This window comes from Pseudomonas sp. S11P7 (assembly GCF_023195435.1).
GTDB lineage: Bacteria > Pseudomonadota > Gammaproteobacteria > Pseudomonadales > Pseudomonadaceae > Aquipseudomonas > Aquipseudomonas fluorescens_G.
Genome location: NZ_JALPKS020000002.1, coordinates 2,383,887 through 2,499,229, shown reverse-complemented (window position 1 = coordinate 2,499,229; position 115,343 = coordinate 2,383,887). Strand labels below are relative to the sequence as shown.

The window sequence follows — 115,343 nt, the reverse complement described above, 5'->3', positions numbered from 1 at the left end:
CGCGACCGACACCGATAACGTGACGCGCAGTACCACGATTGCCCCCGGCGACACCATTTCCATTGCACAAGGGTTCTTCTGATCATGGACAACAGCCTTGGCACTTACGTCGAACGTCCTTTGCAAGCGCACGTGCAGCCGCATCAACAGCACAGCGAAGACAAGGACACCCTGGACCTGCTGAAACTCTGGCGGGTGATCTGGCGCGCGAAATGGAGTATCGGCTGGCTGATTCTGGTCAGCGGTTTGCTGGCGACCATTGTGGTCTCGAACATCACCCCGCAATACATCGGCAGCACCACCCTGCTGTTCAACGACAAGAGCCCGCCGCTGATGTCCTTCCAGCAGGTCAAGGACTCCAACAGCAACACTACCGACTATCTGCAGACGCAACAGGCGCTCCTGCAATCGCGGGATCTGGCCGAGCGCGCGGTGAAAAAACTTGGCCTGACCACGCACCCGGTCACCGACCCGCGCCAGCAACCGAAGTCGTGGTTCGCCCCACGCGAATGGCTGGCCGCTGTTGATCTGGACAAATGGTTACCGGGGCTCGGTCTGGAGCGCTGGCTGCCGGAAAAACAGCCGGTCACCGAAGACGAGGTGTTCAACCAGGTCACGCAGAACCTGATGCTGCACACCAGCGTCAAATTCGTCGGCAAGAGCCAGTTGCTCGAAATCGAGGTCGAACTGCCCGACCCGGTTCTCGCCGCAGCTGCGGCCAATGCACTGGCCCGCGGTTTCACCGACAGCCAGCTCGACACCAGTGAAAAGTCCACGCAAACCACCACGGCGTGGATGAACACCCGGCTGGTGAAGCTGCGTGACAACTTGCGTGCCGCCGAGAAAAAGCTCCAGGGCTACCGCGAAGAACAAGGTCTGGTAGACGTTGGCGGTGTCGCCACGATCAGCGCCAACGAGCTGGAGATGACCGGTAATCGCATGGTCGACGCGCGGCGCAACCGCGCAGAAGCCGAAAGTGAATATCGGCAAGCCAAGGCCTTGGGCAACGGTGATCTGAGCAAACTGTCCAGCGTGCCCGCCGTCCTGAGTAACCCGCTGGTGCAGAAATTTCAGGCGGACCGCGCTCTGGCCCAGGCCAAGGTCGATGAACTGTCGGGCCGCTATGGGCCGAAACACCCGAGCCTGCTGTCCGCGCAGTCGGAATTGCGCACCGCCACCACCAGTCTGCAATTGCAGGTGCAACAGGTGGTCGCCGGGATCGAGCGGCAGTACCAGCTCGCCACGGCCAGTGAGGCTTCGCTGCGCCAGTCCTTCAACAGCAATAAGGCGCAGATTCAGGACATTGCCCGCAAGGAATTCCAGTTGCGTGAGTTCCAGCGTGAGGTCGACAGCTCGCGGGCGCTCTACGAAACCTTCGTCACCCGCCTGAAGGAAACCACCGCCACCGCCGACATGGACTCGACCAAAGTGCGCATCGTCGACCCGGCAATTGTCCCGGTCGATCCGAGCAAACCGCGCAAAACCTTGATCGTGGCGATCGTCGCGTTGATCGCAGCGGTAATCGGTGTCGCGTTGGCCCTGCTGTTCGACAGCCTGAGCAACACCTTCAAAACCGACGAGTCGATCGAAAGCGCGCTGAACATTCCGCTGCTCAGCGTGGTGCCCTTGGTCATGAAGAAAAATCGTCGGCAACTGGCGCGTTTGTTCGAAGACAACGACAACCCGCGCTTCTCCGAGACGATCCGCAACCTGCGCACCTGGCTGATGCTGCAAAGCAGCGAAAAGCCCTCGCAGGTCGTGTTGATCACCTCGACGGTGGCCGGTGAAGGCAAAAGCACCATCGCCAACAACCTCGCCAGCTCGCTGACGCCGCTGGAGCGCGTGCTGCTGATCGATGCCGACATGCGCCAGCCGACGCTGTCGCAGAATTTCGACTTCCCGCCCGACAGCCCCGGCCTGGCGAATGTGATTGCCGGTACCGCCAGGCTTGAAGACTGCATCGTTTCGGTGGGCAATCTGGACATGTTGCTGGCGGGCAAAGTCATGCCGTCGACGCGCGATTCCCTCGCCGCGCCGCGTCTGCCCTCGCCTGCCGATCCGCCCAATGCGCTGCAACCGCCGCCGCAGGATCTGCTCAGTTCACCGCGCATGGCGCGCATGCTCGAAGCGCTGCGCTCGCGTTACCGGCACATCATCATCGATTCGCCGCCGGCGGAAATGATCAGCGACGCGCTGTTGCTGGCCAAGCATTCGGACGCAGTGATTTACGTGGTCAAGGCTGACAGCACCCCGATCAGTCAGGTCCAGCGCGGCCTCGCCATGTTGCAACAGAGCCATGTGCCGGTGTTTGGCACCGTGCTCAACCAGGTCGACCTGCGCAAGGCGCGCAAGTACGGCCAGCATCACTCCCGGGCGTTCTATAACTACGATTTCGCGCCCAGGTAACACCGGGCGCCCGCGCCTGCCGCTGCACCCCTTTCTGCCCAAACACAACTCGCTTCACCTCTGCCGAGCCACGGAAAAGCCAGCGGGAAGACACCTCGTGTCTGCTCGCTCAGCGCTGACGCATCACTGCTGCCTTGAGGTCAAGCCCATGACTCCGCTCTATACCGCTCATATGACGCAACGCCGCGGCCTGACCTTCTGGGGTCAGTGGTCGTGCGCAATGCTGTTGGCCACCTCGTTGCTGGTGCTGCTGGTGTATTGGCGCGTCGGCTACCTGACCAGCGAATATCGCATCCTGATCATCCTGGCCGTGCTCGGCTCAGTGCCGATCTACAGCGTGATGCGCGTGTATCACAAACGCTATGGCCTGGTGGTCGGGCTCGGCAGACTGCTGGCCGGCTGGTTGATTCTACTGGCGGTGCTGGCGGCGATTGCCTTCGTCACGCAGACCAGCGCGATCTATTCACGTCAGGTGATCATCCTCTGGGCGGTGTTGGGTTTCGTGGTCCAGGCGGCGAGTTTTCTGCCCCTGCACTACTTGGCCCGGATGTACTCACGCAAGATCTGCAACGAGCGCCGGTCGGTGATCATCGGCACCTGCCCGACCGCGCATGAGCTGGCGAAAAAGCTCTCCACGCCCAACCGTGCGCTGGTCCTTGGCTTTGTCGCCGCCGCCGATGACAGCGGCCCCGCGCCAAGCATCCTGCCGCTGCTCGGCCGCGTCGACTCGATCCGCGAGATCATCGCGCGCCTTGAAGTGCGCCGCGTGTACATCGTGCTGAACATGGCGCATGCCGCGACCATCGAGGCGCTGTACATCGACCTGCTCGACGTCAATGTCGACGTGGTGTGGATTCCGGATTTCGGCAGCATGGTGTTGCTCAACCATTCGATCTCGGAAATCGAGCGAATGCCGGCCATCTACCTCAACGAAAGCCTGATCAGTTCGCATCCGGCCAGCCTGTTGTGCAAGGACCTGTTCGAGCGCAGCCTCGCCGCGCTGGCGATCGTGCTGCTCAGCCCGTTGCTGTTGGCGGTGGCGACCGCGATCAAGCTGACCTCCGCAGGCCCCGTGCTGTTCAAGCAGAACCGCCACGGCTGCAACGGCGAAGTGATCAAGGTGTGGAAGTTTCGTTCGATGCACGTTCACGACGACCGTGAAGTGCGCCAGGCCACCCGCAACGACAACCGCCTTACGCCGATCGGCCACTTCCTGCGGCGCAGTTCCATCGATGAATTGCCGCAGCTGTTCAATGTCGTGTTCGGCCAGATGGCCCTGGTTGGCCCACGTCCCCACGCCGTTACCCACAACATTTATTACACCGGCAAGGTGCGCGCCTACATGGCTCGCCATCGGCTCAAGCCGGGCATCACCGGGCTGGCGCAGATCACCGGCCATCGCGGCGAAACCGAAACGCTGGAAAAGATGCAGCTGCGCGTCGCCCAGGACCTCAATTACATCAATCAATGGTCGCTGTGGCTCGACCTGAAAATCCTCCTCAAGACCCCCTTCACGCTGTTCTCGAAAAACATCTACTGACCCCTGCCCTACCGCTGCCTGCCCCTGCCCGTCCGTTGATAACCGGTCATGACGACCTGAGGTTTGACCATGAATGTGAGCGTATTCGGTATTGGTTATGTTGGCCTTGTCCAAGGCGCCGCACTGGCGGAGGTCGGGCACAGTGTGCTCTGCGTCGATGTCGACGTCGCCCGGGTCGAAGCCCTGAAAGAAGGCACCCTGCCGATCTACGAACCGGGCCTGAAAAGCCTGGTGCGTGACAACTACCAGAGCGGTCGGCTGCGCTTCGGCACCGACCTGGCGGACGCCGTGCACCATGGCGACGTGTTGTTGATCGCCGTCGGTACTCCGCCGGACGAAGACGGTTCGGCGGACCTGCAATATGTGTTGAGCGTGGCGCACACCATCGCGCTGAACATGGATCGCCACCAGATCATCGTCGACAAGTCCACGGTGCCGGTCGGCACTGGCGACCGGGTGCGCGCCCACATCGAGCAAGTGCTGGCCGACAACGACCGCAGCGATCTGACCTTCGATGTGGTTTCCAATCCGGAATTCCTCAAGGAAGGCTGTGCCGTTGAAGACTGCATGCGCCCGGACCGGATCATCATCGGCACCGACAGTGCGCGTGCCGAAGAAGTCATGCGCGAACTGTATGAGCCGTTCAATCGCAACCGCGAAAAAATCCTCGTCATGGACGTGCGCAGTGCCGAGCTGACCAAGTACGCCGCCAACTGCATGCTGGCGACCAAGATCAGTTTCATGAACGAAATGGCTTGCCTGGCCGAAAGCCTTGGCGCCGACATTGAGAAGGTCCGCCACGGCATCGGCTCGGACCCGCGCATCGGCTACCAATTCATCTACCCCGGTCCGGGCTATGGCGGTTCGTGTTTCCCGAAAGACGTGAAGGCGCTGATCCACGCCGCCACCGGCGTCGACTTCGACGCCCGCGTGCTCAAGGCCGTGGAGGCGCGCAACCAGGAACAGAAAACCACGCTTTACAGCAAGATTTTCAATCACTTCGACGGCCACCTCAGCGGCAAGACCTTTGCCCTCTGGGGGCTGAGCTTCAAGCCCAACACCGACGACATGCGCGAAGCGCCCAGCCGCGTGCTGATGGAAGCCCTGTGGCGCGCCGGCGCCAACGTGCAGGCCTTCGACCCGAAAGCCATGGAAGAGGCGCAGCGCATTTATGGTTCGCGCGATGACCTGACTCTGACCGGGACCAAGGAAGCGGCACTGAAAAATGCCGACGCGCTGATCATCGTCACCGAGTGGCAGGCGTTTCGCGCGCCGGACTTTGACGTCCTCAGCGCGCGGCTCAAGCAACCGCTGATTTTCGACGGGCGCAACCTGTTCGATCCGCAACGCTTGAGCAAACGCGGCTTCACCTACGTCTCGGTGGGTCGTCAGACCCTCTCTGTGATCTGACGGGAGCCGCGCCATGTTGAAACTTGAACTGGTCGGGCAGTACTCGCCGAAATTACTCGAGGCCAACCAGGCCTATTCGTTCATCAACTTTGCTTCGATCAGCAGTGTTTTCGCGCAGCGCTCGTGCGCCATCACCTATTTTTGCGACGGCATGCTGATGTCCTCGTTCATGTCGCGGGTGACCGGCAGAACCATCGGCCGGGTCAGCTTCGACTTCACCTCGATCGCCGACCATGTCCTGGGCGGTGCCGAGCGCCTGGGCAAACGGGTTTACTTCGTCGGTGCCCGGCAAGGCGAACTCGAGCTGTTCATGCGCAAGATCCAGGCCCTTTATCCACGGTTGAATATCGCCGGATACCACAACGGCTATTTCAACGCCGCCGAGGCCGAGGCGCTGCACGCCGACATCTGCCGCAGCGAAGCGAACATTCTGATTGTCGGCCTCGGCGCCGGCCTGCAGGAACAGTTCGAACAGGATGTGCTGCGCGCAGGTTTTCAAGGCGTTGCCTTCACCTGTGGCGGCTTCATTCGCCAGGAAGCCCTGGCGTCGCGGCAATACTACCCGGCGTTGATCAACCGCCTGCATTTGCGCGCGTTTTATCGCATGTACCGCGAGCCGCACACGATCAAACGCTACCTCATCGATTACCCGAGCAACTTCTTGCACCTGCTGGCCCTGCTCGCACGGCGCAAAGTTGCCATCAGTGTCGGGGAGTGACCATGCACATTCTGTTCATTCTCAAGGATTTCAAATCCGGTGGCGGCGTCGAGCGCGTGCAGCAGCGCCTGTCCGAGCAGTTTCTCAAGGATGGTCGGCGCGTGAGTTTCTTCGTCATGAACGGCGAAACCCCGGACACCGAAGGCAATCAACGTCACCACAGCGGTGGCGGCAACGGCATCGCCGGCCTGCTCCGCTCGATCGTGCTGTTGCGCCGGGTAATTCGTGATGAGCAGGTGACCCACCTGATTTCCGCCAAGGAGCAGGCCAACGTCTGCACCTGGTTCGCCACGCTGGGCAGTGCCTGCAAAGTCATCTACAGCCGCCACATTGCCCTCGATTGCAAAGAACAGAAAACCAATCCTTCGAGCCTGCGCCTGCTGTACGCCTTGTACCTGTGCGGCAGCGGCAAAGTGGTCACGGTTTCCACCGCGTTGCGCCAGTCGCTGGTCAGCCTGTTGCCGTGGGGCCGCAAGCGCATCAGCTTTTGCCCGAACGCGGTGATCACTGAACAACTGTTCCAGGCCTCACGGGCGCCACTCCTTGCCGGGTTGCCCGAAGCTTACTGGTTGGGGTTGGGACGCCTGACCCAGCAGAAAGGTTTTGACCTGTTGCTCGATGCCTACGCCCTGGCCTTGCAACAGCGCACGCTGCCGGACCTGGTGATCGCCGGCGACGGACCCATGCGCGACGCACTCAAAGCGCAGGCGCAACGCCTGGGTATCGCACGACGGGTGCATTTCACCGGTTACCTGAGCAATCCCTATCCGCTGCTGAGAAACGCGCGGTTGTTCATTCTCAGCTCCACCCACGAAGGCATGCCGACCGTGCTGATCGAAGCGCTGGCACTGGGCACGCCGGTGCTGGCCAGCGACTGCGAAACCGGGCCCCGAGAACTGTTGGACAACGGCCAGCTCGGCCTGCTGGTCAAGGTCAACGACGTGCCGGCACTGGCTGACGGAATGCTGCAAAGCCTGACTTCGCGCGATGACGCGATGCCCCACGAACACACCCTCACCGAAGCCTTGCGCCCCTACACCAGCCAGCACGCGGCCCAGGCGTATTACCAGGTATGGAATCAATGAAAAAATTCCTCATCATCCTCCACGACCTCAGCGCCGGCGGTGCCGAGAAAATGATGACGCGCCTGGCCGGTGCGCTGGTCGACGCGGGTAACGACGTGACCTTGCTCCTGCTCACCGGCGGCGGCATCAACGCCAAATACCTTGATCCACGCGTCAAGACTGTCGAACTGCACAGCCCGCGCAGCGTTCGCGCGATTCCGGCACTCGCGCGGTTTCTGCGGGCCAATCGTTTCGATGCGCAACTGGCGGCGCTGACCCATGTCAACGTCGTGGCGATCGCCGCCGCACTGCTGTCCGGCACGCTGGCGCGCCTGCACGTCAGCGAACGCAACGCGTTTTCCCACGACAAACACGTCAATCCAGCCTTCATGGTGCGGCTGGCCTACAGCGCGGCACCGCTGCTGTATCGGCTGATTCCCAACCCGGTGATTTGCGTGTCGAAAGGCGTCGCCCAGGATCTGGTCGATACCACTATCGCGCGCCACCAGGACGTGACCACTGCCGACAATCCGGTGCTCGACGACGACTTCTACAAAAAGCGCCCGTGCCGCCCCAGTCATCGCTGGCTGCTGGAAAAATCCGGCGCGGTGATCGTTGCGGTGGGCCGTCTGGCCCGGCAAAAAGGTTTCGATACCCTGATCAGCGCGTTGGCCGCGCTACCGGATACCAGCGTGCGCTTGATCATCTTTGGCGAAGGTGCGCTGCGGCCGCAATTGCTGGAACAGGCCCGCGAGCTGGGCGTAGCCGAGCGTGTCGATCTGCCGGGTTACACCGCTGATCCGCTGGCAGAAGTGGCCGCCGCCGATTGTTTTGTCCTGTCGTCACGCTTCGAGGGTAGCCCGAATGCGCTGGTCGAGGCCTTGGCCACGGGCACGCCGGTGGTCGCGACTCGCTGCCCCCACGGCCCGGCAGAAATTCTTATCAATGGTCTGGTGGCACCGCTGGTCGAGGTTGATGACGCGCTCGCGCTGGCGCAGGCGATCGGCCTGCAGCTCAACACGCCGCGCCATTTCAAGCGCGACACCCGGCTTGAAGCGGCGGCGCGCTTCGCCAATACCCGCGCCTTGCAGACCTACCTCACGGCGATGCTTGGGAGCGCCGCATCATGAGCACCCTGACGATCCGATATTCGACCTTGCGCGACGGCTTCGCCCTGTTCGGCGTGCTGTTTTACATCCAGGTGATTACCTTTGCCCTCGGGCTGGGCAGCGGGTTCAGCTTCGGCGACGTCGACAAAGACCTCGAAGGCAGCGTCGCCAACCAGGTTTGCGGACTGGTGACGTTATTGGTGCCGTTGTTTTTCTTCATCCGCAACAAGGTGTTCCTGAGCAAAACCTTCTACCGCAGCAACTTTTTCCTGCTGTTGTTCCTGCTCAGTGTGATCGCCTCGATCGGCTGGTCCCATGACCCGACGCTCAGCCTGAAACGGGTAATCGCACTGCTCGGCGTAGTGTTTTTCGCCGGCTTCATTGCCTGGAACTACCCGCTGGAAAAGATCGTGTACATGCTCGGCTGTGCGATCGGCGCTGCGGCGTTCATCGGGCTGATACTGGCGGTGATCATGCCTGACGTCGCGTTCCTCTCCGGGGAATTCGCGACGGCGCCTTCAAGGGCATCTTTGCCGAAAAGAATGCCGGGGCACGCCTCAATGCCGTGGCCATCCTGTTATTGCTGCCGATGATCCGTCAGGGCAACCGCCGGGCGCTGTTCTGCGCGTTGTGTTCGCTGGTGGCGATTCTGCTCGCGCAGTCGGCGACCGGCGTCGCCCTGGTGGTGTTCGGCTCGGTGAGCTACTGGTATTTCCTCACCCTGATCCGCCTGCGCATCCACCGCTCGCAGGGGCTGTTTTTCGCCAGCACGGTGCTGTTTCTGCTGGCGGGCCTGTTGCTCTACAACCACGTCGCCTGGCTGCTGGAGATCGCTGGCCGCGACCCCTCGCTGACCGACCGCACGCTGATCTGGGAACTGCTCTCACCCTTCGTCGAGCAGGAATGGCTCAAGGGTTATGGCTTCGGCGCTTTCTGGGCCAGCCCCGATGCCGATGCGTTCATTACACGCTGGGGCTACATCGGCAACGCCCACAGCGGCTACATGGAAACCCTGCTCAACGGCGGTGTGATCCAGTTGAGCGCGCTGGTTCTACTGTTCGGCGAAGCGCTGCTCAAACAGTACCGCGCCGTGACCGCCAACCACACGGCGCAACTGCGCGCCAGTGCGCTGGTGATCATCGGCCTGTTCGCCGTGACCAACTACGTGGCGTACGTGATTCCCAACTACCGCTCCGCCGAATTCCTGGTGTTTTGCACCCTCGCCCTGTCCTTCCGGCATCAACTGGTGATGCTCCCCGCGTTCAAACCGGCAAACCCGCGCCAGCGTCAGGCTGGTCGGGCATTTGCGCCTGATTCCGCCAAGGCGTAACCCAAGGAGAAGCTGCCGTGACAAACCAAACCCCGCAGACCGTGTGCGTTCTGATCCCGATGTACAACGGCGCCGACAGCATCGAGCAGACGCTGACCTCGCTGGCCGAGCAGACGCGCCTGCCCGATCACGTCATCGTCATCGACGATGGCTCCACCGATGACGGGCCGCAACGGGTCCGGGATTTCGCCGCGCCGTTTCGCCTCACCCTGTTGCAGCAGGCCAATGCCGGCCAGGCCAGTGCGCGCAATACCGGTTTGCACCACAGTCAGGAAACCTTCGTGGCGATGCTCGATGCCGATGACCAGTGGCGCCCGCAAAAGCTTGAGCTGCAACTGGCGCTGTACGACGAACTTGAACAGCAGGGCCGCCCGGTCGGGCTGATCGATTGCTACACCCAGGTCAATTACAGCAACGGCAAGCGGCAACTGGACGCCGTGCGCAAGAGCGGCATGCACTTCTACGACTTCGTTCACGCCAACGTGCTCAATGGCGTGTCGGCCGCGCTGGTCAAACGCGACGTGATGCTGCAACTCGGCGGCTTCGATGCAGGCCTGCGTTACTGCGAGGACCGCTTCATGTGGACGCGCATCGCCGAACACTGGGAAATCCACACGGTCCCGCAGGTGCTGCTCGAACGCACGGTCAACGACGGCAACATGACCGCGCAACCGAAAAAGCACTACCAGAACAAGATGAAATTCATCGACGTGTACCTCGAGCGCTATGGCGCGCAGCTGAGCAAGCAGCAACACATCGATTTCGTGCTGGGCAATCACACCGATTTTCTCAATACCTTTTCCCGGCGTGGCGATCATGCCGAGGTGCTCGATGTGTACCGGCGGATGTTCGAATACTCCTGGCAGACGCTGATCTTCGATCACGGCAAACCGACCTTGCGCTGTCTCTACGCCCTCGCCCGCACCGGGTTCAAGGCACCGGCATCAACCGCCGCTCAATGATCCGGTAACCGCCATGGCCAATCACCGCCTCGTCACCCTCGGCTGGATCTTCACCGAAAAGTTCGGCCTGATCCTGCTGTCGATGATCACCTTCGTCGCCTACGCGCGCCTGCTGTCACCGGCCGAGCTGGGTGTGGGCACGATCATCATCGCCATCGTCGAGCTGGTCGGGCTGATCTACTCCTCGGTGCTGGAGGACCCGCTCGTCCGCCTGGAGCGTCTGGAGGACAAACACATCTCGACGGGGTTCTGGGCGGCGGTGTTGGTCAGCCTCGCATCGATTGTGCTGATCTCAGTGGCGGTGCTGTTTTATACGACTGACCCCGTGCTGCGCTGGATGACCGCGCTGGCCTCGGTGAAGATCCTGTTCACCATGATGGCGCGGGTCTACGTGGCGCAAATGCGCCGCAGCGGCAACTTCAAGGCGCTGGCCTCGCGCACCTTGCTGGGCAAGATTGCCGGCGGTTTCGCCGGTATCGCGGTGGCGCTCTGGGGCCTCGGCGCCTGGGCGGTGATTGCCCAGGCACTGATCATGGAATTCGTCTCGATCATCGTGCTGATGCGCGCAGACCCGCGGCGCATCGCCTTTTACATCGACGGTGCGTTCTTGCGTGAGCTGATCAAGGCCGGCACTCCGGTGGCGATCAATGCACTCAGTTCACAAACCCTGCAACGCGGCGTCAACGTGGTGCTGGGGATGACCGCCGGGGCGAATGCGGTCGGCATGTTCAACATGGCCATGCGCATCATCGACCTGCCGCGCACGGCCATTTACAACGGCCTGCTGAGTTATGCGCTGCCAGCGTTTTCCCGGCGCAGCGCCGAACCGCTGCGCCTGCTCGGGATCATCGGCGATTCGACTGTGGTCAGCAGCTTTCTGTTGACGCCGCTGTTCCTCGGTATCGCTCTGACGGCCAGCGATCTGATTCTGCTGATCTTCGGCGCCAAGTGGGCCGAGGCGATTCCTCTGCTGCAAGTGCTGGCGTGTACGGCGGCCGTCGGCAACATGGCGATGTACGCCACCACCGCGCTGGTCGCGGTCAACCGCAGCCATCTGACGATCAAGGCTGAAGTGCTGACCACGCTGCTGGCGCTGTTGTTGGTGTACGTCTTCGGCAGTGTCTATGGCGGCATGGCCGCTGCGGTGGCGCTGCTGGTGCGCATGCTGCTGATCACGCCGCTGCAGATCCGCGGACTCAACGCCGCCGTCGGTTATGACTGGCGCCGCTTCTTCGACTCCAATTACCGCAGTGTGCTGGCCTCGCTGGTGATGGTCACGACCGTGTTGTCGGTGTCGCCGCACCTGGCCGTTCAAGGCTACCTGCACCTGCTGTGCGACATCTCGCTTGGCGCGCTGAGCTATGCCGTGGCGTATAGCGTCCTGCACCCGCGCTGGCCGCAGGAATTCAAATCGGTGTTCACCGCTCGCTGAATTCAGTCCCCGAAAACAGGAAGGCCCATCCATGCGTAAAACTACGTTGATTACTGGCGGCGCCGGTTATATCGGCTCGCACACCGCTTTGGCCCTGATCAATGCCGGACGCCACGTGCTGGTGCTCGACAACCTGTGCAACAGCAGTCGCGAGTGCATCAAGCGTCTGGAGCAGTTGACCCTGAGCCGGGTGGATTTCATCAGGGGCGACATTCGCGACGCGCACTTGCTCGACAATATCTTCGGCCGCTACGACATCGACGCCGTGGTGCATTTCGCCAGCCTCAAATCCGTGGCCGAAAGCGTGAGCAACCCGTTGGACTACTACACCAACAATGTCGCCGGCACGCTGGAACTGTGCCGGGCGATGGCGCGCAACGAAGTGTTCAAACTGGTCTTCAGCTCTTCGGCGACGGTGTACGGCGATCCGGCGAGCACGCCGATCTCAGAAGATTTCGGCACCGGCAAACCGGTCAATCCCTACGGCCGCAGCAAACTGATGATCGAGGAGCTGCTGACCGACCTGTGTCACTCTGATCCACGCTGGAGCATCGCCTTGCTGCGCTATTTCAACCCGATCGGCGCCCACGAAAGCGGGATGATCGGTGAAGATCCCAGCGGCCGGCCGAACAATCTGTTGCCGTGCCTGACCCAGGTCGCGATTGGCCGGATACCTGAGTTGACGGTGTTCGGCAGCGATTACCCGACCGTCGATGGCACCTGCGTGCGCGACTACATCCATGTCGTCGATCTCGCCATCGGCCATCTCAAGGCGTTGTTGAAGTTGCAGCAAACCAGCGGCGTCGATGTGTGGAACCTCGGCACCGGCGTCGGCTACAGCGTGCTGCAGATCATTCAAAGTTTCGAAGACATTACCGGCATCGCCATTCCCTATCGCTTTGCCCCGCGCCGCGCAGGTGACGTTGCCAAAATGTTTGCCGACCCGGGCAAGGCCGGGCGGGAACTGGGCTGGACCGCGCAACGCGACCTGCAACAGATGATTGTCGATGCGTGGCGCTGGCAGTCGTGCAATCCGCAGGGCTACCAGTCTTCGTTCAAGATCCCGGCATTGAGTGTGGCGCGATGAAACTTGATGGCGTGCTGTTTCTCTGGCTGCTGGGGTTTGCCCTGGCCGGTAACGCCGCGCCAGCGCCGCCCGGTGTTCCCGCCGCCGGGCTGGTGCTGTGGCTGGACGCGGCGGATGCGCAAAGCGTGCAGCTTGATGAGCAGAACCGCGTGCTGCGCTGGAAGGACAAATCCGCCAGCGGCCATGATGCCAGCGCCGACAATCCCGGCACGGCGCCACAGTGGCTGCCGGACGCGGTGAACGGACGTGCGGTGGTGCGCTTCAACGGCGTGTCGGGTTTGCTCGGCAAAGCCATCCGTAGCGCCAAAGGCCCGGTGACGGTATTGGTCGTGTCCCGCCGTACGGCAGAAAGCGCCGGGGCGGATGCCTGGCAACGCTTGTTCAGCTCGCGGCCGCAAACCGCCGACAACGATAACGTCCTGCCGAATTTCGCCATCAGCCTGCGCGACGCCGCCGCGTATGCGATCAACGTTTCGGTGCTGGAACTGTACGACGTACCGATCGGCCCGTTTGGCATCGGCCGCAACGCCGTTGGCACCGCGGACAACTTTCGCGGCGACATTGCCGAAGTGCTGGTCTATGACCGTGCGTTTGCCTCGCTCGCCGACCGCCAGCAAGCCTTTCAGTACCTCGCTGACCGCTGGACCGTGGCGGTCCCGCCGGTCGCCGATACCTGGACCCGGGTCGGCCCGCTCGGCGCTGTACCGAACCGGACCAACAGCAACCTGCCGCTGTCCGATCAGGCCAACAGCGGGCAGTGGGTGCTCAACGACAAGCTGTCCGACGAATTCAACGGCAGCACCCTCGACCGCACACGCTGGCACGTTAATCACGGCGTCGGCAACGAATCGCTCGGCCGCAAACCGGCGCTATACACCGAGAAAAACGCCAGCGTCAGCAACGGCAACCTGAACATCGTCTTTCGCAAGGAAACCTTGCCGGAAAAGTACGTCAAGCTCGGTTTCAAGGACTACACCTCCGCCATGGTTCGCACCCTCGAGAAGGGCTTGTTCGGCTATTACGAAGCGCGGGCGAAACCGATGAATTCCGCCGGCTCCAGTGCCTTCTGGCTGGCGTGGACCGGCATGGCCGACAACGCCACCGAAATCGACATTTTCGAAATCGCCGGCAAGACCAAGGACGGCAAGCTGGACCGCTCGTACCACATGAACGCCCACCTCTGGGCCACGCCACAAAGCACCGAGCACATCGCCGATGGCAGCATCTGGGTCAGCCCATGGCGGCTGGCCGATGACTTCCATGTTTACGGCTTCGACTGGCAGCCCGATACGCTGCGCTGGTATGTCGATGGCGTGCTGGTGCGCGAATCGCGCAATAAATATTTCTTCTTCCCGATGGAAATCGTCTTCGACAGCGAAGCCATGTGGTCATGGTTTGGCGTGGTCGACGATGCCGACCTTCCTTCAACGTTCGAAGTCGACTACATCAAGATGTGGCAACGCCGTGCGTCGCTGTCCCAGGCCGGGAGCACGCCATGAGCCGCCACTGCTGTTTCAGCTTGCGCCTTGGGTCGAATCCTGTTCGGCAGAGTCGTCAGTTTTTGATCAGCGCTGATCAGTCCGGAGCGCATCTACATGAACAATCGACGGCTCAAGGAACTGGATTTACTGCGTTTTCTGGCGGCCCTGGCCGTGGTGTTCTTTCACTATGCGTTTCGCGGTTATGCCAAAGGCGACATGTCGGCGATGCCCTACCCGCTGCTGGCTGAGCCGGCCAAGTACGGCTATCTGGGGGTCGAGCTGTTTTTCATGATCAGCGGCTTCGTGATTCTGATGACCGCCTCCAGCAACAACCTCAAGGTGTTTTTCATCTCCCGCGTGGTGCGCCTTTGCCCGGCCTTCTGGGTGTGCTGCACGATCACCTTTCTGGTCACGCTCGCCGTTGGCCAACCCAGGTTCAGCGCTGATTTTTATCAATACGTGGTCAACATGGCGTTCCTCAGCGAGATGCTGAATGTCGAGCCCATCGACGGCGTGTACTGGTCGCTGTTCGTCGAGATCAAGTTCTACCTGATGATTTCCGTGTTGCTGGCCTTGAAGAAAATCGACCGGATCGAGCCGTGCATGGCAGTCTGGCTGCTGATCTCTGCAGTCGCTGAGGTGCTGCAATTCGAAAAGCTGCGCTCGATGCTGATTACCGATTACGCCGCGTGGTTTATCGCCGGGGCAACGTTTTATCTGGCCTGGGCCAAGGGCTTCACACCGCTGCGGATTGTGCTGTTGGCGGGCGCCTTGGCGCTGGCGATTTTCACTTCGGTGGTGTGGGCCGCATCGATCGAGAGCAAATATGCCACCGACTACGACCCGCTGATCATCTGCGCCGTGGTGGTGCTGTTCTTCGTGATTTTCCTGATGATCGCGACCAACCGCATGTCCGCTCTGCAACGCTGGAACTGGACAGCGCTGGGCGTGCTGACCTATCCGCTGTACCTGCTGCATCAGATGATCGGTTTCATGATTTTCAACATCGCCTACCCGGCGATTGATCCGCACCTGCTGCTCTGGGGCACGCTGGCGTTCATGATCGGTGTGTCGTGGCTGATTCACGATCAGATCGAGAAACCCATGGCGCAATCGATAAAAAAGTCTTTGTCGATTTCCTTCAAACTGGTCAGGGCCGATTAGTCCGCCCAGGCGTCAGCCGCGCTTGAGCGTCTCGCTCGGCAGCTCTTTGAAAAGGGCGCGATAGCTGCTGGAAAACCGCCCCAGATGCCAGAACGACCAGTGCATCGCCACTTCGGCCACGGTGGTTTCCGTCGGCCGACGCCTGAGCAGTTCGCGGTGCGCACTGTTCAACCGACGCAAGCGCAACCAGTGGCTTGGCGTCATCCCCGTGTAGGCCTTGAAGGCCTGTTGCAATTGCCGCAGCGACACCCCCGCCACCTGCGCCAGCTCGAGTAGATTGAGCGCATCTTCCGGCGAATCCGCCGCCCACTCCCCCACGCGTTTCATGATCATCCGTTCTTCGCCGCGCCGCTGCAGGCCGCTGCGATCGAGGCGCGCCTGCGCGTTGTCGAGGATGAACAGACAGTCTTCCAATAGCTGTTGAGTCAGCGCCTCTTTGCTTTTTATATCAATGGTTTGCGACAACTTCGTGAGCGTCGAGCTTAACCAGCGACTGAACAAGGCGTTCTGCCCGCAAGTCAGCGGCGCCATGAACAGCCCGTCGAATTTCGCCACGTCCAGCCCATGCTCACGGACGAATGCCGGACCGAACACCACGGCGATTTCCTGGTAATTCTCCGGGGTGATCCAGATGTTGCGGCTCTCTTCGTTGAGCAGGTACAGCGCGTTGTCGCTGCGATCGAAACAGAACGCCAGAGCCCCGGACGGCGCGCTGAAATTCTGCTCGACGCGGGTATTCATCTGCTCTTCGTAGACCTCGACACCCTGCAGATCGAGATAGCGGATCTGCCCGGCGAAATGCCCCGGCGACATCTGCTGATAATGCTGAACCCAGCCCGGTGTGGCGCGCACTTGCTCGGCCACATCGGCGGTGTTGAAGGCTTGAACCTGAAGCGGATTGCACGTTGTCATGAGGTGACCTTGCGCACTCTTTTGGTGCGCTTGGGTGCTGCTTAAAGTGGATAGATGGATTCACTGGCCGCGCCCAAGATAGACGCCAACGCGCCACAGGGGAAGGGGCGGAAGATGAAACCCGCCCTCCCCGGCGTCTACAAAACCAATAACGAGGTCTTTATGAATGCCCCCTTCGATCAGCTGTTCACGTGGCTGAAAGATCACAAGATTACCGAAGTCGAATGCGTGGTCAGCGACCTGACCGGCATCGCCCGCGGCAAGATCGCACCGACCAACAAGTTCCTGCATGAGCGCGGCATGCGCCTGCCGGAAAGTGTGCTGCTGCAAACGGTAACCGGGGATTTTGTCGACGACGATATCTATTACGACCTGCTAGATCCGGCCGATATCGACATGGTCTGCAAGCCGGTGTCCGATGCGGTGTATGTGATTCCGTGGGCAATCGAGCCGACTGCCATTGTCATTCACGACACCTTCGACAAGTTCGGCAACCCGATCGAGCTGTCACCGCGCAACGTGTTGAAGAAAGTCCTGCAGCTGTACACCGACAAAGGCTGGAAGCCGATTGTCGCGCCGGAAATGGAGTTCTACCTGACCCAGCGCTGCGAAGACCCGGACCTGCCACTCAAGGCACCGCTGGGCCGCTCCGGTCGTGCGGAAAGTGGCCGGCAGTCGTTTTCCATCGATGCCGCCAACGAATTCGATCCGCTGTTCGAAGACGTCTACGACTGGTGCGAACTGCAAGGTCTGGACCTCGACACGCTGATCCACGAAGACGGCCCGGCGCAAATGGAAATCAACTTCCGCCACGGCGACGCGCTGGACCTGGCCGACCAGATCACCGTGTTCAAACGCACCCTGCGCGAAGCGGCGCTCAAGCACAACGTCACGGCGACGTTCATGGCCAAGCCGATTGGCGACGAGCCCGGCAGCGCCATGCACTTGCACCAGAGCGTGGTCGACATCGCCACCGGCCAGCCGATTTTCGCCAACGCCGACGGCAGCATGAGCGAGCTGTTCCGCCAGCACATCGGTGGTTTGCAGAAGTACATCCCGAAAGTGCTGCCAATGTTCGCGCCCAACGTGAACTCGTTTCGCCGCTTCCTGCCCGACACCTCGGCGCCGGTCAACGTTGAATGGGGTGAAGAGAACCGCACCGTCGGCTTGCGTGTGCCGACCTCGGGACCGGAATCGATGCGCGTGGAAAACCGCCTGCCCGGCGCCGATGCCAACCCGTATCTGGCGATTGCCGCGAGCCTGCTTTGCGGATACCTGGGCATGGTCGAGAAAGTCGAACCGAGCGCCGCCGTTGAAGGCCGGGCTTACGAGCGCCGCAACCTGCGCCTGCCGATCACCATCGAAGAAGCGCTGACGCAGATGGAAGAATGCACCACCGTGGCCGAATACCTGGGCGCCAAATTCGTGCGCGGCTACGTCGCGGTGAAACGCGCCGAACACGAAAACTTCAAGCGCGTGATCAGCTCGTGGGAGCGCGAGTTCCTCCTGCTGAGCGTCTAACCCAAACCTGCCCAATCCCTGTAGGAGTGAGCCTGCTCGCGATGGCGTCGGCACATCCAACATCAATGTCGCCTGAAACACCGCTATCGCCAGCAGGCTGGCTCCCACAGGGTGAACGAGGCTAGCAACGATCGTTCCCACGCTCCTGCGTGGGAATGCATCCCGGGACGCTCTGCGTCCCATCCAGAGCCGAACGCGGAGCGTCCATTGAGCCATTGCTTTGCGGCGCGTGGGAACGATCACTAACGATCACTAAAACAAGAGGTGTCGACATGCGTCTGTTGAAATCCGTACTCCCGGTTGCACTGAGCATTGTGTTCAGCGCTGTGGCGCAAGCCCAACCGCAGGTCAGCGTCTACAACTGGACCGACTACATCGGCGAAACCACCCTTGCCGACTTCCAGAGCCAAACCGGGATCAAAGTCATCTACGACGTGTTCGATTCCAACGAAACCCTCGAAGGCAAGCTGCTTGCCGGGCGTACCGGCTATGACGTGGTGGTGCCGTCCAACCACTTCCTCGCACGCCAGGTGAAGGCCGGCGCTTTCCTCAAGCTCGATCGCTCGCAACTGCCAAACTGGAAGAATCTCGACCCGAAACTGCTCGAGCTGCTGGAGAAAAACGATCCGGGCAACGCCCATTCGGTGCCGTACCTTTGGGGCACCAACGGCATCGGCTACAACGTCGACAAGGTCAAGCAAGTGCTGGGCATCGACCACATCGACTCGTGGGCCGTGCTGTTCGAGCCGGAAAACCTGAAGAAACTTAGTGCCTGCGGCGTGTCGATGATGGACTCCGCCGACGAGGTGTTCCCCGCCGTGCTCAACTACATGGGCATGGACCCGCGCAGCGAGAACCCCGAGGACTATAAAAAGGCCGAAGCCAAGCTACTGAGCATCCGCCCGTACATCACCTATTTCCATTCCTCGAAATACGTTTCCGACCTGGCCAACGGTGATATCTGCGTGGCGTTCGGTTATTCCGGCGATGTGTTCCAGGCGGCCAATCGCGCCAAGGAAGCCAAGAACGGCGTGAACATCGCTTACGCCATCCCCAAGGAAGGCTCGAACCTGTGGTTCGACCTGCTCGCGATCCCGGCCGACGCCAGCAACGCCAATGAAGCTCACGCCTTCATCAATTACCTGCTTGATCCGCAAGTGATCGCCAAGGTCAGCGCCGCCGTCGGTTACGCCAACCCGAACCCGGCTGCCAAGCCGTTCATGGACCAGGAACTGGTCAACAACCCCGAGGTTTATCCGCCGCAAGCGGTGCTCGACAAACTCTACATTTCCTCGACGCCACCGCAGGCGATCATGCGGCTGATGACCCGTTCGTGGAGCAAAGTGAAGTCGAACAAATGAATCAGTACAGCCAGGAACACGCGCGCTCCTATTACGCCGCCTCGGCGCGAGCGAGCACTGCCTACCCGGTTCTAGATGAAGACCTGAGCGCTGATGTCTGCGTAATCGGCGGCGGCTTTACCGGCGTCAACACCGCGCTCGAACTGGCGCAGCGTGGGCTTTCGGTGATCCTGCTCGAGGCCCGGCGAATCGGCTGGGGCGCCAGCGGGCGCAATGGCGGTCAGTTGATTCGCGGCATCGGCCATGACGTTTCGGGCTTCGCCAAGTACGTCGGCGAGAAAGGCGTGACGTATTTGCAGCGCGCGGGCATCGATTCGGTGGAGCTGGTGCGCCAGCGCATCGCGGATCATCAGATCGACTGCGATTTGCGCTGGGGCTTCTGTGAACTGGCCAATACCCGCGCGCAGTTTGCTGCGTTCCAGACGGAACAGGCTGAACTCGGCAAACTCGGCTATGCCCATGAAACCCGTTTGGTCGGCCCTGAGCAGATCCGTCAGCAAGTGGTCAACGCCGACGGTTATGCCGGCGGACTGGTCGACATGGGTTCCGGTCATCTGCATCCGCTCGATCTGGTGCAAGGCGAGGCACGTCTGGGGGCAGCACTCGGTGTGCGGGTGTTCGAGCAGAGCCCTGTGCTGGAAATCGTCCATGGCCCCACCGTGCAGGTGCGCTGCGCGGGCGGCACGGTGCGCGCCGGCAGTCTGGTGCTCGGCTGCAATGCGCATCTCGATGAGCTGGAACAGCAACTCAGCGGCAAGGTGCTGCCGGCGGGCAGTTACATCATCGCCACCGAGCCGTTGTCCGCCGCACGCGCCGCGCAGCTGATCCCGCAGAACCTGGCGCTGTGCGACCAGAAAGTCGGCCTCGATTACTACCGGCTCTCGGCCGACCGGCGCTTGCTGTTTGGCGGTGCTTGTCACTATTCCGGGCGCGATCCGCTGGATATCGCCGCGTATATGCGGCCGAAAATGCTCAAGCTGTTCCCGCAACTGGCTGATGTGCGCATCGATTATCAGTGGGGCGGCAAGATCGGCATCACCGCCAATCGCTTCCCCAGGTGGGCCGCCTCAAGCATCAGCCCAACGTGTTTTATGCGCAGGGGTATTCCGGGCATGGCCTCAATGTCACGCATTGGTGCGCGAAACTGCTCGGCGAGGCGATCCACGCCGGACACAGCCAAGGCCTCGACGTGTTCAGCCGCGTGCCGCACATGACCTTCCCCGGCGGCCCGGCGCTGCGCTCGCCGCTGCTGGCATTGGGGATGTTCTGGTATCGGCTGCGCGAATTGGTGGGCTGAAACCCTGTGGAGCGAGCCTGCTGGCGATGGGTGGGTCAGTTGAAATATTTGTGGCTGACAGACCGCTATCGCTGGCAAGCCAGCTCCCACAGGGAATGGGGGTGCTGCCTGGGTTGCGAGTCCATCACGGGGGCAATCAGAATTGGCTATTTCGGTTTGCTCTATCGCAAGGCACTTCTATATTGATGAAGTGCTTTTGCGTTCCTGACGCTCAGTGCCCAATGAATTGAGGAGGACATGGATGAAGTCGTCAGCCAGCGACGAGCCGCGCACACCCGGTCAGGCCCCGATCAAGACCCGCCGTTTCGGCGTCTCACTGGTATGGATCGTGCCGATCGTGGCCGTCCTGGTGGGCATCTCGCTGGTGGTGCACAACATCCTTCAGGAAGGCCCGACGATCACCGTCACCTTCAAGACCGGTGACGGCCTCACCGCCAACAAGACCGAAGTGCGCTACCGCAACGTGGTCATCGGCCACGTCTCGGATGTTGAACTGGCCGATGATCACAAAAACGTCAACGCCACGATCAAACTCGCCAAACAGGCCGAAAGCTTCACCCGCGAAGACTCGCAATTCTGGGTGGTGCGTCCACGTATCGGCGCCGGCGGTGTGTCCGGCATCGATACCCTGCTCTCCGGCGACTACATCGGCGCCGACATTGGTCAGGCGAACAACCGCGCCAAGCATTTCACCGGTCTGGAAAACCCGCCGCCGATCACCTACGGCGAGCCGGGCAAACGCTTTACCCTGCACGCGCCGGACCTCGGGTCGCTGGACATCGGCTCGCCGGTCTACTACCGCAAGATTCCGGTCGGCCAGGTGGTGTCGTATTCGCTGGATGCCGATGGCAAAGGCGTCAACATCGAAGTGTTCATCAACTCACCCAACGACGCCTACGTCACCGAGAACACGCGGTTCTGGAACGCCAGCGGCATTGATGTGAATGTCGGCGCAAACGGCTTTGCAGTGAAAACCGAATCGCTGTCGACCCTGCTGGTCGGCGGCATCGCCTTCCGCGCGCCCGACTACAGCCCCAACGATACAACCGCCGCCGAAGACCGCGACTACGAGCTGTTCGCCGACCAGACCACCGCCCTCGCCCCGCCCAATGGCAAGGCGCAATACCTGACCTTGCGTTTCGATCAGGCCCTGCGCGGGCTCAAGGTCGACGCGCCGGTGGAATTCCTCGGCGTCGAGATTGGTCGAGTGGTCGCGGTGAATCTGGACTTTGACGAAGTCAAACGGACCTTTCCGGTGAACGTCGGCATCGTCATCTACCCGCAACGACTGGGTCGCGCCCACGCGAAAATCCTCAAGACCTACAAGGGCGACGAAAACGACGAAGCCACGGGCGCGCGCCTGATCGCCACATTCGTTGAAAATGGCCTGCGCGCGCAGGCGCGCAACGGCAACCTGCTCACCGGGCAGTTGTACATCTCGCTGGATTTCTACCCGAAAGCGCCGAAAGTCGCGTTCGATGCCACAGCCCGGCCGATCAGCATCCCGACGGTCCCTGGCAGCCTCGAGCAGCTGCAGGAAAAACTCGAGGCGATGGTCAACAAGATCAACGCACTGCCGGTGGAACGCATCGCCAGCAACCTCGACAGCAATCTGGTCGAGCTGCGCAAAGGCCTGAGCCAGTTCAACGCCAAGACCTTGCCGAGCGTGCAAAGCACCCTTGCCGATGTCAGCAAGACCTTGCAGTCGGCCAATTCGACCCTCGCCGAAGATTCGCCGCAACGCGAGCAACTGGGGCAGACCCTCGACGAACTCGGACGCATGTCGCGCTCCCTGCGTGAGCTGTCGGATTACCTCGGCCGGCATCCGGAATCGCTGATTCGCGGGCGGCCCGACAACGCCGCACCGCTGGACCTCAAAGGACCGCCACGCAATTGAGCACAGGAGCGAAACCCATGGCATCACCGCTGAAACTCAGCGTGCTCGCGGCGATCATGTTGCTGGGCGCGTGCCGCAGCGACCCGATCAGCTTTCACACCCTGACCCCGGTGCATCAAGGCGCCGCGCGCAGTGGTGCGGACATTGCCATCGAGAGCATCAGCGTGCCGCCGCAGGTCGATCGGCCGCAAATCGTCATCCGCGAAGGCAATAGCGGCCTGGCGATTCTCGAAACCGATTGGTGGGGCGCGAGCCTGATCGACGAACTGCGCAGCGCCTTGCTCGACCAGTTGAGCAATGGCGCGGGCCAGCAACGCTCATCAGTGCGCGTGGAAGTACAGCGCTTCGATTCGATTCCCGGCCAATACGCATTGATGGATGTGAAATGGCGCCTGCGTACGCTCGGTGCGCCAGACGCCGACTTGCTGACCTGTCGCTCGATCCTGCAGACGCCGTCGGGGCCGAGCATCGAGGAACTGGTGACCGCGCAGCAGAACAACGTCAAACGACTGGCCGCACAGATCACTCAGGCCGCCAGTCGTTCACGGGGTTGCCCGGCCTCGAACTGACTCGGCTCACAGATCGAAACGATCCACCGCCCGCCGCCGCTCGTTGTCATCGCGCACATCGTAGTTGGCGGTGGTCTGGATGTTGCTGTGGTGCGCCAGTTTCTGCGCGATCGACAGGTCGTGCTCTTCAATCACCCGCGTAATGAATGAACGACGGAAGTCGTGCGGCATGATTTTCACCCCGACCTGCGTGCCACGCTGACGGGCGATGTAGTAGATCGCGTGTTTGGTGATGCGCTCGCGGGTGATGTGGTTGCCCCGCCGAATGCGGTTGAACAGAAAGGCATCATCGCTCTCGCCTTCCTTGAGCTGCGAACGGCGAAGTTCCAGCCAGGCATTGAGTTTGGCGAACGCCCAGGTCGGCGCGTACTTGATCAGTTGTTTATTGCCTTTGCCGGTGACGGTCAGGCTGCGCTCGCTGAAGTCGACCTGATTCAGGTCCAGATCCACTGACTCCGATTTGCGCATGCCGGTGCCGTAAAGCAGCGCGATCACCGCGGCGTCGCGCAGCCCTTGCGGACGTGGATCAGCGGCGCAGACTTCCATCAATTCGTGAATCAGCGTGCGCTTGAGGTTGCGCCCCTGAGACAGGCGCGTGCCGGCGATGGCCTTGACCGAGCGCATCTTCAACAGATGATCCTGACTGATCAGGCTCATGCGCCAGGCTTCGTTCATCACGCCGCGCACGGCGTTCACGTACAGCGAAGAAGTGTTCGGCGCGTAGCCGTCTTCGCGCAAAGCGGCGACCAGCGCCACGACGTTTTCCGGTTGCAGGCCGTGCCAGGGGATGTCTTCGATGTCCACGTCCTCGAAGCCGAGGCGATCGGCCGCGTCCTGCAAGACGTAGCGCATGGTCAGCTGGCTGGAGGGCGCCAGGCGCGTCAGGTAAAGCGTCAATGGATTAGTGGTGGACGCGGTGGATTCAGTACTCGACAAGTCAATCAAACGAAACGGCCTTGGTAAAAAAACAGTTCAACAAAACGACACGATGACAAAAACGGGCAAGTGCCGGGCTGCCCCAAAAAAGGCCTACAACCTGCCGTCCGGCCGCTTGAAAGTCAATCGGGCATTCCCCGGTCGGTGGCCCAACCCTTTGAATTTCATTGGTTTTCAGACAATCGGGTGCTGGCATTGAGCCTGCCCCCAGTGAACGGCCGTCAGCGTCACCTGCCTATCCGCAACGCCGCGAAGACGCGCCGCGCAAAACAGTAGGCAAATTGAAACATGCCCTTGCCTATCCTGACCTTACGTCATGAACACCCGTCCGGCTCAGGAGTGTCCTATGAAAATCACGGTCTTTGGCAGCGGTTACGTGGGTCTGGTGCAAGCGGCGGTATTGGCCGAGGTGGGCCATGATGTCGTGTGCATGGACGTTGATCAGCACAAGGTCGACCAGTTGCGCCAGGGTCACGTCAGCATTTTCGAACCGGGGCTGGCGAACCTGGTGCGCGAGGGCCTGGACGCCAAACGGCTGCACTTCTCCAGCGATGAAAAACTCGCCGTGCAGCACGGTCGGGTGGCGTTTATCGCCGTGGGCACGCCATCGCGTGAGGATGGCTCGGCGGATCTGCGTTACGTGCTCTCAGTGGGCGACGCGATTGCCCGGCACCGTGAGCAACCGTTGATCGTGGTGGAGAAATCCACGGTGCCGGTGGGCACCGGCGACACCTTGCGCGCGCACATCGAAAAAGCCCTGATCAAGGTCGGCCGGCTGCTGCAGTTCGATATCGTCTCCAACCCGGAATTTCTCAAGGAGGGCTCGGCCGTCGCCGATTGCCGCCGCCCGGACCGGATCATCATCGGCTGCGAAGGCAATGAGGTGCGCGACGTGATGCGCGATCTATATGCGCCGTTCAACCGCAACCATGACCGCATCCTGTTCATGGACCTGCGCAGCGCCGAACTGACCAAATACGCCGCCAACTGCATGCTCGCGACCAAGATCAGCTTCATCAACCAGATCGCCGAACTCGCCGAACACCTGGGCGCCGACATCGAAGCGGTGCGCCAGGGCATCGGCGCCGACACGCGCATCGGTTATCACTTCATCTATCCGGGCTGCGGCTATGGCGGCTCGTGCTTTCCCAAGGACATGCGCGCGCTGATCCACAGCGCCGAACAAGCGCACTGCTCCAGCGACTTGCTGCAAGCGGTCGAGGCGATCAACCAGCGCCAGAAGCACAAGCTGTTTGAGCGCATCAACGCGTTCTACCAAGGCGACCTGCGCGGCAAAACCTTCGCCCTGTGGGGTTTGGCGTTCAAACCCAACACCGATGACATGCGCGACGCGCCGAGCCGGGTCCTGCTCGAAGCGTTGTGGGCGGCCGGCGCCAGCGTCCGCGCCTTCGACCCCGAAGCCATGCAGCAAACCCAGAACCTTTACCCGGATGAATCGAAGCTGATGCTCATGGGCACCCCGGAATCGGTTCTGCCCGGCGCTGACGCCCTGATAATCTGCACCGAATGGCAACAGTTCAAGGCTCCGGATTTCGAACTGATCAAACAGCGCCTCAACACCCCAGTGATCTTCGACGGCCGCAACCTGTACGACGCAGAGCGTCTGGCGCGCAACGGCTTCCAGTACTTCGCCATGGGCCGCGGCGCGTCGCGGCAACTGCCGATCCCGCTGCAACAATGGCCGCGCGCTTCGGATGTGGCGTGAGTCGTCTTGTTTATGCGCCGTCTTTTCAAATTCATTTCAGACAGAAAAAGCCAACCCTCACCCTAGCCCTCCCGAAACGTCGGACCGCCCGTAGGGAGAGGGAACTGACCGCGGTGGATGCGAGAGCTAAACCGACCTGCGATACCGAGTCGAACACAAAATTTGAAAAGCCCAAAGATCGGCCCCCTCTCCCTCGGGAGAGGGCTGGGGTGAGGGGCGAATCCAAAACAAATCCCAAGCCATACGGCGCTTCTAACCACTCAACAATGAGCGTTAGCTCGCGTGCTCTTGATCTTGCGTCACCGGCGACGTCGGAAGGCTGAGCGCAGGGATTGATCCGGGCGTGGGAGCGCAGCGACCGTACGACGCAGTCGTACACAGCGGAAGGAGGTGCAGCGAAGCAAACCGTAGCCGCTGCGCCCGGATCGATCCTGGAGCGAAGGAACCCGAGCCTGCGAGGGCCGTACGTAGGAGCAAAGCGTTTTGGGTTACCTTTTTGGCGTTTGAAAAGGTGACCCGCCGTAAGGGCGGAACCCTAAGTAGCCGTGACCGCAGCAACGGATATGTACACAAAAAAACCAGCGCCAGAAAGAAAAACCCTAACTCCCACAAGGAATATGCGGTATCGCGGCTAGACCGCCAGCCAATGCACAAGATCGCTCAATCGCGAAGATGCCGAGCTGATTAAATTCAAAATTAATGCACTAAATCTGCATTAATATGAATTTGTCAGCATCCACTTAGCCCGGCACACTGTGCGCGTTCCTCCCCCAATGTTGGAACGCTTCGAGGGCTTTCCGGATATGCCGGACAAGTCCTTTTTTTGTCCCGAATTTGCTGCAAAGGATCGGATTCACATGCTCGCTCGCTGGTTGCCCGCCGCCATCAACACCCGCCCCACCGAATGGAGTCGCGCCGCCATCGGCATGGCGCTGGGGACGTTGTTCAGTGTCTGGATGTGCGCACAAGTCTTCGGCCATGACGTTGCCTATCACCTGATCGGCCCGCTCGGCGCATCGGCGGTGCTGCTGTTCGCCGTGTCCTCGGGCGCCCTCGCCCAGCCATGGTCGATCCTCGGCGGTTACCTGTGCGCCGGCGTCGTGGCGCTGCTGGTCGCTCACGTCCTGGGCCGCACCCTGGGCAGTGCCTGCCTGGCGGCGGGCATGGCGCTGATTCTGATGTGCTGGCTGCGCTGCCTGCATCCACCGGCCGGTGCGTTGGCATTGACGCTGGTGCTGGCAGACCCCGCCACCATCGCCATGGACTGGAAAGCCATGGAGCCAGTGATGCTCGGCGCGGTGTGCATGCTCGGCAGCGCCCTCGCCTACAACAACCTGACCCGCATTCGCTACCCGAAACGCCCGGCCGAACCGGCGCCGCTGGTGACGCCGGTCGATAGCCTCGCCATCACCGCCGAAGACCTGAAACTGGCCTTGGCGGAGATGGAGGCGTTTATCGACGTCACCCCGGAAGACCTTGAGCGTCTGGTGCATGTCAGTGAGTTGTACGCCAAGCGTCGCAGCATCGGAGAAGTTTTTTCCAAGTAATTTTCCGCGGTTCGACTAAGGTAAAAACGCAAACAGCGCCTGCACATATCCGGGTTGTACACGACAATTTTGCACTGTTACGATCGGCTACTGCCCGTGCGCGGGCTTTTCGAATAAAGACAATAAAAGCAGGGAGTTACAGATGACAGCTCAGGCTTCATCCCAGCGGACCGCGTCCATGGATGCCACACAAAACGAAGTGCTGGCCGAGGTGCGCAACCACATCGGTCACCTGACCCTGAACCGCCCCGCTGGCCTCAACGCCATCACCCTCGACATGGTCCGTCAGCTGCAACAGCAGCTCGATGCCTGGGCCACCGACGCCAATGTGCACGCCATAGTTCTGCGTGGCGCCGGCGAAAAAGCCTTCTGCGCCGGCGGCGACATTCGCTCGCTGTACGACAGTTTCAAAAGCGGCGACACCCTGCACGAAGACTTCTTCGTCGAGGAATATGCCCTCGACCTGACCCTTCATCACTACCGCAAGCCGGTGCTGGCGCTGATGGACGGTTTCGTCCTCGGCGGTGGCATGGGCCTGGTGCAAGGCGCCGATTTGCGCGTGGTCACCGAGAAGAGCCGTCTGGCGATGCCGGAAGTGGCCATCGGTTATTTCCCGGATGTTGGCGGCAGTTATTTCCTCTCGCGCATCCCCGGCGAATTGGGCGTTTATCTGGGCGTCAGCGGCGTGCAGATTCGCGCGGCCGATGCGCTGTATTGCGGCCTGGCCGACTGGTATCTGGACAGCAGCAAACTGGCGCTGCTCGACGAAAAACTCGATCAGATGGAATGGCAGGACACGCCACTCAAATCCCTGCAGAACCTGCTCGCCAAACACGCCGTACAAACCTTGCCCAACGCGCCGCTGCAAACCCTGCGCCCGGCCATCGACCACTTTTTCGCCTTGCCGGATGTGCCGAGCATGGTCGAACAAATGCGCGAGGTCACCGTCGCCAATAGTCATGAGTGGGCGTTGACCACCGCTGATTTGCTGGAGACTCGCTCGCCACTGGCGATGGCAGTGACTTTGGAAATGCTCCGCCGTGGCCGTCAACTGAGCCTTGAGCGGTGCTTTGACCTGGAACTGCATCTGGACCGCCAATGGTTTGCCCGTGGCGATTTGATCGAAGGCGTACGCGCCCTGCTGATCGATAAAGACAAGACACCACGCTGGAACCCGCCGACCCTCGCCGAGCTGGACGCTGCGCACGTCGCGAGTTTTTTCCACGGTTTTGATGAGAGCGGGAGCTGAGCCATGCACGATCTCGAACTGACTGAAGAACAAGTGATGATCCGCGACATGGCCCGGGATTTTGCCCGTGGCGAAATCGCGCCCCATGCGCAAGCGTGGGAAAAGGCTGGCTGGATCGACGACGCCCTGGTGGCGAAAATGGGCGAACTCGGCCTGCTCGGCATGGTGGTGCCCGAAGAATGGGGCGGCACTTACGTCGATTACGTCGCCTATGCGCTGGCCGTGGAGGAGATCTCGGCCGGTGACGGCGCGGCCGGTGCGTTCATGAGCATTCACAACTCGGTCGGCTGCGGCCCGGTGCTCAATTACGGCAGCGACGAGCAAAAACAGACCTGGCTGGCCGATCTGGCCAGCGGCCAGACCATCGGCTGCTTTTGCCTGACCGAGCCGCAGGCCGGCTCCGAAGCGCACAACCTGCGCACCCGTGCCGAGCTGCGTGACGGCCAATGGGTGATCAACGGCGCCAAGCAATTTGTCAGCAATGGCAAACGGGCAAAACTGGCGATTGTGTTTGCGGTGACCGATCCGGAATTGGGCAAGAAAGGCCTTTCGGCGTTTCTGGTGCCGACCGATACCGCGGGCTTTATCGTTGATCGTACCGAACACAAAATGGGCATCCGCGCCTCGGACACCTGCGCGGTGACGCTGAACAATTGCAGTATTCCCGAAGCCAACCTGCTCGGTGAACGCGGCAAAGGCCTGGCGATCGCCTTGTCCAACCTCGAAGGCGGACGCATCGGCATCGCCGCGCAAGCACTGGGCATCGCCCGGGCGGCGTTCGAGGCGGCGCTGGCTTACTCCAAAGACCGGGTGCAGTTCGATAAACCGATCATCGAGCACCAGAGCATCGCCAACCTGCTGGCCGACATGCACATGCAGATCAACGCGGCACGCCTGATGATCCTGCACGCGGCGCGGCTGCGCACGGCGGGCAAACCGTGTTTGTCTGAGGCGTCGCAGGCCAAGCTGTTTGCTTCGGAAATGGCCGAGAAAGTCTGCTCGTCAGCGATTCAGATTCATGGCGGTTATGGTTATCTGGAGGATTACCCGGTCGAGAAGTACTACCGCGATGCGCGGATTACCCAGATCTACGAAGGCTCGAGCGAGATTCAGCGGATGGTGATTGCGCGGGATTTGAAGAACTATCAGTTGTAATGTATCGGCCCCCTTTCCCTCACCCCAGCCCTCTCCCAGAGGGAGAGGGAGCCGACCGAGGTGTCTGGCGCTATGCATCGACCTGAAAGACCGGGTTGATTATGGATTCAATAAAGCACTTCCAGACCGGCGTAAATCTGAAATATCCCCAATCAGTCCCCTCTCCCTTTGGGAGAGGGTTAGGGTGAGGGGCTTTTGCTTTTGGCTTTGCTTCTGCCGCCTACTTACCCTGAAACTCAGCAGCCCGCTTGCCAATAAACGCCGCCATCCCTTCCTTCTGATCCTGCGTGGCAAACGCGGCATGGAACACCCGACGCTCAAACCGCACGCCTTCGCTCAGGTTCACCTCAAAGGCGCGATTGACGCTCTCCTTGATCATCATCGCAATCGGCAATGACTTGTCGGCAATCACCGCCGCCACTTTCAGCGCGTCATCAAGCAACTCATCGCTTGGCACGATTCGCGCGACGATACCGCAACGCTCGGCTTCCACCGCATCGATCATGCGCCCGCTCAGGCACATTTCCATGGCTTTGGCCTTGCCCACGGCGCGGGTCAGGCGTTGGGTGCCGCCCATGCCCGGCAGCACGCCAAGGTTGATTTCCGGCTGGCCGAATTTAGCGTTGTCGCCGGCCAGGATGAAGTCGCACATCAGCGCCAGTTCGCAACCGCCGCCAAGGGCGAAACCATTGACCGCGGCGATGATCGGCTTGCGCCGGTTGGCGACGCGGTCGCTGTCGCTGAACAGATCGTCCATGTAGATCTGCGGGTAGGTCAGCTCGGCCATTTCCTTGATGTCGGCCCCGGCGGCAAAGGCCTTTTTCGACCCGGTGAGGACGATGCAGCCAATGTTCGCGTCTGCTTCCAGCGCATCAAGGGCCTGGTTTACTTCGCTGACCAGTTGCGCATTCAGCGCGTTCAGCGCCTGCGGCCGGTTAAGGGTGATCAGGCCAACGCGGCCGTGGATTTCGAGCAGGATGGTGTCGAAAGTCATGAAGAAGATTCCTTGTCAGAGATTGCGCGAAATGACCATGCGCTGAATGTCGCTGGTGCCTTCGTAGATCTGGCAGACGCGCACGTCGCGGTAGATGCGTTCCAGCGGAAAGTCGTTGAGGTAACCGTAACCGCCGAGGGTTTGCAAGGCCATCGAGCAGACCTTCTCGGCCATCTCCGAGGCGAAGAGCTTGGCCATCGACGCCTCGACCAGAGCCGGTTGGCCGCTGTCACGCAGGGCCGCCGCGTAATGGACCATTTGCCGGGCAACGGCGATTTGCGTGGCCATGTCAGCCAGACGGAACGCCACCGCCTGATGCTCGATGATCGGCTTGCCGAACGTATCGCGTTCACGGGCATAGTCACGTGCCGCTTCGAAGGCCGCGCGGGCCATGCCCACCGACTGCGCGGCGATGCCGACGCGGCCGCCCTCAAGGTTGGCCAGGGCGATTTTGTAGCCTTCGCCCTCCTCGCCCAAACGATTAGCCAGCGGAACCTTGAGTTCTTCGAAAAGAATCTGGCAGGTGTCCGAGGCATGCTGGCCGAGCTTGTCTTCGACCCGCGCGACGCTATAACCCGGCGAATCGGTCGGCACGATAAACGCGCTGATGCCGCGCTTGCCAGCACTCGGATCGGTCACCGCAAACACAATCACCACCCCGGCGTTTTGCCCGGAAGTGATGAACTGCTTGCAGCCATTGAGCACGTAATGATCGCCCTCGCGCCGGGCGCGGGTTTTCAGGCTGCTGGCATCGGAGCCGGCCTGCGGCTCGGTCAGGGCGAAGGCGCCGAGCATCGCGCCGCTGGCCAGCGGTTTGAGGAAGCGCTCGCGTTGCTCGTCATTGCCGAACTTGAGGATCGGCACGCAACCCACCGAGTTGTGCACGCTCATGATCGTCGAGCAAGCGCCGTCGCCGGCAGCAATTTCCTCCAGCGCCATGGCGTAGGCCAGGTAACCGGTCTCGCAACCGCCCCACTGCTCCGGCACGAGCATGCCGAAAAAACCGAGTTCGGCCATCTCGGCGATGGCTTCCCTGGGGAAACGGTGCTCACGGTCCCACTCGGCGGCGAACGGCTTGAGGCGTTCCTCGGCGAACTGCCGGGCCATGTCGCGGATCTGGGTTTGGTCTTCGTTGGGAATCATGGTGAATCCTTAATTCTTGTAACACCACAGAACCCTGTGGGAGCTGGCTTGCCAGCGATGAGGCCGTCACATCCAGCATTTATGGTGACTGTTCCATTGCCATCGCGGGCAAGCCCGCTCCCACAAGGTCAACTGTCAACCTCAATAGAGGCATTCCACCGCCATGGCCGTGGCTTCACCGCCGCCAATGCAGATCGCCGCAATACCGCGCTTGAGCTGTTTCTGCCGCAGCGCCGCCAGCAGCGTCACGAGAATCCGCGCGCCTGACGCCCCGATCGGATGGCCCAGCGCACAGGCGCCGCCGTGCACGTTGAGCTTGTCGTGGGGGATTTCCAGGTGGGTCATCGCCGCCATCCCAACCACGGCGAAAGCTTCGTTGACTTCGAACAGATCGACCTGATCCAGCGCCCAGCCGGTTTTCTTGATCAGTTTCTTGATCGCCCCGATCGGCGCGGTCGGAAACAGCCCCGGCGTGTCGGCGAACGCCGCGTGACCATGGATCACCGCCAGCGGTTTCAGTCCGAGCTTCTGCGCCTGCGACTGGCGCATCAGCACCAGTGCCGCGGCGCCATCGGAAATCGAGCTGGAGTTGGCCGCCGTCACCGTGCCGCCTTCGCGGAACGCCGGTTTCAGCGAGGCAACCTTGTCCAGCTTGGCTTTTGGTGGCTGTTCATCGTGACTGATAAGCACCTGCTCTTTGCCCACGGTCACGGTCAGCGGGACGATTTCGTCCTTGAAGCTGCCGTCCTTGATCGCCTGCTGCGCGCGGGTGGTCGAGGCGATGGCGAAAGCGTCCTGAGCCTCGCGGCTGAAGCCGTTGGTTTCGGCGCAGTCTTCGGCGAAGGTGCCCATCAGGCGGCCCTTGTCGTAGGCGTCTTCGAGGCCGTCGAGGAACATCGAGTCGAGCACGCGGCCGTGGCCCATACGGTAACCGGCGCGGGCGCGATCGAGCAGATACGGCGAGTTGGACATGCTTTCCATGCCCCCGGCGATGACTACATCGGCGCTGCCGGCGATGAGCATGTCGTGGGCCAGAATGGTGGTTTCCATGCCCGAACCGCACATCTTGTTGACCGTGGTGCAGCGCGTCGATTTATCCAGCCCGGCGCCCAGCGCCGCCTGTCGTGCCGGCGCCTGGCCGAGGCCGGCGGGCAGTACGCAACCGAACAACACCTCGTCGACCGCATCGCTGGCGACACCCGCGCGCTCGACTGCTGCCTTGATCGCGGCAGCACCGAGTTGCGGCGCGGTGAGACTCTTCAATTCGCCCTGAAAACCACCCATCGGCGTGCGCACCGCGCTGACGATGACAATCGGATCATTGGAAATAGTCATGACAAATCCTCCTTACCTGGCTGCCATGCGCAAGGCGCCGTCGAGACGGATCACCTCGCCGTTGAGCATGCTGTTTTCGATGATGTGCCGGACCAGCGCGGCGTATTCGGCAGGCTTGCCCAGGCGTGGCGGAAACGGGACGCCGGCGGCCAGCGAATCACGCACTTCCGGGGTCATGCCGGCCATCATCGGCGTTTCGAAAATGCCCGGGGCGATGGTCATCACGCGGATGCCGAAGCGCGCCAGTTCGCGGGCGGCCGGCAGGGTCAGGCTGGCGATCGCCCCTTTGGAGGCCGAGTAGGCCGCCTGACCGATTTGCCCGTCGAACACCGCCACCGAGGCAGTGTTGATGATCACCCCGCGCTCGCCGTCGGCGTTGGCGTCAGACTCGGCAATCGCCGCCGCGGCCAGACGCAGCATGTTGAAACTGCCGATCAGGTTGACGTTGATCACTTGGGCGAAACTGCTCAGCGCATGCGGGCCGGTCTTGCCGAGGATCTTCTCGCCACGGACGATGCCGGCGCAGTTGACCAGGCCGTTGAGACTGCCAAATGCATCGAGGGTCGCCTGCACTGCGGCTTCGGCGGCGGCTTCGTTGCTGATGTCGGCCACCACGCTTTGCGCGCCGAGACGCTGCGCCTGAGCGGCCACGGCCTCGGCGTTCATGTCCACCAGCATCACTTTCGCGCCGGCGCTGACCAGCAGCTCAGCGCTGGCAGCACCAAGGCCAGACGCGCCGCCGGTGACGATAAAAACCTTGTTCTCGATCTGCATGACTGTTTCCTTCGATTCAAGCTGAAACGTTGTGCGCCGCGGCCTCTTGAGCCTTGGCGATTTCCTGGTTGCGCAAGATAAAGCGCTGCAATTTGCCACTCGGGGTCTTGGGCAATTCGCTGACAAATTCGATTTCTCGCGGATATGAATGCGCGGCCAGCCGCTTGCGCACATGTTGGCGCAGTTCTTCAGCCAGCTCGGGGGCTGCGCGGTATTGCGCACTGAGCACGACGAAGGCTTTGACCAGTTCGGTGCGTTCCGGGTCGGGTTTGCCGACCACCGCTGCTTCGACCACCGCCGGGTGCTCGATCAAAGCGCTTTCGACATCGAAGGGGCCGACGCGATAGCCTGAGGTGGTGATCACATCGTCGCTGCGGCCGACAAAGCTGATGCTGCCGTCCGGGTTCCATTCGACGGTGTCACCGCTGAGGTAATAGTTGCCGACAAACGCCTTGGTCGGCGCGCCTTCGTAGCCGCCAAACCAGCACATCGGCGATTGTGGGCGGTCGATGGCGAGAATGCCGGGCTGGCCGACGCCGAGTTCGTTGTACTGTTCGTCGAGCACCACGATGCGATGGCCCGGCGAAGCGAAACCGGCAGCACCAACGTGTACCGGGTGGTCTAGGCCGTGGTGGTTACAGAGGACCATGCCCAGTTCGGTCTGGCCGTAATGGTCGTGAATGACCACGTCGAGATGGTCGGCAAACCAGCGGATGACTTCCGGGTTCAACGGCTCGCCGGCACTGCTGACGATGCGCAGTTTGCCCTTGATCGACTTGGCGAACTCCTCACCCCCGGCAATCAGCAGGCGATAGGCCGTCGGCGACCCGGTGAGGTTGCTGATGCCGTATTTGTTGATCACCCGGCAGGTGCTTTCGAGGGTGAATGGGCCATCGTAGAAAGTGATCGGATGGCCCAGCGCCAACGGCCCGGTGACGCCGAAATAGATGCCGTAGGCCCAGCCCGGATCGGCGACGTTCCAGAACGCATCCTCCGGGCGTAGATCCACGGCGTCACGGGTGTAACTTTTGAAAGCGACGATGGCCTTGAGCGGCACTGACAGCGCTTTCGCCGGGCCGGTGGTGCCAGAGGTGAACATCAGCAGGAACGGATCTTCGCCGGTCAGCAGCACCGGTTCGCATACGCTGGAATAGTTGGCCAGTTCGGCCCAGAAGCTGTAATCGCCGCGCACGATGCCCTGGCCCTTGGCACCGCCCACCGTGACCAGCGTCGGGCAATCGGCGACTTCAGTGAGTTTCGGGCGGTTGACCGCATCGGTCACCACGACTTTGGCGCCGGAACTGTTCAGGCGATGCTCGAGGGCTTTGGGGCCGAAGGCGGTGAACAGCGGCTGATACACCGCGCCGATGCGCCAGGTGGCGAGTACGGTAATCAGCAGCTCGACATTGCGCGGCAACAGCCCGGCGACCCTGTCGCCCTTCTGCACGCCCTGGGCGAGAAGGAAATTGGCGAAACACGCGGCCTTGTCTTGCAGGTCAGTGAAGGTGTACGTCGCACTGCTGCCGTCGCGCCCCTCCCAGAACAACGCAATGCGCCCCGGCAAGGCGTGGCGGTCGCAACATTCGACACAAGCGTTGAGCGCTGCAAGCGAACCGCTGAGCGCGGCCTCGACGGTGTGCTGATAGTTGAACTGTGCGGTAGCAGACAAGTAATCGCGCATTGCCAGAATCCCTCGGTGTTTTTATTAGGCTGGGAACCGTAAACAACAGAGGAATAGTCGCGCTGAGCCGGGGCTGGGGCAATGGTCAAAGCCATCAAGCTGGTTGACTGGTTTGGCCAAAATCCCTGGCGAAGATGATCGTTCCCACGCTCTGCGTGGGAATGCAGCCCCGGACGCTCTGCGTCCTTTCCCGGGTTGGGACGCGGAGCGTCCCTCGAGGCATTCCCACGCGGAGCGTGGGAACGATCAGTCATGCGGCGTCGGCTCAGACCGCGTCGTTGAGGATCAACGTGCGATAGTGGCCGGGGTTTGACCCTGACCACTTGCGAAACGCCTTGTAGAACGAACTGACATCGGCAAACCCCAGCCTTGCGGCGATCTCGGCGAAGCTGATCGAAGGCTCGGCCAGCCAGGTGATCGCCAGCTCCTTGCGCACACTGTCCTTAAGGCCCTGCCAGGTCTGCCCTTCCAACGCCAGGCGGCGGCGCAGGGTCGAGGCGGACATGCACAATTGCTGGGCCAGCGCTTCGGTTTCCGGCCATTGTTCGGCGGGCAATTGTCGCAGGTCGTGCTTGATCCGGCTGGCGAGGCTTTGCGGATCGCGATACTTCACCAGAATGTTCGCCGGTGCATGGGCGAGAAAGCGCTGCAGCTCTTCCGGGCTGCGCTTGATCGGCAGGTCGAGGCAGTCGGCGGCGAAGATCATCCGCGTGCGCGGGCGCTCGAAACGCAGGTTCGGTGAAAACATCACTTGATAGTCGTCGGTAAAGTCCGGCGCCGCGCAGCGCAGTTCGATCGCCAGAATCGGAATGCGCCGCCCGGCCAGCCAGCAGGCGACGCCGTGGACGATCATCCAGTAGGTGAAATAGGTAAAAGCGCGGCGCGGTTCGGGGTCGTCTTCGAGCAGGACGATTTCCGCCAGACTCTGCTGGTGCACCAGTTGTGCCGGCAGGCGCTCAAGCATCAGCGACAGAAAGCTCAGCCCGGTGTTCAGCCCAGCCGCCAGCGTCGGTTGCGCCATCGCAGCGCGGCACATGAACGCCAGGCTGCCGGACTTGAGCTTGCGCGGGTCCATACCGAAAAATTCGTCGTCGGCGCGTCGCGCCAGCAGGCGCCAGAGTTTCGCGTATTGCGACGCGGGCACCCGTGCGTGCTCGGCCTCAAGCATTGCCGGGGCAATCCCGACCTTGTGCAGAACCTCCTGCGTGGCCGCACCGGGGGCACAACTTTGCAACAGCGCTTCGCGCACCAGTTGAACGGCGATGGTGTCTTTTTCCGACATGGAATGCGGCGAGCCTTGTTGTTATTTCGATGCCCGGCATCTTACCCCTGTGGGAGCGAGCCTGCTCGCGAAGGCGTTGGGTCAGGCGACTGCGATGTTGAAAGTGCCGCCGTCATCGCGAGCAAGCTCGCTCCCACAGGATTGGTGGCGTACGCAGAATCGTGGCCATCCACGCCCCCCTGTAGGCCTTCGCCTGCTCGCGATAGCGATGTGTCATTCACTCATGAGTCAACAGGCACACCGCTTTCGCGAGCAGGCTCGCTCCTACAAGGGATATGGGTGAGGCAAAGATCGGCTTTGTTCAGGTTAGGTTCAGCTAAATGTCAATCAGTGCCATTTGGGAATGAGTGTCATTATGTTACAACTTAGCCACCTATCTAAATCACCGTTGGTTGTGCCGAATGCTCGTTCCCTTTCTGATCATGCTGCGCGAGGGCATTGAAGCCGCGCTGATCGTTGGCATCATTGCCAGTTACCTGCAGCAAACCGGTCGCGGTCAGTGGATGCCCGCCGTGTGGATCGGGGTTTTCCTCGCCGCCGCTCTCGCCCTGCTGGTGGGCGGCGGCCTGGAACTGGTCAGTGCCGAATTCCCGCAGAAGCAGCAAGAGCTGTTCGAAGGCGTGGTCGGGCTGGTGGCCGTGGGCATTCTCAGTTCGATGGTGTTCTGGATGCGCAAGGTTGCCCGCTCGATCAAGCATTCGCTGCAGGCCTCGCTGGATCAGGCGCTGACCGCGTCGAAGCATCAGGTGATCGCGTTGATCGCCATGGTGTTTTTTGCTGTCGCCCGCGAAGGCCTGGAAACGGTGTTCTTCCTGCTCGCGGTGTTTCAGCAAAGCGAGGGTCCGGGCGCGCCGATCGGCGCATTGCTCGGGCTGGTACTGGCCGTCATCGTCGGCTTGCTGATCTACAGCGGCAGCATGCGCCTCAATCTCTCGGCGTTCTTCAAGTGGACCGGGCTGTTCATCCTGGTGGTGGCCGCCGGGATTCTCGCCAACTCGGTGCAGGCGCTGCATGAGGCCGGGCTGTGGAATCACCTGCAGACCGTGCTGTTCGACTTCAGCGCAACCCTGCCGATGGATGGCCCATTGGGCTCGGTGCTGGCCGGCATGTTCGGTTATCAGGACGCGCCGACTATCAGCACCCTCGGTGCCTATGTGATCTACCTGCTGGTGGCGCTGGTGATGTTTTTCCTGCCTGCGCCCGCGCCATTGCTGTCATCGACTTCCGTTTCCAGCCAATAAGGGCCTCCATGTCCAAGCCTAAAACTCCTCAGGCCTCGCCTCCCCGCGCCTTGCGCTGGGCGCTGGCCGGCTCGGTGGTGGTGATGATCGCCGCCGGCGGGCTGTTCTACTACGCGTCGCAACTAGCCGCTGCCAAGCGTCAGCACAACCGCGACGAAGTGGTGGTCAACATTCATCCGGGCCAGTGCGAACCGAATGCGCTGAGCGTGCCGGCCGGGCGCGCCAGTTTCCGCATCGTCAACCGTTCGGACCGCGCCGTGGAATGGGAAATTCTCGACGGCGTGCTGGTGGTCGAAGAGCGCGAAAACATTGCGCCGGGCCTGAGCCAGGTGATCAACGCCAACCTGCAGCCGGGCGATTATGCAATCACCTGCGGCTTGCTGAGCAACCCGCGCGGCACCTTGCACGTGACCCCGACCGCAGCGTCCGAGGCTGCGGCCAAAGCCAAGCCGTCGATGGTGGCTTTTGTCGGACCGCTGTCGGAATTTCGCGTGTACCTCGCTGGCCAGAGCAGCGCACTGATCAAAGCCGTGAGCGCACTGAATCAGGCGATCGCCAGCGGCGATCTGAGTCAGGCGCAGGCGCTGTATGTCCCGGCGCGTGCTGCTTATCAACGGCTGGCCCCGGCGGCGCAACGCCTCGCCGAACTGGATAACCGCATCAATGCCCGCGCCGATTACTTCGAAAAACGCGAAGCGGATCCGGGCTTCGTCGGCTTCCATCGCCTCGAGTACGCGCTGTTCCAGCAACACAAACTCGACGGACTGGCGCCGGTGGCGCAACAACTGCTCAGCGACGTCAGCGAATTGAAACAGCAACTGCTCGCCCAATCACTGCCGCCGGAGCAACTGGTCAGCATCGTCGTGCGCAACCTCAACACCCTGGCTGAGGTGCGCGCGGCCAACGGCGAAGAGGAACGCTACAGCCACATCGACCTCAACGGTTTCGCCGCCAACGCGCAAACCGCGCACAAGGTGGTTGATCTGCTGCGGCCGATGTTGAGCAAATCCGCGGCCGACCTGTTGCCGAAAATCGACGCGGCGCTGGCTGATTTCGATGCCGCGCTGAGCAGCCACATAGTTGCTCAAGGCTACGCCAGCTACGACAGCGTCAGCGGCGAACAACGCCAGCAACTCGCCCATAAAGCCCAAGCCCTGGCCGACGCGCTGGATGGCATCGATCCCGCCCTTGGCCTTTCCGGCCTGTAAGCAGAAGACCCGACCCCGATGAAAGAACTCGAAACGCTCAACCTGCAACGTCGCCGTGTGCTCATGGGAATGGGCGCCGCCGGTGTCGCCCTCGCCGGCTCGGCCCTGAGCTGCCCGGCCATGGCCGCCGCGCCAGCGCAAGTCACCGAAGCGCCAAGCAGCGACAAGACCGAAGACCGCCACGATTTCCACGGTGTCCACCAGACCGGTATCGTCACGCCGCGCCCGGCCTCGGGCATGCTGGTCGCATTCGATGTGCTGGCCAGTGATCGCGACGATCTGGAGCGGCTGTTCCGCACCCTCAACGAGCGCATCGCGTTTCTGATGAAGGGTGGCCCGGTAGCGCAGATCGATCCGAAGCTGCCGCCAGTGGATTCCGGCATCCTTGGCCCGAACGTAACGCCGGACAACCTGACCATCACCGTTTCTGTCGGTGATTCGCTGTTCGACGAGCGCTTTGGTCTGGCCTCCGCCAAGCCGAAACGGCTGCAACGCATGGTCGGCTTCCCCAACGACGCGCTGGATGCCGATTGCTGCCACGGCGATCTGAGCCTGCAGTTCTGCTCGAACACCGCCGACACCAACATTCATGCGCTGCGCGACATCGTCAAAAACCTTCCGGACCTGCTGCTGGTGCGCTGGAAACAGGAAGGCAGCGTGCCGCCGCAAGCCCCGGCAAAACCGGGCGTGCCAGCGCAGTCGGCGCGCAACTTTCTCGGTTTTCGCGACGGCTCGGCCAACCCCGATTCCAACGACGACAAAGCCATGGATCGACTGGTCTGGGTGCAGCCCGGCAGCGACGAGCCAACCTGGGCGGCCCACGGCAGTTATCAGGCGGTGCGGATCATCCGCAACTTCGTCGAACGCTGGGACCGCACGCCGTTGCAGGAACAGGAAAGCATCATTGGCCGGGTCAAAACCACCGGCGCGCCGATGGGCGCCGCGCATGAAAGCCAGGTCCCGGATTACAGCAAGGACCCGGCCGGCAAGCTGACCAGACTCGACGCGCACATCCGACTGGCCAACCCGCGCACCGCCGCGAGCCAGGCCAACCTGATCCTGCGCCGGCCGTTCAACTATTCCAACGGCGTGAACAAGAACGGTCAACTCGACATGGGCCTGCTGTTCATCTGCTACCAAGCCGATCTGGAAAAAGGTTTCATCACCGTGCAAACCCGGCTCAACGGCGAACCGCTTGAGGAATACCTCAAACCGGTCGGCGGCGGCTACTTCTTCACCCTGCCCGGTGTCACCAGCGACAAGGACTTCATCGGTCGCTCGCTGCTCAACGCCACCCAACCAAAAACTGCCGCCTGACAACACACTGGAGCCGCCCCGATGAAAAAGACCCCACTCGCATTACTGCTGACCCTTGGTTTGCTCAACACCCCGCTGTCGGCCTTCGCCGCGACGGCACCGCTGGATCTGGTGGGGCCGGTGTCGGACTACAAGATCTACGTGACCGAAAAGCTCGATGAGCTGGCCAGCCACACTGAGCAATTCACCGATGCGGTGAAAAAAGGCGACCTCGCTACCGCACAAAAACTCTACGCACCGACCCGCGTGTATTACGAGTCGATCGAGCCGATTGCCGAACTGTTCAGCGACCTCGACGCGTCGATCGACTCGCGCGTCGACGATCACGAAAAAGGCGTCAAGGCCGAGGACTTCACCGGTTTCCACCGCCTCGAATATTCACTGTTTTCGGAGAAATCGACCCAGGGGCTCGACGCATTGGCCGACGGTTTGAACAAGGATGTCAAAGACCTGCAGACCCGCGTCGCCGGCCTGACCTTCCCGCCGGAAAAAGTCGTCGGTGGCGCGGCGGCGCTGCTTGAAGAAGTCGCCGCCACGAAGATTTCCGGCGAAGAAGATCGCTACAGCCACACCGACCTGTATGACTTCCAGGGCAACATCGACGGCGCGAAAAAAATCGTCGACCTGTTCCGCCCGCAGATCGAGCAGCAGGACAAGGCGTTTGCCGCGAAGGTCGACAAGAACTTCGCCACCGTGGACAAAATCCTCGCCAAGTACAAAACCGCTGATGGCGGGTTCGAGACCTACGACAAGGTCAAGGACAACGACCGCAAGGCGCTGGTCGGCCCGGTGAATACCTTGGCTGAGGATTTGTCGACGTTGCGCGGTAAGTTGGGCCTGAACTAGGGTTTGTAGCGCCTGAACAGGCCTCTTCGCGAGCAGGCTCGCTCCCACAGGGGAATGCATTGCAACTGTGGGAGCGAGCCTGCTCGCGAAGGCATGTTCCGCCGCACTACATCAATCGGGTTTTACAAAATGCGGTAGAGCAACCGCTCAATCCGCACCCGACTCACGCGCTTGAGAAACCTGGCCACCCCGGCCGGGTAATCCGGCAGCGTTTCGAGGTTCTGAAAACTGTCGATGCGCGTGGTGTGGCGAAAGATCTCTTCCAGCTCCTGCGCTCGCGGTGCCAGCCACTCGCCTTTCGGATCATCGATCAGCAGTGCGTTTTCCAGGTCGAGGCGGAACGCTCGCGGATTGAGATTGTTGCCGGTCAGCAGCGTGTAACGTTGATCGACCCACATGCCTTTGAGGTGGTAGGTGTTGTCGCCGTCGCGCCACAGGTGCAGGTTCAACTGACCGCTGTCGATGTTGCGCTGATGGCGTTTGGCAAAGCGGCGCAGGCTGATCTCGTAGAGATACGGCAGCGCGGCGATCACCTTGAACGGCTCACTCGGCGGAATGTAAAAGTCGTTGGCGGTCTTGTCGCCGACCACGATATCGATCCGCACTCCGCGCGCCAGGGCCCGGTTGACCTCGCGGATCACCCCCAGCGGCAGGTTGAAGTACGGCGTGCAGATGGTCAGCTGGGTTTGCGCGCTGGCAATGAGCTCGAGAATCGCCCGGTTCAATGGGTTGTTCTTGCCTACGCCGAGTAGCGGGCTGACCGACAGCCCTTCCCTGCCGCTGCTGCCTTTGGCCGTGTCGTACGTCGCGTATTTCAAACGGCTGCGCAGATCGCCGATGTCGTTGCGCAGGCTGCGCGTGGTCGGCAGGTTCGGCAGGTCGAGGCGATGCACCGCTTTCGACTCGATCAGGCCGTGCTTGACCAGGTGGTGCATTGAGTCCGCCAGATCGTGGCTGTGCAGGACGTGATAGCGGTCGAAGCGGTACTTGTCGAACTTGTGCAGATAAACGTTGTTCAGGCTCGCGCCGCTGTAGACCACACAATCGTCGATGACGAAGCCCTTCAGGTGCAGCACGCCAAACAGCTCGCGGGTCTGCACCGGCACGCCGTACACCGGCACTTCACTTTCGTGAGTGCGGGTCATTTCCTGATACCACGCCGAATTGCCCGGCTGCTTGCCGGCACCGATCAAGCCACGCTGCGCGCGCAACCAGTCGACCACCACGGCAATTTCCAGCTCGGGGCGCTTGAGCCTGGCGGCGTGCAAGGCATCGAGTATTTCCTGACCGGCTTCGTCCTGCTGCAGATACAGCGCGACGATGTAGATGCGCTGCGTCGCGCTGGCGATTTTCTCCAGCAGGCAACGACGGAACTCGGCGGCGCCGGCCAGAATGGTCACGGCCTCGGCGGTCAGCGGGAAGCTGCGCAGTTTGGGCAGCAGAGAACGTTTGAAAAGCAACGGCATAGGGCTCGCAATGGGTCGAATCCGAAGAGGTTGAGAGCTTACACCATCGTTCCCCTCGGGTCTTGTGAGTGTCTGTGATGGCCCCTTCGCGAGCAGGCTCGCTCCCGCAGGGGAATGCATTTCAAATGTGGGAGCGAGCCTGCTCGCGAAGGCGTTTTAAGGCTAGGAAAGAAGTTTCTTGACCAAGGAGAACATCCGTTCTACTGTTCGCAGCATGAACGAACTTACTAGCAGTGAGACCCGCGACATCATTCTGGATGTCACCGAAAAGCTGATCTATAAAAGTGGCATCGCCGCCACCAGCATGGATCTCCTGGTGAAGACCGCCGGCGTCTCCAGAAAAAGCATCTATCGTTATTTTGCCGACAAGGACGCGCTGGTCGTCGCCGCGTTACAGCGCCGTGACATGCGCTGGATGGACTGGTACACAAACGCTGTCGGTGAGGCCGAAACCCCGGCCGATCGCCTGCTCAACCTGTTCAGCGTGCTCACAGACTGGTTCGCCTCCGAGGGCTTTCGCGGCTGCGCATTCATCAATACCAGCGGCGAGACCGGCGATGCGCAGGACCCGGTGCGGCTGGTCGCCAAAGAACACAAACAGAAGCTGCTCGACTACGTGTGCGAGCTGTGTACCGAATATGGCGCCGAAGATCCGTTGTTGCTGGCCAGGCAATTGCTGATCCTGATCGACGGTGCCATTACCGTAGCGCTTGTGATGGGTGATCACAGTGCCGCCGATAATGCGCAATGCATGGCGCGAAAGTTATTGGGGCTGTAACGCATTTATAAGCCGGACAAGTTGTTAGATTGCTCACTCATTCGGGAGACTGATATGTCGACTGCACCCCAGATACGTCCGCCATTGCCACCGTTCAACCACCAATCGGCCATCGAAAAAGTGCGTCTGGCCGAGGATGGCTGGAATAGCCGCGATCCGGAAAAGGTCTCGCTGGCCTATACCCTCGACACAAAATGGCGCAACCGCGCCGAGTTCGCCAACAACCGCGAAGAAGCCAAAGCCTTTCTCACCCGCAAGTGGGCCAAAGAGCTGGATTACCGTTTGATCAAAGAGCTCTGGGCCTACTCCGACACGCGTATTGCGGTGCGTTATGCCTATGAATGGCACGATGATTCGGGCAACTGGTTCCGCTCCTACGGCAACGAGAACTGGGAATTCGATGACAACGGTTTGATGTTCCAGCGTTACGCCTGCATCAACGACATGCCGATCAAGGAAAGCGAGCGCAAGTTCCACTGGCCGCTGGGCCGGCGTCCGGATGATCATCCGGGGCTGTCCGAACTCGGCCTTTGATAGCAGCGATTTGCTTTGGAGCGAGCCTGCTCGCGAAGGTGTTTTTGCAGTCGACATGAATGTCACTGTGAGGCCCCTTTCGTGAGCAGGCTCGCTCCCATGGTTTTTGCGCTGCCTGCCGGTCATGCTCGCGCGACGTTGGACGGCTCGCCGCAACACCTGGAAATGAGTAACATGATCGCCCTCCCCGCAGCTCACGTTCTGCGCCCTGCCGAATAAGCCGATTCCATGCCTTTCGAACTCAGCGTTGACCTCACCACCCTGGCCATTCTGGCTGCTGTCGCTTTCCTCGCCGGTTTCATCGATGCCATCGCTGGCGGTGGCGGTTTGCTCACCACGCCCGCCCTGCTCACCGCTGGCCTGCCGCCACATCTGGTGCTGGGCACCAACAAGCTCAGTTCGACCTTCGGCTCCGCGACCGCCAGTTTCACTTTCTATAAACGCAAACTGTTCCATCCACGCCAGTGGACGCACGCGATCGTCGGCACGCTGGTCGGCGCGCTGACCGGTGCGGTGGTTGCGCATTACCTGCCCGCCGAATGGCTGAACAAGATGCTGCCGGTGATTGTCTTTGCCTGCGGGCTCTATCTGTTGTTTGGTGGCACGCCGAAAGCGCCGCTGGACAGCAACGCGCCGATCAAAAAGAAATGGCAATCGACTCAAGGCTTCAGCCTCGGTTTCTACGATGGCGTGGCCGGCCCTGGCACCGGTGCGTTCTGGACCGTGAGCAGCCTGCTGCTGTACCCGATCGATCTGGTCAAGGCCAGCGGCGTGGCGCGCAGCATGAACTTCGTCAGCAACATTGCGGCGCTCTCGGTGTTCATCTTTTCTGGTCAGGTCGACTGGATCATCGGCCTGTGCATGGGCCTGTCGGTGATGGTAGGCGCGTTTTTTGGCGCGCGCACCGCGATCAGCGGCGGCGCCAAATTCATTCGCCCGGTGTTCATTACCGTGGTGCTGGGCTTGACCGTACGCCTAGCCTGGCAGCACTGGTTCAGCGTGGCCTAAGCGCCGCGCGACGTAGACGTCGATCAGGTAGCGGGCAATCGATTTCGACGCCGGCAGCGGCGGCAAATCGTGCACGTTGAACCACTGGGCGTCTTCGATCTCGTCTTCCTGGCAGACAATCTCGCCCGCGGCGTATTCGGCATGGAAGCCGAGCATCATCGAATGCGGGAACGGCCAGCACTGGCTGCCCATGTACTGAATGTTCTTCACTTCGATCTGCACTTCTTCGCGCACTTCGCGAATCAGGCATTCCTCTGCCGATTCGCCCGGCTCGGCGAACCCGGCCAGCGTGCTGTAGACGCCAGTGACGAAACGCGGTGAACGTGCCAGCAAAACTTCGTCGCCGCGTGTGATCAGCACGATCATGCTCGGCGAGATCCGCGGGTAACTGCGCAGGTCGCAGGGCTGGCAGTACATCGCCCGTTCGCGCGGCACTTGTGTCATGGGCTGGCCGCAATTGCCGCAGAAACGATGCTCGCGGGCCCAGGTGCCGATCTGCGCAGCGTAACCAAGCACTTTATAGATCGTGTGCTCGCCTTCGAGCATGAACGCGCGCAGGCCTTTCCAGCTGCACCCCTGCACCTCACTGGCGCTGCGCAACTCGAACAGATACACCGGCTCGCCATCGAGATGGCCGATGCCATGTTCGGCGAGGATCGACAGGTCCTGACGCTTGAGCCATTCGCGCGGGAACAGCGCGCCGTTGTCATCGAACAGAAAGCCTTCCGGGCTGCGCGCCACGGCCATGCCGCCGGGTTGATCGGTGTCGAGTACTGCAGTGGTCCAGCGAGCTGTCATGGTTTCTCAATCCAGAAATTCGGGTTTCTGTTTGCTCATATGGGCGGCCATGGCCACGCGCAAGTCGGTGGATTGCAGCATGGCGGCGTTCCAGGTGGCAACGTATTCGAGGCCGTCATCAATGCGATGGTCGCGCATGTAGCTGATCATTTCCTTGGTGCCAGTGACCGCAATCGGCGATTTCGAGGCAATCTCGCGGGCGATGTCGAACACGCCTTCGAGCAATGCGTCCTTGTCGCTGTAGACGCGATTGACCAGGCCGATGCTGCGCGCTTCGTCAGCGCCAAAGGTGCGACCGGTGTAAGCCAGTTCACGCAGCATGCCGTCACCGATGATCCGTGGCAACCGTTGCAAAGTGCCAACATCGGCAGCCATGCCGATATCGATTTCCTTGATCGAGAATTGCGCGTCCTCGGCGGCGTAACGCATGTCGCAGGCAGAAATCAGGTCGATCGCACCGCCCAGGCAGTAACCCTGAACCGCAGCCAGCACCGGTTTGCGGCAATTGTCGACGGCGTTGAACGAGGCTTGCAGGGTGAGAATCTTGCGCCGCAGCAGCCGCGCATTGCGCCCGACGTCCTTGCCCAGTTCATTGGCGACCCCGGCCAGCATCATCAGGTCGATGCCCGAGGAAAAGTGCTTGCCATTGCCACTGAGCACCACCACGCGCACTTCGTCGGTGTCGTCGATCCACTGAAAGATCTCAATGATCTCGCTCCAGAACGCAGCGTTCATTGAATTGATCTTTTCCGGGCGATTGATCTGCACATGGGCAATGTTATCGGCCAGTTCGACGCTGAACGCGGAGTATTGAGACATGGCAGTGATCCTTTACCGGGCTGGAAATGAGCCCCGAACTATACCAAGGCATCACGGCGGCGGTTCGGCCAAATGCGGGACTGGGCGGGGTTTTGCTGCGCCTGGACCGGCCTCTTCGCGAGCAGGCTCGCTCCCACAGGGGCATTGCATTGTGAATGTGGGAGCGAGCCTGCTCGCGAAAGCGTCCGGTCAATCAATGAAAATTATCTGGGCTTTATGGTCATACTTGAAAATCACTTCAGGCCAATCCTGTACAGCGAGCCCTTATCCTCATCGGTCAGCACATACAAATAACCATCCGGCCCTTGCCGCACGTCACGGATGCGCTGATTCAGTTCGCCCAGCAGACGTTCCTCGTGCACGACCTTGTCGCCGTCGAACTGCAAACGGATCAGCTCTTGCGTGACCAGCGCACCGATAAACGCATTGTGCTGCCACGCTTTGAAGCGGTCGCCATCGTAGAACGTCATGCCGGTGACGCCCGGCGATTTTTCCCAGACATGGTGCGGTGCCACCGTGCCTTCGGCAGTTTTGCCCTGAGCTTCAGGAATAGGTTGCATCGAGTAATTGATGCCATGGGTTGCCAGCGGCCAGCCGTAATTCTTGCCGCGCTCGATGATGTTCACCTCGTCGCCACCGCGCGGGCCATGTTCGTTTTCCCATAGTGTGCCGGTCCAAGGGTTGAGCGCGGCGCCCTGCGGATTGCGCAGGCCATAGGCCCAGATTTCCGGGCGTACGCCAGACTGGCCGACGAAGGGATTGTCGTCTGGCACCTTGCCGTCCGGGTACAGACGCACGACCTTGCCTTGCAGCTTGTCGAGGTCCTGCGCGGTGGGCCGGTCGTTGTTCTCGCCCAGCGTGATAAATAGATAACCGTCGCGGTCGAACACCAGCCGCGAACCGAAATGATTGCCGACCGAGAGCTTCGGCTCCTGACGGAAGATCACTTTGAAATCCTTAAGCGTCTTCAAGTCATCGGAAAGCCGCCCGCGCCCCACCGCCGTCCCGGCCTTGTTGCCGGCACCGCCGCCTTCGGCGTAGGACAGGTAAACCAGCCGGTCCTGCTTGAAGTCCGGCGACAGCACCACGTCCAGCAAACCGCCCTGCCCCTTGGCCCAGACCTGCGGCACGCCGGAGATCGACGCTGACAGTTTGCCGTCGTTGCCGACCACACGCAGATTGCCCGGCCGCTCGGTCACCAGCATGCCCTGGCGATCCGGCAGAAAGGCCAACGCCCACGGATGTTCCAGACCTGCGGCAATAGTGGTGACTTCGAGAGTGCCCTGCTCGCTTTGCAGCTCTTTGGGCGCAGCAGCGAAGGCCGGCGCGCTGATCATCGCGCCGGCGCACAGTGTGGCTAAAAGGGTTTTACGCAACATGCACGATTCCTTTTGTTCGTTTCAGAGGTCGGCAGAGACCGGTTCTGCCATTCAACGGTTGCTGTCTCCGCTGCGCGAAGGCGGGTTGGGAATGAAAGTCGGCGGTTTACTCGGCGCCGAGCGAATCGGCTGACCGTTGCCAATGCCACGATTCTCGACGGTGGGCTGACGCGGCGTCGGGACGGTGTTGGGACCGCGTATCGGCGCAGTGCTCGGCTGGGTGCCTTGCATGCTGTTGGGATTGGCCCGGCGAATCGGGCTGTTGTACGGGTTGTTGCTGTTGCCGGTCGGACTCTGCGCCAGTATCAGGTCAGCATGGACCAGACCGCCGCTGAGCAGCAGGGCGAAGATGCCAAGCATGATTCGCTTCATGACGCAGCCTCTCGATGAGCAAGGAATAGAGCCTTCGAGTGCACGCTACGCTGCGGGTTCGGATTTGTTAACCCACACGCTTTAAACAACATGTAACACGACTTGACCAAGTGACCATCGGCCTACGCATTCCGGGGAAACTTTCCGACCGCCGCGCGGGTCATCCGATCATCACTCGGAGAACTGGCTATGGCTCGAGCAATCTGGAAAGGCGCGATCAGTTTCGGCCTGGTGCACATCCCTGTCGCGCTGGTCTCGGCAACCTCGTCGCAGGGCGTGGACTTCGATTGGCTCGACAGCCGCAGCATGGAACCGGTGGGCTATAAACGGGTAAACAAGGTCACCGGCAAAGAAGTCACCAAAGAACACATCGTCAAAGGTGTGGCCTATGAAAAAGGCCGCTATGTGGTGCTCAGCGAGGAGGAAATTCGCTCCGCGCACCCGGTGTCGACGCAAACCATCGATATCTTTTCCTTCGTCGACGCCGAACAGATTCCCCTGCAAAACATCGACACGCCGTATTACCTGGCGCCCGACAAGCGCGGCGGTAAGGTCTATGCGTTGTTGCGCGAGACCCTGAGCAAAACCAACAAAGTCGCCCTCTCCCGCGTGGTCTTGCATACGCGACAGTACCTGGCCGCGCTGATGCCGGTCGAGGATGCCCTGGTGCTGGTGAAACTGCGCTGGCCGCAGGAAGTGCGCAGTCTCGATGAACTGGCACTGGGCAGCGAAGTGACCAAACCACAGCTGGCCAAGGGCGAACTGGACATGGCCAAACGCCTGGTGGAAGACATGAGCGGCGACTGGAGCCCCGACGACTACAAGGACGAGTTCGAAGACAAGATCATGGCGCTGGTCGAGAAGAAAGCCCATGAAGGCAAGATCGAAGATGTTGAAACAGTGGGCGGCGAGGAAGAACGCAAAACCGCAGATGTTATCGATTTGACCGAACTGCTCAAACGCAGCCTGGGCGGCAAGGCCCCGGCCAAGTCAAGGCAAAACCGCCGGCCAAAGCGCCGGCGAAGCGGACGAAGAAGGCGTCTGGGTGATCGACATTCAGCCGGTCGGAAACAGTGTTGTCAGGGCTGGCCTCTTCGCGAGCAGGCTCGCTCCCACAGGGAAGCGGTGACATCTGTCAGAGAATGGACGGCTGTCAGGCCGCCATCGCTTGCAGGCAAGCTCCCACAGGGATCGCGTGCAAAGCTTGAAATAGTCGAAATCAAAAGCCCCTCACCCTAGCCCTCTCCCGGAGGGAGAGGGGACTGACCGCAGTGATTGGAAGACGTACGCCACCTGAGATACCGAGTCGAATGCGAATTTTGAATGGCACGCAGATCGGCTCCCTCTCCAAGGGGAGAGGGCTGGGGTGAGGGGCGAATCCACCGCAAATCCCAAGCCAACCACCCGCTTCTAACCACTCAACAATGAGCGTTAGCTCGCGTGCTTTTGATCTTGACCCACCGGCGACGTCGGAAGGCTGAGCGGAGGGATTGATCCGGGCGTGGGAGCGCAGCGACCGTCTGGCGCAGCCAGACACAGCGGACGTAGGTGCAGCGCAGCAAACCGTAGCCGCTGCGCCCGGATCGATCCCACAGCGAAGGAACCCGAGCCTGCGAGGGCCGTACGTAGGAGCAAGCGTTTTTTGCTTACTTTTTTGGCGTTTGAAAAAAGTGAGTCGCCGTCAGGCGAAACCGCCAGCCGCAGCACCCGAAGCAACGGATATGTACCCAGCAAAAACCAGCGCCTGATCAGATCAGAATGAAAAGCCCCAACAACCCGGCAAAAATCGCCCACTTCTCCAGGTAATAACGCGTACGGTTACGCTTCTTCAGCTCCTTGCCCCGCAACCGAATCTTGTAGATCCGCGCAAACAAACGGTTGATCCCGCCAGTCCGATCCCCAGCATCGTTCGGCGCACCCGCCGCCGACATCACCGTACGACTGAACCAGCTGTTAAACGCCGCCGCCCAGCGATACTTCATCGGCCGCTCAATGTCACAAAACAGAATGATGCGATTCTTGTCGGTCGTGTTTTCAGCGTAATGAATAAACGTCTCGTCGAACATCACCGCTTCGCCATCGCGCCAGTGATAGCTCTCACCGTCAACGTTGATATAGCAACCGGCATCGTTCGGCGTATCCAGCCCCAAGTGATAACGATAGGAACCGGCGTACGGATCGCGATGGCGGACCAGTTTCGAACCCGGTGGCAATTCGGCAAACATCGCAGCCTTGATCGAACCGATGCTCTGCACCAGTTCAGTGGTGCGCGGGCAGAGCTTCATCGCCGAAGGATGGCTTTCGCCGTACCACTTCAGATAGAAACGCTTCCAGCCGCTCTTGAAGAACGAGTTGAAACCGACATCGTCATACTGGTTCGAGCGCTTGATCTCACCGGCACGCAACAGATTCTGGCCTTCTTCGCGGATCTCCTCCCAGTGCGCCTGCAACGGACTCAGATCGGGAAACTCGCTCGGGTCGAGGTAAGGCTGGTTCGGCTTTTTCGAAAACAGATAAAGGAAGCAGTTGATCGGCGCGAGAAACGTCGAATGGTCGCTCAGCTGTCGACCAAGCTTGTGCCGCACACGCCCGCGCAAATGAACGTAGGCAATCGAAATGACATAAACAGCAGCAATGATGAGTTTCACGGAAATCGTCACACGTCAGAAGTGAACAAACTGCGCGCCGGGTGGCCGAAGGCCCTGCGTCTTGTGCAGCGGTCTGAATACAAAGTGGCACGTCCTTGAGCCTGCGCCGTCATTCGGCGTCGGTAAAAGGTGGCATTTTAGCCACAGTTTGTAACCGACTGTGAACCTTCATCTGTGAAAAACTGTCATGCGCGTGCACCAATCAGCGATCTTGGCGTCATCGCCCTATCGTTTAAAGAGCCAGACCAGTACAATCGCCGCCAAACTTTACGCGCCCCCTTGGTTGATGCCGGTACTTCTCCGCTTCAGCGCACTTTGGCTTGGGCCAAGGCTCCAGCCGCGCCTCGCTTTTAAGAATGCTTTGCAGGAATAACTCTTGATTTCTACAGCTAACATCACGATGCAGTTCGGCGCCAAGCCGCTCTTCGAAAACGTTTCGGTCAAATTCGGCGCGGGCAATCGCTACGGTCTGATTGGCGCCAACGGTTGCGGCAAGTCGACCTTTATGAAAATCCTCGGCGGCGACCTCGACCCGTCCGGCGGTCAGGTCATGCTCGAGCCGAACGTGCGTCTGGGCAAGCTGCGCCAGGATCAGTTCGCGTACGAAGAATTCACTGTGATCGACACCGTGATCATGGGTCACGAAGAGCTGTGGAAGGTCAAGGCCGAGCGCGACCGCATCTATTCGATGGCGGAAATGACCGAAGAAGACGGCATGGCCGTCGCCGAGCTGGAAACCGAGTTCGCCGAGATGGACGGCTACACCGCCGAATCCCGTGCCGGTGAACTGCTGCTGGGTCTGGGCATTCCGCTGGAACAGCATTTCGGCCCGATGAGCGAAGTTTCGCCAGGCTGGAAACTGCGCGTATTGCTGGCGCAGGCGCTGTTTTCCGATCCGGAAGTGCTGTTGCTCGACGAACCGACCAACCACCTGGACATCAACACCATTCGCTGGCTGGAAAACATCCTGACCCAGCGCAACAGCCTGATGATCATCATCTCCCACGACCGGCACTTCCTGAATAGCGTGTGCACGCATATGGCTGACCTGGATTACGGCGAGCTGCGTCTGTTCCCGGGCAACTACGACGAGTACATGACCGTGGCGACCCAGTCCCGCGAACAACTGCTGTCGGACAACGCCAAGAAGAAAGCGCAGATTTCCGAGCTGCAATCGTTCGTCAGCCGCTTCTCGGCCAACGCCTCGAAAGCCAAGCAGGCCACTTCCCGCGCCAAGGCGATCGACAAGATCCAGCTGGCCGAAGTCAAGCCTTCGAGCCGTGTCAGCCCGTTCATTCGTTTCGAACAGAACAAGAAGCTGCACCGTCAGGCGGTCATGGTCGAGAAGATGGCCAAGGGTTTCGACGGCAAGCCGCTGTTCAAGGATTTCAGCTTCCAGGTTGAAGCCGGCGAGCGCGTGGCGATCATCGGCCCGAACGGTATCGGTAAAACCACCCTGCTGCGCACCCTGGTCAACGAACTGACCCCGGATGCCGGTACCGTCAAGTGGACCGACGCTGCGGAACTGGGCTACTACGCTCAGGACCACGCGCACGATTTCGAAGACGACGTCACCCTGTTCGACTGGATGGGCCAGTGGACTCAAGGCGAGCAGATGATCCGTGGCACGCTGGGCCGGATGCTGTTCTCCAACGACGAGATCCTCAAGTCGGTCAAGGTCATCTCCGGTGGTGAGCAAGGCCGCATGCTGTTCGGCAAGCTGATCCTGCAAAAGCCGAACGTGCTGATCATGGACGAACCGACCAACCACCTCGATATGGAATCGATCGAAGCGCTGAACCTGGCGCTGGAAAACTACCCGGGCACGCTGATCTTCGTCAGCCATGACCGCGAGTTCGTCTCGTCGCTGGCCACGCGCATCATCGAGCTGAGCCCGGATGGCGTGACCGACTTCAGCGGCACTTACGATGATTACCTGCGTAGCCAGGGCGTCGTTTTCTAAAAGCAGCTGCAAGTTTTTAGCTGCAAGCTTCAAGCTAAAGCCCTGTCCGTGTGACGGGGCTTTTTTTGCATTCAGGGCCGAGTGATTGGTTGGTGCGGTGACCTTCGCGAGCAGGCTCGCTCCCACATTTGAAATGCGCTCTACCTGCCATGATCGTTTCCACGCTCCGCGTGGGAATGCAGCCCGGGATGCTCCGCGTCCCAAAGCAGACGCAGAGCGTCCATGGCGGCGTTACCACGCGGAGCGTGGGAACGATCAGAACGTAGCTGCAAGTTTTTAGCTGCAAGCTTCAAGCTAAAAGCCCTGTCCGTGTGACGGGGCTTTTTGCGTTCAGGGCCGAGTGATTGGTTGGTGCGGTGACCTTCGCGAGCAGGCTCGCTCCCACCTTTGGAATGCGCCCTACCCGCCACTGATCGTTACCACGCGGAGCGTGGGAACGATCATCGCACTTTAAATGTGGGAGCGAGCCTGCTCGCGAACGCGGCCTCAGCAGCACCGCACTCATCGGCGAAGTCGTTAGCCTGCTTTCCTTTCATCCATGCCCGCGCCATGATGACGGCAACGCTCCCACCGCCGCCCGCGATCGAGTTCTCATGTCTGCACAGCCTCAAGCCCCGCAAAGCTCTCTGGCGATCACGCTGAAGATCGTCTCCATCGTCTTCTATACCTTTATTGCCTTCCTCTGCATCGGCCTGCCGATCGCGGTGTTGCCCGGTTACGTGCATGAGCAACTGGGTTTCAGTGCGGTGGTTGCCGGGCTGGTGATTGGTTCGCAGTACCTGGCCACCCTGCTCAGCCGGCCGATGGCCGGACGCATGTCGGATACCCTCGGGACCAAGCGGGCGATCATTTACGGTTTATGGGGGATTGTGCTCAGTGGTGTGCTGACGCTGCTTTCGACGTTGCTGCACGACTTTGCCCTGACCAGCTTGATCATTCTGATCATCGGCCGCTTGCTGCTGGGCGTGGCGCAAGGGTTGATCGGCGTGGGCACGATCAGTTGGTGCATGGGCGCGGTCGGTGTCGAACACACGGCCAAATCCATCGGCTGGAACGGCATCGCATCGTACGGTGCCATCGCCATTGGGGCGCCGCTCGGGGTGGTGATGGTCGCCGATTACGGCTTCACCAGCCTCGGCATTGCTTTGGCTGCACTGGCGGCCGGTGCGCTGCTGCTGATTCGCAACAAACCTTCGGTGCCGGTGATTCGCGGCGAACGCCTGCCGTTCTGGGCGGTGTTCGGGCGGATCGCCCCGTACGGCACCAGCCTGACTCTGGCCTCGATCGGCTACGGCACGCTGACCACCTTCATCACGCTGTATTACCTGGATCGTGGCTGGACCGGCGCAGCGTACTGCCTGACGGTGTTCGGCGTGTGTTTCATTCTGTCGCGGCTGCTGTTCATTTCGACGATTGCGCGTTTTGGCGGGTTCACTTCGGCCATCGCCTGCATGAGCGTGGAAACTCTCGGCCTGGTGTTGTTGTGGCTGGCGCCCTCCACCGCGTTCGCCTTGATCGGCGCCGGGCTGGCCGGGTTTGGCCTGTCGCTGGTGTACCCGGCGCTGGGCGTCGAGGCGATCAAGCAAGTACCGAGTTCCAGCCGCGGATCAGGGCTGGGCGCATATGCGGTGTTCTTCGATCTGGCGCTGGCGATTGCCGGGCCATTGATGGGCGCGGTGGCGCTGAATCTGGGCTATGGGTGGATATTCTTCAGTGCGGCGATGTTGTCGGTGATCGGGTTGGGGCTGACGTTGCTGCTCCAGCGCCGGTCGATTTCCTGAAGCAGCACACCGCCCATGTGGGAGCGAGCCTGCTCGCGAATGCGTAATGTCAGCCGACATTCCCTTTACTGATACACCGCCTTCGCGAGCAGGCTCGCTCCCACATGAGATCCATATCGTCTGTTGGGTCGGGCTTATTGATCGGCAGTCTGCATTCCCGCCCGTGTCGGCTTGCCCAGCGCATGGGAGAAGAACCGGCCGGCCTCGGAGATCAGGTTGCGATGAATGTCCTCGCGGTCGACGCCATCGGCATCGGTGCACAGTGCCGGCATCGCGCGGATCTGCTCTTCGTTGCACGGCGCCAGGAACACGAAGTGCCCTGCCCCGGCGAGTAATTTGAAATCCGGCGCGGTCGGCAGTTTGCGCGCCAGTGCGGCGGCGTTCTTATCGAAGGCCACCAGTTTGTCGCCATCGCCGCTGTAGAGCAGCACCGGCACGTGCACATCGGCCAGGGTGTGCCGGCCGAACTTCAGGCTCAGCGGCGCCATCAGCAATAACGCGTGAACACGCGGATCCGGCACCGGTTGCAGATCATCGCGGTCGACGATCAATTCGCCCTGGGTATTGCAGGCATCGTGATCGTCCGGGCGTTCCTGGCAATAGCGGCGCAGGCGATCCAGATCCGGCTGCGCGCCGGAGAGAATCAACGCGGTCTCGCCACCCGCCGAATAACCGATCACACCGACCTGCTCGGCATTCACGAAAGGCGCGAGCATGCCGTCGCCAAGGGTCGCGGTGATCGCTTGAGAAATCTGGATCGGCCGCCCGTAGAGATTGCTCAGGGTGCCGAGTCGGCTGTGGTCTTTGGAGTTGTCGCCGGGATGAATCACCGCGACCACCACAAAGCCTTTGCGCGCCAGCGAAGTCGCGAGATCGTGCAAAGCCAGCGGCGTGCCAGTGTTGCCGTGAGAAAGCATCAGCATGGGAAAACGGCCGATGGCGACTTTGGTGTCCTCGCCGGCCTCGACCGAATAGCCCTCAAGCAGGCTCTGGTGTTCGCGCTCGCTGGAGGGATAGAACGCGATCGCGCGCATCGGTTGCAGATCGAGCGGGTCAAGAAAGGTCATTTCGTGGTAGCCGACGCTCCACACAGGGTGTCGTCCGGGCGCCGCTTGCACTGAATCGAGGCTGACCAGCAGGCCTATCAGTAACATTGCACAAAGACGCACCATGGATGCCCCACCCTGTTTTGACTGAATCCAATGATTCGCATGCCTGTGTAGAGCGGCGCGCGAACGCTGAACGATGAACTGCATAACCCGGGCCAGATTATGTAATAGCCAGAAACAAAAAACTCCGTATTCGCCCCTTGCGGAACCAGAATACAGAGTTTTTCGAGTAGTGCCTGAACCTCAGCTGTTCTTTACGCAAGCCTTACGCGGCGGCGAACAGCTGCTCGCTGATCTTCGCTTGGGCAGCGGTCATCGCGTTGTTGCGCACTTCTTCACCGTAAGCCAGACCTTCAGCGCGAACGATTTCAATGTCGGTAATGCCCAGGAAGCCCAACACCAGCTTCAGATATTCTTCGTGAGCGATGCCGCTGGCCTGACCGGCATGAATGCCGCCGGAGGTGGACACGATCACTACTTTCTTGCCGCCGCACAGGCCTTCAGGGCCGGCTTCGGTGTAACGGAAGGTCTGGCCGGCGACGGCAACGCGGTCGATCCACGCCTTGAGTTGGGTTGGCACGGTGAAGTTGTACATCGGCGCGGCGATTACCACGGCGTCTGCAGCGATGAACTCGGCCAGGGTGCTGGCGCTCAGTTCAGCTTCGTGCTGTTGCGCGGCGTCGCGCAGTTCAGCTGTGGTGCCGGCGGCAACCAGAGTTGTCGCCGAGAAGTGGCTGATCGCGTCAGCCGCCAGATCACGGTAAGTCACCACGGCGCTCGGCTCAGCGGCCTGCCAGGCTTTGACGACCTGACTGCTCAGCTGACGGGATGCCGAGTTGTCGCCCAGAATGCTCGAATCGATGTGCAGCAGTTTCATGTGGATGCTCCTTAAGTGATCGCCGGTTGCGACGCAATGGAGACAATCCTACGCAAGAAACCAATGGATGATTAGCCGCCTGCAATGCGATAGTTTGTCCTATTGATAGAACAGTCGGATGATTTGCATGCAAGACCTCAACGATCTCTACTATTTCGCCAAAGTCGTCGAGGCCGGTGGATTCGCCGCCGCCGGGCGTTTGTTGGGTATTCCCAAGTCGCGGCTGTCGCGGCGCATCGCCGAACTGGAAGAACGCCTCGGCGCGCGGCTGCTACAACGCACCACCCGCCAGCTCAACCTGACGGCGGTCGGCGAGCGTTATTTGCGCCACTGTCAGGCAATGTTGCTCGAAGCGGAAATGGCCGATGAGGCGGTGGCGAGCATGTCCAGTGAGCCGCGCGGTCGGTTGCGCGTTTCTTGCCCGACCGGACTGGCGCGGGAAATGCTGCCGTGGGTCATCAGCGAATTCCTCGGCAAATTTCCCCAGGTGCAACTGGAAGTCGTCCTGCTCAATCGCCGCGTCGATCTGGTTGGCGAAGGTTTCGATGTGGCATTGCGCGTGCGCGAGCACGGTGATGAAGATCCGTTGCTGGTTACCCGGCGTCTGCGGCAGGCGCAAATGGTCGTGGTCGGCAGCCCGGCATTCATCGCGGGCCACTCGGTCAATCATCCAGAGGACCTGAAAAACCTGCCGGTGCTCGGCGCGCTTGAGGCTGATCGGCTGGTCCATGTGCGCTTGCTCGATGCTCAGGGCAAGAGTTTCGAACTGAACATGGAGGCGCGTCTGGGCATCGATGACTTTATTGTGCGCAAGGCCTGTGTGCTGGCGGGCCAGGGTTTCACCTTGCTGCCGATGATGTATTGCGACGAAGAACTGCGTAACGGCACGCTGGTGCAGATGCTGCCGGAGTGGTCGCTGCCCGGCGGCTGGCTGCAAGCGGTGTATCCGCATCGACGCGGGGTGATGCCCGCAGTGCGCGCATGGATCGATCATCTGGTCGAATCGTTCAATGCCTGTGGGGAGCGACCGTTATGAGCAAGGGAAGAATGACTGAGGCTGAGGTGGCCGCGTTTTGCCTGGCATTGCCGGGCGCTCGGGAAGATTACAAGTGGGGCGGCGTGCGGGTGTTTTCGATTGCCGGCAACAAGATGTTCGCCTTGCAGGGACTGCGCGGCGACTCACTGGCCTTCAAGGTCGACAAGGACCTGTTTCTCGGCCATTGCGACCGCCCGGGCATCCACCCGGCGCCGTATCTGGCGCGGGCGCAGTGGATCATCATGCACCCGCCCTACCCGCTGGGCACCGAGGAACTGCAGGGGCTGTTGCAGCGTTCGCATCAGTTGGTGGTGGGCAAGTTGCCGAAGAAAACCCAAATCGGTCTTCTGCTGTAAACCTGATCCCTTGTAGGCCTTCGCCTGCTCGCGATAGCGGTCTGTCTGTTGAAGATGTAGCGGCTGACACACCGCTATCGCGAGCAGGCGAAGGCCTACAAGGGGCGGAGGTGGTTCTTAAGACAGGGTCAGCAGATTCGAGCCGAGGAACAGCTGGTCAATCCAGAACACCTGATGCAGCACGACAATCACCCAGAACAGAACCTGAAACGACACCTTGCGCGTCTTGTGCCGGAACACCTGCTGGGCGATCAGTGCGCCCGGCCAGCCGCCGGCGAGTTCCACGGCGTGGAGGATGTTTTCCGGGGTGCGCCAGGCATTGGTGCGCGCCTTGCGCTTGTCGGCCCAGTACATAAAGAACGCCAGCACGCTGACAATGCCGTACGCCGCCAGCGGCACCAGGGAGATCCCGTGCAGCCACATCGACAAGGAACCGAACAGCGGCAGCGCGCATACCACCAGCAGCACCAGCAGTTTGAATTTCAGATGCTGAATCGCGCCGCCCGAAGGCCGCGCTTCGGTGCGGCGCGCGCGGGAATCGTTCATGGCTTGGCCGCCGCCCAATCGACCCAGCCGAACTGCCAGGTCGCCAGAATCACCAGGCCGAACACGATCCGGTACCAGGCAAACGCTGCGTAGCTGTGGCTGGCGATGAACTTGAGCAGGCCGCGCACGGCAATCATGGCGAAAATGAATGCGGTGACGAAACCGATGGCAAACACCGGAAAATCCGCTGGCACAAACAAATGGCGATATTTATAGCCTGAGTAGACCGCCGCGCCGACCATGGTTGGCATCGCCAGGAAGAACGAGAACTCGGTGGCGGTTTTACGCGACAAGCCGAACAACAGGCCGCCGATGATCGTCGAGCCGGAGCGCGAGGTGCCGGGGATCATCGCCAGGCATTGGGCGAAGCCGACTTTCAGCGCGTCCTTCCAGGTGATTTCGTCGACCGTTTCAGCGTGCACTTCGTGCTGACGCTTCTCCGCCCAGAGCATGATCACACCGCCCACCACCAACGCTGCCGCGACCGTGATCGGGTTGAACAGGTATTCGTGGATCAGGTCGGCAAAAATCACCCCCAACACCACCGCCGGCAAGAACGCGATCAACAGGTTGGCGGTGAAACGCCGCGCAGTCGGCTGAGTCGGCAAGCCGATGACCACATCGAGGATCTTGCGGCGAAACTCCCAGACCACCGCGAGAATCGCGCCGAGCTGAATAATGATATTGAACGCCATGGCCCGTTCGCCGCCAAAATCGAGCAAGTCGGCAACAATGATCTGGTGTCCGGTACTGGAAATGGGCAAAAACTCCGTCAGCCCCTCTACAACTCCTAGTATCAGTGCCTGCAAGGCCGTCCAAAGATCCATCAAACCCCCAAAGAGCGATGCGCAGCGGCATGCCCCGATAGTATTTTTTTACGTTCACTGCGATCAGCGTAGCTGTTTATGGCTGTACCGATTCCGCGCGCACAGAATCCACACGAAACGGTAAAAATTCCGTGAAATTTCAAAATGGATTCAGGTTTTCACGCGCGGGGCCGAAATCCTAACAGACAAGCCCCAATAGCGCTGCCGCGTTATACGACTTGGGTCGCGTATGCCTGTCCACGCAATCGTGGTTGGATGCTGGCGATCGATCATTACAAGAACAAGAATCCGGAGTGACAGCGTTATGAACAGCTTGCGCAGTGTGTCGATCAGCCGACGCTTGTGGCTCATCTTGATTGTGGCGGTGGTCATGTTGCTGACCTTGGGCATGCTGATGCTCAAGCAGATCCATGACGACCTCTATCACGCCAAGGCCCAGAAAACCCAGCATGTGGTGCAGACCGCCAGCGGCCTGCTGACCTATTACCACGGCCTGCAGACCGCCGGCACCTTGACCAGGGAAGCGGCGCAGCAACAGGCACTGACGGCGATTCGCGGCTTGCGCTACGACCAGAGCGATTACTTCTGGATCAACGACCTCACGCCCGTGATGGTCATGCACCCGACCAATCCCAAGCTCGAAGGCCAGAATCTCTCGGCGATCCGCGACCCGGACGGGTTTGCGGTGTTCAACGAGATGGTCGCCATTGCCAAGGCCAAAGGCGCTGGCATGGTCAACTATCGCTGGCCGAAACCCGGCGCCACCGACCCGGTGGCGAAGACCTCTTACGTCAAGCTGTTCGAGCCGTGGGGCTGGGTGATCGGTTCCGGCGTCTATGTCGATGACGTGCAGGCCGAATTCCAGGGGCAGATGCTGAAAGCCTCGGCGATCGGCCTGGCCATCGCCCTGATCATGGCACTGCTGGTGATTCTGATCGCGCGCAGCATCGTCCGGCCGTTGCAGGAAACCGTGAATGCCATGGCCAACATCGCCAGCGGCGAAAGCGACCTGACCCGCAGCCTCGATACCCACGGCAAAGACGAAGTCACCGAACTGGCCCACCACTTCAACGCGTTTACCGCGAAATTGCGCCGGGTGATCGGCGACTTGCAGGTCTCGGCCAGTGCCCTGGGTCAATCCTCCAGCGAGCTGGGCAACGACGCGTCGCAGGCGCAGCAACGCAGTCAGCAGCAGTCGCAGCAGATGGAACTGGTGGCCACGGCGATCAACGAAGTGACCTATGGCGTGCAGGATGTGGCGAAAAACGCCGAGCACGCCGCCGCCGAAATGCGTGATGCCGAAGCGCAGGCGCAACAGGGCCAGATCAATATTGACGGCAGCCTGCAACAGATCGACAAGCTGTCCGGCACCATTGATCAAGCGGTGGAAGTGATTCGCACGCTGGCCGCGGAAAGCACGCAGATTGGCAGCGTGCTGGAAGTGATTCGCTCGATTGCCGAGCAAACCAATCTGCTCGCGCTCAACGCCGCCATCGAAGCGGCGCGCGCCGGCGAGCAAGGTCGCGGGTTTGCTGTTGTGGCCGATGAGGTGCGCTTGCTGGCGCAGCGTACGCAGAAGTCCACCGCAGAAATCCAGTCGATGATCGAGCGTCTGCAGAATCATTCCGAGGCCGCCGTAAAAGTGATCGGCGACAGCAGCAAGGCCTCGCAACTGACCATCGAACAGGCGGGGCTTGCCGGCGCCAGCCTCAATGCGATCGGCCAGGCACTGCGCAATCTAAATGGTCTGAACGCCTCGATTGCCAGCGCGACGTTGCAGCAGGCGCATGTGGTTGAAGACATCAATCAGAACGTGACGCAGGCGGCGGGGCTTTCGCACAGCACGGCGTTGGCGGCGGAGCAGTCGAGCGCGGCGAGTTTGCGGCTTGGGCAACTGAGCGAACAGCTCAACGGGTTGCTGCGGCAGTTTCGCGTCTAGTCACCTTCCTTTGTAGGAGTGAGCCTGCTCGCGATAGCGGTGTGTCAGACAATGTGAGTTTCGCTGACACACCGCTATCGCGAGCAGGCTCACTCCTACATGTTTTTGTGTAAAATCCGCCCCTTTCTTCATTCCCCCCAAGGATCCTCAATGTCCGGGCTCGAACTGTTTGCCGCCGCCCTCGGTGTGATCGCCGTCTGGCTCACGGTCAAACAGAATCCATGGTGCTGGCCGATCGGGCTGGTCATGGTGTTGCTCTACAGCTGGATCTTCTTTGAAGTGAAGCTGTATTCGGACATGTTGCTGCAGGTGATCTACGCCGCGCTGCAACTCTACGGCTGGTGGCAATGGACCCGCGCCGGGACGATGCACGACGGGCGTGCGGTGACGCGGCTGGACGCTCGCGCCGTCGCCCTTGGCCTTGGCGTCGGCGCGCTCGGCAGTCTGCTGCTTGGCGCGGCCATGGCGCACTGGACTGACGCTGCACAACCTTGGCTCGATGCCGCGCTCACCGGTTTCAGCCTGGTCGCGCAGTTATGGATGGCGCAGAAGCGCCTGCAATGCTGGGCGCTGTGGTTTGTGCTGGATGTGATCTTCGTCGGGTTGTTCCTCTATAAAGGGCTTTACCTCACCGCTGCGTTGTATGGGCTGTTTACCTTGCTGGCCGTGCAAGGCTATCGCGAATGGCGCGCCGACCCGGCGCTGCGCACATGAAGGTGGTGGTGCTGACCGGCCCGGAATCCAGCGGCAAGAGCTGGCTGGCGGCCGGCCTGCAACAGCGTTTTGGCGGTGTACGCGTGGATGAATACGTGCGCCGCTTCATCGAGCTCAATCCTCGCGACACCTGCCTGGCGGACATTCCCGAGATCGCTCACGGTCAGTTGCAATGGGAAGATCAAGCGCGGGCACAGCGGCCTGCGCTGCTGATTCTCGACACGCACCTGCTGAGCAACATGCTCTGGAGCCAGACGCTGTTCGGCGCGTGCCCGGCGTGGCTGGAGCGCGAACTGCTGGTGCGGCATTACGACCTGCATCTGCTGCTGTCACCGGAACAGGTCGACTGGACCGACGATGGCCTGCGCTGCCAGCCGGATCTTGCCGAGCGGCAGGCGTTTTATCAGGCGACTCGCCAATGGCTCGAGGACCATCAACAAACCGTGCAAGTCATTGCCGGCAACTGGGCCGAACGCCGGGCGCAGGCTTTCGCCGCCGTTGCGCGTTTGCTGGCTGAATGACCCGAACACGGGCCAAGTGTCCATTCCTGAAACACCCTCTCTGACGTAGAAGCCCGACCTCAACGCGGTTCACAGCTTTGTCATGCCGGTTGTTTCAACGTTGAAACACCATTGCACCAAGCCTTGTTCCAGAGCGTCGCTCAGCCAGTCGACAGCTCGGCGCCAACGCGCCTGTATCAGGGATGAAACAGATCCCGCACAACGCAGGCGAAAATTTCACTAACACTCTGAAATAAAAGCACATTTCAAAAGCGGCACAGCTTTCGCTCTCTCCTTCACAACGCTGACCAAGGGCAGCCCGTTGAAGAAGGAATTGCAGCCGTGGGGACTTTCAAAACCGGATTGACCTGTCTTGTGCTGATCGGATCGGCAGCCAGCGCGGTGATCAGCCTCAGCGTGCAGGCCCAAGGCAATGGCGTGATCGTCCTTCAACGCGACGTTCAGCCCATCCCGATCGGGCGCAATGGCGGCAAAGACCCCTACCCGACCACGGTCAACGCCAACCCTTCGGCACGCATCAATCAGACCGTCGGCAGCACTGAACTGAGCGACGGCGATTTCGCCAGCGTGGCCAGCGGCTCTTCGATTCGCGGCAACATCACCACGCCCAATTCGAACCTGCCCGGCATGAACACCCTGACCAAACAGAACGGTCTGCCCGGCATGCGTGTCGGCAGCGGCGGCGGTGCCGGTAGCTCGATCTCCAACACGGTCAACCGTGCCATGAGCACCGGTCTGGCGCCTCTGACCCGCATGGCCGGAGGCCAATGAAATGAATCGCACCCTGCTGCTTCTCGCCCTGCTCGGCTGCACCAGCGCCATGGCTGATCCGAACACGGTCAACCGCGCCAACCTTCAGGATTCCGGCACGCAATACCGCGGCAATTTCAACGTCAACCAGGCCGCCGGTGACCAGATGCAGCAAGCCAACACCAAGGCGATCGCCATTGGCACCGAGTCCCACGCGACCACCCAGGTCATGCAGAAAATCGACACGCCTGCCAGCCGCGCCATCGACGCGAGCGCCAACATCGGCGGCAACGCTTTCAGCAATGGCAACGGCATCCTCGGTGTGAACCAGGGCGCCGGCGCCAACAACCAAATGGCCAACGTCACGCGGATCAGCATCAGTGCTGCCCCGCAGAGCGTTGACGACAGCGCCCTTTCGCAACAGAACGTGGCGTTTTTACCCAGCTCAGGAGCAACTGGTACCTCACCCGGCAGTCGCCAGGTCACCACAAGTGATCAGGCCTTCACCGGCAGCCGCGGGGTTATCCAGGTGAACCAGAGTGCCGGGGTGGGGAACCGAATGGCCAACACCCTGAGCATCCGGGTCGCAGACTGACCCATACAAAGTGCAAGTGGAAAAGTAACAACACTTAACCCAACTAATAAGCACGATGGAGAAACACCATGAAACCTACAATGGCTCTCAAACCACTGGTTTTCGCACTCGCAGCAGTGATGGCAATCGCAGCACAGGCTGGCGGCCGTGATGACAACAACGGTCATGGTAACGGGCATGGCAATGGCCACGGCAACGGTCACGGCCAGCAAGGTCCAAATCTTGAACAACTGCTGCAGATCACCGCCGGCGCCGGCGCCGCTGTACTCGACGCGCAAGACAGCGACGGCAACGTGGTGAAAAACCAGGGCACGCTGAACAACGCCAACGCCAGCGACTCGCTCAACGGCTCCAACGGCAACATGGGCGCCAACGTTGCCGCCGGCGACGGCAATCAGCAGGACAACGCTGCTGCGCTGGCCACTGCTGACGAAAGCTTCATCTTCGGCAATGCTGTTGCGGCCTCGAGCGCGACTCAGGTCAACAACAACAACTACGTGAAAAACTCCTCCACGTTCAACAACGCCACGCTCAACAATGCCGGCAACAACGGCTCCGGCAACATCGGCATCAACGTGAGCGCCGGCAACTTCAACCAGCAGAAAAACAACCTGGCAATCGCTGTATCGGGTGGCCGTGTCGCCACTGCCGCCGCTGCTGCCAACCAGTCCTCCACTGGCCTGGTCGTAGAAAACAAAGGCGTGCAGGCTTACAAAACCGACACCCTTACCGGTACTTATGCAGCGGCTGGCACGTTCAAAGCCAAAGGCACTGCGACCATCGAAGACGACAACCCATGGCGGTTGGGGTAACCGTGGCGGCGGCCACGGCGGCAACGATGATCAGAAAGCCAAGTTCGAAGCCGTGGGCAGTTTTGGCCTCGCTGGCGTCACCACCCAACAGGTGTTGACCAAAGATGGCTGGAAAACCCCAGTCGTCAACAACGCCAACATGACCAACTCGATGAACAACTTCTCCGGCAACGGCGGAGCCAACGTCTCGGCCGGTGTCGGCAACCAGCAAAGCAACTCGCTGTCCATCGCCGCAGGTTGCAAAGCCTGCATGTAAGCGCGATCGAAACGAAAGCCCCGGCAACGGGGCTTTTTCCCAGGTTCCACAAGGCGTATTCGATCATGCGGACTCCTGCCCTCCTCGCTTTGCTTTGTCTGTGTGGCCTGACTCAGGCGGCGCAGATGCCCGTCGCTGCCCTGCCTGGCGGCGTACTGGTCTACAAGGACGTGCAAAGCATTCGTGAGCGCAAGTTTGCCGACATCGTCGAACAGAAAACCGATTTCAGCTGCGGCGCTGCTGCACTGGCAACGGTATTGCGCCAGGCCTATTGGCTCGACGTCGATGAGGAGCACATCATCAAAGGCATGCTGGTCAACGCTGACCAGGACCTTGTGCGTACGCAAGGTTTCTCCATGCTCGATATGAAGCGCTACGTGGAAAGCATCGGCATGCGCGCCCGTGGTTACCGGATCCCGCCCGAAAAACTCGAAGCGGTGACCATTCCGGTGGTGGTTCTGATGGATATTCGCGGCTACAAGCATTTCGTCGTGCTGCAGCGTTCGGACAAGGATTGGGTCTACATCGGTGACCCGGTTCTCGGCCACAAACGCTACAAGCATGATGACTTTGTCAAAGGTTGGAACGGCATAGTCTTTGCCATCGTCGGCCCCGGTTACGACAAGGCCAACGCCTTGCGCAGCCCTCCCGTGCCGCTGACGGCGAAGAATTCGCTGGACGGTTTCAACCCGGTCAAAGATGCGGAATTGATGGACTTCGGGTTCATTCAGAGCGACTTCTTTTAATCGCCGAGTTAGAGAATGGGACTGGATGTCCCGGGAGCAGCAGATGAAAACCTCATACTGGCTGGCCGCCGCCTGCCTGGCAGCGGGAGCGTCAGGCTTTGCCCATGCCGGATTCAAACCCATCGAAATCAAGGACCAGGAGCTTGCCGAGCTTCGCGGTCGGTACGTCATGCCGGGGCGGATCATCAGCTTCGGCATTGTCATGAGCAGCACCTGGCGCAACGCCAGCGGCGACCTGATCGGCGCGGCCACCTCGATGCAGGTCCAGGCCGCCACCGTCAAACCGGAATTCTATGTCTCGACCATCAAGGAGTCGGGCAATGGCAGCACGCCAACACTGGGAACAGGCACCGTGATCGGTGGCGCCGGCCTCAACAGCACGCAAGGCGTGACGCAAAGCGTGCGCGCCGCCGGCGATGGCAACACCGCCCACAACAACGTCGCAATCAACGTCAGCGAAGCCAGTCAGGCGCCGGCATTGGTGCCATCGCAGGGCCAGGCGCTCGTCGCCGGGCAGACCATCACTGGCAGCAACGGCGCTGGCAGCGTCGCGGTGTCGGCCAATGGCGGCGGCGTGCAAATGGCCATTCAGGCCAGCGGTAATCAGGGCACTGCATTGCAACAAGTCGCCCAGGGTGGCCTGCTGCAAAACACCCGCCTGCTGGGCAGTGCCAACGTGGTCAACAACCTCACGCAACTCAACGTCGTACTCAACAATAACGGCAGAAGCGCCGGTGCACTGGACTGCAACCTGACCCAACTCGGGGCCCTACGCAGTATCGGATATTGAACTACGCTGAGTCTCGATCATTGGGCTTAAAGGGACGGCTTATTCATGTATCGATCAGTATCACTGCGTGCCGCAGTGTGTTTGAGTACCCTTCTCCCGGCGGCGGTGCTGCAAGCAGCGCCCGACGCCGATGTAGAAGCCCTGAAACGGGAACTTCTGGAACTGAAACAACGATACGAAGTACAACAACAAGCCCTGGCAGTCCTTGAACAACGGGTCCGTCAGGTCGAAGAACAACCCGCCGCCCCACCACCAAAACGCCTGGCCAAATCGCCGTCGGACATGAAAGGCAATCGCGTCGCCACCGGAGCCGCCACCGGCACCGGTGCGGCCGCTGCATCGGGAGGCGCTGCCGGGGGCAGTGGCGCATCCTACGGGCAATCGCTGGCCGATGATTCGCAACCGGCGCAAAGCGTTTCCAACCTGTACGACGAAGCCAGCGGCTTTTTCGGGGGCGGCAAATTCAGTTTCGAAACCGGGGTCACCTATTCGCGCTATGACACTCGCCAGTTGATCCTCAACGGCTTCCTGGCACTGGACTCGATCTTTCTCGGCAACATCAACCTCGACCGGATCAAGGCTGACACCTGGACCCTCGATCTCACCGGCCGCTACAACTTCGACAACCGCTGGCAGTTCGACCTGAACGTGCCGGTGGTGTACCGCGAATCGACTTACCAGTCCGGCGGTGGCAATCAGGGCGCAGCCGGGGTGACCACCGAAGAAACCGTGACCAAAGACCCAACCATTGGCGACGTCAACTTCGGCATCGCCTACAAATTCCTCGACGAGTCGGTCAACACCCCGGACGCCGTCGTGACCCTGCGCGTCAAGGCGCCGACAGGCAAGGACCCGTTCGGTATCAAACTGCGCCAGACCGACGCCAACTCGAACCTGTTCGTGCCCGACACCCTGCCCACCGGCAACGGCGTCTGGTCGATCACGCCGGGCATCTCGCTGGTCAAGACCTTCGACCCGGCGGTGCTGTTCGGCAGCCTGTCGTACACCCACAACCTGGAGGAATCGTTCGACGACATCAGTTCCACCGTCAACCAGAAAACCCCGGGCAAGGTGCGCATCGGCGACAGCTTCCAGATCGGCGCCGGTATCGCTTTTGCCTTGAACGAGAAGATGAGCATGTCGTTCTCGGTGTCCGACCTGGTGCAGCGCAAAAGCAAGCTGAAACAGGACGGCGGCGATTGGGAATCGGTGATCTCCAGCGACGCCAACGCCGGTTATTTCAATATCGGCATGACCATCGCCGCCACCGACAACCTGACCATCGTGCCCAACCTGTCGCTGGGCATGACCGACGACGCACCGGATTTTTCTTTCAGCCTGAAATTTCCGTATTACTTCTAAGGGTGCGTCAAACAACAAAGGCCCGTTGCGATCACCTCGCAACGGGCCTTTGTTGTTTGCCCGCCCTAGCGGATCTGATGCTTGTGCAACAACCGATAAAACGTCGGCCGCGACACGCCGAGCACTTTCGCCGCAACGCTGAGGTTATCGCTGTGCCGGTTCAATACGTCGCACAGCGCCTGGCGTTCGGCGCGGGTCTTGTAATCTTCGAGGGTACCCATCGGCGTGGCGATCGAGTGTTGACTGATCAGCCCCAGATCGCGGGCTTCGATCTGTCGCCCTTCAGCCAACACCAGTCCACGGCGCACGCGGTTGGCCAGTTCGCGGACATTGCCCGGCCAGTCGTGCTTGCCCATGGCGATCAGCGCGTCTTCGCTGAAGCTGCGCGGACGCCGTCCGGTTTCGTGGCTGTAAAAGTGCGAAAAGTGATTGGCCAGCATCGACAGATCGCCGTGTCGCTCACGCAATGGTGCGGTCACCACTTGCAGGACGTTGAGGCGGTAATACAGATCCTCACGAAAAAGTTTTTTCTCGATCGCCGCTTCAAGGTCGACGTGGGTCGCCGCCAGCACCCGCACATCCACTGGAATCGGCTGACTGCCGCCGACGCGCTCGATGTGTTTTTCCTGGAGAAAGCGCAACAGATTGGCTTGCAGCTCCAAAGGCAGATCGCCGATCTCGTCGAGAAACAGCGTGCCGCCATTGGCCGCTTCAATGCGCCCGACCTTGCGCTGATGCGCGCCGGTAAACGCGCCTTTTTCGTGGCCGAACAATTCCGATTGAATCAGATGCTCAGGGATGGCGCCGCAATTGATCGCCACGAAGGGCTTGCTGTGGCGCTGGGACTGACGGTGCAATGTGCGTGCGACCAGTTCTTTACCAGTACCGCTTTCGCCGCGAATCAGAACCGGCGATTCAGTGGGCGCCAGTTTGCTGAGCAACTTGCGCAGTTCGCGAATCGGTTTGCTGTCGCCCAGCAGCTCGTGCTCGGGCTGGTCGACATGAATCGTGCCCTGCCCGCGCAATCGCGCCATCCCGAACGCACGGCCGAGGGTAACCTGGACCCGCGAGACGTCGAACGGCAAGGTGTGAAAGTCGAAAAACCATTCACAGACGAAGTCACCGACATTTTGCAAACGCAGGACTTCCTGATTGAGCACGGCGATCCATTCGGTGCCGCTGCGGCTGATCAGCTCTTTGACCGCTTCGGGGCGTTCGAGGTGAAACGGCTGTAATCGCAGCAAGCCGATGTCACAACTGCGCTCGGCGGCATTCTCCAATGAACAACTGTCGACATCCCAGCCAACCGCGCGTAATCCGGGCAATAAGCGGTGGCAGTCGTCGCACGGATCGACCACCAGTAAACGTCGTAACGCAGGCGCTTCGCTCATGACTGTTCCTTGGCGCCAAATAAAGGAAATGATTGAAAAAACAGTCATTTGGCAGTCCCGACTGTAACACTAGCAAGATTTTGACAGCCTCTTGTATCGATTGCTTATAGGCGTCCAGTTAAACCGGTTATAAGAAAGCGAGTTGTTAGTAAGCTATCGACTTAGTTGGTTATCAGAAGCTTTCACCGAGCTTTCAAAAGACCGCTTCAAAGCAGGATTTGAAAGAAACTTTGAAATTTCTTTGTTTCAGGTGTGACCCGTTCAAGGGTTGCGTGCATCAGTACAAGTAACCAGCCGAACGGTAAGCCCAACCGACGGCACATCATTTGATTGGGCACGACAGAGAGAAGACCCCATGACCGCCCCGCTCCGTATCAACGAAGCTCTTCTGATTGCCAACCACGCCTTCAAACCTTTCCACTGCGTGGCCTGGGCGCCGCAAGACGGCAATGGCGAACTGAGCCTGACCGTCGTCGACCGGACCAACTCGCACATCGGCCGCAAACAGATTCCAAGCAGCGCCTACTCCGACCCGGCGCAACTCGAGCAACTGCTGCAGCAGGCTCGCGCAGAACTCAGCGAAGAAGGTTACAGCCTGCAATCGTGGTCGATGCCACACTGAGAGGCAGTTCGTGCGGGTGACTTCGAAGTCATTCGCTTCTGCGCTTAGTTGCAACCTTGTAAACTTCCACCTGCCTGTATAATTCTTTTCATGCCGACCAGGCTTAATTGCTTGGTCGGCTTTCTTTTGGTTCAAAAAGACACTGTTCTGGCACAGTGTGACCGTCCATCCGTTAGTTCTTACAGTTGTACTTCTCCCGGTTCAGGGATTGAATGTTCCCCTCGTGCAGTTAGCCATCCGGTTCGCGGTCATGGTCAACTCGCAAGGAGATGCGTGCATGTCCACCCTGAACACTTTTGCGTTGCCGGCCGTACCGACGACGGTATCGCCGTCGTTTACGCCTCGATCCGGGCAGCTCGATAAAACCTTTGGCACTCAGGGCATCGCTCAGGTGTACTTTGCGGGCAGCGTGTCCAGCCTGAGTGAAGACATCACCCTCGATGCCCAAGGGCGAATTCTGATTGCGGCGAAAGTCTGCGACGCTGGCGGCAGCCGATTTGGTTTGGCGCGCATGCTGCCCGATGGCTCGGCAGACCTGACCTTTGGCGTGCACGGCAGCGTCATCGATACCTTTGCCCACGGTTTCGAGGCCACCGGTGGCAAAGTCAAAGTACTGCCGGACGGGCGCATTCTGCTGGCTGGCCTGCATTACGAAAACGCCCATCGCACTCTCCCCGCGCTGGCCTTGTTCGCTGCCAACGGCCAACCGGACGTGTCCTTTGGCGACAACGGCCGTCAGGTAGTACGCCTACCGGGCGATTTGTCCATGGGCAGCCGCGATGCCTGGCTGCCACCGGGCGTGCCGGGGGCCGAAGCCTGCGACGTCGCCGTGCAGGACGACGGGCGAATTCTGTTGATCGCCAACCATCATTTTGAACTGGCCGACCATGCCGGCATGCTGATTCGCCTCATGCCCGACGGCGGTCTGGACGACACCTTCAATGGGCGCGGCTTTGTGATGATCCGTCATTTATTGCTCAACACCTGGCTGAGCAGCCTGTTGTTGCAAAAGGACGGCCGAATCGTGGTCGCCGGCTCCATCGATCTTCCCAGGAAGGCTTGCTCGCGCGTTACCTGCCCGACGGCCGTCTCGATGAGTGTTTCGCCGTGGACGGCTTTATGGCGTTCAAGGCTGAGAACAAAAGTGTTCAAGTCAGTCGCGTTCTCGATACGCACGATGCACTGCACTGTTTCGGCAGCAGCCGCGATCCCATCCGTTGCCTGTCCTTCACCCTGCACTCGAACGGCCGACCGGACATCCACAGTCATGGTGGTCAACCACAGCTTCTGCACATCGGCCACAGCGGTTGCCAGTGGAGCACCGCTCAGCATTTGCCGGACGGTCGGATGATCGCAGTCGGTGCAACCATCGGCGGCGTAGAAGCGGACTTCATCGTTGCGCGCTATTTAAGCGACGGCAGCCTCGATCCCGCGTTCGGCGATGGCAATGGCTGGCTGCGCACACGTCTGGGACGGAGTCTGGATTCGGCCAATTCAGTCGCCGTGCAGGCGGATGGCGCGATTCTGGTGGGCGGGTTTTCGCTGGATGGGAATTATCGGGCGGTGGTTGTGCGGTATCTCGATCAGTAGGCGGAGGAGCCTTACCGTTGGTCGGGAATACCCATGGACCTGTAATTTCTGACAGTAGACGGCGAGTTTGATCGGGCATCAGATAGCCGGACGCACAAATCGCTGCGCGCTATCCAGAAAAAGGAATTTTGCTATGAACGATTTAGTAACCCCGTCCAAACATCGGACAAACATTCAACTTGCGCCGGAGAAAATGGAGCTTGATGCTCCCCGTATCCATTCCGTTACTAACGGCGACGGGGAATTCATTCCATCAGAGGGCACTACCACTAACGGTGATTTGTCTTTCATTGGTTCGGCGCAGCCGGATCAATTCGCGGAGATACTGGATGATGGGATTCCGGTGCACCCTCCCGTAAATGTAGATGTAAATGGTCATTTCAGCGCACTGCTAGTTAACCAGAGACGAGGTCTTCATGTTTATCGCGTTAAAACGACCGATGGCCAGCAGTCAGCGATGTGGATCATCAATGTGGATGTGAAAGAAACGCTTTCAATCGAATCGGTGTACGGCCCTGATGGCAAGATCATTGGTAACGGTGAAACCACATTTCATACTGAACTGAATTTCACCGGCGTCGCCACGCCAGGAAAAGTCGTGGAGCTGGTAAATAACGGTACAGTTGTGAAACTCCTTAACGTCGATCCAAACGGACATTGGAGTGCCAATCTCAAAGACCTCGACACAGGCACCCAGAACTTCATCGCACGGGAGCCAAACGGGCAGCAATCATCCCCTTGGCAAGTGCACATAAAGCAACGCGCGTTGCTTAGCATCCAGTTCATCCTGGGCAATGAAAACTTTCGATTGATCGGGAATCACGAGTCTACAACCGACAGAACGCTAACATTGGTCGGCACAGCGAACCCAGGCGAAACCGGCTGGGTTGTCGATTATCACAATGACCTCGTGCCGTTCGCCGCTAACCATAACGGTGTCTACTTCGCCACGATCGAGGGTCTGGAGGAAAACCTTGTTCATACTTTCCGGCTGCGATCCGACCTAGGCAGACTCTCCTCGCCTTGGGCAATCAGGGTAATTTCCTCGAAACTGGGATAAACGCATAAAGGCCGGCCGGATCATGACCCGGTCGGCCTCCGTTGTTCCCGCTTTTCCCGGCGCGGCCACACAAACCAGGGACAGAGGTAAAAACCAGTTACACCTTGAACTTCCTCGACACATCCGGCAACTTGCGCGCTTCTATAAAAAAGGAGCAACCGATGTCCGGTTCGATGACCCAGGCGTTCGCGCAAAACTTTCTCGGGCATTCGCCACGCTGGTACAAGGCGACCATCGTTGGCTTCCTGATCCTCAATGCCGTGGTGCTGTTCAGCATCGGCCCCGTGGCGGCTGGCTGGTTGTTGGTGATCGAGTTCATCTTCACCCTTGCCATGGCGCTCAAGTGTTACCCGTTGATGCCCGGCGGCTTGCTGCTGGTTGAAGCGCTGCTGCTGAAGATGACCACGCCGCAGGCGCTCTACGATGAACTGGTGCACAACTTCCCGGTGATCCTGCTGCTGATGTTCATGGTGGCCGGCATCTATTTCATGAAGGACTTGCTGCTGTTTCTGTTTTCGCGGCTGCTGCTGGGTGTGCGTTCAAAAGCGGTGCTGGCGTTGATGTTCTGCTTTCTTTCGGCCTTTCTCTCGGCGTTCCTTGATGCGCTGACGGTAACGGCGGTCATCATCAGCGCCGGTGTAGGCTTCTATTCGGTCTATCACCGCGTCGCGTCGGGCAACGATCCGCGCAAGGACAGTGAAATCGCTGACGACGAGAATCTGCCGAAACTGCACCACGACGATCTTGAGCAATTCCGCGCGTTCCTGCGCAGCCTGTTGATGCACGGCGCAGTCGGTACTGCGCTGGGCGGTGTCTGCACGCTGGTTGGCGAACCGCAGAACCTGTTGATCGGTCATGAGATGGGCTGGCACTTCGGCGAGTTCTTCACCAAGGTTGCGCCGGTTTCGCTGCCGGTGCTGGCTGCGGGTCTGATCACCTGCGTATTGCTGGAGAAGCTGCGCTGGTTTGGCTACGGCACATTGCTGCCGGACAACGTGCGCAACGTATTGGCCGATTACGCCGCCGAAGACAACGCCGAACGCACCCCGCGCCAACGCGCGGCACTGCTGGTGCAAGGCGCTGCGGCGTTGATCCTGATCGCCTGCCTGGCCATGCATGTCGCTGAGGTCGGTCTGATCGGTTTGATGGTGATTGTATTGATCACCGCGTTTACCGGCATCACCGACGAACATCGTCTGGGTAGCGCGTTCAAGGATGCCATGCCGTTCACCGCGTTGCTGGTGGTGTTCTTTGCGGTGGTGGCGGTGATCCACGATCAGCAGCTGTTCGCACCATTGATTCAGTGGGTACTGGCGCTGCCGGTCGAGCAGCAGCCGGGCATGCTGTTCATTGCCAACGGCTTGCTGTCGGCAATCAGCGACAACGTGTTCGTCGCGACGATTTACATCACCGAAGTGAAGCAGGCATTCCTGGCCGGGCACATGAGCCGTGAGCATTTCGAAACGCTGGCCATCGCGATCAACACCGGCACCAACCTGCCGAGCGTGGCGACACCGAACGGTCAGGCGGCGTTTCTGTTCCTGTTGACCTCGGCGATTGCACCGCTGGTGCGTTTGTCGTACGGACGGATGGTGTGGATGGCGGTGCCGTATACCGTGGTGATGGGTGGGCTGGGCTGGTATGCGGTGAGCTACTGGCTCTGACCGATTTTGTGGGGGCCAGACTGCTGGCTCCCCTATCTGATTTCAGACGCAGATCCCTGTAGGAGTGAGCCTGCTCGCGATAGCGGTGTGTCAGACCCGCAAAGGGGGCAGATACTCCGCTATCGCGAGCAGGCTCACTCCTGCATTTGTTTTTGGGTAGGCTCAGCGAGGGAGGATGTACTTCTCAATCGCCTGTGCTACGCCGTCTTCGGTGTTGGCCGCGGTCACCACATCCGCCTGGCGCTTCACCGCCTCCTCCGCCTGGCCCATGGCAATCGACAGGCCTGCACACTTGAACATTGCCGGGTCATTGCCGCCATCGCCGATTGCCGCCGTTTGCTCCAGCGGCACGCCAAGGTATTCGGCAATCGTCGTCAGCGCCGTGCCTTTGTTGGCTTCGAGCGCGGTGACGTCCAGGTATACCGGTTGCGAACGCGACACCTGGGCCATGCCATTGACCTTGGGCAGCAGCTGCGCCTCGAGTTCGATCAACAACTCAGTGTTGTGGCTGGTGGCGACGATCTTGTCGATCCTTTCCAGATACGGCTCAAAACTCTCTACAACCACCGGCGGATAGCCGAGGCCGTGCTGCTCGCGCGGGACCATCGGCCCGTGCGGATCCTTGAGCAACCAGTCGCCGCCACTGAACACCCAGACTTCGACGTCCGGCTGATCGGCGAACAACGCCAGCGCGATCAGCGCCGTGGTGGCCGGCAGGTAATGCGCGGCCAACAGAGTGCCATCCGGCTTGACGATGGTGCCGCCATTGAACGCGGCAGTAGGCAAATCGACGCCAAGGGCTTCGATCTGCTGCAACATGGCTTTCGGCGGCCGGCCGGTGGCAAGGCTGAACAGCACGCCCGCCTCACGCAGCGACCGCACCGCGTCGATGGTGCGCTGGCTCAAAGTGTGATCGGGCAACAACAGCGTGCCGTCCATATCGCTGAGCAGAAAACGGATGGGTTGTTTCGGCACGTCACTCATCCGAGGCCATGCCAGACGCGACCATCGCGAGTCAGCAGATCTTCGGCGGCCTGCGGGCCGTCTTCGCCGGCCGCGTATTGCTGCACGCTGGCATCCTGCTGCCAGGCATCAAGGAACGGTTGCACGGCACGCCAGCCGTTCTCGATGTTGTCAGCGCGCTGGAACAGCGTCTGGTCGCCGGTCAGGCAGTCATAGATGAGGGTTTCGTAGCCGGTCGAGGCCTGCATTTCGAAAAAGTCCTTGTAGGCAAATCCCAGCTCGATGTTGGCCATGTTCAGCGCCGGCCCCGGCCGCTTGGCCAGCAGGTCGAACCACATGCCTTCGTTGGGCTGGATCTGGATGCGCAGGTAGGTCGGCTGCAACTCGTCGACTTCGGTGTCGCGGAACTGCGCATACGGCGCCGGTTTGAAGCAGATGACGATCTCGGTGTCGCGCACGCTCATGCGCTTGCCGGTGCGCAGATAGAACGGCACGCCGACCCAGCGCCAGTTGTCGATCATCACCTTAAGCGCCACGTAGGTTTCCGTGGTGCTGTCCGGCGAGACATTGGCTTCTTCGCGATAGCCGTTCAACGGCTTGCCGTCGATCTCGCCGGCGCTGTACTGGCCGCGCACCGAGTTGGCCCGCGCTTCTTCGATCGACCAGGGACGAATCGCCCCCACCACTTTGGCTTTCTCACCGCGCACGGCATCGGCGCCAAAGGCGGCCGGCGGCTCCATGGCGACCATCGCCAGCAGCTGGAACAGGTGATTGGGCACCATGTCGCGCAGTGCGCCGGTGTGTTCGTAAAAACTGCCACGGGTCTCGACACCGACGGTTTCGGCGGCGGTGATCTGCACGTGGTCGATGTAGTGATTGTTCCAGAACGCTTCGAACAGGCTGTTGGAGAACCGGCTGACCAGAATGTTCTGCACGGTTTCCTTGCCCAGATAGTGGTCGATCCGATAGATCTGCTTCTCGGACATCACCTTGAGCAAACAGGCGTTCAGCGCTTCGGCAGTTTGCAGGTCGGAGCCGAACGGCTTCTCGATCACCACCCTTCTGAATGATTCGGGAGTTTCTTCGAGCAGTTTCGCAGCGCCGAGGCGGCGCACGACTTCGCTGAAGAAACGCGGCGCGGTGGCCAGGTAGAACACCGCATTGCCGGTGCCGCTGTCGGCGATTTTCGCCGCCAGTGCTGAATAGGTGCTGTCGTCCAGAAAGTCGCCCTGGACGTAGCTGATACCTTTGGCGAGCTTGGCCCACAAAGCCGGGTCAAGCATCTGACCGCCCTTGCCGACCTTGGCCGCCGCTTCACTGCGAATGAAGTCTTCGAGCTTTTGCGCGAAGGCTTCATCGGTAATTGCGTTGTGGTCAACGCCGACGATCCGCAGATTGTCGTCAAGCAAGCCGTCGCGACTGAGGTTGTACAGCGCCGGCATCAGCAAGCGCTTGACCAGGTCGCCGTGGGCACCGAACAGAAACAGCGTGGTCGGTGGTGCGGGTTCTGCCTTGGACTTTCTGCGGATCGTTCGGGTCATTTCTTCGCTGTCTCCACATGGCCGCCGAAGCCGAAGCGCTGCGCGGAGAGAATCTTGTCGCCGAAGGTGCCCTGCCCGCGCGAACGGTAACGCGAGAACAGCGAGTTCGACAGCACCGGCACCGGCACCGCTTGCTCCATGGCCGCCTCGATGGTCCATTGGCCTTCGCCGCTGTCGGCCACGGAACCGGAGAAACCGTCGAGTTTCGGGTCGCTGGCCAGCGCATCGGCGGTCAGGTCGAGCAACCAGGACGAGACCACGCTGCCGCGACGCCAGACTTCGGCAATGTCGGCCACGTTCAGATCGAAACGCTGATCTTCCGGCAGGCGTTCGCTGGATTTGGTCTTGAGAATGTCGAAGCCTTCGGCGAACGCGGCCATCATGCCGTACTCGATACCGTTGTGAATCATCTTCACAAAGTGCCCGGCACCGGCAGGGCCGGCATGGATGTAACCGTGCTCGGCGCGGTGGTCATCGGACTTGCGGTCCTTGGTGCGCGGGATGTCCCCCATGCCCGGCGCCAGTGCGGCGAACAACGGGTCGAGGCGCTGCACGGTGTCGGCATCGCCACCGATCATCATGCAATAACCACGCTCCAGGCCCCAGACGCCGCCGGAGGTGCCGACGTCAATGTAATGCAGGCCCTTCTCGGCCAGGGTTTTGGCCCGGCGGATATCATCCTTATAGTTGGTGTTGCCGCCGTCGATGATGGTATCGCCAGCTTCGAGCAGATCGCTCAGGGTGTTGATGGTGTCTTCGGTCGGTGCGCCGGCCGGCAGCATGACCCAGACCGCGCGCGGCTTGGCCAGCCCGGCAACCAGTGCCGGCAGATCGGCGACGCCAGTGGAGCCCTCGGCGACCAGGTTATCGATGAAAGCGGTATTGCGGTCGTAAACAACGGTGGTGTGACCGTTGAGCATCAGACGTCGCGCAATATTGCCGCCCATGCGGCCCAGTCCAATAATCCCGAGTTGCATGTGCTGATGCTCCTTACTACAAATAAATATGTGTCATTGGTTATAGCCCAACGCGACTGATGGAGGTTAGTCCAGAGCGTTGCGATGAAGTTTCCGGGCATTGTGCCCGATCCAGACTGATAACGCCGCAAATCGTGCCGAAGACACACCGACCATGAAAAATAAAAAAGTTCCATAAATGGGCAAAAGAAATCAAAATTGGCGCCGATAGTAAGTCACCACCTCAGATCAGGGGTGGCTTACAGTTGATGCACGCCATTTGCGAGGTGAGCAATGGGCACAGTACACACAGCAATGCCGCCACAAACCCTGTACGTCACAATCCGTCGTGACGAGTTGCGTCAGTTGAAAGACGAACGCGACCAGTTGAAGCAAGAGCTGGCGCAGTTGCGCCTGTTGACCCAGGGCTCGCAGCCGCAACCCTTGCCGGTTGTTCAGCGTCACCCCCACGCCTGATCCCCGCCTGTATCGGGAACAGCAGCCGCTGTTCCCGGCATGATGCCCCTGCCCCTTAGCGGGCTGAACGTGCGTCGAATAACAAACTTTTCACATCGGCTTGGTGATACTGCGCCGCATTCTGGCCGTACCTGCGTGTACGGCCTCCGTTCGTCGGTATCACGGATGTTCCGGCGGTGGTTGTAACCAGAGCTGGAGCGCCGAATGGCATTGTTCAAACGCAGCACAACGACTGCGACAGGTTTTGATTGGGCCGGACTTCTCTGGCTGTTCGTATTCTTCTGGTACTTCTCGGGTATCACCCAACTGCTGATTCAACTGACCGGCACCTCGGGCTTCACCGGGTTCCGTCAGGCCTTCGTCATGAGCGCAATCTGGCTGGCGCCGATGCTGCTGTTCCCCAAGCGCACCAAGTTGCTCGCGGCGATCATCGGTGTGGTGCTGTGGGCCTGCTCGATGGCCAGCCTTGGCTATTTCTTCATCTATGAGCAGGAATTCTCGCAAAGCGTCATCTTCATCATGTTCGAGTCGAACGTGTCCGAAGCCGGCGAATACATGACGCAGTATTTCGCCTGGTGGATGGTCCCGGCGTTCCTTGCGCATACCGCGTTCGCGTACTTCCTGTGGACCCGTCTGCGCCCGGTATACATGCCGCGTGGCCGCGCCTTCGTCGCAGCGATGGCGATCCTGATTGCCGTGATCGGCTACCCGCTGGTCAAGCAGACCTTGCGCATGGGTACCTTTGAACAAGGTTTTGAAAAATTCGAAACCCGCATCGAGCCGGCCGTGCCGTGGCAGATGGTGGTGGCCTATCACCGCTATCAGGAAACCCTCGCCGACATGCAGGGCATGCTGCACAACGTCAGCAAGATCCCACCGTTGAAAAACCTGAAGGATGCCTCGGGCGATCAGCCGCAGACCCTGGTGCTGGTGATCGGCGAATCGACCAACCGCCAGCGCATGAGCCTCTACGGCTATCCGCGCAACACCACGCCGGAACTGGACAAGCTCAAGGATCAATTGGCGGTGTTCGACAACGTCGTCACCCCGCGCCCGTACACGATCGAAGCGCTGCAGCAGGTGCTGACCTTCGCTGACGAACTGCACCCGGATCTGTACCTGTCGACGCCATCGCTGGTCAGCGTGATGAAACAGGCCGGCTACAAGACGTTCTGGATCACCAACCAACAGACCATGACCAAGCGCAACACCATGCTCACGACCTTCTCCGAACAGGCCGACGAGCAGGTGTACCTCAACAACAACCGCAACCAGAACGCCGCGCAATACGACGGCGACGTCATCGAGCCGTTCAACAAGGCCCTGGCCGACGCCGCACCGCGCAAGCTGATCGTCGTACATCTGCTCGGTACGCACATGAGCTACCAGTATCGTTATCCGCCCACCTTCGACAAGTTCAAGGGCCGCGACGGCGTGCCGGCCGGGGTGCGTGACGATCAGGTGCCGACCTACAACAGTTACGACAATGCGGTGCTGTACAACGACTTCGTCGTGTCGAGCCTGATCAAGGATTACGCCAAATCCGATCCGAACGGCTTTCTGCTGTACCTTTCGGACCACGGTGAAGACGTGTTCGACTCGGTTGGTCACAAGACGCTCGGCCGTAACGAAAACAAACCGACCGCGCCGATGTACACCATACCGTTCATGGCCTGGGCCTCGCCAAAGTGGAAGGAAAACCACGACTGGAATTTTGCCGGCGACCTCGACCGCCCTTACAGCAGCTCGCACCTGATCCACACCTGGGCCGACATGGCCGGGTTGAGCTTCGACGAACTCGACCGCAGCAAGAGCCTGGTCAGCGACAGCTTCAAGGAACGGCCGTTGTTGATCGGCGACCCGTACCAGACCGCACAACGGGCGTTGATCGACTTCAGCCTGATGAAGCCGAAAAAGCCCGCAGCGAATGTTGCGCAAGCGACAGAGCAGTAAACCGAAGGGGCCACAGCGGCCCCTTTTTTTAGCCCCCGACACATTTACAAATAACAATATTTCTCGTTTAAGCCTAAATCCCCGCCCCACCCTTCGTCTTTGAACCAACGGAATTTTCCCTTCGAAGACAAGGAGTCGGCTGCGATGCTCGCGCCCATTACCCGTTCTATGACCCTAACGCTCGGCCTCTGCGGCGCGGCGATCAGCCCTGATCTGCTGGCGCAAAACCAGACTGAAGAGCAACCTTCACCGACTGGTTCGGCGCTTGAACTGGCGGCGACCAGCGTCACCGCCCAAGGCCTGGGCACCACCACCGAAAATACCGAGTCCTACACCACCGGTGCGATGAACACCGCGACGCGGTTGAATCTGTCGATCAAGGAAACTCCGCAATCGGTCTCGGTGATCACACGCCAACAAATGGATGATTTCAAACTCGGTACGTTGTCCGAGGCCATGCGCCAGACCACCGGCGTGGTGGTGCAGCACCTGGATTCGGATCGGGTCAGTTATTCGTCGCGCGGCTATGCGATCAATAACTTCCAGATTGACGGGATGCTCAATACCTTCGATCGCATGAAATCTGATTCGGACACGATTATCTACGACCGCATCGAAGTGGTTCGTGGGGCGACGGGGCTGACCACCGGGGCCGGCGATCCATCGGCGACGATCAACATGGTACGCAAGCGTCCGACCGCGCAATGGCAGGCGCTGGCCGGGGTCAGTGGCGGCAGCTACGACAATTACTACAGCTACGTGGATGTCGGCGGGCCGCTGGCGTTCGATGGCCGCTTGCGTGGGCGCAGCGTGCTGGCTTATCGCGACAGCCAGTCGATCAAGGACAAATACGCGCTGCAGCGCGAGGTCGGTTATGGCGTGCTCGAAGCGGACCTGACCGACTCAACCGTGCTCGCGGTGGGTTACGACTATCAGAACAAGCACGTACAGGGTTCGTCCTGGGGCACCGTGCCCTATTGGAATGCCGATGGCAGCAAGGCCGGGCTTGGGCGTTCGACCAACATGGCGACGTCGTGGAGTTCCTGGCCGCTGCAAGACAAAACCGCCTTCGCCACCCTTGATCAGCAACTCGCGGGCGGCTGGCACTTGAAAGCGGCTTACACCCACCGGCAAAGCGATACCGACGGCAAGGTGTACTTCGGCGGTGCGGGTTTTCCTGCGGCCGACCGCAGCGGCATGCTCGCGTATACCTCGCACATGATTGGCACCCAGAAGATGCAGGCTTATGACTTCAACGTGTCAGGCCCCTACTCCTTGTTCGGCCGCGAGCACGAAATGATGTTCGGCTACGGTGAGGCCGAACGGCGTTCGAATTCCCCGTACACCCTCGCTGGCGCACAACCCGGCGACTACGGGACCATTCGTGACTGGAAGTACATGGGCAACATCGGCAAATTCAGCGACACGGTCACAGATCTCACCGGCTCCAAAGACGACACCCGGCAAAAAGCTGGCTACATCGCCACGCGCCTGAGCCTCACCGATGAACTGCATGCCGTGCTGGGCAGCCGCTACGGCAGTTGGCAAGCGTCCAGCACCAGTAACAGCTTTGATGCCAACCGCCAACTGTCCGGGGTCGATTACACAAGCCAGAAACAGAACGATATCTGGACGCCGTACGCCGGACTGCTCTACGACCTGACGCCGCACTACACGGCCTACGTGAGTTACACCGACATCTTCAAACCCCAAGGCAACCGCGATAAGACTCGCCAGTACATCGACCCGGTGGTTGGCAAGAACTACGAGCTGGGTCTCAAGGGCAGTTTGCTCCAGGAGCGCTTGAACGTTTCCACGGCGCTGTTCTGGAGCAAGCAGGACAACGTCGCTGAAGTCGACAACACCGCACCGCCAGATCCGGTCACGCGTGAGCAGTTCTTCAAATCCGGCGGCAAGGGCAACAAGGTCAACGGATTTGAAGCCGAAATCTCCGGCGAAGTGCTGCGCGGCTGGAACATGACCGCCGGTTACACCTATACCCATTCGGTCAACGGCGAGAGTGAGCGCAGCAACACCAATGAGCCGATGAATCTGCTGCGCGTGTCGACGGCGTATCGCCTGCCAGGTGAGTGGCAGGCGCTGACGGTCGGTGGTGCGGTGAATTGGCAGAGCGATGTGTACGGCACCTCGACCCGGCCGGTCGGGAATGGCGAGGAAACAGCTCGGATCAAGCAGAGCGCCTACACGCTGGTCAATTTGATGTCGCGTTACGAGTTTGATCGGCAGCTGTCGGCGTCGCTGAACGTCAACAACCTGTTCGACAAGAAGTATTACGACAACGTCGGTTTCTACAACGGTGTTTATTGGGGAGACCCGCGCACACTGACCGTGAGTCTCGACTGGAAGCTCTGACCCGCTCCCACTGATCGTTCCCACGCTCTGCGTGGGAATGCAGCCCGGGACGCTCCGCGTTCCTTCGGGGAGCTGGAACGCGGAGCATCCCTTGAGGCATTCCCACGCCGGAGCGTGGGAACGATCATGCTCTGGCGCGGTGTGCATCCAGCGCTCTGCAACATGCTGCAAAACTCACCCTGCGCGGGCGTTAACCCCGCGTTAATTCGCACGGCAGAGACTCCTTTCGAGTTTTGCTTCATGGATGAAACGGCTCCCACTTGTTCAGTAGGAGGCACCATGAAAATCTCTACCCTCATCCTTGCCGGGCTGTTTGCCCTGGGTTCTGCCAGCGTCTTCGCCGAAGGCGGCGCTGAGCGCATGCGCTATTACTACGACAATTTCCCGGTTCACCAGAGCCAGAGCGCGCAACAGAGCGACGCCAATGCGAAAGAACTTCGCGTTCCCGCCGACCAGACCGCGCAAGTGACCGAGTCGTACCGCGACCGGGATTGACCGAGCAACCGATGGACCTTCCGTGGCTCCGCTCTGGCCCGGGAGATGACAGTTGAGGCGCCCTTTTGGGGCGCCTTTTTTTTGGTTGGGTGGTTGCTTGTTCGGCTTGGGATTTGTGGTGAATTCGCCCCTCACCCCAGCCCTCTCCCGAGGGAGAGGGAGCCGATCTTCACGATCTTAAGAACCTGAGTTCGGCTCGGTACTTGATGTCGACGTAGCTCTTGCGATCAACTCGATCAGTCCCCTCTCCCTCCGGGAGAGGGTTAGGGTGAGGGGCTTTTCAGGCCTGCAAATTCTTGATCCAGAACAGCATCCGCCCGTGATCCGGATCAAACATGCCCGGCGCGAAGCCGAACTTGCGGTACGACTGCTGCGCAATGGCATTGCCTTCCAGCACTTCCAGAGTGATTTTGCAGCAGCCGCGCTGGCGGGAAATTTCTTCGACTTTCTGCAACATTTTCTGGCTCAGGCCCAAGCCGCGAAACTGGCTCATGACCGCCACGTCGTGAACATTGACCAGTGGCTTGCAGGTGAAGGTCGAGAAGCCTTCGAAGCAGTTGACCAGCCCCGCCGGTTCGCCGCCGACGAAGGCCAGTACGCTGAACGCGTGCGGGCGGCGGGCGAGTTCTTCGGGCAATCGGCGCAGCAGGTCCGGATCGAGCGAGTGGCCACCGCCCATCGGGTCTTCTGCATAGTGATTGAGCACAATGCCGATGGCTTCGGCGTGCGTTGGGTTGGTGTAGCTGGCCTGAAGTACCAGAATTTCTGCGGAATCCATTTCCATCCCCGAACAGACAAAAGCCCCGGTGCGCAAGGTACGCACTGATAGGCTGCCTGACCTTAACGCGGCCACATACCGCTGAGCAACCGGCAAATCGGCAAGATCAGGTGTGGCCCCAGATCAATTCCTCGGTCCAGCCAAGCTCGGCAAAATCTGCGGCGCGCAAAGCGCTTTCGCCGACGCAGAAAAACTCGTCCAGTTGCGGCGGTTTCACCACGGTATCACTGAGCATCGCGTGCACCTGACCGCGGTGATGGATTTGATGTTCGAACAGGTGCGACAGCATGCGCAGGCGACTGTCGTGCTGGGGTGTGTCGCGGGCAATGGTGACGATTCGGTTTAGATCGCCATCGCGCAGCTGCTCGCAGTAGGCGATCAATCGACGGTCGACGTGAGCCTGTTCTTCACGCAGTTGAACGGCGTCAGTAAACGGCTCGTCTGCATTGAAAAATACATAGCAGTCAGGATGCGGTTCAGCCCCGCGCAGTTCGCGCTCCAGCGCATCGACGTAAAACCAGTCGCACGTCAAGATGTGGTTCAGCGTCAAGCGAATGCTCGGGAAAAAGCTTACTCGCGGCGCCGCAAGATCCGCCGCGCTGAGCTGGCCCCAGGCCTTGGCCAGTCGATGATTGGCCCAGGCATTCTGATAAGCCAGGGTCAGCAAATGATGGGATAACGGTTGACTCATCTCGGCACCCTTTTCGCTCAAGCGTTGGCAAAGCGCTGCAATTGCATCTCCTGCAAGCGACTGAGGGTGCGGCGGAACGGGAATTCCAGATAACCCTCGGTATACAGCGCGGCCATCGGCACTTCGGCCTCAACGTACAACGGCACCTTGCGGTCGTAGCACTCATCGACCAGCGCGATGAACCGCCGCACACCATCGTCATGTACCGACAACTGCGGCAGTTCGCGATCGCCCGCGACCACGCGTTCGGCGCCATCCTCGGTGCCACGGGCAATGCGCCCTTCGCGTTTGCTTGCACTGAGATTTGGCACCTCGCTCAACAGAATAGCCCGATAGCGGTCGCACAATGCGATGAAGTCCATGGCGGCGAACGGTTGCTCGCACAGATCGGCGTAACGGCACCACAGCACGTGTTCGGATGCCTGTACGACAGTGAGCTGGCGGTGTCCGACCGGGACCGGTTCGACACTGACCGGTTGCCCCTCGGCCAATCCATTGAACACATCCGCCAATGGACCTGGCGAATGACGGCTGGCAACAAAATACCGCTGCTCCACAGTACCCGGATGCAATCGGTGATCTTCAGCGCCATTCACCGCAATCACCTGCATATGCGCCTTGATCGCGGCAATCGCCGGGACGAAACGGTCGCGATTGAAGCCGTCGGCGTACAACTCGTCCGGCGGCAGGTTGGAGGTGCAGACGATCACCACACCTTCGTCGAACATCACCTGAAACAACCGCCCGAGAATGATCGCGTCGCCGATGTCGTTGACGAACAACTCATCGAAGCACAGCACTTTCACCTCAGCCGCCAGCTCTTTGGCCAGCGCGCGCAACGGATCGGCAATCCCGGTCAACTGAAACGAGCGCTGATGCACCCAGCTCATGAAATGATGGAAATGCTGCCGGCGCGCCGGCACTCGCAGGCTCTGGTGGAACTGGTCCATGAGCCAGGTCTTGCCGCGCCCGACCGGCCCCCAGAGGTAAACGCCGGTGACCGAACGAGCGCCGGCGTGCAGCGCTTCGTGGCATTTTTGCAAAGCCCAGACCGCGTGTTCCTGGGCTTCATCCTGAACGAAGCCGTTGTGCTGAACGGCGTGTTGCCAGGCGCTTGAGGGGGAGTCGAAAGTCATGCGCGGCAGTATGCCACGATGGCTACAGGGAAATATCCAGCCGGGCAATTTTCCCCTGTTCATTCAACCGAAACGTATAGCGCAACTGGGCCGGACTGCCGGGGAATGTCCCGGAAATCAGTCCGTGGACCAGCACCTTGCCGGTGCGCTGTTGCACGTCCAGCACTTCAACGCGCGGCTGATAGCGTTGCCCGGTGTCGTGCATCCATTGCGCGATGGCTTGAGAACCGACCTGATGCTGGCCTTCGTCGAACACGTTGGCATCCTCGGCGAAAAAACTGGTCACCCGCGACGTGTCGCGGGCGTTTGCCGCATCGATATACGCAGCGATCGCCGGGGCCAGTGCAGAGACGGGATGGGACATGGTTGCAGCTCCTTGTTGTCTGATTCTGCGACCATTTTAAAACAGCGTCATGTCAGTTTTTGTCAGGAGTGAAACGGCCGTCTTCGTCCAGTTGCATCTGCTTGCGCCAAGTGCGCAACAGGTCGCTGCGCCGCCCCGGGTAAGCCTCGCCCTGCAGATTCGCAGCGCTGATGCGGTCGGTTCGAAACGTCCGATAGGCACTGCGTAATTCACACCAGGCGACGATGATCCGCACTTCATTGAGAAAACCCAGTGCCAAGGGCCAGATCAGCCGCTGACTCGGCACCTGTTGCGCGTCGGCGTAATCGATGTGAAGTTTGGCCTGGTCACGAATGGCATGACGAAACACGTTCAGCGGCACGGCGTTCTGCGGGAAACCGTAGCCCGGCGGCCCCGGCAGCACGGTGGGATTGCGCAATGCTTCCTGAGCTTGCGGATCGAGCACCGCGGCAATCTTGGCCAAGGCATCCGCCGCCGCTTTGCTCAATATTTCATCGCCGCGCTGATCCACGTAGCGCAAACCGAGAACGATGGCTTCGGTTTCTTCGGCGTTAAGCATCAGCGGTGGCAAAAACAGACCGTTGCGCAGCACATAGCCGATACCCGCCTCGCCCTGAATCGGCGCGCCCAGGGCGCTCAGCTCGGCGATGTCGCGATACAGCGTGCGCTCGGAGACTTGCAACTCGGCGGCCAGGGTGGCGGCAGTCACCGGGCGTTTCTTGCCGCGCAGCACTTGCAGCAGGGTCAACAGTCGGGTGGTACGCGACACGATGGGCGGGCTCTGGTCGGAAAGACGTGGGAGATTAGCAGAGGTTGATGTCAGAAATGGCAGGAGCTTGAGGAGGCAACTGGCGTTTCCATGCTCCGGCGTGGGAATGACGCTCCGTGTTCGGCTTTGGATGGGACGCGGAGCGTCCCGGGCTGCATTCCCACGCAGGAGCGTGGGAGCGATCAGTGAGGGCCGCGCGTTCGCATGAATCGATTTAGCCGGCAGCGCCCTTAAAAGCTGACCTTTCGGGCAGTTATTGCTCGTTGCCCTCGCCGCCCGCTTGCGGCATCCTGCGCCTCCATTTTCTGACCCGGCCCCGCCTCGCAGCGCGCAAAACACCATGACCGCCTCTGAAAACGCCCCGCGCAACAATGACCTGATCTACGGCCTCAACGACCGCCCACACCTGACTGCCACCGTGTTCGCCGCGCTGCAACACGTACTGGCCAGCTTCGTCGGGATCATCACACCGACCCTGATCATGGGCGGCGCCCTCGGCCTGCAAAGTGAAATCCCTTACCTGATCAGCATGGCGCTGTTCGTCTCAGGTCTCGGTACGTTCGTGCAGGCCAAGCGCTTCGGCCCGGTCGGTTCTGGTTTGCTGTGCCTGCAAGGCACCAGTTTTTCCTTTATCAGCGTGATTCTCAGCGCCGGGTTCATGGTCAAGGCGCGCGGCGGCGGCACCGATGAAATCCTCTCGACGATCTTCGGTGTGTGCTTTTTCGCCGCGTTCATTGAGGTGGTGCTGAGCCAGTTCATCGGCAAATTGCGCATGCTGATCACCCCGGTGGTCACCGGCACGATCATCACGCTGATGGGCCTGTCGCTGATCAAAGTGGCAATGACCGACATTGCCGGCGGCTTTGGCGCGGCGGACCTTGGCGCGGCCAGCCATGTATTCCTGGCGGCGCTGGTGATCGGCACCATCGTCGTGCTGAACCGGGTCGACGTGCCGTTCCTGCGCCTGGGCGCGATCGTCATCGGCCTGACTCTCGGCTATGTCGTTGCGTGGCTGATGGGCACGGTGGATTTCGCCATGATGCCCGCCGTGCCGCTGGTCAGCGTGCCGGTGCCGTTCAAATATGGCTTCAATTTCGACTGGGTGGCGTTCGTGCCGGTGGCGGTGATTTTCCTCGTTTCGCCACTGGAAGCGGCCGGCGACCTGACCGCCAACTCGATGATTTCGCGGCAGCCGGTCAAAGGTCCGCTGTACATTCGCCGGATCAAATCCGGCCTGCTCGCTGACGGTCTCAATTCGGCGATGGCTGCGGTGTTCAACAGCATGCCGATGGTCACGTTCGCGCAGAACAACGGGGTGATTCAGCTCACCGGCGTGGCCAGCCGCTATGTCGCTTTCTTCATTGCCGGGTTGCTGGTGATCCTCGGGCTGTTCCCGATGATCGGCGCGGTGCTGCAATTGATGCCGAAACCGGTGCTCGGCGGCGCCGAACTGGTGATGTTCGGCACCGTCGCCGTTGCCGGGATCAAGATCCTCGCGGAAGCCGGCCTGCATCGACGCAATATGCTGATCGTGGCAATCTCGCTGGGCATGGGCCTGGGCATTGCGGCGGTGCCGGAAGTGCTGCGCGAACTGCCGCAGGCATTGCGCAACATCTTCGAATCGCCAATCACCGTCGGCGCCCTGTGCGCGATTGCGCTGAATATCTTCCTGCCGGAAGAATTCATCGAGCTGGAAGAAGACGACTTCGATCCGGAAGCTTCTATTCTTCAGGTCATGGAAAACCCGGACATGCCGGCCAAGGCTGAACCTGGCCCAGCGGTGGCTGTCGCACAAGAGAACCGCTGACGTCCAGCCTTTGAAAAAAGGCTGAACCGACACGCCGGTCCAGCCCTTTTTTCGAGAGACCGTTTATGCGCCGCCTCCATGCCCTGATTCTGTCGCTGCTGCTGTTATCCCTGAGCGCCTGTGCGCTGTTCCCCAATCGAGATCCGGTCAACATTAATGTGGTCGGCCTCGAACCGTTGCCGAGTCAGGATCTGGAAGTACGCTTCGCGATCAAACTGCGCGTGCAAAATCCCAACGAAACCGCGATCGACTACAACGGCATCGCCCTCGACCTGGAGGTCAACGGCCATTCACTGGCCTCCGGCGTGAGCGATCAAAGCGGCTCGATCCCGCGCTTTTCCGAAACCATCGTAAGCGTACCGGTGAGCATTTCCGCGTTCTCGGTCCTGCGCCAGACCCTGGGGCTGAGCCAGACACAAACCCTCGACAACCTGCCCTATGTCCTGCGCGGCAAACTCGCGGGAGGGCTGTTCGGCACTATGCGTTTCGTGGACAGCGGCACGTTGAGTTTGCCCAAGGCGAGTGCCGCAACGTGGTAACGAACGCTCCCACAGGTTTGCAAGACAGGGCTATGCAGTGAAACGCACTCCGGGCTTGGCGCGTTCGTCGACGGATAACTCGAATACGTCCGGCCGCGCGTAGTGGCCGACCACGTCGTAGTCGTAACGTGCGCGCGCCAGTTCGTCGGTGTTGATTTCTGCAGTGAGCAGCCCGGCTTCGCCGCGTAACGGACCTGCCAGCACGTCACCCATTGGGCCGACAATCACGCTACCTCCGGCAATCAGCGGCCGGTCCGCCGGCCAGTTGGCGATGTCCACGCCCAGTTCGTTCGGCGAGGCCTGAACCTGGCAGGCGCTGATCACAAAGCAACGGCCTTCATGGGCGATGTGGCGCATGCTCACTTGCCACATGTCGCGCTCGTCGACCGTCGGCGCGCACCAGACCTCGACACCTTTGGCGTACATGGCCGTGCGCAGCAGCGGCATCATGTTTTCCCAGCACACTACCGCGCCAAGCTTGCCGACCTGGGTGTCGAACACCGGCAAGGTCGAGCCGTCGCCCTTGCCCCAGATCAACCGTTCGGTGCCGGTCGGCATCAGTTTGCGGTGCTTGCCGACCAGTCCGGCCTGCGGGTCGAAGTACAGCGCGGTGCAATACAGGGTGCTGCCGGCGCGCTCGATCACGCCGATTACCAGATTGGCCCCGGTGCGCGCGGACAGCCCGGCGAGCGCATCGGTTTCTGCGCCCGGTACGTCAATCGCATTGGCGAAGTAGCGGGCATAGGCTTCACGGCCTTCGGGCAGGCGATAGCCCAGTTGCGTGCCGAAGCCTTCGCCTTTCGGATATCCGCCGAGCAACGCTTCGGGCATGACCACCAGCGCCGCGCCGGATTCGCTGATCGTGGTTTCCCAGCTCAGAAGCTGCTCAAGGGTGGCTTGTTTGCCGGCGGGCAACGCGCCGATTTGCAGCGCAGCGACAATGGATTTGGGCATCGCAGTAACTCCGTCAGGTTCAGTGGTTGCCGATTCTGCGGCGCCACGCGATCATGAATAAAGCCCCGATCACTGCTGATTGATATGAACACAATGAATATCGCTAATGTCGACCTCAACCTGCTGAAAGTCTTCGAAGCACTGCACGAAGAATCCAGCGCCAGCCGCGCCGCCCTGCGTCTGGGCGTCACCCAATCGGCGGTCAGCGCAGCACTGCGCCGCTTACGTGAGGTGTACGGCGATCAACTGTTCGTGCGCACCGGGCGCGGCCTCGCCCCGACGCTCAAGGCCAATCAATTGAAACCTGTGGTCAGCGACGCCCTGAATAAATGCCGACAAAGCCTGGCGATGGTCGATCCGGCGGCCAATCAATACGATGGCCGTTCGGTGACTATCGGGCTTTCTGATGATTTCGAGATTGCCTACGGTCGCCGCCTGATCGAAGAGATTGCCCGCAGCCTGCCGCAGTTACGCGTGATTTTCCGCCAGACCCACAGCCAGATCGTCGCTCGTGCGCTGATGGAGCGCAGCATCGATCTGGCGATCACTGCGGGTGGCTTCGCCGAGCGTTTGCTCAGCCGACAGGTCTTGGGCGAAGGCGGTTATGCGTGTCTGGTCGACCCATCAAGCCTCGCGCCCGGTCAGGCGCAGATCGGGCTGGAAGAGTTTGTCGCCCGCGAACACATTCTGGTGTCGTCCGGCGGTTTTATCGGCATTACCGATGAGGGTTTGGCGGCGCTGGGCTTGAGTCGTCGGGTCTGCGCGTCAACCACGCATTTCGCCGCGCTGCCCTGGTTGCTCAAGGGCAGCCGTGCGGTGGCGACGATTCCGGCGCATGCCGCTGAAAGTATCGCAGCGCTTAGCGGCCTGGCGTTACTGCCCTGCCCGCTGCCATTGCCGCGTTACCCGATCGAACTAGGCTGGCGTACCAGCACGCAGATCGATCCGCTGGTGGTCAAGGTTCGCGAGGTGATTGCCGCAACCTTCGACTGACGTTACTTGTTCGCGGCCATCAGGCGATTGACTTCACTGCGCACCATGTTGGCGAATTCGGGCGGCGACATGCCGTCCAGTTCCGCGCGGACCCACTCGGCCCATTTGCCCTTGCGCTTGGCGCGCTCGCCGAACAACCGCGCGGCTTCGCCTTTGGCTTTGCCCAGATTGTTCTGCCAGAGTTCGAACAGACGGGATTTCTCATCTTCCAGCGCAGCGCGCTCTGCGAGTGATTTGTCGGCCAGATTGAAACTCATGGGGATTTATCCTGCTGCGTAAAATGGCAACATCTTACACGCTCGGCCGAAATCTCTGGCGCAGGTTTTTCTTTTGGCGAGCGTAGCGTGCAACTTTTTACGTTGCGCCATACTCCATTGCTCACTGTCCATTCATCTGCAAGGAGTCACCCATGGCCCGCAAATCTGCTGCGCAAGCCGCTGAAGAGCAAATCAAGGATCAGGCGTTCAGCGAACTTCAGGCGCTGATTGAAGAATCGGACAAGCTGCTCAAGAGCAGTGCATCGCTGGTGGGCGAGGAAGCGGAGACGCTGCGTGGTCAAATCGCTCTTAAATTGCAGCAGGCGCTGGATTCGGTGTCGAGTGTGCGGGATCGGACCAAGCCGGCGGTCGAGGCGACCGAGACTTATATTGGTGGTCATCCCTGGCAGACGGTGGCGATTTCGGCGGGGTTCGGGTTGGTGGTCGGGTTGTTGCTGGGTCGACGTTGAGGTTTTTTGATTTGGGAAAAAGCGGACCTTTGGGTTCGCTTTTTTTTGGGTTTGGTTTTTGACTTGGCGGCCTCTGGGCCGACCAGGCTCTTGGGGTTTTTGGGTGTATATCCGTTTTTTTGGGTGTGGCGGCTGGCGGTTCCGCTCTTACAGCGGGTCACTTTTGCAGACGCCCAAAAGTAACCAAAACGCTGGGCCCCTGCGTTCGGCCCTCGCAGGCTCGGGTTCCTTCGCTCCGGGACCGATCCGGGCGCAGCGGCTACGGTTTGCTTCGCTGCACCTCCTTCCGCTGTGTACGACTGCGTCGTACGGTCGCTGCGCTCCCACGCCCGGATCGATCCCTCCACTCAGCCTGCCGATGGGGCCGGTTAGGCAAGATCAAGGGCACTCGAGCTGCGCTCATTGTAAGGAGTGGTTGGAAGCGGGGCGTTTGGCTTTGGATTTGTGGTGTGGCTGCCCCTCACCCCAGCCCTCTCCCCTTGGAGAGGGAGCCGATCTTTGGGCTTTTCAAATTGTGTGTACAACTCGGTATTGCATGTTGGCGTACGTCTTCCAATCACCGCGGTCAGTCCCCTCTCCCTCCGGGAGAGGGCTAGGGTGAGGGGCTTTTGATCCTGGCTTACTCTCCGGCCAATTCCCGCAATTGCTCCAGCGTCTGGGCATCCAGCGCAATACCTTCGGCGAGGGAGCGGCTGCGCTGCCAGTGGCGGCGGTCGCCCGGCAGGCGTTTGAGGCCGACGCTGTGCATCTGGCGGACCAGTTCGCCGCTGCGTTCGGCGAAGCTTTGGCCGGCGGCTTTGCTGGGGTCGATGACGATGAGCAACTGGCCGGTCCACGGGGTTTTCGCGCCGGGGTGGTTGGACCAGTCGAATTCGAAGGAGAAGTTGCCGCCAGTCAGTGCCGCTGCCAGCAGTTCGACCATCATCGACAGTGCCGAGCCTTTGTGGCCGCCGAATGGCAGGAGCGCGCCGCCTTCGAGGATGGCCTTGGGGTCCTGGGTCGGTTGGCCGAGGCTGTCGACGCCCGTGCCGGCCGGCAGGCGTTCGCCTTTGCGGGCGGCGATTTGCACGTCGCCGTGGGCGATGGCGCTGGTGGCCAGGTCGAAGACGATGGGGGCGGCGCCGGCGCGTGGGGCGGCGAAGGCGATCGGGTTGGTGCCGAACAGTGGACGGTCGGCGCCGTGGGGCACGACGCAAGTCATGCTGTTGACCACGCTGAGCGACACCAGCCCTTCATCGGCGAAGGGCTCGACATCCGGCCACAACGCGGCGAAGTGGTGCGAGTTACGGATTGCCAATACGGCGATCCCGGCGTGGCGGGCCTTTTCCACCAGCAACGGGCGCGCCGCTGCCAATGCGGGCTGGGCGAAACCGTTGCCGGCGTCAACGCGAACGAACCCGGCGGCGACGTCTTCAACTTCGGGCACGGCGTGGCCATTGACCCAGCCGCTTTTCAGCGTCGACACGTATCCGGGAATCCTGAACACGCCATGACTGTGCGCGCCGTCGCGCTCGGCCGCTGCACAGTTGGCGGCGAGCACCCGGGCGACGTCAACGGAGGTGCCGTGGCGCAAAAAAATCGTTTCAAGCAATTGCGTCAGCGCTTCGAGCGACAACGACGACGAGACAGCGGAAGACACATGATCGTGTGGCGCAGACATCTGAAGCTCCAGAATGATTATTGGAGGGAACAACAGCGTACGGACGACTTGCCCAGCGATTAACCATGGCGCAGCGGTCGGCTGTCAACCCTTGGCTGATTCAGCGATGACGCGCGCACGTGCGTGGCAGGTTTCAACGCGGTGGGTGCGGTAACCCTGTACCGCCAATGCGTCGAGTGGCGGACTTATCGTGAGGTCCCTGCCCACGGCTTCCGCTTGGAGCTCTGACGATGTCCAGCACCACCGCCCCCTGCTTTTTCCCGACATTCTGCAATCCACCGGTCTGCATGCCGAGCTTGGCAAAACGCACGGCTTGAACAGCAAAGACTTCGATTGGCTTGCCCATGTGCAGTTGGCGACACACGCCCTGCGCAAGGAACAGACGCCCCCGATGCTCGCTGAACGCATTCTGCTCAACGCCGACAAGCAATTGGCCGTCCCCCTGGCCGGGAGCTTTATCCTGAGCGCCGGTCCGGATGACGGCGGCGTGTTTCTCTATACGCCTTATGACGGCCTGAAAAAATACAGCGATGAAGACGCGCTGTCCGAGGCCTTGCAAACGCGGCTCGACGAGGCAGATGAACACGATGATCTGCTGGCCTTCATCAGCGTGTCTCTGCGCAAGGAGTTGGTGGAGAAACGCGATATCACCTTTACTCGCGAAACCATCGACGGCGACATTTTCATCGACCAGCAATCCGCAATCGACGACGCCCGCAATACTTGCATTCGCGATGTGCTCGATGAACTCAAACGCCTGCCATCCCTGACGACGCTGCTGGACAAGATTCTCGCCGAGCTGCTGGCCTCGCATTTTGCCGGGCTGCAACAGGCGCAGACCCGCGTCAGCCTGTTTTCCTCAAGCGTCGCCACTGCCGGCAATCGCCGCCAGCGGACACATTCACTGTCGTTGAGTGAAGCGCTGCTGGTGCATTTTCGCCGTCAGGGCTGGCCGCGTGGTCAGTCAGCCGAATTCTCGCACCCCGCCCGCGCCAGTGACGAGAACGACCAGAAAGCCTGGGCAGACGCGCTCAAATCCGCGTCGGGAAAGCTGACCATGCTGCTGTTTCGACACCTGGAGGCTTACTGGAATGCGCCCTCCTTCGAAGGCTCGCCAAGACGCGCATTCTTGCGCCAGACGCTCAAAGACCTCGCACGAGCTGACCTGATCATCAAGCGCGAAACAAACATCCTCGAACCCAAAGAGTTCGATGCCTTGCACAGTGTGATCCGTGAGTCGGACACCGCTGTGCGTCGACCCACTTTCGAAACGGTGTGTTTGCGCAGGGAAACGGCCTCGGTCGAATTGGCCGGTTCATTGATGATCAACCACGACAAGGCCTACCTCTATACGCCCACCCAAGGCCTGCAAGTGCTTGGCGATTACGCCGACCTCAAACAAACGTTGACCGCCAAGCTCGACGCCAGCGGTCATGAAGACGAGCTATACGGCCTCATGAGTCTTGAAGAACGTGACCGCTATCTGGGTTTCGTCGACCCTCAGGTATCTGGCGAACACATCGGCGGCGATATCATCGCGACGCTGTTCGAAGCGATCCTGACCAAGCAACGCCAGAACGTCGAATTCGCCCTGCTGTGTTTTCGCCAGAGCGAATCCTCCACCGACATTCATGCGCTGTTCGACAAAGCGCTGGATATCCGCTCGATGCTTCATGAGCGCCTGCTCAAGCTGGACGTGAATGAGCGCTGGAGCACCCGCCCGCTGTTTTCCAGCACACCGCCTGCTTCGGTGGTGCAGGCTGACAAGGCGGCGCAACTGGCATTGAAACTCGAACGCGAGAAGGAAAACCTCAGCAGCAATTTCCGCGATCAGCCAAGCGACACCACCGAACAAGGGCGCTTTCTGCGAGGCATTCTGTGGAAACTGGCGAAGGCGTTCGAAGACGGTGTTCGCGCCGAGGCTCATATCAACCAGCTCAGCGGCATGTGGCTGGCATCTGAGCGCGCCATCGTCGACACGGTGTTCGACGCCCGACACCCGAACCGAACGGAGCGCCAATCGCTCAACGGTTTCCGTCCCGATGCCTGGTCGCTCACCCTTACCGGGTCCGACCAGACCACCATGGCACTCGCCCACTGCGTATTGTTGACCGAACGCGGCGGTCTGGATATTGCGCATTCCGGGCGCGCGATCCTATGGACGCCGGCGATCGGCCTGGAGACATTCGACGATATCGCCCTGGCGCAAAAAAACCTGCAGGACCGCCTCGACGACAAAAACCAGTGCCAGTCGCTGCTGGAAAACCTGCCAATCGCCCAGCAGAAGCTGGACGAAACCTGCACGCTCGGCAGCTTCCAGTTGATTGACGGCAGTGTGGCAAGCGATCGCATGCGCTCGGCCATTGAGCACTTCCTTGACCATTGCCAGACATTGCGCCGGTGCATCACCGACAAGGACACGCTCGAACGTTTCCTCGATCAGATGAAACATACGCTGATCAATACCAACCTCGATCGAGCCATCGAATTGGCCGAGGCTCTGGCCCGTCAACTGGACTATCCCGATTGGTTACAGATGGCTCCGGTCGCAGAGCAGCGCATGCACATTGCTTTGCTCGATCAGCTGCGTTGCAGTTTTATCGATGGCAAGGACTTTCTTGACGAGGTGCCGGCCTTGTCCACGCACATCGAACAAACGCTCAAGACCTTGCTTGACGCCAGATTTCCCGACAACGGGCTCAAGCCCGAGGATATTCAGATCACGCCAAACCTCAGCCTGGCCGGCCCCGCCTGCCATCTGCTCGATTTCGCCTTGCGCCATTACAACGTCGGCCAAGGGACCGGGTTCAAGGTCGCTTCGCTCAGCGCCACACCGTTACCGGCGAAGTTCGATCAGTCGGCCGTCGAGCAACTGCTGCAATCGCTGGACATCACCACCACCTACACACGCAAGGTCAGCGACGCACTGACCGCTGACACAGCGTCGGCGCGCGCCAGTAAAGAACGCTTTCTGCGCCAGTTACCCTGGCAGTTGATGCAGCACGCACATTCGCTAAAACTGCAGCAACAATTGTCCGAGGCGGGCTACGACTTGATCTGTCAGGTTCTGGACATGCCCGACGCAATCGCACGTGCCACCGTGGCGCAGGCGCACGCCATCGTCGGCCCGTTGTCCTTGATCAAGACCCCAGGGGCTGACGCCATTGACACACTCGGCCTGTATGTCATCGGACCCGGTGCCGGACAGACAGGCCCACAGGTGCTCTACGCGCCCTACTCACGCTTCGTCTTTCGTGAGTTTGAAGATCAGGCGCAGTTGATCGAAGCGCTGAACTCGCCTGGGTATTTTCAGGATCTGCTGATCCGCCGCTTGCCGTCCGGACAACAAGCGGTGTTCACCCACCTGCTGCAGACCACTCTCGGCACAACCAGCGAGATCACCCTGCAGAGCAAGCCCATCGGCGGCAATCTGCTGGAGCGGCTGCACAAGGACACCCTCAGCCTGCTGTCACGATTGCTCGGTTGCCAGGCGAAAATCGATGCGCAATCCGATTGGGAAACCGCGAAATTCCTGTTCAGCCACGGTGTGCAACTGGTCCCTCATTTGTTGCCGGGCAAGCTCGCCTCATTGTTTTTTCTGTGGCAAAGCTACATTGACTTCAAGGACTCCGCCGAAGACTTGCAGCAGCACCATTGGTCAAACGCGTTAAAGAGTTTTATCAGCGGGGCGATTTCCCTGTTCAGTCTCGGCCAGCTGTCATGGGAAACCGAGGCGGAGGAATCTACCGCAGAGTTTGCCGCCGCGTCCGTGACACCGACGCCGCAGACCTCCAGTAAAACGACGGTCACCGCCGCGCCCCGCTGGAATAAAGTCCCTGCCGTGACACCTTCCCGGATTCATTTGCAGTCGTTTGAAACCAGCACCGCGCTGGAAGACCTCTCCCTTGAAGCCAACAAACTGGTGTACCGGAACGCTGCCGGCACGCAGAAATACGCGGCGATCGCCGGCAAGGTCTACCCGGTCAATCAATCCGGAACAACCTGGTACTTGCACCACAAGGAAGACGGGCAAGGACCGGAGCTCGAGCAAAAGAACGACAGACTGGTCTTTGCTCCTGCCGGCAAGCCCGTCCATCGCTGCCGATCGATACAACGCAACCGCGAGCAAGCCGAAGTCGAACGCAGCCGCGCCTATATGATGTATATCCAGGCCAAGGGAATGGCGAAAATCAGCAAGCGCTATCCCGCTCGCGCGTTCGTCATACAGCAAGCGGTCGTGCGCGCACGCACCTACGCGCTCAATTGCCTGCATAACTACGTGATTCATCGCAACCATCTGCATGGCACACGGCTGGAGCGCGTGTTCAAGGATGTTTTTCAGGTCTCGCAGGTGACGCCAGCCCTGCTGAAAAAAATCGAAGGGGTGATTATTCCGGTTTGCCAGGAGTTGACCGATCCCAAAGATGACCTGCTCTACACCGAGCGTTTTTTTGCCGGCCTGAATGCACGGTTCGGCGACAACACGGTTGCCTTCGTTTTCAACGAGGATAAACGCAAGATCATTCACCTGACCGAACTGTTCTTCAATCCGGACATGGATGCTTACACGGCTTTCCTGCCTGCGCGGTTCAACGTAGATTCGCACGCTCGCGCGGTCACATTGATCCATGAGCTGTCGCACTTGCTGTTCAAAGCCGAGGACTTCGGTTCGGTGGAAGCAATTGCGCCATTTCCAGATTTGATCAATACAAGCACGGCGGCAGGACAGCTGCGCAAAGACAGCGTGGAGCGCTACCGAAACAGCTTTTCCCGTTCCACGGCGTCCGCACAGCTGTTTCTGGATATGGACGCCAATGGCAATTGGGTCGACCTCGACAAGATACCCAAGCAAGTCAAGACCCTGGACAGACTCCTTGCACTGACCAAGACCAAAAACCTCGCTGATGCGCGCAAAGCCTTTCGCAGTAGAGTTTCTGAGGATGCAAGAGTTGAGGTCATGTTGGCCAACGCCGACTCGATCGCCTTGCTGATCAGCGAAATGGGACGACAACTGGACCCGTTACCGACGCCGATCCCGTTACCCGCACCAACGTCAAGCCAGTCCGGCGTGCTGCCGCTGGCGCCAGAGGCGTAAAAAAGCGCAGGCTTCAAGGCCTGCGCTGTTTTTCAAGCATCGAGTCGCATCGACGAAGGTCAGTCTTTCTGATCGCGCAACACATTGCCCGACGCGCCGTCGATGCGGAACTCGTAGACAACTCCATCGGCCTTGCGCCCTTCACCTTCCCAGTACCCGTCATTGTCGGCGCCGATCTCGTAGACTTCGACGTAGCCTGCTTTGGTCTTGGCGATCTCGAGGGCCTTTTCAATGGTAATCCACCCCGCACCCGGTTTATCAGCCAGTGCTGCACCCGTGCTGAGCAAGGCGGCCGAGGCAATCAATGCGGCAAATGTCTGTTTGATCATTTTTTCACTCCATTTATGGATAGTGGTCATTGGCGTCCTGTTTTTTGGGTGCCTGAGCGAAAAATAAGTTCCACTTTGATGGGTAAATGCCATGACGGCAGTTCTCGGCCACTTCCCCACAAGGTTAGAATGTGCGAAATCAGGACGAGTCCATGACCCAAGACACCCTCTCGGAAGCCGAATACGATGCGATCACCGATGCCGCCGCGCATTGGTGCATGCGCGTGCACGCCGCCGATTGCACGGCCGACGAGCGGCGCGCCTTCCAGCAATGGCACGACGCGCACCCGCTGCATGCGTTCGAGTACGAAGCCATGCTGGAAATCTGGGACGTGGCCGCAGACCTGCCGCGCACGGCACCGGCGCCGGTCATGCCTGCGGCACACTCTTCACGCCCCTGGCGCCAATGGGCGATAGCCGCAGGTGTCTGTGCCCTCGCGTTGCCGCTGGCGGCGTATTCGGGCTGGAATCTGGGCTGGCTGCCCAACAGCTATCAGCATTTTTCCGCTACTGGGGAGATCCGCCAGGTCACACTAAGTGATGGCAGCCAGTTGGAACTGAACCTGAACACCGACCTGACCTTCAGTAACTACAAAAATGAGCGGCGCGTTACCCTCAAACAGGGCGAGGCGTTCTTTTCGGTCAGCCACGATGCATCGCACCCGTTTGTAGTGCGCGCAGGCGAAGGCGAGATTCGCGTCACCGGTACGCGCTTCAATGTCTGGATGTATCAGGATCAGGTGCGCGTGAACCTCGTCGAAGGTTCGGTGCTGGTGACCAGCAATCGCGCATTGCCGGGTGACGGCTTGCGCCTCGGCCCATCGATGCAGGCGCGTTACCAGCACGGCGACTACATGCCGCAGATCAGCCAGACCTACGCCAGCGACACTTCGCTGACCTGGCGCGACGGCAAACTGGTACTGGATAACCTCGCATTGAGCGAAGCATTGCCCCTGATCAACCGCTATCTGAGCAAACCCCTGGAGCTGGCGGACACGCGAACCGGCTCGATGCGCGTGGGTGGCATCTACAACATCAAAGCGCTGAACAACCTGCCCGACAGCCTGCCCAAAGTGCTGCCCGTCTACCTGACGCGCAACAAGCAAGGCAACCCGGTGATCAACTCGATTCCACAACAACCGCCCAAAAGCTGAAAAGGCCGTATCCCTTGCGGAATACGGCCTCCATTTGCCGCGCTGTTACGCTCGGGTTTACTGGGCCGCCACCTTCCCCGTCTGGTCCAGCGCCTCGCGAACAGTCTGCACCTGATAGTGTGGGTCAGCCTGAATCTGCTGTTCAGTGAACGGCAATGCACTCCATTGTTTCTTCGAAAACGCCTCAGTCTGATCCCGCGAGTACTTCGAGGCCGGATCGCTCGACAACGAGAACGCCAACAGCCCTTGAGCGTGCGGCCCCTTGTCATCGAAGCTCACCACTTGCAGATAGCTGGTGCCGCTGACCACTTCGAGTTTGCCGTCTTCACGGGGCACGCTCTGAATCGCGTTGTAGATGCCCAGCGTACCCGGCCCGCCATGTATCGGCGTCTGCCACCCACCGCTGCTGACCACCTGGATGTCCCCCCAGCGCGTGTGCGACGTCAGGCCCATTTTCCGGCTCGACTCCAGCGACGCCAGCATCGCCTCGCGCAGTGCCTTGGCCACCGCCGGCTGCTCGACCGCCAGACCGCGCGGCGTATGTTGCGCATCCTGCGGATCGAAGCCGATACGCCACACACCCGGCTCAGACTGCAAGGCCTGCATGATGTTCTGGAAATGGACCAGACCCACACCTGCCTCCAGGTTCGCCCGGCCGTCCCAGGCCTTGAGGCTGGCACACACCGGTTTCAGCGCCTTTGCATCGGCGCCGAGGTCAGCGCCACAGAACTTCAGCAGATCCGGCATCACCTGTGTTGCCAGATACACCTGATCATCCATCACCATCTGCTGCAGATCCTTGACCGCCAGCGGGCCTTTTTTGCTCAGCGTGCCCAGGCGATCGAGGGCGAAACGCGAACGCAAGCCCAACGGTTGACCGTCCTGACTGATCAGCGGCGAAAAACCGCTGAGCGGTTGTGCCGGGTTGGCCAGCCACGCCGAGTCGTTGGAATGCTGAACGAAGTCCTTGCGCAGCAGTTGCGGCAACTGGCTCGCTGCATAAATCCCCTTCTGCGCAGCGTTCGGATCGATGTCCCAGGCGCAGGCGCTGTTCGAGCCGTCGAGCACGATCATTTGCGTGCCGACTCGGGGATCGCTGCACCTGGCCAGTTTCTCGGCGTTGACGTTGGGCACCACCGACAGATTCATGTACAGCGTCTGGCCCTTGTCATCGACAGCCAGGGTATTGACCCACGGGATGCCCTGAATCGTGTGCACCGAATCCTGCAACTGTTGCAGCGTGGTCGCCTGATTCATGGCGTACCATTGTTTCAGCACGCGATCGTTATCGAGGTTGGCGTCGCGCAGGCTATAGGCGTACTGATGGTCCCAATCGAGCTTGCCCGGCCACTGCACAATCGGCCCGAACTGCGAGCTGTACACGTCCTTGCTGACGGGCACTACCTGACCGTCAGCCTGCCTGACCTGCACGGTCACGGTCTGCTTGTCCATCGGCACTGACCGGCCGTCGAGCAGGTAACGCGTCGAATCTTTCGGGTCGAGTTGCAGGCGGTACAGCGTGAAATGTTTCGACGAATCGACCGTGTGCGTCCAGGCCAGATGCTGGTTGAAACCAATATTGATGATCGGCAGCCCCGGCAGCGCCGCGCCCATGACGTCGAGTTTGCCGGGAATGGTCAGGTGCATCTGATAAAACCGCATGCCGCCGACCCACGGAAAATGCGGGTTGGCCAACAGCATGCCGCGCCCGTTGAACGAGCGTTCACTGCCCACGGCCACGGCGTTGCTGCCGCGGTCAAGGGCAAAACGTTGCTGACGGGCATCGGCCAGACGGTAAGCCTGCGCATCTTGACGGATCGCCGCTGTCGCTTGCGGCGCCGTGGCGCCGGCCAACGCTTCGGCAAACTGCCCGACCCCGCCCTCGACCAGCAACCGCCGGGTGAGCTTGACCAGATCCTGCGCCGCGATATCCCGCACCCACTCACCCTGACATTGCTGCGGCAAACCCTGCTGGCGGCGTTCGGCCAGGTAGCGGTTGTAGCCTGCGGCATAACCTTCAACCAGATCTCGCACCGGCAGCGGTTGCGCCTGCCAGAACCTGTCAACCGCCTGCGGCGTATTCAACCAGGTGAAAAACACGTCGCTGACACGGTTCTCGCGCTGCTCGACCGTGAACTGATCCGGCCCGAAAAACCGCGAACGCTGGCCATTGACCGTAACGATCTCATTGGCCAGCAGACACAGATTGTCCTGCGCATACGCATAACCAATGCCGAACCCGAGCCCACGCTCGTCCTGCGCACGAATATGCGGCACACCAAAAGCGGTCCGGCGAATATCGGCACTGGCCCCGCCGGCCGGACTCAACGCATGGGCTGAACAGCTCAAGCCCAGCCACACGCCAGCCAAAGCCAGCCCGGTCAACTGTCTGGAAATAATCACGCTCGCTCCTGATCGACATGCCAAAGAGCGGATCGAGCATCAACACACTCAAAAGACCCACCCTGCAAATACCCACGCGTCCACGCGCAATGAGCCTGTCGAAGAAACGAAACAGGAGGAGAAAATTTACCGATAAAAATCAAAAGCCCCTCACCCTAGCCCTCTCCCAAAGGGAGAGGGGACTGACCGCAGTGGTTGGGCGAGGTACGTCACCGGAGATACCGAGTCGAATGCAAATTTTGAACGGCCCAAAAATCGGCTCCCTCTCCCTCGGGAGAGGGCTGGGGTGAGGGGCAGCCACACCACCAATCCCCAGCCACCCCCGCTTCTAACCACTCAACAATGAGCGTTAGCTCGAGTGCCCTTGATCTTGATCTTGCCTAACCAGCGACATCGGAAGGCTGAGCGCAGGGACCGATCCGGGCGTGGGAGCGCAGCGACCGTACGACGCAGTCGTACACAGCGGAAGGAGGTGCAGCGCAGCAAACCGTAGCCGCTGCGCCCGGATCAATCCCGGAGCGAAGGAACCCGAGCCTGCGAGGGCCGAACGCAGGAGCAAAGCCTTTTGGTTCCTTTTTGGCGTCTGAAAAAGGGACTCGCCGTAAGGGCGAAACCGCCAGCAGCAGCACCCGAAGCAACGGATATTCACCCAAAACAACCAAAGCACGGTCGGCCCAGAAGCCGCCACGCCCCCCAAAAATCACAAGAAAAAAACATCGGGCCAACAAATTTTCCACATCTTTTCTTTCATGATTCGCCAAGCTCATACGTCTAGTTCTGAGAGAGCAAAAAAACCCATTCCCGATCAGGCCCTGAAAAGGAGTAAGCGCATGTACAACTCGCAACTACCAACGGACGGTAGCCAGGCCCCCCAAGGAATTTCCATGAGCCCACACGCGAGCGATCTCGGCCAACGCGGCGAGCGACACGGCAACGAACGCATCCGCTTGTTGCTCAAGAGTTTCGGTCTGCGCACCAGCCTGATCCGCCTGAAAGTCATCGACGCCCTGCTGGTCGCAGCCCAAAGCGAGCGACGTCTGGGTGTGCGCGGTGTCCATAGCCACTTGCTGGATCTGGATATTCCGCTGTCCTTTCTCAGTGTGCGCGAAGTGCTCAAACGCTTGTGTGCCGAAGGCGTGATCACCTTCAATGAAGACAAAGCTACAGCCTGCATCCACAGGCTGCGGCCGTTCTCAATCACTCTTGAAGCCGGCGACCATCGCCGTCAAGGCTTGACCTTGCGGCGCATCACGCCATTGATCACCACGACGATCACCGCCACGCCAATGGCGACGAACTGAAAGGTTTTCTCGGTGATCATCCCGGCGTTTTGCAGCCACGACAGGCCCAGCATGATCGCCAGGACCGACAAGGCGATCAGAATCGAATAAATCAAGCGTTGTTTCTGGGTCATTGCGGCTTCCTGTAACTCTGATATGTATCCGGTTTGTATCCAATTGCATGCCATGCACCTACCGTGTTTGCGGAATGCGCCGCAGCAAACGGAGTCCCATGTTACAGCCGCGCAGGAGTTTTGGCTTGCTGGCGGCGTAACCCTGAGGATTTTTCAAATGCTGCGTCGCATCACCTGGTTGATTCCCGTTCTGGCCCTGCTAACGCTCAGTGGCTGCATCATTTTTCCCCACGGGCATGGCAATCATCACCGTTATTACCAAGGAGGCCCTGGTTATTACCAACATCGTTAGAACAGGATTGCTGCCCCCTCCACACTCTCGAAAAACTGACCGAGGCTGAACCTCACTGGCCCGCCTCATTCTCAACAAAGCCCGCCCATTGCGGGCTTTGCTGTTTCTGTTAAGCAAAATCAACAGCGCATTAAACAAGTTGCAAGCATTTGAAATTTCATGTGGCAGCAAAGCAATAGGTTGCGCGAGTCCCCGCAACTTAGTCTTTGGCAACTTCTTCGATTAACCAACAGGGACGTTTATGCAGCGAACGCTTATATCCATAAGGCCGCGACAGGTGCTTGGCTTCTGCCTGGCAATCAGTGCCTTTGAACTACTGACGTACATGGCCAGCGATCTGATCATGCCGGCGATGCTCAGCGTGACAACAGATTTGCAGGCGGATGCGCGCCATGTTCCCCATGCGTTCAACCTCTATCTGCTCGGCGGTGTCTGCTTGCAATGGCTGATCGGGCCGCTATCGGATCAATGGGGGCGACGACGCCTTCTGCTGATCGGCTGCGCCCTGTTCGCGGCAGCCTGCGCGGCGGCATTTCTCAGCCAGAGCATTGCCGCGTTCAATCTGCTGCGGCTATTGCAAGGCATGGGCATCGGGTTTGTTGTCGCGGTCAGTTACCCAGCGCTTCAGGAAGTCTTCTGCGAGGCCGATGCGGTGCGATTGATGGCTCTGCTGGGCAATATCGCCCTGCTGTCACCGTTGCTCGGGCCGCTGCTGGGCGTCGTGCTACTGCAATGGCTGTCATGGCGCGAACTGTTTCTGGTTCTGGGTTTAGCTGCATCACTGGTCTGGCTGGGGTTGTTCCTCTGGATGCCCGAAACAATCGGTGTCACCCGTCGCGACGGCCATCGACAAGTGCCGATTCGCTTTTCCTGGCGGCAGACCTGCCAGCGCTATTGCGCACTGCTGGGTAATCGGCATTTTCTCGCCGCAAGCCTGGCGCTGGGACTGATGAGTCTGCCGTTGATTGCCTGGATCGGCTTGGCCCCGCTGCTGCTGATACACCTGCTGGGACTGACGCCTGTGCAATATGCCCTGTGGCAGATCCCGATCTTCAGTGCGGTGATCGTCGGCAACCTGATTCTTGATCGTCTACTGCCCACCTGCTCACTGCCACGGCTCGTCTGCCTGGCGCTCTGGCCGTTTTGCGGCGGCCTTCTGGCGTTGATTGGCTGGGCCCTGTCCGGCGCCGGACTCGCGACCGTGGTCGCCAGTCTGTCGGTGTACGCAGTGGGGCTGGGCATGAGCAATGCGGCGCTGTATCGGCTGGCGTTGTTTGCCAGCGATGACAGCAAAGGCCTGGTGTCGGCGTCAGTCGGCATGTTGTCCATTGCGGTGATGGGCCTCGGCGGCGGGCGGATTGCAACTGTCGGCGGTGGCGCACGCCTTGAACTCTTTGCGCTCTGCGCCGCCTTCAGCGGATTGATGTGCCTGCCTCTGTTGCAAGTCTTGTTGACAAGCCGCGCCCCCGCCTCAGCTACTGATCAATAAAGGAATATTGAAATGATTACGTTACCCGCCTGCGATGCGCTTTGCGCGTTGCCACAGCCCTATCGCCAGGATTGCGTGCCTGCCGGTCTGTTCGATCGCGCCATGAGCGAACTCAGTCGTTTTCACTGCCAGCACACACCGGGCTACGAAAACTGGCTGAAAGCCAACCACCTTGATGTCAAGGACCTCGACGATCTCGATGACTGGTCGCGACTGCCGCCCATTCTCGCCAACTTCTTCAAGCAACAGTTGCTGCTAAGCCCATCCGCAGAAAACGCCCTGGAGCTGACTTCGTCCGGCACCAGCGGGCAAAAAAGCCGTATGCGCTACGACCCGCGCAGCCTGTCACGCGCGCAATGGATGGTCGAGCGGATTTTCAACCACTACGGTTGGCATTCCGCCGATACGCCCTGCAATTATCTGCTGCTCAGTTACGAGCCGCATGGCGTCATCACGCTGGGAACATCGTTCACCGACCAGTTCCTCTGCCGCTTCGCGCCCGTCAATCGGCTGACCTATGCGTTACGCAGCAACGGCCAAGGCCATCAGTTCGACCTGTTCGGGGTCATCGCGGCTCTGCAGGCGTTCGCTGAAGAAGGTCTGCCCGTGCGGATTTTCGGTTTTCCGGCGTTTCTCTGGCAGGTTCTGCAACACATGCAGACGACCGGGATGCCCGCACTGAAATTGCCGGAGCAGTCACTGGTGTTTTTCGGCGGTGGCTGGAAAACCCGCGCCAGTGAGGAAATCCCGAAACTGCAACTGTACACGCGCATCAGCGAACAGCTGGGTATCGAAACGTCACGCTGTCGAGACGGTTACGGCGCGGTCGAGCACGCGGTGCCTTACATCGAGTGCGCACATCACCATTTCCATGTTCCGGTTTACGCCAAAGCCATCGTGCGCAAACCGGAGGATTTTTCCGTTCAGCCTTACGGTCAGCAAGGACTGCTGGGATTCGTGTCGCCCTACATTTCCTCAAGTCCGGCGCACGCGGTGGTGATGAGTGATCTGGCGACCTTGCACCCCGGGTCGAGCTGCAGCTGTGGCCTGACCAGCGACTGGTTCGAACTGCATGGCCGCGCAAGTACTACCGCCGGCAGAAGTTGCGCCATGGCGGCATCCGAACTGTTGGGGAGGCACTGACATGTACCTGATCAACGGACAACTCACAGCCGACTGCGATCTGAACGATGCCCTCGAGCGTTTGCACCAGCGCTTGCCGCAACAGCTGCGCACCCCGCTGGAGAGCACAACCGTGCTCGCCGCGGTCGCACAGTTCGCACGGCAATTACATAGCGCTACGCCAGCGCTGCCACTCGATGATGAACAGCGCTTGGCACTGATTGATTTCTGTCGGCCTGAAGCACTGCAACACAAGCTTGGCCGCGAACTGGGCGAACAGCCCGAGTCGCTGCGACGCATTGACTATCGGCAAGCGCATTTCGAACGCTGGTGCCCTTTGGGCCTGGTGGTTCACGTCACGCCGGCCAATGCACCACTGCTGGCCTGTTGCGCGATCATCGAAAGCCTGCTGGCCGGCAACATCAACTGGCTGCGGCCGAGCAGCAGCGATCAAGGTCTGACGGCAACCGTGCTGCACGCCCTTGTGCACAGCGACGCGAGCGGGCAGTTGCGAGATTATGTGGCGGTGCTGCCGGTCGCAACGGCGCAGATCGGTCAGTTGTGCCAATGGGCCAATGGCGTATCGGCCTGGGGCGGCGAAACTGCGCTGCGGGCCATCCGCGAGCAACTGCCGCCCGGTTGTCGCTGGATCGACTGGGGCCATCGCATCAGTTTCGCCTACCTGACGCCGGACGCCGCTTCACCACAGACCCTCGATGCGCTGGTCGATGAGGTGTGTCGACTGGACCAGCAGGCTTGCTCCAGTCCGCAATGGCTGCTGGTCGACAGCGATGACCCGGCCGTGCTCGAAGCAATCGGCACAGACCTTGCCGAGGCGTTCGAGCGCCGCGCCGAACGCTGGCCGGCGCTATTGCCGACGATTCAGGAAGCCAGTGAAATCAGCACCCAGGCAATGATGGCGCGGCTGAGCCAAAGCTTTTCTGCAGCGATCGGTCGCGTTTGGAGCGCGCCGGGATGGCGAGTGATCTGGACTCATGATCAGGCGCTTGCGCCCTCCCCGCTGTTTCGCACCTTGCGCCTCAACCCCCTGCCGCGTCAGCAGTTGAGCGAGCATCTGTTGCCATGGCGCAACGTCTTGCAGAGCTGCGCACTGATCTGCGATGAAACGCAGCTCGGCGAGCTGGCGCGCGAGCTGATTGCCGCAGGGGTCAGTCGAATTGCGCCGATCGATGCGATTCATGACGGTTATGCAGGCGAGCCCCACGACGGTGTCTACGCACTGCAACGCCTCAGTCGGCGTGTGTCGGTCAGCGTCATGCCGACGCATCTCCCCCGCCAGATGAATCTCGATCCGGCCCCGCACACCCTCGCCCTGGCGGGTTTGCCAATCACTGATAAAAACACCTTCCTCGCAACGCCGCCGGGCGCTGCTGCGCAACTGTTTTTCCGCTCCGGCGGCAGCAGCGGCACCCCGGCGCTGTCGGGCTTCAGTTACCGCGACTTTCATCAGCAGATGCGCGCGACGGCCGACGGTCTGTTTGCGGCAGGTCTCGATCCGCGCCACGACAAGGTCATGAACCTGTTCTTCAGTGGCGGTCTGTACGGTGGTTTCTTCAGTTTCGCCAAGGTGCTCGAATTGCTGGGCGCCAGCCACCTGCCCATGGGGGCGCCAGCGGACGATGACTACAGCGACATTGCGCAGGTGATCATCGAACAGAACGTCACTGTGCTGATCGGCATGCCCAGCACGGTGCATCGACTGTTTCTCAACGAAGAACAGCGCCTGCGCGGGTATGGCGCGATCGAAAAAGTCTTCCTCGGCGGTGAGCACGTCAGTGAGCAATGCCGTGAACTGTTGCAGGCTTGTGGCGTGACCTGCATTCGCTCGGCGGTCTACGGCAGCGTCGATGCCGGCCCCTTCGGGCATGCCTGCGCGGCGACCGGCGACGGCGTGTTCCATCTGATGGAGGCGATCCAGCAACTGGAAATCGTTGCGCTGGACGCCGACGTGCCGGTGATCGGCGATGAGGTCGGCCGTTTGCTGTTTACCTCCAAAGCACGCGAGGGACAGCGCGTGCAGCGTTATGAGGTCGGAGATACCGGTCGCTGGCTGCCCGGCAACTGCGCGTGCGGCCTGGGCTCGCCGCGCTTCGAACTGCTGCAACGGCACGGCCGCCTGCTGCGCATCGGCACGGATTTCATTTGCCTGGAAGAGCTCGCCCGGCACTTGCAGGCGCCGTTTCAATTGCACCTCGATCAAGCCGCTGACGGCCTGGAACGCTTGCTGATACGCAGCCCGCGCGAACCGGCTGACGTCCACGAGCGACTGCAACACTACGCCACGCTGCACACCCTGCAGCGTACCGGGCTGCTCACGGTGACGGCGCAACGCTGCGCCCCAGAGCAGTTTCGCCGAAATAACCACAGCGGAAAGACCCCGCTGCTGATCGACGCGCGCCGCTAGCGGTCGCGATCATCATGGCCTGAATAATAAAGAGACCTGAATGAACACAACACCTGAACTCGACCCGTTGCTGGCGTTTGCCCGCGAACGGTCAGCGTATTACGCCGCGCACTGGCAACACGTTACAGAGCAAAACACCCGGTTCGATCAATTGCCCGTCGTCGATCCTCAACAATATTGGCACGCCAGCCAGTCTCTTGAAGACTGGCCGGTGCTGACCTCGGCGGTCGAACGCGCCCTGGTATTCAAAACGGGAGGCAGCACCGGCGCCGGTAAGCTTTCCGTTTATACCCGCGAAGAATGGCAGGCGCTGGTCCGCGATTTCGGCAGCCAGCTCGGCCAACAGCTCAATCGGGGCGATCGGCTGGCCAACCTGTTCTTCGTCGGCGATCTGTATGCCAGTTTCGTTTTTATCCACGACGCGTTGGCGCATGAAAGCGCGGGCGTCATCGAGTACCCCTTCACCGGCGATGTCGATCCTGCGGTCCTCGTTGGTGCGATCCGTCAGTATCGAATCAACGTACTGGCCGGTGTCCCTGCGCAATTGTTGACGTTCGCCAGTGAACTTGAGCGCCAGGCGCAACAGCTCGCTGAGGTAGAGACCGTACTTTACGGCGGCGAAAGCCTGTTCGCCGGGCAAGTGCAACGGCTGCAAGGGGTATTCCCCAACGCGCGGATTGCATCCATCGGCTACGCCAGTGTCGACGCCGGATTCATCGGCGCCTCGACCCGCGACTGCGCCCTGGGCGAACACCGCATGCTGCCAGGCCACAGCCTGCTGGAAATTGTCGATGAGCACACCGGTGAAGTCATCGATGAGTGTGAGCGCATCGGGCGGCTGGTCGTGACCAACCTCACCCGTCGGCTGATGCCGCTGATTCGTTACCCGGTCGGCGACCTTGCCTGCTGGCGCGAACCGGCCACGGCCGCAATGCGCAAGTTTGCCTTGATGGGCCGCAGTGGCAGCAGCCAGCGTGTCCGTGTCGGCAGTCTGACCTTGTTGATTGACGACATTGAGCGGATGGTCCAGCGCACCACCGGCAGCGAAGACTGGCAACTGAGTATCAGCCAATCGGCGAGTGTCGATGTTGTGAGCCTCAAGTGGCTGGCGGATGTGCGAATGTCAGCAACCGCACAAGCCAGCGCAGCATTGCACAGCGAACTCATCGACCAGTATCCGCTGATCACGCAACTGGGCGCAGAGGGATTGTTTGAAGTGCAGGTCATCTGCTGCACCGCCGAGCAACTCGCGCGCCATCCGCGTTCCGGCAAGCATCAACGGGTCGTTGATCTGCGTGTTTATGACCAAACCCGACCGGAGCAACGCCCATGGACAACGTGACGTTACGCAGCTATCGCCGCAGCGACGCGGGTGCCGTCAGCCGGCTGTTTCGCGAAATCTATGGTGACCACTACGTTCAGCCGCACGTGTATCTGCCGTTGATGATCAACCAGAACCACGGCGACGGTCGCTGGCACTCGCTGCTGGCGCACTCGGACAAAAAACTGCTCGGGCATGCCAGTTTGTGTCGAAACACCGGTTCGCCCACGGCGGAACTGGCGTTAAGCGTGGTACACCCGTCCGGACGCGGGCAGAACATCGCCACGCAGTTGGGCGGACGTCTGTTGATCCATGCACAGGCACTGGGTTGCCAGGGCGTGACCATCAAACAGGTGACACAACATCCCTACACGCAACGGATGGCCGAGCGCCTCGGTTTTTGCAGTACCGGACTATTACTGGATTACGTGCCTTCACCGTTCGGCGAGCCCCTGCCGGAGTCGGTCGTGGTCGGCTTTGCCGCCATCGATGGCTATTGTCGTCCGCTGCCGGTTCTACCGTGGCCACACAGCTGTCGCGACTTCATGGAGCGCTTGTGCGCAATTTACGGGACGCAGGACAAAGAGCCGCCGTGGGTTGGCCCCCCATGCATATCGAGCATTATTCCGGGCGTTACGACGTGATTCTGAAAAAGCTTGATGGCAGCCTGCTGAAACAACTGCGTCAGCTGCCCCGGCAATGGATGATTTCGATCAGGCTCAGGCTCGCCAGCGGTTTTGCCGGCGCCACCGAAAGCCTCGCGGCGCTGGGTTTCATTTTCACCGGGATTGCCCCTAATGAACGCTGTGCAGGATGGCTGGCACTGTTTCACCGGGGCTACCGCGCGCGAACGCTTGAGCTGCATTGCCCGCACATCCAGCGTTTGCATGACCACGCTCAACAGCACATCGCTCCGCGCGCTACGCAGGCGACGTCAGCGCTTTAAGCACACTGCCCGCTCGAACATGAGCGGGCGACCACTGCCGGCTTTCACGCCTTGGCCTTGACACCCTGGTCGACCGGTTTGGCAACGTTGCCTTCGCCGTAGGTCTTGAGGTTCTGCAAGACGTAAATGGCTTTCTTGAACTCAGGAATCAGGTTTTTGCCGTAGGCGTTGCCATTCAGGCCATTGGTCTGGATGGCATCGAGCTGGGTGGCAAAATATTCCAGCGCGTTGAATTTGGCATCGACATCTTTGGTCACGCCGAAACGATCAAACTTGTCGCCTGCGTTCATCAGGGTGAAGGAAGTGATTTCCGAGATCAGCCCGCGGCTACGCAGCATTTCACTCAGATTGCCCATTTGTTTGACCGAAACATTCGCTGGATCGAAGCCTTTGATCGCCTTGCGCAATCCTTGCTTGTCCATTTCGGCGGTATTGATCGCGTTGGGATCGTTGCCGACCAGCGTGAGCATCTGCTGCACTTTGACGCTCTGGGCCACCTGTTTCTTGGCGCCAGTGTCGCGCACCATCACCCCCGCCTTGCTTTCCCAGCCGCCGACAATACCGATTGTCATGAAATGTCTCCCTGCGAAATGACCATGAAATGTCCGTTTTGAATACTTTCAGTGGGCGCGAGTATCGGCGGGCGAACTGATGGCACCAACCTCTTTCTGCACTTTTTTACAATTCTCGTACATTCACGATACAAAAGCCAAACAACCCGCAGGGCGCGTGCCAGAGCTGTCATCGCATTGTCACGTCCAGACGATTTTCGAACTGAGGCGGGTACTGGTTCGGCGCAATGTATCCCGCCTGATACCGACCGGACATCGGCGTTGCGATTATTAGCACGCAAGTACCTCAAGCTTCGCCGGAGAACGACGATACGCTTTCAATACCCTCACTGTCGCAACCCTGCCCCCTAACAAGAATCGCTGCTCAAGGACCGGTCTCCATGCCCGCATTCCGCACCATTCAGGCTCGCTATACGCTGTTTCTGGTTCTGTTCATCCTGCTGCTATCGGTATTGACGGTGGTCGGCATCAGCCAACTGGTCGCTCCCAAACTGCGGGAAACCGAAGAACAGGTCGTGCTCAACCGCATCGCTGAAGTCGCCGAGCAGATTCAGGGCGAGTTGAACAAGGTGCAGGCGCAACAGCGCAGCATCACCCAGACCATTCCATTGCTCGACAGCGCCGCCATCGATGCCGTGCTGCCGGGGCTGGTCGATCAGTACGGCGAGTTGAAGGTGTTTGGCGGCGGGATCTGGCCACTGCCGGGCCAGCGTGAAGCCGGGCGCAACAAGTTCAGCACATTCTGGCACCGCGATGCCTCGGGCAAACTTGCCGTCAACACGTTCTGGAACAGCGACGCCGCCCCCAACTACTACGACCAGAGCTGGCACAAGGGCGGCATGGCCACACCCCGCGGCCAGTGCGCCTGGGCGGCAGCCTATAAAGACGATGCCAGCGCCGAGCCACGCACCAACTGCGCCATGGCGATTCAGAAAAACGGCAGCGCCTGGGGCGTGTCGACCATTGACGTGACCCTGGGTTTCTTCAACGATCTGGTGGCGCGCAAGGAAAAAGACCTCAACGCCGAAATGCTGATTGTTGAAGCCGACGGCAAGATCATCAGCAACAGTTCGCGCATCAGCGGTCCGATCGTGCTGAAGAACATCAGTGAATTGGCTGCGACCTCGACCTTCGCCGCTCAGGTTAAAGCGGGTCTGCAGAACCGCGACCAGGCGCAGCGCAGCGAATTCGATAACAACGGTGAAGACAGCACGTTCTTCATGCGCCCGATTGAGGGCACGCCGTGGTTCCTCGCCACCGCCCTGCCGACGAAAATGCTCACCGCCCAGCGTGACGACGTCCTCAGCACCTTGAGCATGCTGCAGATTCCGCTGGTCATCCTGCTGGTGTTGTTGCAGGTCTACGCGATTCGCCAGTTGGTGCAGCGCATGAAAGCCTTGAAAGCCAACATCGACTTGCTCTCCAGCGGCGATGCCGACCTGACTCGCCGCATCACCATTCGCGCCGAGGACGAACTCGGTGCCATTGGCCATTCGGTCAACACGTTTATCGCCTACCTGCAAAACATGATCAGCGAAGTGACCCAGGCCACCGGCGCCATGGCTTCCAGCCTCGACGACTTGCAGCGTACTTCGGCGCACACCGGCCAAATCCTGCTGCGCCACGCCTCGGAAACCGATCAGACCGTCACCGCCATTACCGAAATGAGTTCCACCGCCGAAAGCGTGGCACAGAATGCTGCCGAAACGGCCGCCTTCACTCAACGCGCCAACGAGAACGCCGATCGCTCGCGTGTGGTGGTCGGCGAAGCCACCAACAGCGTCGTTGCGCTGATCGACGAAGTGGCGAGTGCCACGCACAAGGTTGAAAACATGCAGCAGGACGCCCAGCGCATCACCGAAATTCTCGGCGTGATCGGCGCGATTGCCGGGCAGACCAACCTGCTCGCACTCAACGCCGCCATCGAAGCCGCACGCGCCGGTGAACAGGGTCGCGGTTTTGCCGTAGTAGCCGACGAGGTCCGCGCCCTCGCCGCCCGCACCCAGGCCAGCACCTCGGAAATCAATGAGATGCTTACCCGCCTGACTCAAGGCGTGAGCTCGTCGGTCAGTGCCATGGAAAACACTCAGGCCAGCTGTCAGTCCGCCGCTGACGCCACGGCACGGGTCAACTCGGGGCTGGACGAAATGGCCAGTTCGGTCAGCCATATCAACAGCCTCAGCACCCAGATCGCCACCGCGGCCGAGCAGCAAAGTGCCGTCACCGAAGAGATCAACCGCAGCATGGTGCAGATCCGCCACATGGTCGATGAACTGGTGCAGAGCGGCCAGACCAGCGAACTCAACACTCGCCAGTTGCTGGAAGCCAACAGCCGGGTCAGCGCGATCATGGGGCGGTTCAAGGTGCGCTGAATCATGCACCCACGGGGATTCAGAGATTGCACGAATCCCTGTGGGAGCGAGCCTGCTCGCGAAAGCGATCTGTCAGTCACTCCATCATTGTCTGGATAATTGCATTCGCGAGCAGGCTCGCTCCCACAAGGGCCTGCCTGTGTGTTTTGCAACAACCAGAAACACTGCGTTGATGCTGAACAGCGAAAACCGGGCAAAATGCGTTCTCTTCTGACCGCCACCCGAGCCGAGAATCCGTCATGCGAACCCACCTGCGTCTACTCGCCCTCAGCGCCCTGTTCCTGTCCTCTCTCGCCCAGGCCGCCGACCTGATCCCGATTGAAGTCCATCGCGACGCCAACTGCGGTTGCTGCAAAAAGTGGATCAGCCACCTCGAAGCCAACGGTTTCAAGGTCGACGATCACGTCGAAAGCGACATGAGCAGCTTCAA

The 115,343-nt window shown here is 60.4% G+C and carries 95 protein-coding genes and 7 pseudogenes (2 of these 102 cut by a window edge); 68 read left to right on the top strand and 34 right to left on the bottom strand.

Going from position 1 to position 115,343, the window contains the following annotated elements:
• The 14 genes from M0746_RS11635 to M0746_RS11570 form a co-directional block, all read left to right on the top strand.
• Nucleotides 1-82: the 3' portion of a polysaccharide biosynthesis/export family protein gene (locus M0746_RS11635; protein ID WP_258449277.1), read on the top strand. It extends 452 nt beyond the left edge of the window; the window shows 82 of its 534 coding nt (coding positions 453-534); its start codon lies beyond the left edge, outside the window; its stop codon occupies nucleotides 80-82.
• Between the two features lie 2 nt (nucleotides 83-84).
• Nucleotides 85-2,406: a GumC family protein gene (locus M0746_RS11630; protein ID WP_258449276.1), complete on the top strand. Its 2,322-nt coding sequence runs from the start codon at nucleotides 85-87 to the stop codon at nucleotides 2,404-2,406.
• 148 nt (nucleotides 2,407-2,554) lie between these two features.
• Nucleotides 2,555-3,946: an undecaprenyl-phosphate glucose phosphotransferase gene (locus M0746_RS11625; RefSeq protein ID WP_258449275.1), complete on the top strand. Its 1,392-nt coding sequence runs from the start codon at nucleotides 2,555-2,557 to the stop codon at nucleotides 3,944-3,946.
• A gap of 69 nt (nucleotides 3,947-4,015) precedes the next feature.
• On the top strand, nucleotides 4,016-5,356 hold the full coding sequence (locus M0746_RS11620) for a UDP-glucose dehydrogenase family protein (protein WP_258449274.1): 1,341 nt from the start codon (nucleotides 4,016-4,018) through the stop codon (nucleotides 5,354-5,356).
• Between the two features lie 13 nt (nucleotides 5,357-5,369).
• Complete coding sequence (locus M0746_RS11615) at nucleotides 5,370-6,074, top strand: WecB/TagA/CpsF family glycosyltransferase (RefSeq protein ID WP_258449273.1); 705 nt, start codon at nucleotides 5,370-5,372, stop codon at nucleotides 6,072-6,074.
• A 2-nt stretch (nucleotides 6,075-6,076) separates the two neighbouring features.
• Nucleotides 6,077-7,159 (top strand): glycosyltransferase, encoded by a 1,083-nt coding sequence (locus tag M0746_RS11610; RefSeq protein WP_208937568.1) that lies wholly within the window; start codon nucleotides 6,077-6,079, stop codon nucleotides 7,157-7,159.
• Nucleotides 7,156-8,268: a glycosyltransferase gene (locus M0746_RS11605; RefSeq protein ID WP_258449272.1), complete on the top strand. Its 1,113-nt coding sequence runs from the start codon at nucleotides 7,156-7,158 to the stop codon at nucleotides 8,266-8,268. The genes M0746_RS11610 and M0746_RS11605 overlap by 4 nt, the downstream gene beginning before the upstream one ends.
• A complete protein-coding gene (locus M0746_RS11600; protein ID WP_258449271.1) occupies nucleotides 8,265-8,840 on the top strand; it encodes a hypothetical protein in 576 nt (191 codons plus the stop codon). The genes M0746_RS11605 and M0746_RS11600 overlap by 4 nt, the downstream gene beginning before the upstream one ends.
• Nucleotides 8,813-9,577: an O-antigen ligase family protein gene (locus tag M0746_RS11595; protein ID WP_258449270.1), complete on the top strand. Its 765-nt coding sequence runs from the start codon at nucleotides 8,813-8,815 to the stop codon at nucleotides 9,575-9,577. Before M0746_RS11600 ends, M0746_RS11595 begins: the two co-directional genes overlap by 28 nt.
• A 17-nt stretch (nucleotides 9,578-9,594) precedes the next feature.
• The gene (locus M0746_RS11590) at nucleotides 9,595-10,539 is read left to right on the top strand and encodes a glycosyltransferase family 2 protein (RefSeq protein ID WP_258449269.1); all 945 of its coding nucleotides are present in this window, start codon (nucleotides 9,595-9,597) and stop codon (nucleotides 10,537-10,539) included.
• A 13-nt stretch (nucleotides 10,540-10,552) separates the two neighbouring features.
• On the top strand, nucleotides 10,553-11,971 hold the full coding sequence (locus tag M0746_RS11585; protein ID WP_258449268.1) for an oligosaccharide flippase family protein: 1,419 nt from the start codon (nucleotides 10,553-10,555) through the stop codon (nucleotides 11,969-11,971).
• A gap of 31 nt (nucleotides 11,972-12,002) precedes the next feature.
• Entirely contained in the window at nucleotides 12,003-13,058 is a 1,056-nt protein-coding gene (galE, locus tag M0746_RS11580; RefSeq protein WP_258449267.1) for a UDP-glucose 4-epimerase GalE, read from the top strand.
• Nucleotides 13,055-14,557 (top strand): family 16 glycosylhydrolase, encoded by a 1,503-nt coding sequence (locus M0746_RS11575; protein WP_258449266.1) that lies wholly within the window; start codon nucleotides 13,055-13,057, stop codon nucleotides 14,555-14,557. The genes galE and M0746_RS11575 overlap by 4 nt, the downstream gene beginning before the upstream one ends.
• 96 nt (nucleotides 14,558-14,653) lie before the next feature.
• Nucleotides 14,654-15,703: an acyltransferase family protein gene (locus M0746_RS11570; RefSeq protein ID WP_258449265.1), complete on the top strand. Its 1,050-nt coding sequence runs from the start codon at nucleotides 14,654-14,656 to the stop codon at nucleotides 15,701-15,703.
• A 12-nt stretch (nucleotides 15,704-15,715) separates the two neighbouring features.
• Here M0746_RS11570 and M0746_RS11565 read toward each other — a convergent pair whose 3' ends face one another.
• Complete coding sequence (locus M0746_RS11565; RefSeq protein ID WP_258449264.1) at nucleotides 15,716-16,615, bottom strand: helix-turn-helix domain-containing protein; 900 nt, start codon at nucleotides 16,613-16,615, stop codon at nucleotides 15,716-15,718.
• A 162-nt stretch (nucleotides 16,616-16,777) separates the two neighbouring features.
• Between M0746_RS11565 and M0746_RS11560 the strand changes: the two genes are divergently transcribed.
• The 5 genes and pseudogenes from M0746_RS11560 to M0746_RS11540 all read left to right on the top strand — a co-directional run bounded on the left by M0746_RS11560 (nucleotide 16,778) and on the right by M0746_RS11540 (nucleotide 23,260).
• On the top strand, nucleotides 16,778-18,136 hold the full coding sequence (locus M0746_RS11560; RefSeq protein ID WP_090283406.1) for a glutamine synthetase family protein: 1,359 nt from the start codon (nucleotides 16,778-16,780) through the stop codon (nucleotides 18,134-18,136).
• Nucleotides 18,137-18,408: 272 nt separating this feature from the next.
• Nucleotides 18,409-19,497, top strand: coding sequence for a polyamine ABC transporter substrate-binding protein (locus tag M0746_RS11555; protein WP_258449263.1), 1,089 nt, complete (start codon nucleotides 18,409-18,411; stop codon nucleotides 19,495-19,497).
• Nucleotides 19,494-20,794, top strand: a pseudogene (locus M0746_RS11550) (NAD(P)/FAD-dependent oxidoreductase). Before M0746_RS11555 ends, M0746_RS11550 begins: the two are co-directional and overlap by 4 nt.
• 241 nt (nucleotides 20,795-21,035) lie before the next feature.
• Nucleotides 21,036-22,691, top strand: coding sequence for a PqiB family protein (locus tag M0746_RS11545; protein WP_258449262.1), 1,656 nt, complete (start codon nucleotides 21,036-21,038; stop codon nucleotides 22,689-22,691).
• A gap of 17 nt (nucleotides 22,692-22,708) precedes the next feature.
• Nucleotides 22,709-23,260 (top strand): PqiC family protein, encoded by a 552-nt coding sequence (locus M0746_RS11540; protein ID WP_258449261.1) that lies wholly within the window; start codon nucleotides 22,709-22,711, stop codon nucleotides 23,258-23,260.
• A gap of 6 nt (nucleotides 23,261-23,266) precedes the next feature.
• On the opposite strand, the gene M0746_RS11535 is transcribed toward M0746_RS11540, so the two are convergent.
• Nucleotides 23,267-24,112, bottom strand: coding sequence for a site-specific integrase (locus M0746_RS11535; RefSeq protein WP_258451472.1), 846 nt, complete (start codon nucleotides 24,110-24,112; stop codon nucleotides 23,267-23,269).
• Nucleotides 24,113-24,542: 430 nt separating this feature from the next.
• Here M0746_RS11535 and M0746_RS11530 point away from each other — a divergent pair, with 430 nt between their 5' ends.
• The 4 genes from M0746_RS11530 to M0746_RS11515 all read left to right on the top strand — a co-directional run bounded on the left by M0746_RS11530 (nucleotide 24,543) and on the right by M0746_RS11515 (nucleotide 29,873).
• The gene (locus M0746_RS11530; protein WP_258449260.1) at nucleotides 24,543-25,922 is read left to right on the top strand and encodes a UDP-glucose 6-dehydrogenase; all 1,380 of its coding nucleotides are present in this window, start codon (nucleotides 24,543-24,545) and stop codon (nucleotides 25,920-25,922) included.
• An 857-nt stretch (nucleotides 25,923-26,779) separates the two neighbouring features.
• A complete protein-coding gene (locus tag M0746_RS11525; RefSeq protein WP_208937583.1) occupies nucleotides 26,780-27,469 on the top strand; it encodes an HPP family protein in 690 nt (229 codons plus the stop codon).
• A 142-nt stretch (nucleotides 27,470-27,611) separates the two neighbouring features.
• On the top strand, nucleotides 27,612-28,718 hold the full coding sequence (locus M0746_RS11520; protein WP_258449259.1) for an enoyl-CoA hydratase/isomerase family protein: 1,107 nt from the start codon (nucleotides 27,612-27,614) through the stop codon (nucleotides 28,716-28,718).
• A 3-nt stretch (nucleotides 28,719-28,721) separates the two neighbouring features.
• Nucleotides 28,722-29,873, top strand: coding sequence for an acyl-CoA dehydrogenase family protein (locus M0746_RS11515; RefSeq protein WP_208937585.1), 1,152 nt, complete (start codon nucleotides 28,722-28,724; stop codon nucleotides 29,871-29,873).
• A 220-nt stretch (nucleotides 29,874-30,093) separates the two neighbouring features.
• On the opposite strand, the gene M0746_RS11510 is transcribed toward M0746_RS11515, so the two are convergent.
• The 6 genes from M0746_RS11510 to M0746_RS11485 all read right to left on the bottom strand — a co-directional run bounded on the left by M0746_RS11510 (nucleotide 30,094) and on the right by M0746_RS11485 (nucleotide 37,082).
• Nucleotides 30,094-30,867 (bottom strand): enoyl-CoA hydratase, encoded by a 774-nt coding sequence (locus M0746_RS11510; protein ID WP_258449258.1) that lies wholly within the window; start codon nucleotides 30,865-30,867, stop codon nucleotides 30,094-30,096.
• A gap of 15 nt (nucleotides 30,868-30,882) precedes the next feature.
• On the bottom strand, nucleotides 30,883-32,010 hold the full coding sequence (locus M0746_RS11505) for an acyl-CoA dehydrogenase (RefSeq protein ID WP_258449257.1): 1,128 nt from the start codon (nucleotides 32,008-32,010) through the stop codon (nucleotides 30,883-30,885).
• Nucleotides 32,011-32,151: 141 nt separating this feature from the next.
• Entirely contained in the window at nucleotides 32,152-33,345 is a 1,194-nt protein-coding gene (locus M0746_RS11500; RefSeq protein WP_258449256.1) for an acetyl-CoA C-acyltransferase, read from the bottom strand.
• A gap of 12 nt (nucleotides 33,346-33,357) precedes the next feature.
• Nucleotides 33,358-34,119 carry an SDR family NAD(P)-dependent oxidoreductase gene (locus M0746_RS11495; protein WP_258449255.1) on the bottom strand — a complete coding sequence of 254 codons (762 nt, stop codon included), beginning with the start codon at nucleotides 34,117-34,119 and terminating at the stop codon, nucleotides 33,358-33,360.
• Nucleotides 34,120-34,135: 16 nt separating this feature from the next.
• The gene (locus M0746_RS11490) at nucleotides 34,136-35,800 is read right to left on the bottom strand and encodes an AMP-binding protein (protein ID WP_258449254.1); all 1,665 of its coding nucleotides are present in this window, start codon (nucleotides 35,798-35,800) and stop codon (nucleotides 34,136-34,138) included.
• A gap of 265 nt (nucleotides 35,801-36,065) precedes the next feature.
• Entirely contained in the window at nucleotides 36,066-37,082 is a 1,017-nt protein-coding gene (locus M0746_RS11485; protein ID WP_258449253.1) for an AraC family transcriptional regulator, read from the bottom strand.
• A gap of 401 nt (nucleotides 37,083-37,483) precedes the next feature.
• On the opposite strand from M0746_RS11485, the gene efeU reads away from it, so the two are divergent.
• From efeU to efeO (M0746_RS11465), 4 genes are read left to right on the top strand one after another with little or no spacing between them, the layout of a single operon-like run.
• Complete coding sequence (gene efeU / locus M0746_RS11480; RefSeq protein ID WP_258449252.1) at nucleotides 37,484-38,323, top strand: iron uptake transporter permease EfeU; 840 nt, start codon at nucleotides 37,484-37,486, stop codon at nucleotides 38,321-38,323.
• An 8-nt stretch (nucleotides 38,324-38,331) separates the two neighbouring features.
• Nucleotides 38,332-39,531, top strand: coding sequence for an iron uptake system protein EfeO (gene efeO, locus M0746_RS11475; protein ID WP_258449251.1), 1,200 nt, complete (start codon nucleotides 38,332-38,334; stop codon nucleotides 39,529-39,531).
• Nucleotides 39,532-39,549: 18 nt separating this feature from the next.
• Nucleotides 39,550-40,848, top strand: coding sequence for an iron uptake transporter deferrochelatase/peroxidase subunit (efeB, locus tag M0746_RS11470; RefSeq protein WP_258449250.1), 1,299 nt, complete (start codon nucleotides 39,550-39,552; stop codon nucleotides 40,846-40,848).
• 21 nt (nucleotides 40,849-40,869) lie between these two features.
• Nucleotides 40,870-41,694, top strand: coding sequence for an iron uptake system protein EfeO (efeO, locus tag M0746_RS11465; protein ID WP_258449249.1), 825 nt, complete (start codon nucleotides 40,870-40,872; stop codon nucleotides 41,692-41,694).
• Nucleotides 41,695-41,816: 122 nt separating this feature from the next.
• Here the strand turns inward: efeO (M0746_RS11465) and pssA are convergent, their stop codons facing one another.
• Nucleotides 41,817-43,160, bottom strand: a complete 1,344-nt coding sequence (gene pssA, locus M0746_RS11460; protein ID WP_258449248.1) for a CDP-diacylglycerol--serine O-phosphatidyltransferase — start codon at nucleotides 43,158-43,160, stop codon at nucleotides 41,817-41,819.
• Nucleotides 43,161-43,374: 214 nt separating this feature from the next.
• On the opposite strand from pssA, the gene M0746_RS11455 reads away from it, so the two are divergent.
• From M0746_RS11455 to M0746_RS11445, 3 genes are all read left to right on the top strand, one after another.
• Nucleotides 43,375-43,938 carry a TetR/AcrR family transcriptional regulator gene (locus M0746_RS11455; protein WP_258449247.1) on the top strand — a complete coding sequence of 188 codons (564 nt, stop codon included), beginning with the start codon at nucleotides 43,375-43,377 and terminating at the stop codon, nucleotides 43,936-43,938.
• A gap of 54 nt (nucleotides 43,939-43,992) precedes the next feature.
• On the top strand, nucleotides 43,993-44,472 hold the full coding sequence (locus tag M0746_RS11450) for a nuclear transport factor 2 family protein (protein WP_258449246.1): 480 nt from the start codon (nucleotides 43,993-43,995) through the stop codon (nucleotides 44,470-44,472).
• 228 nt (nucleotides 44,473-44,700) lie between these two features.
• Nucleotides 44,701-45,480, top strand: coding sequence for a TSUP family transporter (locus tag M0746_RS11445; protein WP_090283594.1), 780 nt, complete (start codon nucleotides 44,701-44,703; stop codon nucleotides 45,478-45,480).
• Here the strand turns inward: M0746_RS11445 and nudC are convergent.
• The 4 genes from nudC to M0746_RS11425 all read right to left on the bottom strand — a co-directional run bounded on the left by nudC (nucleotide 45,448) and on the right by M0746_RS11425 (nucleotide 48,848).
• Nucleotides 45,448-46,278 carry an NAD(+) diphosphatase gene (nudC, locus tag M0746_RS11440; protein WP_258449245.1) on the bottom strand — a complete coding sequence of 277 codons (831 nt, stop codon included), beginning with the start codon at nucleotides 46,276-46,278 and terminating at the stop codon, nucleotides 45,448-45,450. The two genes, M0746_RS11445 and nudC, sit on opposite strands and share 33 nt — an antisense overlap.
• A gap of 6 nt (nucleotides 46,279-46,284) precedes the next feature.
• A complete protein-coding gene (locus M0746_RS11435) occupies nucleotides 46,285-47,097 on the bottom strand; it encodes a crotonase/enoyl-CoA hydratase family protein (protein WP_258449244.1) in 813 nt (270 codons plus the stop codon).
• A 233-nt stretch (nucleotides 47,098-47,330) separates the two neighbouring features.
• The gene (locus tag M0746_RS11430; RefSeq protein ID WP_258449243.1) at nucleotides 47,331-48,476 is read right to left on the bottom strand and encodes a PQQ-dependent sugar dehydrogenase; all 1,146 of its coding nucleotides are present in this window, start codon (nucleotides 48,474-48,476) and stop codon (nucleotides 47,331-47,333) included.
• Nucleotides 48,477-48,527: 51 nt separating this feature from the next.
• Nucleotides 48,528-48,848, bottom strand: a complete 321-nt coding sequence (locus tag M0746_RS11425; protein WP_258449242.1) for a hypothetical protein — start codon at nucleotides 48,846-48,848, stop codon at nucleotides 48,528-48,530.
• A gap of 189 nt (nucleotides 48,849-49,037) precedes the next feature.
• On the opposite strand from M0746_RS11425, the pseudogene ku reads away from it, so the two are divergent.
• A pseudogene (gene ku, locus M0746_RS11420) lies at nucleotides 49,038-49,897 on the top strand (non-homologous end joining protein Ku).
• Nucleotides 49,898-50,596: 699 nt separating this feature from the next.
• Here ku and lpxO read toward each other — a convergent pair.
• Nucleotides 50,597-51,496 carry a lipid A hydroxylase LpxO gene (gene lpxO / locus M0746_RS11415; protein ID WP_258449241.1) on the bottom strand — a complete coding sequence of 300 codons (900 nt, stop codon included), beginning with the start codon at nucleotides 51,494-51,496 and terminating at the stop codon, nucleotides 50,597-50,599.
• Between the two features lie 376 nt (nucleotides 51,497-51,872).
• On the opposite strand from lpxO, the gene M0746_RS11410 reads away from it, so the two are divergent.
• On the top strand, nucleotides 51,873-53,459 hold the full coding sequence (locus M0746_RS11410; RefSeq protein ID WP_090283621.1) for an ABC-F family ATPase: 1,587 nt from the start codon (nucleotides 51,873-51,875) through the stop codon (nucleotides 53,457-53,459).
• A gap of 593 nt (nucleotides 53,460-54,052) precedes the next feature.
• Complete coding sequence (locus M0746_RS11405; RefSeq protein ID WP_258449240.1) at nucleotides 54,053-55,240, top strand: MFS transporter; 1,188 nt, start codon at nucleotides 54,053-54,055, stop codon at nucleotides 55,238-55,240.
• Between the two features lie 134 nt (nucleotides 55,241-55,374).
• Here M0746_RS11405 and M0746_RS11400 read toward each other — a convergent pair whose 3' ends face one another.
• Nucleotides 55,375-56,412 (bottom strand): alpha/beta hydrolase family protein, encoded by a 1,038-nt coding sequence (locus M0746_RS11400; RefSeq protein ID WP_208937434.1) that lies wholly within the window; start codon nucleotides 56,410-56,412, stop codon nucleotides 55,375-55,377.
• 202 nt (nucleotides 56,413-56,614) lie between these two features.
• The gene (locus tag M0746_RS11395) at nucleotides 56,615-57,226 is read right to left on the bottom strand and encodes an FMN-dependent NADH-azoreductase (RefSeq protein WP_258449239.1); all 612 of its coding nucleotides are present in this window, start codon (nucleotides 57,224-57,226) and stop codon (nucleotides 56,615-56,617) included.
• A 127-nt stretch (nucleotides 57,227-57,353) separates the two neighbouring features.
• Between M0746_RS11395 and M0746_RS11390 the strand changes: the two genes are divergently transcribed.
• Nucleotides 57,354-58,262 (top strand): LysR substrate-binding domain-containing protein, encoded by a 909-nt coding sequence (locus M0746_RS11390; RefSeq protein WP_208937433.1) that lies wholly within the window; start codon nucleotides 57,354-57,356, stop codon nucleotides 58,260-58,262.
• Nucleotides 58,259-58,618 carry an MmcQ/YjbR family DNA-binding protein gene (locus tag M0746_RS11385; protein ID WP_258449238.1) on the top strand — a complete coding sequence of 120 codons (360 nt, stop codon included), beginning with the start codon at nucleotides 58,259-58,261 and terminating at the stop codon, nucleotides 58,616-58,618. Before M0746_RS11390 ends, M0746_RS11385 begins: the two co-directional genes overlap by 4 nt.
• A 117-nt stretch (nucleotides 58,619-58,735) precedes the next feature.
• Here M0746_RS11385 and M0746_RS11380 read toward each other — a convergent pair whose 3' ends face one another.
• Together M0746_RS11380 and M0746_RS11375 are read right to left on the bottom strand one after the other, a co-directional pair.
• Nucleotides 58,736-59,164: a DUF1294 domain-containing protein gene (locus M0746_RS11380; RefSeq protein ID WP_258449237.1), complete on the bottom strand. Its 429-nt coding sequence runs from the start codon at nucleotides 59,162-59,164 to the stop codon at nucleotides 58,736-58,738.
• Nucleotides 59,161-59,991, bottom strand: coding sequence for an undecaprenyl-diphosphate phosphatase (locus M0746_RS11375; protein WP_258449236.1), 831 nt, complete (start codon nucleotides 59,989-59,991; stop codon nucleotides 59,161-59,163). The genes M0746_RS11380 and M0746_RS11375 overlap by 4 nt, the downstream gene beginning before the upstream one ends.
• 304 nt (nucleotides 59,992-60,295) lie before the next feature.
• Here M0746_RS11375 and M0746_RS11370 point away from each other — a divergent pair, with 304 nt between their 5' ends.
• The 9 genes and pseudogenes from M0746_RS11370 (at nucleotide 60,296) to M0746_RS11330 (ending at nucleotide 68,476) form a co-directional block, all read left to right on the top strand.
• Complete coding sequence (locus M0746_RS11370) at nucleotides 60,296-61,930, top strand: methyl-accepting chemotaxis protein (RefSeq protein ID WP_258449235.1); 1,635 nt, start codon at nucleotides 60,296-60,298, stop codon at nucleotides 61,928-61,930.
• A 150-nt stretch (nucleotides 61,931-62,080) separates the two neighbouring features.
• Entirely contained in the window at nucleotides 62,081-62,644 is a 564-nt protein-coding gene (pnuC, locus tag M0746_RS11365; RefSeq protein ID WP_208937428.1) for a nicotinamide riboside transporter PnuC, read from the top strand.
• Nucleotides 62,641-63,165 carry an AAA family ATPase gene (locus tag M0746_RS11360; RefSeq protein ID WP_258451471.1) on the top strand — a complete coding sequence of 175 codons (525 nt, stop codon included), beginning with the start codon at nucleotides 62,641-62,643 and terminating at the stop codon, nucleotides 63,163-63,165. The genes pnuC and M0746_RS11360 overlap by 4 nt, the downstream gene beginning before the upstream one ends.
• 321 nt (nucleotides 63,166-63,486) lie before the next feature.
• On the top strand, nucleotides 63,487-63,936 hold the full coding sequence (locus M0746_RS11355) for a hypothetical protein (protein ID WP_258449234.1): 450 nt from the start codon (nucleotides 63,487-63,489) through the stop codon (nucleotides 63,934-63,936).
• Between the two features lies 1 nt (nucleotide 63,937).
• Nucleotides 63,938-64,510, top strand: coding sequence for an adhesin (locus M0746_RS11350; RefSeq protein ID WP_258449233.1), 573 nt, complete (start codon nucleotides 63,938-63,940; stop codon nucleotides 64,508-64,510).
• Between the two features lie 68 nt (nucleotides 64,511-64,578).
• Nucleotides 64,579-65,578: pseudogene (locus tag M0746_RS11345) on the top strand (heme utilization protein).
• A 65-nt stretch (nucleotides 65,579-65,643) separates the two neighbouring features.
• Entirely contained in the window at nucleotides 65,644-66,324 is a 681-nt protein-coding gene (locus tag M0746_RS11340; RefSeq protein WP_039760558.1) for a C39 family peptidase, read from the top strand.
• 43 nt (nucleotides 66,325-66,367) lie between these two features.
• Complete coding sequence (locus M0746_RS11335) at nucleotides 66,368-67,114, top strand: hypothetical protein (RefSeq protein WP_258449232.1); 747 nt, start codon at nucleotides 66,368-66,370, stop codon at nucleotides 67,112-67,114.
• Nucleotides 67,115-67,159: 45 nt separating this feature from the next.
• A complete protein-coding gene (locus M0746_RS11330; protein WP_258449231.1) occupies nucleotides 67,160-68,476 on the top strand; it encodes a hypothetical protein in 1,317 nt (438 codons plus the stop codon).
• Between the two features lie 65 nt (nucleotides 68,477-68,541).
• Here the strand turns inward: M0746_RS11330 and M0746_RS11325 are convergent, their stop codons facing one another.
• Nucleotides 68,542-69,867, bottom strand: a complete 1,326-nt coding sequence (locus M0746_RS11325; protein ID WP_090283651.1) for a sigma-54 dependent transcriptional regulator — start codon at nucleotides 69,865-69,867, stop codon at nucleotides 68,542-68,544.
• Between the two features lie 355 nt (nucleotides 69,868-70,222).
• Here M0746_RS11325 and M0746_RS11320 point away from each other — a divergent pair, with 355 nt between their 5' ends.
• The 4 genes and pseudogenes from M0746_RS11320 (at nucleotide 70,223) to nhaB (ending at nucleotide 74,803) form a co-directional block, all read left to right on the top strand.
• Nucleotides 70,223-70,489, top strand: coding sequence for a hypothetical protein (locus tag M0746_RS11320; RefSeq protein WP_208937421.1), 267 nt, complete (start codon nucleotides 70,223-70,225; stop codon nucleotides 70,487-70,489).
• Nucleotides 70,490-70,766: 277 nt separating this feature from the next.
• Nucleotides 70,767-72,079, top strand: a pseudogene (locus tag M0746_RS11315) (hypothetical protein).
• A gap of 133 nt (nucleotides 72,080-72,212) precedes the next feature.
• Nucleotides 72,213-73,139 (top strand): hypothetical protein, encoded by a 927-nt coding sequence (locus M0746_RS11310; protein ID WP_258449230.1) that lies wholly within the window; start codon nucleotides 72,213-72,215, stop codon nucleotides 73,137-73,139.
• A gap of 161 nt (nucleotides 73,140-73,300) precedes the next feature.
• On the top strand, nucleotides 73,301-74,803 hold the full coding sequence (gene nhaB / locus M0746_RS11305; RefSeq protein WP_208937418.1) for a sodium/proton antiporter NhaB: 1,503 nt from the start codon (nucleotides 73,301-73,303) through the stop codon (nucleotides 74,801-74,803).
• Nucleotides 74,804-74,965: 162 nt separating this feature from the next.
• Here the strand turns inward: nhaB and M0746_RS11300 are convergent, their stop codons facing one another.
• From M0746_RS11300 to gnd, 3 genes are read right to left on the bottom strand one after another with little or no spacing between them, the layout of a single operon-like run.
• On the bottom strand, nucleotides 74,966-75,787 hold the full coding sequence (locus M0746_RS11300) for an HAD family hydrolase (protein WP_258449229.1): 822 nt from the start codon (nucleotides 75,785-75,787) through the stop codon (nucleotides 74,966-74,968).
• On the bottom strand, nucleotides 75,784-77,307 hold the full coding sequence (zwf, locus tag M0746_RS11295) for a glucose-6-phosphate dehydrogenase (RefSeq protein ID WP_258449228.1): 1,524 nt from the start codon (nucleotides 77,305-77,307) through the stop codon (nucleotides 75,784-75,786). Before zwf ends, M0746_RS11300 begins: the two co-directional genes overlap by 4 nt.
• Nucleotides 77,304-78,284, bottom strand: a complete 981-nt coding sequence (gnd, locus tag M0746_RS11290) for a phosphogluconate dehydrogenase (NAD(+)-dependent, decarboxylating) (protein ID WP_258449227.1) — start codon at nucleotides 78,282-78,284, stop codon at nucleotides 77,304-77,306. Before gnd ends, zwf begins: the two co-directional genes overlap by 4 nt.
• Nucleotides 78,285-78,557: 273 nt before the next feature.
• On the opposite strand from gnd, the gene M0746_RS11285 reads away from it, so the two are divergent.
• The 4 genes from M0746_RS11285 to M0746_RS11270 all read left to right on the top strand — a co-directional run bounded on the left by M0746_RS11285 (nucleotide 78,558) and on the right by M0746_RS11270 (nucleotide 83,561).
• Entirely contained in the window at nucleotides 78,558-78,740 is a 183-nt protein-coding gene (locus tag M0746_RS11285; RefSeq protein WP_203418187.1) for a DUF6026 family protein, read from the top strand.
• Between the two features lie 204 nt (nucleotides 78,741-78,944).
• Complete coding sequence (locus M0746_RS11280; RefSeq protein WP_258449226.1) at nucleotides 78,945-80,693, top strand: phosphoethanolamine transferase CptA; 1,749 nt, start codon at nucleotides 78,945-78,947, stop codon at nucleotides 80,691-80,693.
• A gap of 144 nt (nucleotides 80,694-80,837) precedes the next feature.
• A complete protein-coding gene (locus M0746_RS11275) occupies nucleotides 80,838-83,066 on the top strand; it encodes a TonB-dependent siderophore receptor (protein ID WP_258449225.1) in 2,229 nt (742 codons plus the stop codon).
• Between the two features lie 279 nt (nucleotides 83,067-83,345).
• Nucleotides 83,346-83,561, top strand: a complete 216-nt coding sequence (locus M0746_RS11270) for a hypothetical protein (RefSeq protein ID WP_258449224.1) — start codon at nucleotides 83,346-83,348, stop codon at nucleotides 83,559-83,561.
• Between the two features lie 280 nt (nucleotides 83,562-83,841).
• Here M0746_RS11270 and M0746_RS11265 read toward each other — a convergent pair whose 3' ends face one another.
• The 5 genes from M0746_RS11265 to M0746_RS11245 all read right to left on the bottom strand — a co-directional run bounded on the left by M0746_RS11265 (nucleotide 83,842) and on the right by M0746_RS11245 (nucleotide 87,299).
• Entirely contained in the window at nucleotides 83,842-84,339 is a 498-nt protein-coding gene (locus M0746_RS11265) for a GNAT family N-acetyltransferase (RefSeq protein WP_258449223.1), read from the bottom strand.
• Nucleotides 84,340-84,445: 106 nt separating this feature from the next.
• Nucleotides 84,446-85,030, bottom strand: coding sequence for a DinB family protein (locus M0746_RS11260; RefSeq protein WP_258449222.1), 585 nt, complete (start codon nucleotides 85,028-85,030; stop codon nucleotides 84,446-84,448).
• A 17-nt stretch (nucleotides 85,031-85,047) separates the two neighbouring features.
• Nucleotides 85,048-86,166: a cell division protein ZapE gene (gene zapE / locus M0746_RS11255; protein WP_258449221.1), complete on the bottom strand. Its 1,119-nt coding sequence runs from the start codon at nucleotides 86,164-86,166 to the stop codon at nucleotides 85,048-85,050.
• A 22-nt stretch (nucleotides 86,167-86,188) separates the two neighbouring features.
• Nucleotides 86,189-86,530, bottom strand: a complete 342-nt coding sequence (locus tag M0746_RS11250; protein WP_208937408.1) for a nuclear transport factor 2 family protein — start codon at nucleotides 86,528-86,530, stop codon at nucleotides 86,189-86,191.
• A 52-nt stretch (nucleotides 86,531-86,582) separates the two neighbouring features.
• Nucleotides 86,583-87,299, bottom strand: a complete 717-nt coding sequence (locus M0746_RS11245; RefSeq protein WP_258449220.1) for a helix-turn-helix transcriptional regulator — start codon at nucleotides 87,297-87,299, stop codon at nucleotides 86,583-86,585.
• A gap of 340 nt (nucleotides 87,300-87,639) precedes the next feature.
• Between M0746_RS11245 and M0746_RS11240 the strand changes: the two genes are divergently transcribed.
• Complete coding sequence (locus M0746_RS11240) at nucleotides 87,640-89,106, top strand: nucleobase:cation symporter-2 family protein (protein WP_258449219.1); 1,467 nt, start codon at nucleotides 87,640-87,642, stop codon at nucleotides 89,104-89,106.
• 65 nt (nucleotides 89,107-89,171) lie between these two features.
• A complete protein-coding gene (locus M0746_RS11235) occupies nucleotides 89,172-89,645 on the top strand; it encodes an LEA type 2 family protein (RefSeq protein WP_208937405.1) in 474 nt (157 codons plus the stop codon).
• A 30-nt stretch (nucleotides 89,646-89,675) separates the two neighbouring features.
• On the opposite strand, the gene M0746_RS11230 is transcribed toward M0746_RS11235, so the two are convergent.
• A complete protein-coding gene (locus M0746_RS11230) occupies nucleotides 89,676-90,599 on the bottom strand; it encodes a carbon-nitrogen hydrolase family protein (protein WP_258449218.1) in 924 nt (307 codons plus the stop codon).
• 84 nt (nucleotides 90,600-90,683) lie between these two features.
• Between M0746_RS11230 and M0746_RS11225 the strand changes: the two genes are divergently transcribed.
• Nucleotides 90,684-91,592: a LysR family transcriptional regulator gene (locus M0746_RS11225; protein WP_258449217.1), complete on the top strand. Its 909-nt coding sequence runs from the start codon at nucleotides 90,684-90,686 to the stop codon at nucleotides 91,590-91,592.
• A 2-nt stretch (nucleotides 91,593-91,594) separates the two neighbouring features.
• On the opposite strand, the gene M0746_RS11220 is transcribed toward M0746_RS11225, so the two are convergent.
• The gene (locus M0746_RS11220) at nucleotides 91,595-91,849 is read right to left on the bottom strand and encodes a hypothetical protein (RefSeq protein ID WP_038363082.1); all 255 of its coding nucleotides are present in this window, start codon (nucleotides 91,847-91,849) and stop codon (nucleotides 91,595-91,597) included.
• 152 nt (nucleotides 91,850-92,001) lie between these two features.
• On the opposite strand from M0746_RS11220, the gene M0746_RS11215 reads away from it, so the two are divergent.
• The gene (locus M0746_RS11215) at nucleotides 92,002-92,319 is read left to right on the top strand and encodes a DUF883 family protein (RefSeq protein ID WP_208937402.1); all 318 of its coding nucleotides are present in this window, start codon (nucleotides 92,002-92,004) and stop codon (nucleotides 92,317-92,319) included.
• Nucleotides 92,320-92,938: 619 nt separating this feature from the next.
• On the opposite strand, the gene M0746_RS11210 is transcribed toward M0746_RS11215, so the two are convergent.
• Nucleotides 92,939-93,979: an Ldh family oxidoreductase gene (locus M0746_RS11210; protein ID WP_258449216.1), complete on the bottom strand. Its 1,041-nt coding sequence runs from the start codon at nucleotides 93,977-93,979 to the stop codon at nucleotides 92,939-92,941.
• 313 nt (nucleotides 93,980-94,292) lie between these two features.
• On the opposite strand from M0746_RS11210, the gene M0746_RS11205 reads away from it, so the two are divergent.
• Nucleotides 94,293-99,074, top strand: a complete 4,782-nt coding sequence (locus M0746_RS11205; protein ID WP_258449215.1) for a dermonecrotic toxin domain-containing protein — start codon at nucleotides 94,293-94,295, stop codon at nucleotides 99,072-99,074.
• 59 nt (nucleotides 99,075-99,133) lie between these two features.
• Here the strand turns inward: M0746_RS11205 and M0746_RS11200 are convergent, their stop codons facing one another.
• Entirely contained in the window at nucleotides 99,134-99,403 is a 270-nt protein-coding gene (locus tag M0746_RS11200; RefSeq protein WP_208937399.1) for a PepSY domain-containing protein, read from the bottom strand.
• A gap of 152 nt (nucleotides 99,404-99,555) precedes the next feature.
• On the opposite strand from M0746_RS11200, the gene M0746_RS11195 reads away from it, so the two are divergent.
• On the top strand, nucleotides 99,556-100,557 hold the full coding sequence (locus M0746_RS11195) for a FecR family protein (protein WP_258449214.1): 1,002 nt from the start codon (nucleotides 99,556-99,558) through the stop codon (nucleotides 100,555-100,557).
• 57 nt (nucleotides 100,558-100,614) lie between these two features.
• On the opposite strand, the gene pvdQ is transcribed toward M0746_RS11195, so the two are convergent.
• Nucleotides 100,615-102,960, bottom strand: coding sequence for a bifunctional acylase PvdQ (gene pvdQ / locus M0746_RS11190; RefSeq protein WP_258449213.1), 2,346 nt, complete (start codon nucleotides 102,958-102,960; stop codon nucleotides 100,615-100,617).
• Nucleotides 102,961-103,790: 830 nt separating this feature from the next.
• On the opposite strand from pvdQ, the pseudogene M0746_RS11185 reads away from it, so the two are divergent.
• Nucleotides 103,791-104,167: pseudogene (locus tag M0746_RS11185) on the top strand (fe2+ zn2+ uptake regulation protein).
• Between the two features lie 18 nt (nucleotides 104,168-104,185).
• Here the strand turns inward: M0746_RS11185 and M0746_RS11180 are convergent.
• Nucleotides 104,186-104,374: a hypothetical protein gene (locus tag M0746_RS11180; protein ID WP_208937395.1), complete on the bottom strand. Its 189-nt coding sequence runs from the start codon at nucleotides 104,372-104,374 to the stop codon at nucleotides 104,186-104,188.
• A 533-nt stretch (nucleotides 104,375-104,907) separates the two neighbouring features.
• On the opposite strand from M0746_RS11180, the gene M0746_RS11175 reads away from it, so the two are divergent.
• Genes M0746_RS11175 through M0746_RS29205 form a run of 6 tightly spaced genes read left to right on the top strand, consistent with a single transcriptional unit; the run spans nucleotide 104,908 to nucleotide 111,969 of the window.
• Entirely contained in the window at nucleotides 104,908-106,155 is a 1,248-nt protein-coding gene (locus M0746_RS11175) for an MFS transporter (protein ID WP_258449212.1), read from the top strand.
• 12 nt (nucleotides 106,156-106,167) lie between these two features.
• The gene (locus tag M0746_RS11170) at nucleotides 106,168-107,298 is read left to right on the top strand and encodes a LuxE/PaaK family acyltransferase (RefSeq protein WP_258449211.1); all 1,131 of its coding nucleotides are present in this window, start codon (nucleotides 106,168-106,170) and stop codon (nucleotides 107,296-107,298) included.
• Nucleotide 107,299: 1 nt separating this feature from the next.
• Complete coding sequence (locus M0746_RS11165) at nucleotides 107,300-109,702, top strand: acyl-CoA reductase (RefSeq protein ID WP_258449210.1); 2,403 nt, start codon at nucleotides 107,300-107,302, stop codon at nucleotides 109,700-109,702.
• Between the two features lie 40 nt (nucleotides 109,703-109,742).
• Nucleotides 109,743-111,044 (top strand): AMP-binding protein, encoded by a 1,302-nt coding sequence (locus M0746_RS11160; RefSeq protein ID WP_258449209.1) that lies wholly within the window; start codon nucleotides 109,743-109,745, stop codon nucleotides 111,042-111,044.
• Nucleotides 111,032-111,667, top strand: coding sequence for a GNAT family N-acetyltransferase (locus M0746_RS11155; protein ID WP_342454866.1), 636 nt, complete (start codon nucleotides 111,032-111,034; stop codon nucleotides 111,665-111,667). Before M0746_RS11160 ends, M0746_RS11155 begins: the two co-directional genes overlap by 13 nt.
• On the top strand, nucleotides 111,631-111,969 hold the full coding sequence (locus M0746_RS29205) for a hypothetical protein (RefSeq protein ID WP_342454986.1): 339 nt from the start codon (nucleotides 111,631-111,633) through the stop codon (nucleotides 111,967-111,969). Before M0746_RS11155 ends, M0746_RS29205 begins: the two co-directional genes overlap by 37 nt.
• Nucleotides 111,970-112,013: 44 nt before the next feature.
• Here M0746_RS29205 and M0746_RS11150 read toward each other — a convergent pair whose 3' ends face one another.
• Nucleotides 112,014-112,541 carry a hypothetical protein gene (locus M0746_RS11150; RefSeq protein ID WP_208937389.1) on the bottom strand — a complete coding sequence of 176 codons (528 nt, stop codon included), beginning with the start codon at nucleotides 112,539-112,541 and terminating at the stop codon, nucleotides 112,014-112,016.
• A gap of 380 nt (nucleotides 112,542-112,921) precedes the next feature.
• Here M0746_RS11150 and M0746_RS29445 point away from each other — a divergent pair.
• The 3 genes and pseudogenes from M0746_RS29445 to M0746_RS11140 all read left to right on the top strand — a co-directional run.
• Nucleotides 112,922-114,052 (top strand): annotated as a pseudogene (locus tag M0746_RS29445) (HAMP domain-containing protein); the annotation flags it as partial.
• Between the two features lie 333 nt (nucleotides 114,053-114,385).
• Nucleotides 114,386-114,913, top strand: a pseudogene (locus tag M0746_RS29440) (methyl-accepting chemotaxis protein); the annotation flags it as partial.
• Between the two features lie 239 nt (nucleotides 114,914-115,152).
• Nucleotides 115,153-115,343: the beginning of a DUF411 domain-containing protein gene (locus M0746_RS11140; protein ID WP_258449207.1), read on the top strand. 256 nt of this gene lie beyond the right edge of the window; only the first 191 of its 447 coding nucleotides appear in the window; the start codon lies at nucleotides 115,153-115,155; its stop codon lies beyond the right edge, outside the window.

What these genes read in the sequence shown, in the direction of transcription:
- M0746_RS11445 (WP_090283594.1), top strand. Translation starts at nt 44,701, where the DNA reads ATGCCTTTCGAACTCAGCGTTGACCTCACCACCCTGGCCATTCTGGCT.
- pnuC (WP_208937428.1), top strand. Translation starts at nt 62,081, where the DNA reads ATGTCCGGGCTCGAACTGTTTGCCGCCGCCCTCGGTGTGATCGCCGTC.
- M0746_RS11535 (WP_258451472.1), bottom strand. Translation starts at nt 24,112, where the DNA reads ATGCGCTACGTCTTGCAGGACGCGGCCGATCGCCTCGGCTTCGAGGAC.
- M0746_RS11280 (WP_258449226.1), top strand. Translation starts at nt 78,945, where the DNA reads ATGGCATTGTTCAAACGCAGCACAACGACTGCGACAGGTTTTGATTGG.
- M0746_RS11630 (WP_258449276.1), top strand. Translation starts at nt 85, where the DNA reads ATGGACAACAGCCTTGGCACTTACGTCGAACGTCCTTTGCAAGCGCAC.
- M0746_RS11370 (WP_258449235.1), top strand. Translation starts at nt 60,296, where the DNA reads ATGAACAGCTTGCGCAGTGTGTCGATCAGCCGACGCTTGTGGCTCATC.
- M0746_RS11625 (WP_258449275.1), top strand. Translation starts at nt 2,555, where the DNA reads ATGACTCCGCTCTATACCGCTCATATGACGCAACGCCGCGGCCTGACC.
- M0746_RS11540 (WP_258449261.1), top strand. Translation starts at nt 22,709, where the DNA reads ATGGCATCACCGCTGAAACTCAGCGTGCTCGCGGCGATCATGTTGCTG.
- M0746_RS11485 (WP_258449253.1), bottom strand. Translation starts at nt 37,082, where the DNA reads ATGTCGGAAAAAGACACCATCGCCGTTCAACTGGTGCGCGAAGCGCTG.
- efeU (WP_258449252.1), top strand. Translation starts at nt 37,484, where the DNA reads ATGCTCGTTCCCTTTCTGATCATGCTGCGCGAGGGCATTGAAGCCGCG.
- M0746_RS11265 (WP_258449223.1), bottom strand. Translation starts at nt 84,339, where the DNA reads ATGGATTCCGCAGAAATTCTGGTACTTCAGGCCAGCTACACCAACCCA.
- M0746_RS11610 (WP_208937568.1), top strand. Translation starts at nt 6,077, where the DNA reads ATGCACATTCTGTTCATTCTCAAGGATTTCAAATCCGGTGGCGGCGTC.
- M0746_RS11250 (WP_208937408.1), bottom strand. Translation starts at nt 86,530, where the DNA reads ATGTCCCATCCCGTCTCTGCACTGGCCCCGGCGATCGCTGCGTATATC.
- M0746_RS11490 (WP_258449254.1), bottom strand. Translation starts at nt 35,800, where the DNA reads ATGCGCGATTACTTGTCTGCTACCGCACAGTTCAACTATCAGCACACC.
- zapE (WP_258449221.1), bottom strand. Translation starts at nt 86,166, where the DNA reads ATGACTTTCGACTCCCCCTCAAGCGCCTGGCAACACGCCGTTCAGCAC.
- M0746_RS11335 (WP_258449232.1), top strand. Translation starts at nt 66,368, where the DNA reads ATGAAAACCTCATACTGGCTGGCCGCCGCCTGCCTGGCAGCGGGAGCG.
- M0746_RS11200 (WP_208937399.1), bottom strand. Translation starts at nt 99,403, where the DNA reads ATGATCAAACAGACATTTGCCGCATTGATTGCCTCGGCCGCCTTGCTC.
- M0746_RS11340 (WP_039760558.1), top strand. Translation starts at nt 65,644, where the DNA reads ATGCGGACTCCTGCCCTCCTCGCTTTGCTTTGTCTGTGTGGCCTGACT.
- M0746_RS11400 (WP_208937434.1), bottom strand. Translation starts at nt 56,412, where the DNA reads ATGGTGCGTCTTTGTGCAATGTTACTGATAGGCCTGCTGGTCAGCCTC.
- M0746_RS11155 (WP_342454866.1), top strand. Translation starts at nt 111,032, where the DNA reads ATGGACAACGTGACGTTACGCAGCTATCGCCGCAGCGACGCGGGTGCC.
- M0746_RS11600 (WP_258449271.1), top strand. Translation starts at nt 8,265, where the DNA reads ATGAGCACCCTGACGATCCGATATTCGACCTTGCGCGACGGCTTCGCC.
- M0746_RS11455 (WP_258449247.1), top strand. Translation starts at nt 43,375, where the DNA reads ATGAACGAACTTACTAGCAGTGAGACCCGCGACATCATTCTGGATGTC.
- M0746_RS11195 (WP_258449214.1), top strand. Translation starts at nt 99,556, where the DNA reads ATGACCCAAGACACCCTCTCGGAAGCCGAATACGATGCGATCACCGAT.
- M0746_RS11515 (WP_208937585.1), top strand. Translation starts at nt 28,722, where the DNA reads ATGCACGATCTCGAACTGACTGAAGAACAAGTGATGATCCGCGACATG.
- M0746_RS11300 (WP_258449229.1), bottom strand. Translation starts at nt 75,787, where the DNA reads ATGAGTGACGTGCCGAAACAACCCATCCGTTTTCTGCTCAGCGATATG.
- M0746_RS11615 (WP_258449273.1), top strand. Translation starts at nt 5,370, where the DNA reads ATGTTGAAACTTGAACTGGTCGGGCAGTACTCGCCGAAATTACTCGAG.
- M0746_RS11375 (WP_258449236.1), bottom strand. Translation starts at nt 59,991, where the DNA reads ATGGATCTTTGGACGGCCTTGCAGGCACTGATACTAGGAGTTGTAGAG.
- M0746_RS11310 (WP_258449230.1), top strand. Translation starts at nt 72,213, where the DNA reads ATGAACGATTTAGTAACCCCGTCCAAACATCGGACAAACATTCAACTT.
- M0746_RS11325 (WP_090283651.1), bottom strand. Translation starts at nt 69,867, where the DNA reads ATGAGCGAAGCGCCTGCGTTACGACGTTTACTGGTGGTCGATCCGTGC.
- M0746_RS11450 (WP_258449246.1), top strand. Translation starts at nt 43,993, where the DNA reads ATGTCGACTGCACCCCAGATACGTCCGCCATTGCCACCGTTCAACCAC.
- M0746_RS11220 (WP_038363082.1), bottom strand. Translation starts at nt 91,849, where the DNA reads ATGAGTTTCAATCTGGCCGACAAATCACTCGCAGAGCGCGCTGCGCTG.
- gnd (WP_258449227.1), bottom strand. Translation starts at nt 78,284, where the DNA reads ATGCAACTCGGGATTATTGGACTGGGCCGCATGGGCGGCAATATTGCG.
- M0746_RS11225 (WP_258449217.1), top strand. Translation starts at nt 90,684, where the DNA reads ATGAACACAATGAATATCGCTAATGTCGACCTCAACCTGCTGAAAGTC.
- M0746_RS11390 (WP_208937433.1), top strand. Translation starts at nt 57,354, where the DNA reads ATGCAAGACCTCAACGATCTCTACTATTTCGCCAAAGTCGTCGAGGCC.
- M0746_RS11210 (WP_258449216.1), bottom strand. Translation starts at nt 93,979, where the DNA reads ATGTCTGCGCCACACGATCATGTGTCTTCCGCTGTCTCGTCGTCGTTG.
- zwf (WP_258449228.1), bottom strand. Translation starts at nt 77,307, where the DNA reads ATGACCCGAACGATCCGCAGAAAGTCCAAGGCAGAACCCGCACCACCG.
- efeB (WP_258449250.1), top strand. Translation starts at nt 39,550, where the DNA reads ATGAAAGAACTCGAAACGCTCAACCTGCAACGTCGCCGTGTGCTCATG.
- M0746_RS11215 (WP_208937402.1), top strand. Translation starts at nt 92,002, where the DNA reads ATGGCCCGCAAATCTGCTGCGCAAGCCGCTGAAGAGCAAATCAAGGAT.
- M0746_RS11165 (WP_258449210.1), top strand. Translation starts at nt 107,300, where the DNA reads ATGTACCTGATCAACGGACAACTCACAGCCGACTGCGATCTGAACGAT.
- M0746_RS29205 (WP_342454986.1), top strand. Translation starts at nt 111,631, where the DNA reads ATGCATATCGAGCATTATTCCGGGCGTTACGACGTGATTCTGAAAAAG.
- M0746_RS11180 (WP_208937395.1), bottom strand. Translation starts at nt 104,374, where the DNA reads ATGACCCAGAAACAACGCTTGATTTATTCGATTCTGATCGCCTTGTCG.
- efeO (WP_258449249.1), top strand. Translation starts at nt 40,870, where the DNA reads ATGAAAAAGACCCCACTCGCATTACTGCTGACCCTTGGTTTGCTCAAC.
- M0746_RS11270 (WP_258449224.1), top strand. Translation starts at nt 83,346, where the DNA reads ATGAAAATCTCTACCCTCATCCTTGCCGGGCTGTTTGCCCTGGGTTCT.
- M0746_RS11505 (WP_258449257.1), bottom strand. Translation starts at nt 32,010, where the DNA reads ATGATTCCCAACGAAGACCAAACCCAGATCCGCGACATGGCCCGGCAG.
- M0746_RS11500 (WP_258449256.1), bottom strand. Translation starts at nt 33,345, where the DNA reads ATGACTATTTCCAATGATCCGATTGTCATCGTCAGCGCGGTGCGCACG.
- nudC (WP_258449245.1), bottom strand. Translation starts at nt 46,278, where the DNA reads ATGACAGCTCGCTGGACCACTGCAGTACTCGACACCGATCAACCCGGC.
- M0746_RS11150 (WP_208937389.1), bottom strand. Translation starts at nt 112,541, where the DNA reads ATGACAATCGGTATTGTCGGCGGCTGGGAAAGCAAGGCGGGGGTGATG.
- M0746_RS11605 (WP_258449272.1), top strand. Translation starts at nt 7,156, where the DNA reads ATGAAAAAATTCCTCATCATCCTCCACGACCTCAGCGCCGGCGGTGCC.
- M0746_RS11430 (WP_258449243.1), bottom strand. Translation starts at nt 48,476, where the DNA reads ATGTTGCGTAAAACCCTTTTAGCCACACTGTGCGCCGGCGCGATGATC.
- M0746_RS11160 (WP_258449209.1), top strand. Translation starts at nt 109,743, where the DNA reads ATGAACACAACACCTGAACTCGACCCGTTGCTGGCGTTTGCCCGCGAA.
- M0746_RS11520 (WP_258449259.1), top strand. Translation starts at nt 27,612, where the DNA reads ATGACAGCTCAGGCTTCATCCCAGCGGACCGCGTCCATGGATGCCACA.
- M0746_RS11395 (WP_258449239.1), bottom strand. Translation starts at nt 57,226, where the DNA reads ATGAAACTGCTGCACATCGATTCGAGCATTCTGGGCGACAACTCGGCA.
- galE (WP_258449267.1), top strand. Translation starts at nt 12,003, where the DNA reads ATGCGTAAAACTACGTTGATTACTGGCGGCGCCGGTTATATCGGCTCG.
- M0746_RS11330 (WP_258449231.1), top strand. Translation starts at nt 67,160, where the DNA reads ATGTATCGATCAGTATCACTGCGTGCCGCAGTGTGTTTGAGTACCCTT.
- M0746_RS11560 (WP_090283406.1), top strand. Translation starts at nt 16,778, where the DNA reads ATGAATGCCCCCTTCGATCAGCTGTTCACGTGGCTGAAAGATCACAAG.
- M0746_RS11620 (WP_258449274.1), top strand. Translation starts at nt 4,016, where the DNA reads ATGAATGTGAGCGTATTCGGTATTGGTTATGTTGGCCTTGTCCAAGGC.
- M0746_RS11175 (WP_258449212.1), top strand. Translation starts at nt 104,908, where the DNA reads ATGCAGCGAACGCTTATATCCATAAGGCCGCGACAGGTGCTTGGCTTC.
- M0746_RS11380 (WP_258449237.1), bottom strand. Translation starts at nt 59,164, where the DNA reads ATGAACGATTCCCGCGCGCGCCGCACCGAAGCGCGGCCTTCGGGCGGC.
- M0746_RS11275 (WP_258449225.1), top strand. Translation starts at nt 80,838, where the DNA reads ATGCTCGCGCCCATTACCCGTTCTATGACCCTAACGCTCGGCCTCTGC.
- M0746_RS11170 (WP_258449211.1), top strand. Translation starts at nt 106,168, where the DNA reads ATGATTACGTTACCCGCCTGCGATGCGCTTTGCGCGTTGCCACAGCCC.
- M0746_RS11320 (WP_208937421.1), top strand. Translation starts at nt 70,223, where the DNA reads ATGACCGCCCCGCTCCGTATCAACGAAGCTCTTCTGATTGCCAACCAC.
- M0746_RS11385 (WP_258449238.1), top strand. Translation starts at nt 58,259, where the DNA reads ATGAGCAAGGGAAGAATGACTGAGGCTGAGGTGGCCGCGTTTTGCCTG.
- M0746_RS11350 (WP_258449233.1), top strand. Translation starts at nt 63,938, where the DNA reads ATGAATCGCACCCTGCTGCTTCTCGCCCTGCTCGGCTGCACCAGCGCC.
- M0746_RS11565 (WP_258449264.1), bottom strand. Translation starts at nt 16,615, where the DNA reads ATGACAACGTGCAATCCGCTTCAGGTTCAAGCCTTCAACACCGCCGAT.
- M0746_RS11525 (WP_208937583.1), top strand. Translation starts at nt 26,780, where the DNA reads ATGCTCGCTCGCTGGTTGCCCGCCGCCATCAACACCCGCCCCACCGAA.
- M0746_RS11545 (WP_258449262.1), top strand. Translation starts at nt 21,036, where the DNA reads ATGAAGTCGTCAGCCAGCGACGAGCCGCGCACACCCGGTCAGGCCCCG.
- M0746_RS11510 (WP_258449258.1), bottom strand. Translation starts at nt 30,867, where the DNA reads ATGACTTTCGACACCATCCTGCTCGAAATCCACGGCCGCGTTGGCCTG.
- M0746_RS11555 (WP_258449263.1), top strand. Translation starts at nt 18,409, where the DNA reads ATGCGTCTGTTGAAATCCGTACTCCCGGTTGCACTGAGCATTGTGTTC.
- M0746_RS11530 (WP_258449260.1), top strand. Translation starts at nt 24,543, where the DNA reads ATGAAAATCACGGTCTTTGGCAGCGGTTACGTGGGTCTGGTGCAAGCG.
- M0746_RS11240 (WP_258449219.1), top strand. Translation starts at nt 87,640, where the DNA reads ATGACCGCCTCTGAAAACGCCCCGCGCAACAATGACCTGATCTACGGC.
- nhaB (WP_208937418.1), top strand. Translation starts at nt 73,301, where the DNA reads ATGTCCGGTTCGATGACCCAGGCGTTCGCGCAAAACTTTCTCGGGCAT.
- M0746_RS11405 (WP_258449240.1), top strand. Translation starts at nt 54,053, where the DNA reads ATGTCTGCACAGCCTCAAGCCCCGCAAAGCTCTCTGGCGATCACGCTG.
- M0746_RS11285 (WP_203418187.1), top strand. Translation starts at nt 78,558, where the DNA reads ATGGGCACAGTACACACAGCAATGCCGCCACAAACCCTGTACGTCACA.
- M0746_RS11495 (WP_258449255.1), bottom strand. Translation starts at nt 34,119, where the DNA reads ATGCAGATCGAGAACAAGGTTTTTATCGTCACCGGCGGCGCGTCTGGC.
- M0746_RS11435 (WP_258449244.1), bottom strand. Translation starts at nt 47,097, where the DNA reads ATGTCTCAATACTCCGCGTTCAGCGTCGAACTGGCCGATAACATTGCC.
- M0746_RS11235 (WP_208937405.1), top strand. Translation starts at nt 89,172, where the DNA reads ATGCGCCGCCTCCATGCCCTGATTCTGTCGCTGCTGCTGTTATCCCTG.
- M0746_RS11260 (WP_258449222.1), bottom strand. Translation starts at nt 85,030, where the DNA reads ATGAGTCAACCGTTATCCCATCATTTGCTGACCCTGGCTTATCAGAAT.
- M0746_RS11360 (WP_258451471.1), top strand. Translation starts at nt 62,641, where the DNA reads ATGAAGGTGGTGGTGCTGACCGGCCCGGAATCCAGCGGCAAGAGCTGG.
- pssA (WP_258449248.1), bottom strand. Translation starts at nt 43,160, where the DNA reads ATGCCGTTGCTTTTCAAACGTTCTCTGCTGCCCAAACTGCGCAGCTTC.
- M0746_RS11425 (WP_258449242.1), bottom strand. Translation starts at nt 48,848, where the DNA reads ATGAAGCGAATCATGCTTGGCATCTTCGCCCTGCTGCTCAGCGGCGGT.
- M0746_RS11575 (WP_258449266.1), top strand. Translation starts at nt 13,055, where the DNA reads ATGAAACTTGATGGCGTGCTGTTTCTCTGGCTGCTGGGGTTTGCCCTG.
- M0746_RS11230 (WP_258449218.1), bottom strand. Translation starts at nt 90,599, where the DNA reads ATGCCCAAATCCATTGTCGCTGCGCTGCAAATCGGCGCGTTGCCCGCC.
- efeO (WP_258449251.1), top strand. Translation starts at nt 38,332, where the DNA reads ATGTCCAAGCCTAAAACTCCTCAGGCCTCGCCTCCCCGCGCCTTGCGC.
- M0746_RS11570 (WP_258449265.1), top strand. Translation starts at nt 14,654, where the DNA reads ATGAACAATCGACGGCTCAAGGAACTGGATTTACTGCGTTTTCTGGCG.
- M0746_RS11585 (WP_258449268.1), top strand. Translation starts at nt 10,553, where the DNA reads ATGGCCAATCACCGCCTCGTCACCCTCGGCTGGATCTTCACCGAAAAG.